This window comes from Bradyrhizobium sp., from assembly GCF_004799445.1.
Classification (GTDB): domain Bacteria; phylum Pseudomonadota; class Alphaproteobacteria; order Rhizobiales; family Xanthobacteraceae; genus Bradyrhizobium.
Genome location: NZ_SSNA01000198.1, coordinates 1 through 115,343 on the forward strand (window position 1 = coordinate 1; position 115,343 = coordinate 115,343).

Below are 115,343 nucleotides of genomic sequence, written 5' to 3' on the forward strand. Positions count from 1 at the left end.
CCCGTCATTGTCGGCGTCGGCGAAATCGTCGATCGACCGAAGGAAATTACCGAGGGCCTGGAGCCCCTCAGCCTGCTGGTCGAGGCGCTCCAGCGCGCGGAAGCAGACAGCGGCGCGCGGTTGCTGAACCGAATCGAATCGCTCGACATCGTCAATTTCCTGAGCTGGCGCTACCGCGAGCCCGAGCAGCAGCTCGCCAGGCGCCTCGGTATCCAGCCGAAGCACGCCTACTATGGCCCGGTCGGCGGCGAGAGCCCGATCCGCTATCTGCACGAAGCGGCGCAGCGCATCGCGCGCGGCGAATGCAGCGTGGCCGCGGTCTGCGGCGCCGAGGCGCAGAGCACCGCGACCAAGGCCGAGCGCGCCGGCCTCAGCCTGCCGTGGACGCCGTTCGCGCTGGATGTCGCCGAGCCCAAACGCGGCGCCGCGTTCCAGAAGCCGATCGCGGTCAAGCTCGGCGTGTTCAGACCGGTGAGCGTCTATCCGTTTTACGAGGCGGCGACGGCGGCGCATTGGGGTCAGACGCCGCGCGAGGCGATGGCGGAATCGGGCGCGCTGTGGTCGGCCTATTCCCTAGCTGCTTCCGAAAATCCCAACGCCTGGCTGAAGCGGTATTTTGCGCCGCAGGAGATCACGACGCCGACGGCCGACAACCGGCTGATCGCATGGCCCTACACCAAACTGATGGTGGCCAATCCCATGGTCAATATGGGCGGCGCCGTCCTGATGACGAGCCTGGCGAAGGCGCGCGCCGCCGGCATCCCCGAGGACCGTCTCGTTCACATCTGCGGCGGCGCAGCGGCGGAAGAGCCGCGCGACTATCTCGAACGCGATGTGTTTTTCGAAAGTCATGCGCAGAACGCCGTGCTCAGGGCGGCGATGGAGCTGGCCGGCGGCGACGGCAAGGCATTCGACGCGATCGAGCTCTACAGCTGCTTTCCCTGCGTGCCGAAAATGGCGCGGCGAACGCTCGGCCTCGGGCCCGACGTGCAGCCGACCGTGACGGGAGGTCTTACGTTTTTCGGCGCGCCGCTCAACACCTACATGACGCACGCGGCCTGCGCGATGGTGCGGAAGCTGCGCCATGGCGCCACGCTCGGCCTGCTCTACGGCCAGGGCGGCTTCGTCACCAAGCATCATGCGCTGGTGCTGTCGCGGCAGGCGCCGCAAGGGCCGCTTGCCCGGGAGACCAGCGTGCAGAGCGAGGCCGATCGCCATCGCGGCCACGTGCCGGATTTTGTCACCGAGGCCGGCGGCAAGGGTTCGGTCGAGAGTTTTACCGCGATCTATGGTCGCAATAATGAGATCGACCACGGCGTGGTGATGCTGCGGACGACAGCCAATGCGCGCGCGCTGGCGCGGGTGCCGGCGGGCGATCGCCGGACGCTGGCGCATCTTCTCGACATGGACCGGACCCCGGTGGGATCATCCGGCGAGATCGTCACGGCGGACGACGGAATTCTGGAGTGGCAAGCGGGGTGACGTCGGCGGTGCAGCGTACTCCCGGCGATGCGAAGCACCGTCCGGCTACGCAGCGCAGCCGTCCGCGGCACCTCGCAGGCCCTACCCCTTTTCGCCCTGCTTGGCTGAAACCGTTGCCGGCCGGCCCTTGGTGCTGACGACACGGACCTGATCGCCGTCGACGATGCCGTCGGGCGGCGAGTTGATGATGCGGTCCTCCAGCGAAATACCGCCGGAGAGTTCGATATCGCGCCCGAGATCGCGCGCAATCGTCACGGGCTTGAACAGGATTCGGTTGTCGGCCGTCACCGTCGCAACACGCAGGCCCTTTTGGTCGAACACGAGCGCGCTGGCAGGAATGTGCAGGGGCACGCCGTCGCGCTGCAGGTTCAGCCGCACATTGGCAAAGCCGCCCGGCATCAGCTCGCCGGCGCTGTTGTCGAGCCCAAGCTGCATCTGCGTCGTGCCGGAATTGACATCAACCGCCTGCGAGGAAGCCTCGACCGTCGCATCAAAGGTTCGGGTTGGATATTCCGGAACGGAAATCACGGCCTTGGCGCCGACCTTGACCGCGGGCACGTAACTTTGGGGAACGTTGACGTAGACACGAAGCTTCTTGATATCGGAGACCACGAACATCGGGGGACCGCTGCCGCCGCCTGCATTGATCAGGGCGCCGACGTCCGTGGTGCGCGCGGTGACGATGCCGTCGAACGGCACAGTGATTTTCTTGTAACCGGACAGCGCCTCGAGCCGTTCGACATTGGCCTGGCTGGAATTGACCGCGGCGTTCTTGTTGGAGAGGTCGGCGGTACGCTCGTCGATCTCCTGCATCGAGACGAAATTCGAGGCGATCAGCGTTCTGCGCCGCGCCAGCGTCACTTCGGACAATTTCGCGCTGGCCTGCTGGTTGGCGAGATCGGCGCGCGCCTGCAGCAGCTGCTGATCGAGGTCCGGCGCATCGATTTCGGCAATCACGTCCCCGGCCTTGACCCGCGCGCCGATGTCGGCGCTCCAGTTTTTCAGATAGCCGTTGACGCGCGCAAAGATCGGCGCGCGGTTATAGGCCTCGAGCCGGCCCGGCAGGTCGAGCGTCGCCGTCAGCACGCCGGGATCGGCATAAATCAGCGCGACCGACGGTATCGCCTGGTCGTCGGTCCATTCGCGCAGCTGGACGCTGGAGTCTTCCCGGGCGCGGATGCCGCTGACCACCAGCGTCAGCGCGGCAATGAGGGCCGCAATACCGAAGATGCCCAACTTCCGGCGAGAGACCGGGGCACGAGATTCAGTGGGCATTCTGTGTCTCCGACAAGACGGCGCCGTTGGCGTCTTTTTTCCTGTGCATCATACTAAAAACCACCGGAACAAACATCAAGGTGGCGATCGTCGAGAAGGTCAGGCCGCCGATCACCGCCCGACCGAGCGGCGCGTTGGCCTCGCCGCCCTCGCCAAGGCCAAGCGACATTGGCAGCATACCGATAATCATGGCGAGCGCGGTCATCAACACCGGCCGGATTCGCACAAAACCGGCTTCGATGGCGGCGGCGATCGGGTCGCCCAGTTCGTCATAACGCTCGCGGGCGAAGCTGATCACCAGCACGCTGTTGGCGGTGGCGACGCCCATGCACATGATCGCCCCCGTCAACGCCGGAACCGACATCGTGGTGTGGGTCGTGAACAGCATCCATACGATCCCGGCCAGCGCCGCGGGCAGCGCCGTGATGATCACGAACGGGTCGGACCAGGACTGGAAGTTCACGACAATCAGGAAATAGACGAGGACGATCGCTCCCAACAGACCGAACAAAAGCCCGGAAAACGAACTGCTCATGGTCTGCACCTGACCGGAAAGTACGACCGTGGAGCCCTTCGGCACCTCTTTCGCCGTATCCGCGATGACCTTGCGGACGTCGGCTGCGATGCCGCCGAGATCGCGCCCCTGCGGGGCGGCGAAAATCTGCACCATCGGCTGGATGTCATATTGCGAAACCACCGCGCTCGACGTCGTCCGCGAGATATTGGCGATACCGCCGAGAATCGGCGCCGACATCGGTACGCTGGAGGTGATCGGCAGCGTTTCCAGCGCGCTGAGGGAATCGATCTGGTATTGCGGCGTCTGCATCACCACCGAGTAGTTCACGCCGTTTTCAGGATTAAGGTAGTAGGTCGGCGCGACTTGCCCGCTGCCCGACAGGTTGACGGTGAGGCTGTTGACGACGTCGCGCTCGGTCAGGCCGACATATTGCGCCCGCGTCCGGTCCACATCGATGTTGAAGGTCGGGTTGCTGGGCGATTGCTGGATGCGCGCGTCCGCGACGCCTGGAATTCGGCGAACGAGATTCAACAACCTGCTGGCGTAGGTGTAGTTCGCGTTCAAATTGTTGCCCCGGATCTGCAAGTCGATCGGCGCCGGGGCGCCGAAGTTCAGGATCTGGTTGACGATATCGGCCGGAAGAAAAGCAAAAGTCATTCCAGGGAAGAGGCGCGGGAGCTGCTCGCGCAATGCCTTCACGTAGTTTTCCGTCGGAGGATGGTCCTCCTTCAGCTTGATCTGGATATCGCCATCCTGCGGTCCGATCACGCCAGTATTGTTATACGTCATGTTGATGCCAGAGATCGGCATGCCTATGTTATCGGCCATCGTCTCGATCTGATCCGGCGGGATAATCTTGCGGATCGCCTTCTGGATGTCGGCAAACTGATTGGCGCTTTCCTCCAGGCGGGTGCCGATCTGGGTGCGCACATGCATCAGGATCTGGCCGGCATCGACCGAGGGGAAGAAATTCTGCCCGAGATACGGCACCATCAGGAATGAGGCTGCGACGAAGCCGAGAAAACCGATCACAAAAGTCGGGCGGTGACGCAGCGCAAGCGTCAACAGGTCGCGGTAGCCGCTACGAAAGCGCTCGAATCCGGCCTCGAAGCCACGTTGAAACCAGACCAGCGGATTGCGCGAGCGCGGCAGCGGCGCGCCTTCCTCATGGTGCCGATGCGGCTGCAACAGATACATCGCCATCGTCGGCACCAGCGTTCGCGACAGGATAAACGACCAGATCATCGCGAAGATCACCGCTTCCGCCATCGGCACGAACAGGAAGCGCGGAATGCCTTGCAGGAAGAACATCGGCACGAACACGATGCAGATGCAGAGCAGCGACACGAAGGCCGGCACCACGATCTGCTGCGCACCGTCCAGGATCGCCGGGCGGACGTCCTTGCCCTGCTCCAGATGCCAGTTGATGTTCTCGATCGTCACCGTGGCTTCGTCGACGAGAATACCAACCGCCAGCGCCAGCCCGCCGAGCGTCATGATGTTGAGGGTTTCGCCGAACGCCGCCAGCATAATGATGGAGCCGAACACGGCCAGCGGAATCGACGTCGCGATGATGATGGTCGAACGCCAGCTACCCAGGAACAGGAGAATCATCACGCTGGTGAGCAGGGCCGCGATCACGCCTTCGCGCACCACGCCGGCGATGGAGGCCGCGACGAACACCCCCTGGTCGCCGACAAAACCCACCTTCAGGGTCTCCGGAAGCGAGTCCTTGATGTCGACGACCTTCTTCTTGATGCCGGCGATGATGTCGAGCGTCGAAATGTAACCCGACTTCAGCACCATCATCAGGACGGAACGATTGCCGTTGACATGCACGATGTTGGTTTGCGGCGGATTGCCGTCGCGCACGGTGGCGACGTCCCGGATATAGACCGTGGCGCCATTGACAACCTTGATCGGGAGATCGCCGAGTTCGTTGACCTTCAGCGGCGAGTTGTTGACCTGAATGACGTATTCGAAGCCGCCGATCTTCGAGGTGCCCGCCGGTTGGATCAGGTTCTGTGCCGCAAGCGCGTTGGCGACGTCCTGACCCGAAAGCCCCAGCGACTGCAACGCCGCCGGATTGACGTCGATCTGGATCTGACGCTGCTTGCCGCCATAGGGATACGGGATCGCCGCGCCGGGCACGGTGACCAATGGCGTGCGCAGCTGATTGATGGCGATATCGGCAAGAATCTGCTCGGTGAGGCCTTCTCCCGACAGCGCCAGCTGGATGATCGGAACGGTAGAGGCGCTGTAGTTGAGAATCAGCGGCGGCGTCGCCCCGGGCGGCATCTGCTTGATGATCGTCTGCGAGACCGCGGTGACCTGCGCGTTGGCGGTGCGGATGTCGGCGTTCGGCTGAAAGAATATCTTGACGATGCCGATGCCGTTATAGGAATTCGCGGTGATGTGCTCGATATCGTTGACGGTCGTCGTCAGGATTCGCTGGTACTGGGTAATGATGCGGCCGGCCATCTGATCCGGCGGCAGCCCGGTGTATTGCCAGACCACCCCGATCACCGGGATGCGAATATCCGGAAAGATGTCGGTCGGCGTTCGCAGCGCGGCGAGCGGGCCGATGATCAGGAGAAGCAGCGCTAGCACGACGAATGTGTACGGCCGGCTCAGGGCAATACGGACCAGTGCAGTCATGGAGCGGGCATTCCTGAATCAATCTCGCGGAAAAAGAGGGATTGCTCGCGCCGATTTACCCGAATTATGGCCAAATGGCCAACGCCACAGGCCGCAGCCCTCTTCACTTCCGCGATACCAGACCGCGATGCCTTCCTGGCAGCCACTTGGAGCCCAAATATCGGGCTGTTTGATTATGCGGCGCGCTGTCCTGAGGTTGCTGACGAGCATTTCCGCGGCCTCGGTTAAATTGAATTTAATCAGCGTGCCGTTCCGATCGTTCGGGCGAGATGGCCATTCAGGGTCGCGCCGAGTCCGCTTGCGCGCCCTCAAGCCGCCCTGATCGAGCCGAGGAACTTGCCGACTTCGAGCTTGAGGCGGTTGCTCTCGCCGGCCAGCGACTGCGCCGCCGACAGCACCTGCGACGAAGCCGAGCCAGTCTCGCCGGCGCCGTGCTGCACGTCGGAGATGTGGGATGAGACCTGCTGGGTGCCCAGAGCGGCCTGCTGCACGTTGCGGGAAATCTCCTGGGTCGCTGCACCCTGTTCCTCCACCGCAGCCGCGATGGTCGATGAAATCTCCGACAGCTTTTCGATGGTGCCGCTGATCTCCCTGATCGCACCGACCGACTCGTGGGTCGCAGCCTGGATGCCGCTGATCTGCTGGCCGATCTCGCCGGTGGCCTTCGCGGTCTGCTCGGCCAGTGCCTTCACCTCCGATGCCACCACCGCGAAACCGCGGCCGGCCTCGCCGGCCCGTGCCGCCTCGATGGTCGCGTTGAGCGCCAGCAGATTGGTCTGTCCGGCGATGGTGTTGATCAGTTCGACCACGTCGCCGATCCGGGCTGCCGCCTTCGACAACTCGCCGACGCGATCGTTGGTCTGGCGCGCCTGGTCGACCGCCTCGTTGGCCATCCGGGCCGATTCCTGCACCTGCCGGCTGATCTCGTTGACGGATGAAGCCATCTCCTCGGTCGCCGACGCCACCGACTGCACATTGGTGGAGGCTTCCTCGGACGCTGCTGCAACCATGGTCGCGAGTTCCTCGCCGCGCTCTGCGGTCGAGCTGAGCGTTGCGGCGGAGGCCTCAAGTTCGGTCGAGGCAGAAGACACCGTCTCGATGATCTCGCCGACCGCGCCCTCAAAATCGTCGGCCAACTTATGCATATCCGCCTTGCGCCGCGCCACGGCGCGGGTCTCCGCTTCCTTCTGCTCTGCCTCCAGGCCGAGGCGTGCGGCTGCGTCACTCTTGAAGACTTCGACGGCCTCAGCCATCTCGCCAACCTCGTCGCGCCGGCCGATGCCAGGCACTTCGACATCGAGCTTGCCGCCGGCGAGGTCCTTCATCGCACCCGTCATGCGCCGCAGCGACCCGGTAATGCCGCGAGCGACCAGCATCGACACCGCGAGCGTCAACAGCAGGATCAGCCCGGCCGCGATCAGGGATTGCTGGGCAGAGGCCCATGCCTGCGCGTCCAGGTCATCGACATAGATGCCGGTCATGATGGTCCAGCCCCAGGGCGCAAACCCGACGATATAGGAGAGCTTCGGCTGCGGCTTGTCGGATCCCGCCCTCGGCCAGACGTAGTCGATAAATCCGCTGCCCTTCAGCTTCACCAAGTCTGTCATCTCGACCGCGAACAGCTTGCCCGCCGGGTCCTTCACATCCCTCATGTCCTGGCCGACAAGCTTCGCCGAGGTCGGATGCATCAGAACGCGGGGCAGCATGTCCTGAATGACGAAATATTCGTTGTTGCCATATCGGAGCATCGCGACCCGTGCCAGCGCCTGCTTCTGCGCGTCGGCGACGGCAACATCGCCTTTCTGCGCCAGCGCATGCTCTTCCTTGACAATACCGAGGGCTAGTTCACCAAGATGCTGAAGCTCGATCTGTTTCTGCTGTTTGAGGCTCTGAGCCAGCTCACGCGAGTCGAGAATGGCAACTCCCAGCAGCCCCAGGAAGCCGAGACCGATGAGGGCATAGATCTTTCGGCCGATGGTCATTCGGAGCTGAAATGGCATTGCAAACGACATCCTCAATCTCCGCAATCTGACGGTTGTTCAGCCGAATTCTCAGCGGAATCGTAGCCCGTGCGGATTCATATTGCGTTAATTGTTCGCTCCGTAGATTTACGGGTTAAACAACCCCCGAATGAGGGGCCTGAGGCCATCATGGCGCGGGCCAGCCCCAACCCGGACGCGCCAACAGCCATAAAGCGCGACCTTGCCGACGGTCTCCAGGTCCCGCTCGGGCTTCGCGGAGAGTGCGTCAACCCGAGCGCCGGCGGCTGCTTGCTTCAAGCCGCTCTGACCGAGCTGAGGAACTTGCTGACCTCGAGCTTGAGGCGGTTGGAGTCGCCGGACAGCGACTGCGCCGCCGAGAGAACCTGCGAGGAGGCCGAGCCGGTCTCGTTGGCGCCGCGCTGAACGTCGGTAATGTTGGACGAGACCTGCAGGGTGCCCTGGGCGGCCTGCTGGACGTTGCGGGAAATCTCCTGGGTCGCCGCGCCCTGCTCTTCCACCGCGGCAGCGATGGCCGAGGAAATCTCGGACAGCTTTTCGATGGTGCCGCTGATTCCCTTGATGGCGCTCACCGACTCCTGCGTCGCCGCCTGAATGCCGCTGATCTGCTGGCCGATCTCGCCGGTCGCCTTCGCGGTCTGCTCGGCCAGCGCCTTCACTTCCGATGCCACGACCGCAAAGCCGCGGCCGGCTTCGCCGGCGCGCGCCGCCTCGATGGTGGCGTTGAGCGCCAGCAAATTGGTCTGCCCGGCGATGGTGTTGATCAGTTCGACCACATCGCCGATACGGGCCGCCGCCTTCGACAACTCGCTGACGCGGTCGTTGGTTCTGCGCGCCTCACTGACGGCCCCGCCGGCCATCCGCGCCGATTCCTGGACCTGGCGGCTGATCTCGTTGACGGATGACGCCATTTCTTCCGTGGCCGAGGCCACCGACTGCACGTTGGCGGAAGCTTCCTCCGAAGCCGCCGCGACCACCGTGGTCAATTCCCTTGAACGCTCGGCGGTGGCCGTCAGCGTGCCGGCGGAGGACTCAAGCTGCGCCGAGGCAGAAGATACGGTATCGACGATCTCGCCGATCATGGCTTCGAATTCGCGCGTGATGTTGTCCACCCGGCGGCCGCGCTCGATCTTGGCTTCCGCCTCACGCGCCGCAGCCTCATCGGCGGCTTTCTTGGCAATCAGGGCTTCCTTGAACACCTGCAGCGAGTCCGCCATCGAGCCGATCTCGGTTTTCTCGCCCTGATGCGGAACCTCCGCGGCGAGTTCCCCACGGCCCAACGCCTGCATCGGCGCCACGATCGAGGCGATGCCGCGCGAGACATCGCGAACCAGATAAACGCCGACCGCAATTCCGACGATGGTGGCGATACCGGTTATGACGATAACCACCCAGAAGGCGAAGGCGTAGTTGTCGGCGGCGTCCCTGCCAGCCTTGTCGGCGCCGGCGTTGTTGAGTTCGATGCTCTTTTTCAGGACGTCGTCCGCCTCGATCCCGATCTTGTTCACCGTCTTGGAATTCAATTCATGCGCCTCGTGGGGAGCCTTGCCGACGCTCTTGCGCGACAACGCCATGACCTCTTCGGTGCCCTTCTTGTAGCGTTCCCACAGCTTGACCCAATCGTTGTAAAGCGCACGTTCTTCCGGCGAGGTGATCATCCGCTCATAGCTCTGGCGGACCTTGGCGTTGGCCTCAATGACCCCGGCCAGAACCTTTTCCGTCGCTTCCTTTTCCTCGGCCGTCTCCGACAGCATGTGCTCCCGGATCACGTTGCGATAGGTGATGACGCCGGCGCGCAGATCGCCGAGCACGCGGACACTCGGCAGCCAGTTTGTGGTGATGTCCAAGGTGCTGGCGTCGATCGCCCGCATATTCCGTACTGCCAGCAGCCCCATGCCCGTCATTGCAACCAGCAGGAAGGCGACGACGGCGGTAATCTTGGCGCGGATGGAGAGGTTGGCGAGCATGGTCTGAATCTCTTCTCAAGCGGAATCAAAGCCCGAACGGGCCACACCTTTTCTAATTCAATTTTTCGTAATAATGCGTAAAGACGGCGGCAGATTGAGGTGGCCGGGAGCTCGTCAGCGCATCAGCTTGAGCGCGTCGGAGAAGAACTCCGGACCGCCGAAATTGCCCGATTTTAGGGCAAGCAGCATCTCGCCATTCTTCGCGCCGACCGCGCGCAACACCGGCACCCCTGCGGCGATTTCCGCGCCGACCAGAAAGCCCGGAATTCCCAGGCGATCCACCACCGCACCCGAGGTCTCGCCGCCCGCGACCACCAGTCGCCGCACGCCCCATTGCACCAGGCCTTCGGCGGTCTCGGCCATCGCCTGCTCGATGGCGTGCCCGGCCGCATCGCGGCCATGGCGTGCCTGCAGGGCCGCGACCTGATCCGGCGTCGAACTGGAGGCGATCAGAATCGGGCCTTCCTTGAGCCTCTCTTTGGCCCAGGCCAGCGCACGTTGTGCTTCGCCGCTGCCGCTGACCACCCGGTCGGGATCGAGATGCAGCACCGGCATGACCTGTTCGGCGCTTGCAATCTGCTGCAGGGTTGCCTGCGAACAGCTCCCGGCAAGGCAGGCCGCCGGCCCGCCGACCGGGGCGCCCGAAACTGCGTTCGAGCCGCCGGGTTTTACTCGACCCGAGGCGACCAGCGCGCGGGCGAGACCAAGCCCGAACCCGGACGCGCCGACCGACAACCGATGGTCCAGCGCGACTTCTCCGATCGTCTCCAGATCGCGTTCGAACACGGCGTCCGCAATCGCGGCGCCGAAGCCTTTGCCGGACAGCTCGGCCAGACGCGCGCGGACGGCAGGGCTCCCGCGCGCGATCGCGGCGAGATCGACCAGACCGATCCTGGTCTTGCTCTGGCGCGCCAGCACCCGCACCAGATTCGAATCATGCATCGGATTGAGCGGGTGATCCTTCAGAGGGCTTTCGTTCAGCGGCACTGAACCTACGAACAGATTGCCCTGGTAGACGGTGCGGCCGGTTTCGGGGAATGCCGGCGTCACCAGCACGACTGTCTCGCCGCAATCGGCGCGCAACGCGTCCATCACGGGACCGATATTGCCGGCGTCGGTGGAATCGAAGGTCGAGCAGATCTTGAACAGCACATGATCAGCGCCGTGCCCGCGCAGCCATTTGTCCGCGGCACGCGAGCGCGCCACCGCCAGACTTGACTCGATCGAGCGGCTTTTCAGCGATACCACCACGGCATCGACCTCAGGCAGCGTGAGTTGATCGGCGGGAACGCCGATCGTCTGCACCGTGCGCAGGCCGCAGCGCGTCAGCGTGTTGGCGAGATCGGAGGCGCCGGTGTAGTCGTCGGCGATGCAGCCCAGCGCCAGCGTCACGGTTCTGCTCCGGCATAGGGCTTGAACCAGCCAAGGCCATCGGTGGTCTCGCCCCGCGGGTTATATTCGCAGCCGACGAAGCCGCCATAGCCGAGCCGGTCGAGCTCGGCAAAGACAAACGGATAATTCAACTCCTCGCCGTCGGGCTCGTGACGCGAGGGAATGCTGGCGATCTGGATGTGGCCGATGATCGGCATCATCTCGCGCAGCCGCATGGTGACGTCGCCGTGGATGATCTGGCAATGATAGATGTCGAACTGCAGCTTCAGGTTCGGAATTTTCAATTCTTCGATCAGATCGCGCGCGAACAGGAAATCGTTGAGAAAATACCCGGGCACGTTGCGCGGATTGATCGGCTCGATCACAACATCGAGGCCGTGCGGCGCAAAAAACTCGGTCGCCCATGCCACCGATTTGTAGAATGCCTCGACCGCCTTTCGATCGCTTCGATTCGCCATTCCCGCCATCAGGTGGACACGCTTGACGCCGGTCGCCTGCGCATAAGGCAGCGCGGTGCGCAGGCTTTGCTGCAGGTCGGCGAAACGGTCAGGCAGCGCCGCAAAACCCTTTTCGCCGGCGTCCCAATTGCCGGGCGGCAGGTTGAACAGCGCCTGCGTCAGGCCGTTGGCGCGCAGCCGCTTGCCGATCTCCTCGGCCGGATGCGCGTAGGGAAACAGAAACTCGACCGCGGTGAAGCCCGCCTTCGCCGCTGCCTCAAAACGGTCGAGGAAGGGGACCTCATTGAACATCATGGTGAGATTGGCGGCGAAACGGGGCATCGGCTGTCCTCTTTTTCGTTTATGGCTATTTCGGCTCGCCGGGCAGATGCGTGCCGGTGACGCGGGCATACATCCGCGCGACTGAAGCATCGTCATCGCGCCCCATGCCGGAGGCTGCCGTCATCAGAAACATCTGAAGTGCTGCGGCGGCCACCGGCACCGGAAATTTTGCCGTGCGCGCCATGTCCTGGATGATGCCGAGGTCCTTTACAAAAATTTCCACCGCGCTGCGCGGGGTGTAATCACCATCGAGCACGTGCGGCACGCGGTTCTCGAACATCCAGGAATTACCGGCCGACGCCGTGATCACTTCATAGACTTTCCGGATATCGAGCCCCTGCTTGGCGGCAAAGGTGATGGCCTCGGAGGCGGCCGCGATATGCACGCCCGCGAGCAGCTGGTTGATCATCTTGAACGCGGCACCCTGGCCCGCGGCATCGCCGAGTTCATAGAGTTTTGCCGCCATCGCATCGAGCGCCGGCCGCGCTTTGGCGAACGCGGCGGCGCTGCCGGAGGCGAGGACGGTTAGTTCGCCCTGCGCCGCGCGCTGCGCGCCGCCGGAGATCGGCGCGTCGAGATAATGCCGGCCGGTGGCCTCCAATTGTTTGGCGAGCCGCCGCGCCACATCAGGGTCCATGGTCGCCGACGAGACGAACACCGCGTCCTTTGGCAGCGTTTCGGCAACCCCATCCTTGCCGAACAGAATGGTCTCGGTCTGGGCGGCGTTGACGACCACGCTGACGACGATGTCGGCGCCCTTTGCGGCCTCCGCCGGCGTCCTGGCGCCCGCGCCGCCGTCGGAGATGAACCGCTTCACCGCATCGGCCGAGACGTCGCAGCCGGTGACGGCAAATCCGGCACGCCGCAGCGAGGTCGCCATGCCAAAGCCCATCGAGCCCAGCCCAATGACGGCGACGTGCGGTTTTGGCGATGCGGATTGAGACATGCGGCGTTTCCCTAAGAGAGTTCCTCACAAGCCGGGATTTAAACGGCGGCTTTGGCTCTTGGGTAACACGGCTTGGCCGCGCTGCCAAAGCGTGAGACAAGGCGGAAGAAGGATACCGCCATGAGCGAAACAAAGAACCGCGAGGAAATCTGCCGCCTGGCCCGTTCCTTGTTCGAGCGCGGGCTGACGCCGGGTTCCTCGGGCAACATTTCCGCAAAGCTCGACGATGGCGGCTGGCTGGTCACGCCGACCAATGCCTCGCTCGGTTTCCTCGATCCGGCGCGGCTGTCTCGGCTGGATGCCGGCGGCCGGCTCGTGTCCGGTGATGCCCCGACCAAGGAAGTGCCGCTGCATTCCGCGCTGTACCAGACCCGCAACGCCGCCCGCGCGGTGGTGCATCTGCATTCGACCCATTCGGTGGCGCTCTCGATGCTGCCGGAGATCGACCCGCGCGCGGCGCTGCCGCCGATGACCGCCTACTATTTGATGAAATGCGGCGCGACCGCGCTGGTGCCGTATTATCGGCCGGGCGATCCCGATGTGGCCGACGCGATCAGGGGCCTGGCCGGCAAATATTCCTCCGTGTTGCTCGCCAATCACGGCCCGGTGGTCTCGGGCGACACGCTGGAAGCCGCGGTGTTCGCGATCGAGGAACTGGAAGAGACCGCAAAACTCTATCTGCTGCTGCGCGGGCTCAATCCGCGATACCTGACGCCGGCGCAGGTTGAGGATTTGGTGAAGGTGTTTGGGTTGGTGCTGCCGGAGCACGCGGACGATTGAGGGCGCCCATCCAAAGCCTCCTCCGTCATTGCGAGCGCAGCGAAGCAATCCACGGCCCACCACAGCAAGAAAGTATGGATTGCTTCGTCGCTTCGCTCCTCACAATGACGAACGTTGCTGCTGAAGCTACAGTCCCAGATACGCCTTGCGCACATCGGGATTGCCCTTGATCTCATCGGCGGTGCCCTGCATCTGCAAGCGCCCGGTCTGCAGGATGTAGGCGCGATCGGCGATATCAAGGCATTCGGCGATGCGCTGCTCGACGATCAGCACGGTCATGCCGGCGTCGCGGATGCGCTTGACCGCCTGAAATATCTCGTCGACGAGCTTCGGCATGATGCCCTGCGACGGCTCGTCGAGCATCAAGAGCCGCGGCCTTGTCATCAGCGCGCGCCCGATCGCCAGCATCTGCTGCTCGCCGCCGGACAACGTTTCGGCGCGCTGGTCGAGCCGCTCGGAGAGCCGCGGAAACAGCTCGAACACCAGCGCCAGCGGCTCCTCGCGATTGCTCTCTCGGCGGTAGAGGTAGCTACCGAGCCGCAAATTGTCGCGCACTGAAAGGCGCGGAAACAGCCGGCGGTTTTCCGGCACATAGGCGATGCCGCGCGCGGTCACCATGTGCTGCGCCATGCCGTCGATGCGGGTGCCGTCGAAGGTGACGGTGCCCGAACGCGGCCGCTCGGCGCCGGCGATGGATTTCAGCAGCGTCGACTTGCCGGCGCCATTGGCGCCCGCGACGCAGACGATCTCGCCCCTGGCGACCTCGATCGACACCGAAGAGATCGCCACCAGCCCCTGATAGGCGGTGGTGACTTCATGCACTGACAGCATGACGATCCCCAAGATAGGCACTGATGACTTTCGGATCCCGAACCACGTCGGCCGGCTTGCCCTCGACCAGCACCTTGCCGAGATCGAGCACGATGGCGCGATCGACCAGCGGCATCACGATCTCCATGACGTGCTCGACCATCAACACCGTCACTCCGGTGGCGCGCACCTTTCGCACCAGCTCGACGCCGGTCTGCGCCTCGATCGGCGTCAGCCCCGTGAGCACCTCATCGAGCAACAGCAGTTTCGGCTCGGTGGCGAGCGCACGGGCGACTTCGAGGCGACGTTTCTCCGACGGGATCAATTGGCTCGCCAGCACGTCGGCGCGGCCGGCAAGCCCGCAGAATTCAAGCACGTCGTGCGCCTTGCGGCGGGCCTCGCGCATGATGGTGGTGCGGATCAGTGCGCCGACGATGACGTTGTCGATCACCGTCATGGTCTCGAAGCTTTTGACGACCTGGAAGGTGCGCGCGATGCCGCGCTCGCAGCGCTGCGCCGCCGGCAGCGCGGTGACGTCCTCGCCGTCGAACAGGATCGACCCTTGCGTCGGTGGCAGCACGCCCGCAATCAGATTGAACAAGGTCGACTTGCCGGCGCCGTTGGGGCCGATCAGGCCGACGATCTCGCCGCGTCCGACCGAAATCGAGACGTCGCTGTTGGCGATCAGGCCGCCGAAACGCTGCCAGACGCCGCGTGTTTCCAGCAGCGCCGTCATCGGACCGCTTCCTTGCGCCGGCCCGAGAACAGCCCGACCAGGCCTTGCGGGCGCGCCAGCGAGATCAGCACGATCAGCGTGCCGTAGACGATCAGGTCGACGCCGCGGCCGGAGCCGCCGATAAAGGAGCGCGTGAGTTCGGTGAGCGGGATCAGGATGACGGCGCCCAGCACCGGCCCCCACAACGTACCGATGCCGCCAAGCACCGCGGGCAGCGCCATCAGCAGCGAAAACTGGAAGCCCATGACGCTTTCGGGATCGATGTAGGAGACGAACTGCGCGTAAAAACTGCCGCCGACCGCGGTGAGGAAGGCCGAAACCGCCGCGGCCCCCATCTTGGAATTGAACACGACGACGCCGAGGCTTTCGGCGGCGTCGGGATTGTCCTTCACGGCGCGCCACCAGTAGCCCCACTTGGAATCCTCCAGCCACCACGTCACGAGCCAGGCGACGCAGGCGAGCCCCAGCGCGAAATAGAAATAGGGCAGCTTGCTGCGCGTGAACTGAAACTTGAGCCAGCTATCGCCGCGCACGGGAATATCGATGCCGAGCGCGGCACCCGCCCAATCCCAGTTCTGGAACAGCAACAGCGCGGTCTCGGCGATGACGATGGTGGCGATGACGAAATAGTGCCCGCGCAGCCGGAAGCAGGGATAACCGAGCGCCATGGCGATGACGGCCGATATCAGGCCGCCGCCGATCATGCCGAACCACGGCAGCACGCCGAATTTGGTGAACAGAAGCGCTGTGGTGTAGGCGCCGAGCCCGAAATACAACGCATGGCCGAGCGAGATCTGCCCGCAATAGCCACTCAGGATATTCCAGCTCTGCGACAGCGCCGCATACATCAGCGTCAGCACCATAATGTTCTGGACATAGACGTCTTTCACGAACAGCGGCACCAGGGCCGCGATCGCCGCAAGACAGCCGGCGACGATCAAATCGCGGCGACGGCGCTGGGCAAAGCTCGTATCCATCAGATCGACCCGAACAGGCCGCGCGGCCGGACAAAGACCACCAGCAAATAGACCGCGTAGATGCCGACCGATTTCAGCGAGGGCGGCAGCATCAGGGCCGTCGTCGCCTCGACCAGGCCGACGATGATGCCGCCGGCAAAGGCGCCGAACACGCTGCCGAAGCCGCCGAGCGCCACCGTGACATAGGCGACCAGCGCGAACGACGCGCCGACATCGGGATAGATGTAGAAGAACATCGCCATGATGGCGCCGGCCAGGCCCACCAGCGCCGCGCCGAGGCCCCAGCCCAGCGCGAACACCCTGTTCTTGTCGATGCCGACCAGCGCCACCGCGCCGGCATCCTCGCGGGTCGCCTCAAGGGCGCGGCCGAAATCGGTGCGGTTGATGAAGAAATACAGCGCGCCGAACGCTGCAATCGACACCAGCGCGCCGAACAATTGCGGTACGGGGAGGAAGATGCCGCCGATCGAGATGGTCTTGCCGCCAAGCCATGAATGCGTGACGCTGCGATAATCGGGCGTGAAGAAGAATTGCGCCAGCCCGCGCATGACGATAGCCAACCCGAAGGTCGAAAAGATCTGCACCATCCCGGCATTGGCTTTCGCCCTGACCGCAAAGCGTACAACCAGGAGGTAAACCACCGCGCCGAATACGAACAGCGCGGCGGCGACCAGCGGCGCTGCCAGCAACGGATCGATCGCAAAGAACGCAAACAGGAAGAAGGTCGCGTACATCGCTATCATGAGGAATTCGCCGTGGGCGAAATTCACCACGTCCATCAGGCCGAAGATCAGCGCCAGTCCAACGGCGATCAGGCCGTAGAGCAGCCCCATCAACAGGCCGCTGGCGAGACTCTGGATGATGGTTTCGGCTGTCACGGACGCACCCCCGTCGTGATACGTCGTCCCTGCGAACGCAGGGACCCATAACCACCGGAATTGCAATTGGAAGAAGGACGAGAGACCACGATAAAACCGATACTCCTCGGCGTATGGGTCCCTGCGTTCGCAGGGACGACACCGTGCTTGGGGTGAGCCTCCAAAAGCTACCCCGTTACTTCATCGGCCAGACGGCTTCGGCGACGGCGGCTTGCGGCGGGAAGATGGTGACGAACTTGCCGCCGACATATTGCAGCAACACCGGATCGGCATCGTTGTTCTGGCCCATGTCGTCGAACTTCACGCGCTTCCACGGCATGATGGTCTGCGCGCCCGGAATGTCGGTGGCAACCAGCGCCTCGCGAATCTTGTCGCCGTCGACGGATTTGGCGCGATTGATGGCTTCTGACATCACGATCAGCGCCATGAACTGGCGCGAGGAGAAGTCGTTGAGGTCCTTGCCCGACTTTTCCTTGAACATGGCGTTGATGGTGCCGACCATCGGCCGCTTGGCGGCGAGATCGAGCGAGAAGCTGCCGCGCGAGATCACCGCTTCGAGCTTGTCGCCGACCGCGTCGTACAGGGCTTTTTCGGAGAAGCCGGCGTCCTGCGCGACGATGGCGTTGGGCTTGTAGCCGAGTTCGGCCATGGTCTTCACCAGCAAGATACCGTCGGTGGTGTAGCTCGAGGGCATCAGCACGTCGGCACTGGCGGCCTTGATCTGCTGCACTTCGGCCGACAACGACGGCGAATTGGCGCGGTATTTGATATCGGCGACCACCTTGTAGCCGCGCTCATTGGCCAGTTTGAGCTGCGCGTTGCCTGAGTCGGTGCCGAAAATCGTATCCTCGTGAAACAGCGCCAGGGTTTCGATCTTGGTGCCCTTCTTCTTCATGGCATCGAAGAAGTCGAACATCGCCGCCGAGAACATCTCGTCATGGGGCGCAGGGCGAAAATAGAATTTGAGGCCACGGCGGTGCAGGCTCGGCGATGAATTGTCGGCCGACATGAACGGAATCTGATAACGCTCGCAGATCTGGCTGACAGTGACCGCGACCGCGCTCTGATAGGTTCCGATGATGGCGCACACCTTTTCCTGGGTGATCAGGCGCTCGGCTTCTGCGCGGCCCTTCTGCGGATCGGCCTGGTGATCGGCGAACACCAGACGGACCTTGGCGCCGCCGAGACCCGGAAGTCCCTCGCCGCGCGCCAGCGGCAGATCGAAATCGTACTTCTTGTTGATGATCTCGGCGGCGGTCTCAAATGACTTCTGGGCATCGACACCGATCTGCGCGCTGGCCCCGGACAGCGGATAGATCACGCCGATCACCACATCGGATGTTTGCGCCCGCGCCGCCATCGGCAGCAGCGCCGCGCTCGCGGTAGCTCCAAGCAAAACGTTTCGGCGGGAGATGGTCATTGGAAAATCCTCATGTGTCGGCAGCTATCGATGAAACGGTTGAAGACAACCGTAAAGCCTCAAAGTACGGCAGTAGCTGCCCATTAGAGCACAGCAAGCTGCTTGTTGCGCAAGTCCGTCACCAGCATCAGGCCGGGAGCATGGGTGATCGCAAATGGCAGCCTGGCCGCCGCGATCACCGCCTGCGGCGTCACACCGCAGGCCCAGAACACCGGAATCTCGTCCGCCTCCACCGGTACGGCGTCGCCATAGTCGGGCTTTGCGATGTCCGCGATCCCGATCGAATGCGGAAGACCGAGATGAACCGGCGCGCCGTGCACCGACGGAAATCGCGAGGTGATCTGCACCGCGCGGATCGCCTGCGCCGGCTTGAACGGCCGCATCGACACCACCATGGGACCGGCGAACGGCCCCGACGCCTGGCAAGCGATATTGGTGCGGTACATCGGCACGCGCACGTTGCGCTCGATGTGCCGGATCGGCAGGTCATCATCCATCAAAGCTTCTTCGAATGAGAACGAGCAGCCGAGCACGAACGCGACCAAATCGTCGCGCCAATGCGCCATGATGTCGGTCGGCTCCTCCACCACCTCGCCGTCGCGCCAGACGCGGTAGCGCGGCAGGTCGGTGCGGATGTCGAGGTCGATCCCGAGCGAGGGAATGCGCGGGTCGCCCACGTCGGACATGCCAATAATGGGACATGGTTTCGGATTGAGCTGACAGAAGCGGTGAAACGAGGCTGCGAGCTTTTCCGGCAGGATCGCGAGATTGCCCTGGACGAAGCCGTTGGCGACGCCGGCGGTGCTCGCCGCCATCCCGGCGCGGCAGGCATGCCGGGCCGCCACGCTCGGCAGCAGGTCGGCGCCCGGCGACGGCTGAGCCATGCCGCGATCCAACGGCCATTCGGTTTTTGCCAGGCTGGTCATGTTCGGCTCCGCCTTAATTGGCTCGACAGCATATCGCGCATATGGCTACCATAATGTCTAATCTTGGTTTTTGATCAAGTTCGATAAATTTAATTTATCGAACTGGGAGCTTTGCGGGCATGGTTGATTTCAAGGCAATTGAGACCTTCATGTGGGTGGTGACCCTCGGCAGCTTCCGCGGCGCCGCCCAAAAGCTCAACACCACCCAGCCTGCGATTTCGCAGCGGATCGCCCAGCTCGAGCACGAGGTCGGTGTCAGGCTGTTGCAGCGCGACCGGCGCATGGTGCTCCCGACGCCGAGCGGAAGGCAAATGATGGTTTATGCCGAGAAGCTGATCGGCCTGCGCTCGGAAATGCTGGCGGCGGTCGGCGATCGTTCGGCGATGCGCGGCGTGCTGCGGCTCGGCGTGGCCGAGACCATCGTCCACACCTGGCTTTCGCAACTGATCAAGGGCGTCAACCACGCCTATCCGAATCTCTCGCTGGAAATCGAGGTCGACATCACCTCGAATTTGCGGACCCGGCTGCTGGCGCAGGAAATCGAACTCGCGTTCCTGCTCGGACCGTTGACGGCGCCGACCATCAGCAACCGGGCGTTGTGCGACTATCCGGTGGGCTTTCTCGCCAGCCCCTCGCTCGGACTGGGCAAGCGAAGACTGACGGTCCATGACCTCGCGAAGTTTCCGATCATTACCTTTCCGAGCAAGACGCAGCCTTACGAGATCGTGCGTTCGCTGTTCAACCGCCCCGACCTGCCGCCGATCCGGCTGCACGCCAGCGCCTCGCTGGCGACCGTCGTCCACATGGCGATCGAAGGCCTCGGCATCGCCGTGATTCCGACCGCGATCGTTGAAAACGAAATGGCCGACGGGCGGTTGCAATTGCTGTCGACTGATCTGCAAATGCCGCTGCTGACCTTCTCGGCAAGCTGGCTTGCCTCCCCCGACACCGTCGCGGTCGAGCGCGTCGCCGAACTCGCCGCCAAGCTGGCGCAGGGCAGCGCTGTTATTGACGCGCCGCTGCAGGCGCGGCATTGAAACTGACGGCTACGCTTCTCCTGGCTTCCGGAATGGCTCCATGACCAAAATTGCATCCAACCTGCAGATCGATTCCGCCCGGCTTTGGGATACGATCCACGAAACCGCGAAATTCGGCGCCACGGCAAAAGGCGGCGTGCGCCGGCTGACGCTCGGGCCGGAGGACAGGCTGGTCCGCGACTGGTTCCGCAACGCCTGCGAAGCCGCGGGCCTTGACGTGCATGTCGATGCGCTCGGCTCGATGTTCGGCTTGCGCAAGGGCCGCGACATGTCGAAGCCACCGGTCGGGCTCGGCTCGCATCTGGACACCCAGCCGACCGGCGGCAAGTTCGACGGCGTGCTCGGCACGCTGGCGGCACTCGAGGTCGTTCGCACCCTCAACGACGCCGGGATCGAGACCGAAATTCCGATCTGCATCGTCAACTGGACCAATGAGGAAGGCTCGCGCTTTGCGCCGGCGATGATGGCTTCCGCGGCCTATGTCGGCGATTTCACCACCGACGATATCCTGTCGCGCAAGGACGCCGAAGGCGTCACGGTCGCCGAGGCGCTCGACAGCATCGGCTACCGCGGCGAGAGCCCGGTCGGCCGGCAGAAATTTTCAAGCTTCGTCGAACTGCATATCGAACAGGGGCCGATTCTCGAAGCCGAGGGCAAGACCATCGGCGTGGTCGATTCCGGCCAGGGTGTGCTGTGGTATGACGGCAAGATCACCGGCTTCGAGAGTCACGCCGGTTCGACGCCGATGCCGCTGCGCCGCGACGCGCTGGCGACCTTGTCGGAGATCGTGCTGGCGATGGAGAGTATCGCCAAAAGGCACGGCCCGAACGCCGTCGGCACCGTCGGCGAGGCCGTGATCGCCAAGCCCTCGCGCAATGTCATTCCCGGCGAGATCGCGTTCACCGTCGATTGCCGCAGCGCCGACGCCGCGATCATGGACGCGCTCGACAGGGATTTGCGTGCCGCGATTGCCGAGATCGCGGCCCGGCGCAAGGTCGACGTTACCGTCGATCTGGTCTGGCGCAAGCCGCCGACGCATTTTGATCCGAAGCTGGTCGACGCGGTCGAGAATGCCGCGAGCACGCTCGGCTTTTCCCACCGCCGCATCACCTCCGGCGCCGGTCACGACGCCTGCAATCTGAACACGAAGATTCCGGCCGCGATGGTATTCGTCCCCTGCAAGGATGGCGTCAGCCACAACGAGCTCGAGGACGCCACCCAGGCCGACTGTACGGCGGGCGCCAACGTGCTGATGCACACCGTGCTGGCGCTCGCCGGCGTCGCTTCCTAGAGCATGATCCGGAAAAGTGGGGACCGGTTTTCCGAAAAGATCATGCTCAAACAAGAAATGAGCCGGGCACCAGCCCGGGTTTATCGTAGCCTACGGAGATTTCTGTGCGCGGAGTTTTTGTCGATGCCAACGGATCGCTGGCGGATATTTTCGACCGGCAGAACAAGGCCGGCGATCCCGCCGTGCGGATCAACCGCGATGCCGATATCAAAGCCGAACAGATCCCGGCTCTGCTCGATGGCGCCGAGATCGTCATCGTCGACCACACCGCTCTGCCGACCGACGTCGCGCGGCGCTGCAACGGCCTGAAACATGTCGTGTTCCTAGGAACCGGCGCGCGCAGCTACATGAATCCGGAACAGCTTGGCGAGCTCGGCATCGAGGTCCATCTGATCAAGGGCTATGGCGACACCGCCGTGGCCGAATGCGCCATCGCGCTGATGTGGGCGTCGGCGCGCGGCATCGCCCGGATGGACCGCGAGATGCGCGCCGGCAACTGGCTGCGCGAAGACGGCATGCAGCTGACCGGCAAGACGCTGGGCCTGATCGGCTTTGGCGGCATCGCCGCGGAGGTGGCGCGCATCGCGCTCGGCAGCGGCATGCGGGTCATCGCCTGGAACCGGACGCCGAAGCAATTTGCCGGCGTCGATTTCGTCTCCCTCGACGCGCTGTTGGCGCAGAGCCACGTCGTCTCGCTGCATCTGCTGCTCAACGATGACACCCGCGGCTTTCTCTCGCGCGAACGCATCGCGGCGATGAAGCCGGGCGTCATCCTGGTCAACACCGCGCGCGGCGCCATGGTCGACGAAGCCGCGATGATCGAAGCCTTGAAGTCGGGCCACATCCGGCACGCCGGGCTGGATGTCTTCAACACCGAGCCGCTGCCGGCCGATCACCCGCTCACCAAGCTGCCGAACGTGACGCTGTCGGCGCATTCGGCGTTCCGCACGCCGGAAGCGAGCGAGAATTTGATTCACGCCGCATGGGAGCATTGCCGCAGGATTGCGAAGCAGGCGTAGGGTGGGCAGAGGCGCATCTGCGCCGTGCCCACCATCGATCAACAAGTTGTTGTGTCATGGTGGGCACGCTTCGCTTTTGCCCACCCTACGATCTACGATCTCGGTAGCGGACGCGTCCTTACGCGCCCTACTCCACCATCTCCGCGACCGCCTTGCCGCACGTCGTCGTGTCGGCGTTGCCGCCGAGATCCTTCGTGCGCAGCGTGCGTTCCCCGAGCGTGCGCTCGATCGCGGTGACGATGGATGCCGCGGCGGCCTTCTGGCCGAGATGTTCCAGCATCATCGCGCCGGACCAGATCATGCCGATCGGATTGGCAATGCCCTGGCCCGCGATATCCGGCGCCGAGCCGTGCACCGGCTCGAACACCGAAGGAAAATGGCCTTCCGGATTGATATTGCCTGACGGCGCGATGCCGATGGTGCCGGTGCAGGCCGGGCCGAGATCGCTGAGGATATCGCCGAACAGGTTGGAGCCGACCACGACGTCGAACCAGTCCGGATGCAGCACGAAATTCGCGGTCAGGATATCGATGTGGTACTTGTCCCACTTCACGCCAGGATAGTTCTTGGCCATCGCCTCCACACGCTCGTCCCAATAGGGCATCGTGATCGAGATGCCGTTGGATTTCGTCGCCGAGGTCAGGTGCTTCTTGGGCCGCGATTGCGCCAGCTCAAACGCAAACTTCAGGATGCGATCGACGCCGATCCGGGTCATGACAGTCTGTTGGGTGACGAATTCGCGCTCGGTATCGGGGAACATCCGCCCGCCGACGGATGAATATTCGCCTTCGGTGTTTTCCCGCACCACCCAGAAATCGATATCGCCGGGCTTGCGGTTGGCGAGCGGCGACGGCACCCCCGGCATCAGCCGCACCGGGCGCAGATTGACGTACTGGTCGAATTCCCTGCGGAATTTGATCAGCGACCCCCACAACGAAATGTGATCGGGAATTTTTGCCGGCCAGCCGACCGCGCCGAAATAGATCGCGTCGTGCTTGCCGATTTTCGCCTTCCAGTCCTCAGGCATCATCTCGCCGTGCTTGGCGTAATAATCGTAGGATGCGAAATCGAAATGATCAAAATGCACGGCAACTCCGTGCTTTTTCGCGGCCACCTCCAGAACGCGCAAGCCCTCCGGCACCACTTCCTTGCCGATCCCGTCGCCGGGAATGACCGCGATCCGGTATTGCTTTTTTTCGTTGCTCATCGAGAGATTCCTTCGTCCGCAGGCCGGCGCTGATAAAGCGATTTTATGACGGGATTGCAATGGACCAAACCGCGGGACGGTGCAACGCTGCACTGCAATGTTGACCGCCTCGACGGTGGCGGCCTAACAGTTGAAATTCTCCCTTCTCCCACCCCTTCAGATATCCCCCATCAAGCGAGTAATCCCATGGATCTTCATTTGCGCGGCAAACGCGTCCTGATCACCGGCGCATCCAAGGGCATCGGCGCCGCGGCGGCCGAAGCCTTTGCAGAGGAAGGCTGTCATCTCCGCCTGGCGGCCCGCAGCGGCGATCAACTGAAGGCGTTGGCGGAACGCCTGCGATCGGCCCATCAAATCGATGCCACCGCCCATGTCGTCGACCTGCGCAAGCCGGAGGATATCGCGCGGCTGGTCAAGGATACCTCCGATATCGACATCCTCGTCAACAATGCCGGCGACATTCCAGGCGGCTCGATCGACAAGATCGACGAGGCGACCTGGCGTCACGCCTGGGAGCTCAAAGTGTTCGGCTATATCAACATCACCCGCGCAGTCTACGCGCAGATGAAGGCGCGCGGGCATGGGGTGATCGTCAACGATATCGGCGTTGCCGGCGAAAAGTTCGACGCCAACTACATCTGCGGCAGCACCGGCAATGCTGCACTGATGTCGTTCACCCGGGCACTGGGCAGCAAGAGTCTCGCCGACAACATCCGCGTGGTCGGAATCAATCCCGGCCCGGTCGGCACCGACCGCCACGTCACGCTGTTGAAGACCCGCGCCAAGAACCAGTTCGGCGACGAAAATCGCTACAAGGAATTCCAGAAGGGTCTGCCGCTCGGGCGTCCCGCGCATGCCCGCGAGATCGGCGACCTGATGGCATTCCTCGCCTCCGACCGCTCCGCTTACACATCGGGCGTGATCTTCACGGTCGATGGCGGTATCGCCGCGGGATGGGGGTAGCGAGTCACGCTCTCGGCGTCATGGCGGGCGGAGTGGAGGACTCCGTCATTCCGGGATGGTGCGTAGCACCAGACCCGGAATCTCGAGATTCCGGGTTCGATGCTTCGCATCGCCCCGGAATGACGTACTAACCTGCCATCCGCTCGAACATCTGCCTGATCATCCCGGTGATCCGGCCTTTTGGCGAGAGCATCTCGTCCATGATCGTAAAGTGATTGGCGCCGGGGATCTCTTCATAGCTCACGGGCAGCCCGTATTGGGCGCGATAACCGGCAAAATCCGCGGCCTGCCTGCGCAATTGCGGCAGCTCGCCGCTGCCGACCGTCAGTGCCAGCGGCTTCATCGCGCCCGCCGCCTGCATGATGGGCGAGTTGCGGCGAGACATCGCCTCATCGAGGCCGAGCTTTTCGTTGAGATAGCTGTGTCGGATCGGCTCGAGATCGTAGATGCCGCTGATCGCCACGCCGCCTTTGACGCGCGGGTGCGACAGCGCCGTCGCCGTGAGATGGCCGCCGGCGGACCATCCGGAAACGGCGATCCTGTTGGCATCGCCGCCGAGATCGGGCAATCGGCCGGCGAGATAATCGATCCCGGCATGGATCTCGGCGACAATCTCGTCCAACGTGGCTTCCGGCGCCAGCGTGTAGCCGATCAAGGCGACATTGATGCCATGTGCCATCGGACCGGCGGCAAACAGCGCGAAATTCTCCTTGGCCCGCATCTGCCAGTAGCCGCCATGGATGAACAGCAGCGTCGGCGCGCCCGCGGCCGCCTTGAAGAAGTCGATGCGGTTGCGCTCGCGCGGGCCATAGCGGAGGTCGAGATGGTCGGAATGAGCCGAACGCATTTCCGCCGAACGCCGGTCCCAGCCGGCGACGATGTCGCCGCTTCCGGCCACGGCTGCACCGTTGTTGAGGCCACGGTCGAGGTCCTCTTGATTCAAGCTGCGCCAGTCGGGCGCGTCGAACGGCGTAGCCATGTATCATCTCCGGATGGTTGTCGCATTTCCACCTTGCCGTAAAATGTTTTACAGGGCTACACAATCCGCTATCGAGACAGCGGAGCGACAGGAATATCTTGATGTCAGCTGATCAGGCGCTGGTACAGGCGACGGCATGCGCGATTGTCGACAGGCTCAGGACGGGTGAAGTCACGCCGCTCGATCTGCTGGACGTGCTGGAGCGGCGGATTTCCGAGGTCGACGGTCCGGTGAACGCCCTGCCGATCCAGTGCTTCGATCGCGCCCGAACCCGCGCCAGGGCGCTGATGCAGAAGCCCGTCGGCGGTCGCGGCCTGCTGGCGGGCATGCCGATCCCGATCAAGGACCTCACCAATGTCGAAGGCGTAAGGACCACGCAGGGCTCTCCTATTTACAGGGACAATGTCGCTGCCCGCTCCGATCTTCTGGTCGAACATCTCGAAGACAATGGCGGGGTGATCTACGCCAAATCGAACACGCCGGAGTTCGGCGCCGGCGCCAATACCTTCAACGAGGTCTTCGGCGCGACGCGCAACCCGTGGGACCTGTCGCGATCCGCCGCCGGCTCCTCCGGTGGCGCCGCCGTCGCGCTCGCCACCGGCATGGCATGGCTCGCCCACGGCACCGACATGGGCGGCTCGCTGCGCAACCCTGCCAGCTTCTGCGGCATCGTCGGCCTGCGGCCGAGCATCGGCCGCGTCGCGCATTCCCCCGCCTTCAAGATTGATCGCAATCTGACGGTGCACGGACCGATGGCGCGCAATGTCGAGGATCTGGCGCTGCTGCTGGACGCGATGAGCGGCGAGCATCAGGCCGATCCGCTCTCCCTGCCTCTGCTGCCAACATCGTTCCTGTCGGCCGCACGCTCCGGCCAGCGGCCCAAGCGCGTCGCCTATTCGCCCGATCTCGGCATCACCCCGGTTGATCCCGAGGTCGCCACGATCACCCGGAAAGCGGCCTTGCGGTTCGCCGAGACCGGGGCGATTGTCGAAGAGGCGCATCCCGACCTGCGCGAGGCGCATGAATGTTTCCACGTGCTGCGCGCCTTCGACTTCGCCATCAGCAAGGCCGCGCTTTTGCGCAGCAAGCGCGATCAGCTGAAGCCGGAAGTGATTTGGAACATTGAGGAAGGCCTCAAGCTCTCGGTCGAGCAACTCGAGCGTGCCGAAGCGCAGCGCGTCGCGATGACCGCCCGCACGCTGGAGTTCTTCGGAACCTATGACCTTCTGCTGACGCCGGCCACCATCGTGGCGCCGTTTCCGGTCGAGAACCGCTATGTCGCCGAGTGCGCAGGGCATCAGTTCGACAACTACGTCGAGTGGCTCGGCATCGTCTACGCCATTACGCTGGTTTGCTGCCCGGCGCTGTCGTTGCCGTGCGGGTTCACCGCTTCCGGCCTGCCGGTCGGGTTGCAAATGGTCGCAGCGCCCCGTGGCGAGGCGCAGCTCCTGGCCGGCGCGAAGCTGCTGGAGGATATTCTGGGCCTGCGCGGCACGACCCCGATCGATCCGAGGCCCGGCAAGCAAGTTAAGCCTTAGCCTGACACCCCGCCCGCGGGAAAGGTGACGATTTGGACGCTGGTGAATGGCGCGTGCGCCGCTATAATTGCCCGAGAAACACCAATCCGCGACGATACGCTCAACGACTGCGGAACGCCTGCCAGGGAACGTCTGAAATGTCCGGAAAGCTGAAAATACACGTCGACCAGGACAAGTGCCAGGGACACGCCCGCTGCAAGTCGCTGGCGCCCGAACTGTTCGAACTCGACAAGTTCGGCAATGCCCACGAGATTGGCGACGGTTCCGTCCCCAAGGAGCTTGAAGACAAGGCATGGCTCGCCCAGGCCAATTGTCCGGAAATCGCGATCGAAGTGATCGAGGAATAACCTGCCGCGCCCGGGCATGTCAGCCAATTGACGCGGAATAATCAGGGCGAACGGAACCAGGAGGAAATTTGTCCGATGTCCAATCATGCTCCCGTTACCGATTGGGTTCACGATTTCGACCATACCGATCCGCGCTGGACCGAGAATCCTTTTCCGATCTGGGACGAACTAAGGGCGGAAAGCCCCGTGGTTCACACCGAGCGGTTCCTGGGCTGCTACCTGCCGACCACCTTCGAGGCGGTGAAGCAGATTTCCTACGACACCGAACATTTCTCGTCCCGCCGCGTCGTGGTGCGTACCGTCCGGCCAGAACCGCCTTACCCGTCGCCGCCGATTACGTCCGATCCGCCGGAACACAAGCCGGCGAAACAGTTGCTGTTGCCGTCATTCACGCCCGACGCCGTGAAGAAACTGGAACCCCGGGTTCGTGCGATCTGTAACGAGCTGATCGACGAATTCATCGCCGAGGGAGGATGCGACGCCGCGGCGCGCTACAGCAAACACATTCCGGTCCGCGCGATCGCCCACATGCTCGGCATCCCGGAGCAGGACAGCGAGCTTTTCATCAAATGGATTCACGAAATTCTCGAACTCGGCATCAAGGACGACAGCGTCCTGATGCGGGCGGTTCAGGAGATGAGCGGATATTTCGCCAAGCAGATCGAGCTTCGCAAGCAACATCCAACCGACGACCTGATTTCGACACTGATGAATGCGCGGGACAAGAACGGGCAGCCTCTGTCGGATCCGCATGTTCTGGGCTCGCTGCGGCTGCTCTTGATCGCGGGCATCGACACCACCTGGAGCGCGATCGGCGCGTCGCTGTGGCATCTGGCAAAAACCCCTGAAGACCGCAGCCGTCTGATCGCGGAACCCGCCCTGATGCCGACCGCGATCGAGGAGTTCTTGCGTGCCTATTCGCCGGTGACGATGGCGCGCGAGGTCATCAAGGAAACCGCGATCGGCGGCTGCCCGGTCAAGCCCGGCAACATGGTGCTGCTGTCGTTTCCCGCCGCCAACCGCGATCCCAAGGTCTTTCCGGACGCCGACAAGGTCGTGATCGACCGCCAGCAAAATCCTCACGCCGCCTTCGGCCTCGGCATTCACCGCTGCGTCGGCTCCAACCTCGCGCGCATGGAAATGACGGTTGCGATCGAGGAATGGCTGAAGCGCATTCCGGATTTCAGGCTCGACCCGGCCGGCAAGGTCGCCTGGTCGGAGGGCACCGTACGCGGCCCGCGGCAGCTTCCGATACTGTTCGGAACGGCCGGCTGAGGTAGCATTGCCCTGTTCTTTCATCCATAACGCTCACTCATAACCCCCGGGGAACCAAACGTGATAGATCATGCTGTGAGCCTGAGTGCCGACGACCGCCTCGATATTCGTGACGTGGAGCGCCGGGTCAAAGCGATCTTCATCGGCTCCGTCGGCAATCTTGTCGAATGGTACGATTTCTACGCCTACACGGCGTTCGCGCTTTATTTCGCGCCGGCCTTCTTTCCCAACAGCGATCCGGTGGTGCAGCAGCTCAACGCCGCCGTGCTGTTCGCCGCGACCTTCCTGATGCGGCCGCTCGGCGGCTGGCTGTTCGGCTACATCGCCGACCGCCACGGCCGCAGGCTTTCTCTGACGCTGTCGGTGGTCTGCATGTGCTTTGGATCACTGATCATCGCGGTGACGCCGACCTATGCCTCGATCGGCATCGCCGCCCCTGCGATCCTGGCGATCGCGCGGGTGATCGAAGGTCTGAGCCTCGGCGGCGAATACGGCGCCAGCGCGACGTATCTCAGTGAAGTCGCCGACGCCAAGCATCGCGGCTTCTATTCGAGCTTTCAATACGTCACCCTGATCGGCGGCCAGCTCACCGCCATCATTGTCCTGCTGTTGCTGCAAAAGGTGTTTCTGACGCAGCAGGAGTTGCAGGAATGGGGCTGGCGGATTCCCTTCGTGATCGGCGCTTTTCTTGCGATTTTCGCCGCGGTGATGCGGCGCAATCTGCACGAGACCGAGGCGTTCGAAGAAGCGAAAAAACTTGCCAGACCGACCGGCTCGATCACCGGCCTGCTGAAATATCCCCGCGAACTGTTGCTGGTGGTAGGCCTCACCGCCGGCGGCACCGCCGCCTTCTACACCTTCACGACCTACATGCAGACCTTCGTCAAACTGTCCGTCGGCCTCACCGCCGACCAGACCACCTTTGTGATCTTCGGCTCGCTGGTGTTCGCCACCCTGCTGCAGCCGATCTACGGCGCGCTGTCGGACCGGATCGGCCGCAAGCCGCTGCTGATCTTTTTCGGCGTGGTCGGCACCCTGGCAACGATACCGATCCTGACCACGCTGAAAGAGACCAAGTCGCCGTTGATGGCGTTCCTGCTGATTTGCGCGGCCTGGATCTTCGTCGCCGGCTACACCTCGATCAACGCCATCGTGAAGGCCGAGCTGTTTCCCACCAAGGTTCGCGCGCTCGGCGTCGGCCTGCCCTATGCCATCACGGTGTCGGTGTTCGGTGGCACCGCGCCCGCGGTGGCACTGTATTTCAAATCGCTCGGACACGAGGACTGGTTCTATTATTATCTCAGCGGTATGATTTTTCTCTCGCTGATCATTTACGCGACCATGCGTGACACCAAGCATGAATCGGCGATGCATCGCCACGAGTAGTGACCGGTCGTTACCAGCAATCATGGCATGAGCGATGACCGAGGAGAGCGACCAGCCGCTGGAATCCAAGCTCACGCGCACCAAACAGCGCTGGGCGCGCGAGGGCCGCTTCCTCACCGGGAAAACTTCGCGGCCTGGGGAGCAGCGCTTGCCGCCGGGACAGCACCTCACCGGGGACTGGCCGGTCCTCGATCTCGGCGTGGCTCCGCAGATTTCCCGCGAGCGCTGGCGGCTCGACGTCTACGGCGCTGTTGAACATCCGATCTTCTGGGATTTTGCAGCCTTCACCGCGCAGCCGCAGGTAAAATCCGTCTCCGATATCCACTGCGTGACCACCTGGTCGCGCTACGACAACCAGTGGGAGGGGTTGGCAACCCGCGATCTCCTCAATGCCTGCCAGCCGCGCGACGAGGCCCGCCACGTCGTGCTGCATTCCTATGATGGTTACACGACGAACCTCGCGCTGGACGATTTTGCCACCGAAGACGCTCTGCTCGCGCACAGCTGGTCAGGCATGCCGCTGGAGCAGGAACATGGCGGCCCGGTGCGGCTGGTGGTGCCGCATCTGTATTTCTGGAAAAGCGCGAAATGGCTGCAAAGCATCGAATTCCTCGCGCAGGATGCACCGGGCTACTGGGAGATTCGCGGCTATCACAACCGCGGCGACCCGTGGACCGAGCAGCGCTATTCCGGCGATTGACATGATCGCTTCTTTTATTCGGTGGCTTCATCCTTCGAGACGCATCGCTATGCGATGCTCCTCAGGATGAGGTCTAAGACCCTCATGGTGAGGAGCACGGCAACGCCGTGCGTCTCGAACCACGAGGCCCCGACATACGCCTCGATTTCACTCGAGCGGAATGCGCGTTCAAATCAAGGAGACAGCCCATGCCGGCCGAACGCTTCCAATTTACGGGTTCGGAGGGCCAGCAATTGGCCGCCGCACTGGATACGCCGGAGGGCGATATCCGCGCCTACGCGCTGTTCGCGCATTGCTTCACCTGCGGCAAGGACGTGCTCGCAGCCAAGCGGATCGCGGTGGCGCTGGCGGCCAAGGGCATCGCGGTGCTGCGGTTCGACTTCACCGGCCTCGGCTCCAGTGAAGGTGATTTCGCCAATTCCACCTTCTCATCCAACGTTGCCGATCTGGTGCATGCCGCCGACCACTTGCGCGAAACCCGACAAGCCCCTGCGATCCTGATCGGCCACAGCCTCGGCGGCGCGGCGATCCTGGCCGCCGCCACGCAAATTCCCGACGCCAGGGCGGTCGTCACCATTGCCGCCCCTTCCGACCCCGCGCACGTCACCGGGCTTTTTGCCGATCGCATCGAGGACATTCGCAGGCATGGCAAGGCCGAGGTCGCGCTGGCGGGCCGGCCGTTCACCATCACGAACCAATTCCTCGACGACATCGCCGAGCATGGGCTGATGACGCATGTCGCCAAATTGCACAAGGCGCTGTTGGTCATGCACGCGCCGACCGACGACGCCGTCAGCATCGATAACGCGACCCGCATCTTCGTGGCGGCCAAGCACCCCAAAAGTTTTGTTTCACTGGCCGGCGCCGATCATTTGCTGAGCGATCGGCGGGACGCCGCCTATGTCGCCGACGTCGTCGCCGCCTGGGTCACGCGCTATCTCGATTCCGCGGCATCGGAGGAAACCGCCGATCTCGGCGAGGCGCCGCGCCAGGTCGTGGTTCGCGAGACCCGCAACAGCAAGTTTCAGCAGATCGTTTCGATCGGGCCGCACCGGTTGCTCGCCGATGAGCCCGTGCCCGCCGGCGGCGAGGACACCGGGCCCGGGCCCTATGACTTCGTGCTCGCCAGCCTTGGCGCCTGCACCTCGATGACCATGCGCCTGTACGCCGACCGCAAGTCGCTGCCGCTGGCGCGCACCACGGTGACATTGAGCCACCGCAAGATCCATGCGGAAGATTGCGCCGAATGTGAAACCAGGGCCGGGATGCTCGACCAGATCGACATGGTCATTGCCATGGAGGGCGCGCTGGATGCCGAACAGCGCAAGAGACTGATGGAAATCGCCGACAAATGCCCGGTGCACCGCACCCTGACCTCGGAGATCCGTATCCTGACACGCGCGGCGGATTGACGAGCCGTCGCGCGGGCGTATCATTCATCTTAGAGCGTTTTCGGGCCAAGTGGTACCGGTTCGCGTAACGAAAACGCTTCAAACGAAGACTGGAGCCGCCCATGCCGGTCGTGGCGCGCGTCGATCCCAAAACGGTTTTCTCGCCCGAGGAGTGGGACTATCTGACCTCGCGCAGCTCGCTGCGGGGATTATGGCTGGTGGCTCATGCCTGGGGCACCATTCTTGCGGCCATCGCACTGGTCACCCTGTGGCCCAATCCCCTGACATGGCTGATCGCGGTGATGATTGTCGGCACGCGGCAACTCGGGCTGGCGATCCTGATGCACGAAGCCGCCCATGGCGGGTTGCACGCCAACCGGGCGGTCAATGAATGGGTGGGTCAATGGCTGTGCGCGGTGCCCGTCGGCGCCGACCTCGCCGGTTACCGGTCGTATCATCTGCAGCATCACAAATTCACCCAGCAGCCCGAGGATCCCGACCTCTCGCTCTCGGCGCCATTTCCGATCACCAAGGAGAGCTACACCCGAAAAGCCATCCGCGACCTCACCGGGCAGACCTTCGTAAAACAAAGGCTGCCGCTGTTCCTGTCGCTGTTCCGGCGTGGCAAGACCGACGAAGAAGTGTCGCATGAGAGTTTTGTCTCGAGCGGCGCCGGCAAGATGGCCCGCTTCCTTGGCGTGAACGCGTTGATGTTCGCGCTGTTCTGGCTGGCGGGTGCCGGCATCTGGTATTGGGCCGTCTGGGTGATGGCGATGGCGACCTGGCTGTCGCTGGTAACGCGCATCCGCAATATCGCCGAACATGCCTGCACCTCCACCGGAGAAGACCCGTTCAGCCACGCCCGCACCACGCTCGCCGGTCCAATCGAGCGGCTCTTGATCGCCCCCTATTGGGTGAACTACCACGCCGAGCATCATCTGTTCATGTACTTGCCGTGCTACCACCTTCCCGAGGCGCACCGGCTGCTGGTCGAAAAGGGTCTCATCAAGCGGATGGAAGTACGCCCCGGCTATCTCGAGGTGATGCGGCTGGCGACCTCGCGTCAGCTGGCCTGAATTTCTTCAGGCGTCTTTCGCCGATACCAGTGGCGGAACGCGAAACATTCCGCGCAGGCCCGCCGCCGAACCCAACAAAATCCCGCCGGCTGCGACGAACGACGCCAAGGCCAGCGTGGAAAGTCCGGTCAGGCCCTGCCCAACCGAGCAGCCATGGGCCATCGCGCCGCCCGATCCCATCAGCGCCGCGCCGCCGATCGAGCGCAGCATGTGACGCGGTGAAATGTAACCTTCGAGACGGAAACGTCGCGTAATGAGCGCCGTCACCAGGCTTCCGGCAAACACGCCGGCTACCATCGCGATGCCGAAGTTCAGCGTCAGTCCGGTCGACAGCATCGCGTATTGCACCGTGTCCGCAATCGGCGAAATGAAGGTAAGCGAGGTGACCGCGGCGGGATTGAAATCGTCGGCGCCGAGATAGCCGGTCGCGAACCATCCCGCGGTCACCAGCAGGCCGACGGAGACGCCGGCCGCGATCTGCCCCCACGCGCGCTGGAACGGTGGATGCGCGAAGGCAAAAATGACCAGGGCCCCGGCCAGCACCGCCGCCACCAGCGTGCGCGCGAATGTCTCGCTGCCGCCAAGCGTCGACAGTAGCGCCGGCAGCGAAAGGACCACTGGTTTTGTCGATGAAGCCTGCAACAGGACAATCCGCGCCGGCGCGATCAGTCCTCGCAGCGTCATCTGCGCGGCAATGCCGAGCACGATCACCACCACAAACGAGCGCAGATTGCCGCGGCCGAGCAGCACCAGCGCGCGCGAGCCGCAGCCGTTCGACAGCACCATGCCGTAGCCGAACATCAGGCCGCCGACAAACATCAGCGGCGCCGAGAACGACGGTTGCAGATAAACCGATTTGGCGAGATCGACGACGCCGCTGCCTGCCAAAAGCTGCGTCGCCGCGAGCGCCACGCCAAGCGCCAGGGCGTAGCTTCGGATCAGTCGGCTGTCACCCTCCGCCCACCAGCCGCGCAGACTGCTCATCAGGCAAAACCCGCTCAAAAGCCCGACAACGCCATAGGCAAGGCCGATCAACAGGCCGGCGCAGACGACGATGCTGGCGGCGGAAGGCAACGGCTTTTCCCTTTATGACGTCGGCCGCAGGATAATGCGATCGCGCGAGGAACCTGCGACCGCGAGAAAAGCAGCCTTGGCGTCCTGCAGCGGATAGATCGCTTTTGGGTTAATCGGAAATGGCTTGAGATGCCCGTCGACGAAGCCGAGACCAAGTTCCCTGAGCACGGCCCCGGTCGCGGTCGACGACAGACCGAGTGTATCGATACCGACATAGGTGTGCTGGCCACGGTAAAATTCGAGAATATTGAACTGCACCACCGGCTTGATCGCCGCGATCAGGATCTGCCGCCCCCGCACGGCCAGCGACTTGTGCGCCGCCTGGAAATAGGGATCGCCGACCGTGTTGAAAACGATGTCGGCGCCCTTGCCATCGGTCAGCTCGCGAACCCGCGTCGCCACGTCCATCGCCGATGCGTCGATGACCTCGACGGGCGAATTGGAATGGCCTTCGTAGGGTTCGTTCCTGCGCACCACGCCGATCACGCGCGCGCCCCGCCAGCTCGCGATCTGAACCGCGGCCTGGCCGACCTTGCCGTTGACGCCCATCACCAGCACGGTGTCGTGCCTTTTCGGCAGTCCGGCGCGGTGAAAGCCTTCGATCGCCGTGACAAAGGGAACCCCGATACCGGCGGCCTCTTCCCACGACAAATTCTTCGGCTTCTCCACCACGGCGTCGGCTTCGACCGCAAGGTGGGTGGCGTGAGTGCCATCGCGCCGGATCCCGAGGTCGCCGGACGAGCCGAACACTTCGCGGCCGATCGTCCCGGGTGGGCCATCGATCACGACCCCGGCGTAGTCGCGGCCGGGCGTGCGCGGAAACACCGCGTAAGCCATCAGGCCGGTCGCCGCCTTGACGTCGGATGGATTGACCGCCGCCGCCTTGACCTCGATCAGCACCTGGTTTGCCGCCCGCGACAGCAGATGGTGCTCGATTTCAGGCGCCAGCGACGCCGCGGTTTCGGCTTTCGCCAGCAAACGCACGCAGCGCGCCTCGAGTTTGGCAGGTCGGCTTTCCGGTTGGGCAGTCGGCATGGATATTTCCGTTTCTCAGGTGTCCTGAGAACAGCAGTTACCCTTTCGGCCGCCTGTCGTAAACACGCTTCGCCTTGCCGAGCGACCGCTCCAGCGTGTCAGGCGCGACCGCCTTGACGTGGGCCGTGATCCCGATCGTGCTCTTGATGTGATGGGCGACCTGCTCGGCATGGACGGTCAAGCCGTTGCCGTCCCAACTCTCGGCGCGCGCCTCGGCGAGGATGGTCAGTTGGTCCATGCGGCCGTCGCGGGTCAGTTCGAGAATGAAATGGCCGCCGCACCAGTCGGTGGCCAACAGCACTTCCTCGATCTGGGTCGGGAACAGATTGACGCCGCGCAGGATGATCATGTCGTCGGAACGCCCGGTGACCTTCTCCATCCGTCGCATCCCCGGCCGCGCCGTGCCGGGCAACAGCCGTGTCAGATCGCGCGTGCGATAGCGGACGATCGGAAAGGCTTCCTTGGTCAGCGAGGTGAAAACAAGTTCGCCGCTTTGCCCGTCAGGCAACACCGCGCCGGTCTCGGGATCGATCACCTCCGGATAGAAATGATCCTCCCAGATATGCAGGCCGTCCTTGGTCTCGATACATTCTTGCGCGACACCCGGGCCGATCACCTCGGACAGGCCGTAGATGTCGGTGGCGTCCATGTCAAAGGAAGCCTCGATCTCGGCGCGCATCGCGTTGGTCCAGGGCTCGGCGCCGAAAATACCGATCTTCAGGGACGATTGGCGCGGATCCAGGCCCTGGCGCCTGAACTCGTCGAGGATGGCCAGCATGTAGCTCGGCGTCACCGTGATGATGTCGGGGCGGAAATCGTTGATCAGCTGCACCTGCCGCTCGGTCATGCCCCCCGAAATCGGCACCACCGTGCAGCCGAGCTGCTCCGCACCGTAGTGCACACCGAGGCCCCCGGTGAACAGGCCATAACCATAGGCGTTGTGGATGATCATCCCGGTACGGCCGCCCGCGGCGCGGAGCGAGCGCGCCATTACCGTCGACCAGGTCGCGATATCGGCCCTGGTATATCCGACCACGATCGGCTTGCCGGTGGTGCCGGAAGAGGCGTGGATCCGGACCAATTTCTCGCGCGGTACCGCGAACATGTTGAAGGGATAGTTGTCGCGCAGATCCGACTTCGCCGTGAACGGAAATCTGGCCAGATCGGAGAGCTGCTTGAAATCCGACGGATGCACGCCGGCCGCATCGAAGGCTTTCTTGTAGTGTGCGACATTGCCGTAGGCATGGGCGAGCGACCAGGCCAGGCGCCTGGTCTGCAGCGCCATGATCTCGTCGCGGGAGGCGCGTTCGGCGTCATCCAGCTCCGGGATATAGCCGCTCGATCCGGGTTGAAGGTTGGTCAAGGCCATCGCGCGTTTCCCTGGAAAGCTGTTATTTTTGCCTGACGTCCGTTTCCGGCTCCGGCAGCCACGTGCCGCCGACGCTGCGGGAATGACCGCGAAACTCGGCGATCACGGCGTCGCCCACGGTGACCCGCACATCGTAGATGCCGGAGCGCCCGCTGCGCGAAAGCTCGCGCGCGGTCGCCACCAGGAGATCGCCAAGCTTGCCCGGCCGGATGAAGGTGATGTTGCCCTCGGCCGCGACGACGCGCTCGTTATGGCTGTTGCATGCGAAGGCAAACGCGGAATCGGCAAGGGTGAAGATGAAACCACCATGGGCGATGCGCTGGCCGTTGACCATATGCGGCCCGACCGTCATCGTCAGCGTCGCCTGGCCCGGCCTGACCTCGACGATTTTCATGCCGAGGCCCTTGCTGGCGTCGTCGTCCTTCCACATCGCATCCGCGCAGGCGCGCGCGAGATCGTCGGGCGATAGCGTGGCCTTGACGTTCACAGCGGTCTCCTCGGTATCGGCCCCTTGAAACGGGTCTCTTCAAGCGTGCCTTAGTCTTGAGACGAAGCCACCACGGTGTCAACGATCTCGCAATTGCTAGATATGGTCGTAGTCCACCACCACCCTGTCGGTCGTCGGCCGCGCCTGGCAGGTGAGGATGAACCCCTTTTCGAGTTCCCATGGCTCCAGCGAGTAGTTCACTTCCATCTGCGCAGCGCCCTCGACGAGCTTGGCGCGACAGGTCGAGCACATGCCGCCCTTGCAGGCGAACGGCAGGTCCAGCCCTGCGCGCAAGGCCGCATCAAGAATGGCTTCGCCTTCCGCAACCGGTACCTCGCGGCGTTTGCCGTCGATGATCAGCGCGGCGATCGCCTTCGGCGGCGCGCCCGCCGGTATCACGGTTTTCGGACGCGGCTTGCCGCCGAATTCGGAGACGAAGCGCTCGACATGGATGCGCTCGGCGGCGATGCCGATATCGCGGCAGGTCGCCTCGATGTCCTCGCTCATGCCAATGGGACCGCAGATAAAGACATGGTCGACGCTGGCCGCCGGCACCAGCGAGCGCAACAGCACCCTCACCTTCTCGCCGTCGAGCCGGCCGTGCAGGATCGGGATGTCCTGCTCCTCACCCGAGATGACGTGAAACACCGAAAGCCGGGTAATGAAACGGTCCTTGAGCTCTTCAAGCGCCTCGCGAAACAGCATGCCTCCGGTCGAGCGGTTGCCATAGAACAGGAAAAACCGGCTGTCAGGCTCGCGCGCCAGCACGCCTTTGACGATCGAAAGGATCGGCGTGATGCCGGAGCCGGCGGCGAATCCGACATGGACCCGCGCCTCGCCGGGCGCCGGCGCTATGCCGAAACGGCCGGTCGGCGTCATGACGTCGAGTTCATCGCCGCACTGTAGCTCGTCGGCGGCCCAGCTCGAGAACGCGCCGCCATCGACCTTCTTCACCGCGATGCGTAGTTCGCCATCATCGGGACCGGAGCAGATCGAATAGGAACGGCGCACTTCCTCGCCGTCCATCATCGTTCGCAACGTCAGGTATTGGCCGGGGGAAAAGCTGTAATCGCCTTCAAGCGCCTTCGGGATCGCAAAGGTCACCGACACCGCGTCAGCGGTTTCGCGGCGCAGGTCGTTCACGGCCAAGCGGTGAAAACGGGGTGCGTGGGACATTTCTAAATCTTAGGACTCTCTACTTGCCCGTCACTGCGAGTGGCAAAGCGACGAAGCAATCCATTCACTTTTTTGCGGGCGAGATGGATTGCTTCGCTTCGCTCGCAATGACGGTTTGAATGATGATTTCAGTGACACTTGAAATAATCGAACGGCTCGCGGCAGGTTCTGCAGCGCCACAGCGCCTTGCAGGACGTCGAACCGAACTCGGAAAGTACCTCGGTATCCTTCGAGCCGCATTGCGGGCAGGCCACCTGCTCCACCCCAAACAGCGCCCGCCGGGAGCTTGCGGCCTGCGGCGGCGCGATGCCGTACTCGCGAAGCTTGCGGCGGCCATCTTCGCTCATCCAATCGGTGGTCCAGGCGGGCGACAGCACGGTCCGTACGCTCGAATTGCGAAAGCCCTCGCGCTCCAACGCGAGTTCGACTTCCAGCGTGATCATGTTCATCGCGGGGCAGCCGGAATAGGTCGGCGTGATCGTGACGTCGACGCAGCCATCCGATATCGCGACCTCGCGCAGCACGCCGAGATCGGCAATCGTCAGAACCGGTATCTCGGGATCGACCACGCTGGCTGCGACCTCCCAGGCGCGTTGCCGCAGCTCGGCGTCGTCGAATATGGCGATCACCATGTGGCCCCCGGGAATGTCCGTTGCATCGATTGCAATTCGCTGAGCAGATGCCCGAGATGCTCGCTGTGCCGGCCATTGCGGCCGCCCTGCTGCATCCAGTTATTTCTGGGCAGATCGAGCGTCGCTTCGCTCACGATATCGGAGACCAGTCTGAGCCATGGCGGACGCAAGACTGCGGGATCGACGGCGATACCGGCATCGATCAAGGCACGCTCACTGTCATCGACCTCAAACATTTCGCCGATAAAGGCCCAGAGGTCGTCGATCGCCGTTTGTGCGCGGGCGTGGCTTTCCGCGGTGCCGTCGCCGAGCCGGACGATCCACTCCGACGAATGCCGGACATGATAGGCGCTTTCCTTCTCGGATTTCGCCGCGATCGCCGCCAGCGTCGCGTCACGCGATTTCATCATCGCGCGCCAATAGAGGTCGGCGAATGCGGCGTAGAAAAACTGCCGCACCATGGTGCGGGCGAAATCGCCGTTCGGCTGTTCCAGCAGAAGAAGATTGCGATACTGCCTGACGTCGCGCAAATAGGCGAACTTGTCCTCGTCGTTGCCGTTGCCTTCGACCTTGGCGGCGTAATCGTAAAGTTCGCGCGCCTGACCGAGCAGATCGAGGCCCATATTGGCGAGCGCCATGTCCTCTTCCAGCATCGGCGCGTGGCCGCACCATTCCGACAGCCGGTGCCCCAGGATCAAGGCATCGTCGGCGCGGCGCAGCGTGTACAGCACCAGCGGGGATTCGGAGACCTGGATCGATGCGACGGCCATTTTCAACACTTGCTCTTCCTCATCCTGAGGAGCGCGCCCTGCGCGCGTCTCGAAGGATGGGCCACGGGCCTCATGGTTCGAGACGGCGCTGCGCGCCTCCTCACCACGAGGACGAAAAATCACATATGCCCGACTTCGTCGGGCACGTCGTAAAAGGTCGGATGACGGTAGATCTTGGATTCCGCCGGATCGAACATCATGCCCTTCTCGGCTGGGTCGGACGCGGTGATCGCGCTCGAGGGCACCACCCAGATCGACAATCCCTCGCCGCGGCGGGTGTAGATGTCGCGCGCGGCCTGCAGCGCCAGCGTGACGTCTGCGGCGTGCAGCGAGCCGACATGCTTGTGCGCAAGGCCATTGCGGCTGCGAATGAAGACTTCCCAGAGCGGCGTGTTCGGCGTGGCCATCGTGATCTTCCTTTATTCGGCAGCCTGTGCGGCCTGGCGATAGCTGCGCTTTTCGGCGTAGGCAGCGGCCGCCTCGCGCACCCAGGCGCCCTCTTCATGCGCCTTGCGCCGCGCCGCCATCCGGTCGCGATTGCACGGGCCGTTGCCGGCCAGCACCTGCTTGAATTCATCCCAGTCGATCGCGCTGTATTCCCAATGCCCGGTCGCCAGGTTCTGCTTCATGCCGGGATCGGGAATCGTAAGCCCCAGATATTGCGCCTGCGGCACCGTGGCATCGACGAATTTCTGCCGTAGCTCGTCATTGGAGAAGCGCTTGATCTTCCATTTCGTCGAGGTGTCGCTGTGCTGGCTCGCCTGATCGGGCGGCCCAAACATCATCAGCACCGGCCACCACCAGCGATCCAGCGCATCCTGCGCCATCGCCTTCTGCTCTTCGGAGCCGCGCGAAAGCGTCACCATGATCTCGTAACCCTGCCGCTGATGGAAGGATTCTTCCTTGCAGACGCGGATCATCGCGCGCGCATAGGGACCGTAGGAACAGCGGCACAGCGGAATCTGGTTCATGATCGCCGCGCCGTCGACCAGCCAGCCGATCACGCCGATGTCCGCCCAGCTCAATGTCGGGTAATTGAAGATCGACGAATACTTCGCCTTGCCGGCCAGCATCTGGTCGACCAGCTCCTCGCGCGAGGTGCCGAGCGTCTCGGCGGCGGCGTAGAGGTAGAGCCCGTGGCCGCATTCGTCCTGCACTTTTGCCAGCAGCGCCGCCTTGCGGCGCAGCGACGGCGCGCGGGTGATCCAGTTGCCTTCCGGCAGCATGCCGACGATTTCGGAATGCGCGTGTTGCGAAATCTGCCGGGTCAGCGTCTTGCGATAGGCCGCGGGCATCCAGTCGTTCGGCTCGATGCGCTGCTCATCGTCGATGCGCGCCTGAAACTGCGCCGCCCGTGCGGCGTCTTCAACATTGCGTTCCTCGGCTTCCGACGTATTGAGCGCCTGGGTGTACATGCGCCGGCCTCCCGGATGATCCGGGTTAGATATATAACAGAAATCTCAACATGCAATATAATTCTGTAACATGTCACTCCCCGAAACGGCGCGCCAGCTCGGCGCCGGCGGCGGGCAACCGGCCGGTTTCGTTCAATCCGTTACGGTCGAGCCATTGCTCGGAGGCCGGCAACAGGCCGCGATAGATCTCACCGCAGAGCTGGCGGGCCGCCCGCCCCGGCCAGTCCACCGGCAATAGCAGCGCCGGCAGCAGCGGATCGCGCAGCACCACCCGGCGGTAATAGTGGACCAGCAAAATCCGCGCCGTGAACGCATTGGTGTCCGACAGCCGCGCGCGCCGGCCGATCCAGCCGCGCAGCGGCTCGAACGTCTTGATGAATTTCAGGTAGGCGTCCGCGGTGCGATCGAGCGGCCAGCTTTCGCTGAGTAGGCGGCGGCCACTGTCATCCTCGGCCGAGACTTCGAGCCGGATCGCGGACGCTGCTTCCTCCGGGATCGGAACCCCCGATGGCGCGACCCAGACGCCGGGCAACGGGCTGCCGAAGCCGGCATTCTTGAGCGCCTCGCGCGAGGCGTCGCGATCTTCGCCGTTGCCGATCAGCAGCAGTTCAAAACGCCCGGTCCAATCCGAAGGTTGCGGATCGTAGATATGTTTGGTGGCGGCATCGAAGGTCTGCCGGCCCTTCTTCACCAAGCGATAAAAACTGTTGCGACCGACCTTCTCGCGCTCGAGCCAGCCGTCGGCGGCGAGCCGCGACATCGCGGTGCGCACCACGCCGCTGTCGATGTCCAGCGCCTTGAAAAATTCCAACAGCGTGCCGAGCCAGACCGAACCGCCGCGCGGCACGATGGCGTCACCGAACACGGTGATGACGATGGACCCGGTGCGCGAGGGTTCGCGCTTGAGCTGGTCGATGATGCGGGCAAGCGGCTGCGGCATTGCCAACGCATAGCGCGTTTTTCGGAATTACAAAAACGCCGGCTGCTCTGGCTCATGGTTCGAGACGCGCGGCACAGCCGCGCTCCTCACCACGAGGGTCTGGAAGACCTCATCCTGAGGAGCATCGCAAAGCGATGCGTCTCGAAGCATGAAAGCCACCGGACTGAAAACCCTTCAGTAGTAGCGCCCGACTCTACCTGTTGGGATCGGGGTAAACGATGCTGCGCCAGCCGCTGCGGTCGAATGGCGCCCATTCGCCCTCGGGCTGGGCGAGACGATCGGCCACCGCGTAGACCACGGCTGGATGATGGCCCATGCCGCAATGACTGCTCTCGACCTCGATGCTTTCGGACATCGCGGAGGTCTTCTCCACGCAGCCCTGCCAGGCGCAGATGCCGTCGGTGCGGCTGAAGATCGCGGTGGTCGGCACCGGCGGCGTTTCGGAAAGCGATCCGCCGAACCGATGGTCTTCTTCCTCGGCGCTGCGGCCGCTCGCCATCTCGTAGACGCGCCAGGCGTTGGTGGCCTTGGGATGGCCCGCGAACGGACTGCCGAGCGTGATCACCGAGCGCACGCGATCGGGCATCATCTTCGCAAGCTGCCGCGCATAGAGCCCGCCAAGGCTCCAGCCGACCATGCTGATCCTGCGCCCATGCGTGTCGCTGAGTTCGCGCACCAGATCGACCATGGCGTGCTGCACGCCGTGGCGCAGGCCGAGATTGCGGCCTTGCCGCCAGCCGCTGACCGCGTAGCCGCGGTTCTTCAGGAAGCTGCGCAGCGGCCGCGTTGACGTGTCCGAGGCCACCAGTCCGGGCAACACCAGCACCGGATGTCCGTCGCCTTTCGGCGCGAGACTCAGCAGCGGCAAGACGCCGATAAACGCGCCGAGCTCATGGATAGCCCTGCCTTCCAGAAACATCAGGGTTCTGGACGGTGGGCGCAGCGTTTGGGCAGTGGCGGACATCGTATTTCCTCTTCACAGCCGAAGGCCGGCCAATTGGGCAGTTTTGGGAAACGCGGCTCTCACGCCATTCGTTCCGCAGCGCAACAATCTGTTGAAAGCTAAGACACCGATTCCATCATTCAAGCGCCTGCCATCCGATGGGACAATAGCTCTCGCCCCATAAAACCAACGCCGTGATCTAAAAGTCACAACAATCGCAGCAGGAGTTCCCCGGTGTAGAGCGCGAGGCCGGCAAGGCCGCCAATCAAGGATCCGTTGAAGCGGATGTATTGCAGATCCCGGCCGATGTTGATTTCGATCAGCGAGATCAATTGTCCCATGTCCCAGCCCTTGACCTGGTCGGAGATGAAGCTGGAGACGCCGCTCTTCTGGTCGGCAATAAAGCTTCGCAGCACCGCGACAAAGCCCTGGTTGATTTCGGTCCGCAGTTCGGAATCGGCAGCGAGCGTCTCGCCCGCCTTCACGAACATGCCGGCAAGATGCTGCTGCAGCACATGGCTCTCGCCGCTGGCGCTGCGCTCGATGAAGGCCCGTGCATTCGACCAGATATTGCGCGCGAGATCGCCGAGCTCGGGACGCGCAAGGAGATCGCGCTTCAACCCGTCGATGCGATCGGCATAGCTTTTGTCGCTGGAAAGCCGGTCCACGAACGACAACACCATGCGGTCGAACTCGCCGCGAAATGGATGGTGGGGATCGCTGCGGACTTCCTCGAAGAAGGCGGTCGCGGAGGCGACGATCTTGTTCATCAGAAACTTGTCGGTGCGGTAGAGTTTCAGCAGCGTCGGCAGTTCACCGCGGATTTTCTCGCGGATCATCGCCATGGTTTCCGGCTGCGTCATGGTTTGGTGTACGGCGCGAAGCATGTCGTCGAGCAGTCCCTGATGGCGGCCCTCGGCTACGAAAGCGCGCAGCGTTCCGGCGGCCAGCGGCGCGAAATCGATGCCCTGCAATTGGGTGGTGATGCGGCGGGTGATGAAGGCCATCAGCCCGGATGTTTCCGTTGCCGTCACCGCCTCAGGCAGCAGCCGCAGCGTGAAACGGGCGAGATCAGCGCTGCGCTTGCGGTCGCGCAGCCAGTCGGCGATGAAGGAACCGAAGTCGATCTGGCGCAGCTTGGCTTCGACCGGTGCGGCTTCGAGAAAATGCACCTCGATGAATTCGCCGAGCTTGTCGGCGATGCGGTGCTGATTGGCCTGGATGATCGCGGTGTGCGGGATCGGCAATCCCAGCGGCCTCTTGAACAGCGCCACCACGGCGTACCAGTCGGCCAGGCCGCCGATGGTGGCGGCTTCCGCAAAGGCCGCGACAAAGCCGAAGACCGGGTGCAGCGGCACCAGCAGTTTCGCCGTCACGAACAGGGTCAGCGTACCGGCCAGAACTAGCGTCGCCAGCGCCTTGACCCGCCGCAACTCGGCCGCACGCGCGGCATCGCCGGGCGCGTCAAACGAGAATGTGCCGGGAACGGTCATGGCGGCTTTCGGGGCGGACCGAGATTCGCGTTAAGCTCACGATATCAGCTTCAGTCATTGCGAGCGAAGCGAAGCAATCCAGAGTCGCGCAGACGCACTCTGGATTGCTTCGTCGCATACGCTCCTCGCAATGACGGCAGAGCGACATTGATCTATGCGGATACCGGTCAAAAAGAAGGCCCGCCTGAGCGGGCCTTCGAACTAACGCTACTGACGCGGAAGCGATCAGGCGGTCTTGTTGTAGACCTTGGTGAAGTTGTCCTGGGCAGTCTTGGCGCCATCGGCGACGAGCTTGCCGAGATATTCGGTCGAGGCCTTCGCCCGCGACACCAACACTTCACCGCGCGCGCGCAGCATGTCGGACTGAATCTGCACCGCTTCGTTGAGCGACTTGGCGGAAGCCAGCTTGTCGATACCGGCGAAGAAAGCCTCGGCATCCTGATAGATTGCGTCCTGGATATTGCGGCTGATCTTGGCGGCTTCGCTGACCGAACCGGCAACAGCGGTCTCGATCGCGGCAGTTACCTTCTCCGAGCCGGCCTGCAGGTCGGCGGCGCGTTCCTTGGCGGTCTCCGCCTGCTTCTTCACGAACTCGCGGGCGGCTTCCGGAACTTCCAGGTTCTGCAGCTTGCCGAACGCCTCGGTGACGGGCGCGAAGGCTTCCTTGACGGTGTTCAGCACGGAATTGGTTTCGGTGGTCATGGGGTTTCTCCATCCTCAGGTTTGAGCTATGGGCTCACCCCGTCCGATCTGGCCCGGGGCAAGGCATATATGGCATGGTTAATGGTGCGATGCAACATCAATGGTGCGATGCGATATCACTAATTCGTGATCGGCCTGATTGTTAGGCGGTTTGCTCGGGAAACCGGCGGATTTCCGGCTAATCAGGACGCAACCGCGCCCGGAAGCCCATACGCCTCCATCTGTGCCCTAACCTGCGCCACATTATGCCCGAGCACGACGATGTCGTGCTTTTTGCCTGCCTTGTCCTTCACATGGTCGCGTAGCAGCGCCTCGGCCTTGAACCCGAGGCCCTCGAAGATCGCGATGGCGCCGGTTTGATCGACCGTCATCTGCACCACCAGCTTTTCCAGGCCAGCACCCAGGGCGAGTGCAAAAATCTCCTGCGACAGCACCCGGCCGACGCCCTGGCCACGCACGTCGGAAGCCACCACGTTGCGGATTTCGCCGACATGCGGCGACCAGGACAGGGGATCGCGCACCAGCGTGCCGCATCCCACCACCCTGTCCGCCCTGACCGCGAGCAGGCTTGTGATCGCGCCGCGCTCGATCTCCTTGATCCAGGCGGCCAGAACCTTGGGCTCGCTGATATCGCGCGGCAGGAAGAGCAGATCGTGCACGGGCAGCTTTTGCGCGAAGTCGAGCACGGCGGTCTCGTCGGCCTGCGACATCAGGCGGAATTGGATCTCGCCGGCGTCGGTGGTCGCGCGGCGCGGGTAGGAACGGGTTTCGCTGCTCATGTCGATCTCTCGCATAGCCATGAATCGAGTTTAGGCCACAGCCGCTTGATGGCGTTGGCGCCGGCGACAAGGCTGACGTGGCCGCCCTTGAGGATCACCTCCTCCTTGTCGGCCGAGCCGATCTTCGCAATCAGCGGCTTGGCGGCGTCGTAGGGAACGATGTGATCATGCTCGGCCACCGCATGCAGGATCGGAACCTTGATCTTCGAGATATCCGCTTTCCGTCCACCGACCGACATGGTGTCGTTGTAAAGCTTGTTGTCCCACATCAGGTCCTTGGTGATGGTGCGGAAATACTCGCCGGCCAGCGGCAGCGTGTCGGTCGCCCAGCGATCGAACATCCGGTACGATTTGACGAACTCGTCGTTCCAGATGTTTTCCCACAACTGCACCTGGCTCGCGGCGCGCGAGGCTGGCCGCAGCATTTCGAAGGACGACAGGATCATTTCCGGCGGAACGTTGCCGATGCTGTCGACCAGATGATCGACGTCGAAATATCGCCTGTCGGAAAAATTCTGGAACAGCTTCATCTCGCGGAAATCGACAGGGGTCGTAAAGCAGATCAGGTTCTTCATCGGCCCGTCGGCGAAGATCGAGCCGTAGAGCAGCGACAGCACGCCGCCGAAGCAATAGCCGATCACGGTGACGTCGCTCTCGCCGGAATCGCGCTGCACCTGGCGCACGCAATCCGGAATGAAATCGAGGACGTAGTCCTCCATTCCCAGCCGTTTTTCTTCCGGCTTCGGCGCGCTCCAGTCCAGCATGTAGACGTCGTAGCCGCGCTTTAAGAGAAACTCGATGAAGCTCTGGCCGGGCACCATGTCGAGGATGTAGCCGCGGTTGGTGGTCGCCATCACGATCAGGATCGGCACGCGGTAGATCTCGTCCGCGACCGGCCGATAGTGGTAGAGATTCATGGTGCCGCGGACACTCAGGATATCCTTGGGGGTAGAACCGAGCGACGGGCCCGATGTCGAGATATATTCGACGCCCTTGATGCTGCGCTGGATCGCACGCTGGACCTCGGACTGGATCCGCTCCGGGATGCCAGCCAGATCGAGGCCTGCCGAATTCAGGCCAGCGCTGGCGTTCATTTTTGCTCTCCGCCCGCGGGCGGCGGGCGCCTGGTGCGCGGCGGCCGCGGCGCAGCCGAACCTGCGCCGCCCGGGGCGGCGGGATTGCCATGCACCTGATGCAACAGCGCCTTGATCTCGTTCAGCTGGCCTTCAATCGAGGCCAGCCGCTCGGCCATGCTGACCATCTGCGCCCGGCTCGGCAGGTTCATGCTGAGGAGATATTTCTCCATGAGGTCGCCGAGCTGTTTTTGCGCGCCCGCGGTGACGCCGCCCACCTGATTGACGACCTTGGAAAATTCCGGCGACGCCATCGCCCGATTGGCGAAGGCGTTGAATCCCTTCTCCATCTCGCCAATCATATTCTGCCACAGCGCGACGGGATCGTTGCTCTTGTCTGCCATCGGCGTCCTCCAGCATGATCGCGACTTTCCGCGTATCGCGGCCGAGAAACCGGTTTTCCACTCGCATGGAATAGCGCGCCGGTCTCGGCCGTTTTCCGCCATACCACACCGTTGCGACGGGCCGGTCAACCTGACGACGGCGATTTGCCGGCCAAGGGAGCCTTCTGCGGCGCGAAAAACCGTGTCATAGAGTCGTCAAGGAAAAATCATCCGGGGAACAGCCAAGGTGAATGTATCAGCCCAACAGCCGCCGCAGATCGCCCGCGCCAACGGCATTGACCTTTGCTACGAGATCTTCGGCGATGCCAACGCGGAGCCGATGATCTTGATCATGGGGCTCGGCGCCCAGATGATCCATTGGGACGATGATTTCTGCCGGCAGCTGGCGGCGCGCGGGTTTCGCGTCATCCGCTTCGACAACCGCGATATCGGCAAATCCAGCCACCTCGCCGGCGGCAAGCGCCTGACCGCGGTGGAACTGCTCAAGCTGCGATTCCTGAAAATCCCGGTCCAGGCGCCCTACAGCTTGCGCGACATGGCGGAGGATACGATCGGCCTGATGGAGGTGCTCGGCATCAGGTCGGCCCATGTGGTCGGCTTGTCGATGGGCGGCATGATCGCCCAGGAAATCGCGATTCTGTATCCGCAACGGGTGCGCTCGCTCACTTCCATCATGTCGACAACCGGCAACCCGAAAGTTCCGCCTGCGACCCGCGAAGCGATGGCCATCCTGATGGCGCCGCCGCCGACGACCAGGGATGAATTCTTTGTACGTTTTACGCAGACCTGGAAAGTCCTGCGGGTCGGCAGCTTCCCGGAAGACGAAGCGCTTGACCAGGCCCGTGCCGAACGCACCTTTGCGCGCGGCCTCAATCCGGCTGGCGTCGGGCGTCAACTGCGCGCGATCCTCGCATCAGGCAGCCGCAAGGCGCGGCTGCACACCGTCAAGGCGCCGACGCTGGTGATCCACGGCACCGTCGATCCGCTGGTTCACCCGATGGGCGGCAAGGACACCGCCGCCTCGATACCAGGCGCGAAACTCCTGATGATCGAAGGCATGGGCCACGCTTTGCCGATCCCGATGTGGCCGCAGATCATCGACGCTATCGACAAGCACGCCCACGCGGCTTCAGCCAAAGCGATGCACTAAAGACAGGGGAATGTCATGAGACTGGAAGGCGGATGTTATTGCGGCAGCGTACGCTATGTCGCCGAAGGCGAACCGATGTTGAAGGCACAATGCCATTGCCGCGAGTGCCAATATATCTCGGGCGGCTCGCCCAATATGTTCATGCTGATGCCGGTCGACGGTTTTGCCTATACCAAGGGAACGCCCAAGCAATTCACCCGCAGCGACCTGGAAGGCGCCGTCACCCGCGAATTCTGCGCCGAATGCGGCACGCATCTGGTCACGCGGCGGCCGGGATTGAACGCCGTGATCCTCAAGGTCGGCACGCTCGACGATCCCGCGTTCTTCGGCAGCGCGCAGATGGCGATCTTCACCGTCGACAAGCAGGCTTTCCATCAAATCCCGGAAGGGATTCCGAGCTTCGAGCGGCTGCCGAAAAGGTAAGGCCGCCAGACGAGTTGTAGGGTGGGCTTAAGCGAAGCGAGCCCACCATCACGAGCACTGGACGCATCATAGTGGGCACGGCGAACGAGCGCCTTTGCCCACCCTACCGGATCGGCACCGCCCGCGCGAACGAAAGCGGCGACGGCTGCCTCACCCGCCCGCCCAGACATCCAGCACATAGCGGTTCCTGGCGCCGAGATCGTCGATCCAGCGCTGCGCCGCATCGGCATCGACGCCTTTGCGCTGCCGGTAGATCCCGACAATCGCGGCCTTGACGTCCGGCTCCATCTTGCCGCCGTCGCCGCAGACGTAAATGATCGCGCCCTGTTCGATCAGGCTCCAGACACGATCGCTCTCGGCCGCGACCAGGTTCTGCACATAGGTCTTGGGACCCGCGGCGCGCGAGAACGCGGTGTGCAGTTCGGTGATGCCGCTGTCGGCGAAGGCTTTCAACTCGTCCGCATAGAGATAATCCTGATCGGGGTGGCGACAGCCGAAAAACAGCATCGCCGGGCCAAGGCTTGCGCCCCCGGCTTTCAACGCGGCGCGCTCCTGCAAGAAGCCGCGGAATGGCGCCAACCCCGTGCCGGGACCGACCATGATGATCGGCACGGCGGGATCGTCGGGCAGCCGGAACCCGGCCTTGGTTTCGCGCACCGTCGCATGGATGGTCTCGCCACCGCGACGTCCGGCAAGGTAGTTCGAACAGATGCCTTTATAAATGCCGCGACCCGAACTCGCGGGTCCCTCGACCACGGCAACGGTGACGCTGCAGCGCGAGGGATCCACCGAGGGCGACGAAGAGATCGAATAATAGCGCGGCGCCAGCAGTGACAGCATTTCGAGATAGGCGTGGAACGGCAGTTCGCAGGCCGGATGTTCCTCCAGCAGATCGAACACCGATTTGCGCCTTGCCAGGATTTCCGCACGATAGCGTTCGGTGGACGCGACATCGTCGCCGACAACGGCCAGCAGTTTCGGCTTTGTCTGGGGACAGCGGGTATTCTCCGACATGATCTGGATCTGCTTGCGGGTCGCGACCTGCTGCAATTCGACGAAATCGGTCAACAACCGTCCGACCGACACCGGCTCGCCGACCGGCAGTTGCGCGCGCCGGCCTTCGGCGACCTGCAACCCGATCTGATCGGAGGGCAGAAATCCGAAGCGGCGCGCGACCGAATCCACCAATGCCGGATCGTTGCGCGGCACCACGCTGAGATGGTCGCCGACCCGGTAGGTGACGTCAGGCGGCAGTTGCACCTCGATGTGACGGGTCGACCGTTCCGACGCGCTGGCGCCCTGCTTGTTTTGCAGTTCGGTATTGGCCAGGACCTTCATCGGCAAAGCGCCGCCGAGCGCGACGACGGCATTGACCGCCGAGGCCGCCACCGGCTCGATCTGGTAGAGCGGCTCGTCGTTTGCGCTGCGGCTGAAACTGGAGTCGACACCGAACTCCTTCACGGCCTGAGGCGCGGCCTTCGCAAACCATGCCTCGAATTCGCCATCGAGATCGCTGCGCGCATCGCCCTCGCCGCGCGCATACACGCTGCGGCCACCATGCGCCGCCAATTGCTCGTCGATCAGTCGCGGGATCGACTGATAGGTCGCGGCCCAGTCGCTGTTGCCGCAGCCGAACACCGCGTAGCGCACCTTGGCAAATGCATCCTTCGGCAGGTTGCCGCCGAGCCATTTGACGAACTGCGTGGCATTGTCGGGCGGCGCGCCGTTGTACGACGCGCAGAAGATCAGGACGCCGCCCTGCTCCGGCAACTTGCCCACGAAGTCGTCGAGCGGCGCCAGTCTGGTCGCAAAGCCGTTGACCTCGGCGAGATCAGCCACGCGAGTGGCGAGTTCCTCGGCGGTGCCGAGATTCGATCCGTACAGCACCAGCAGCGGCGTGTTGTGCCCGGGACGGGTCCGTGCGCGCGGCGCTGCCACCGCGCTCGAAGCCGTCGTCGTGGCAGCACCCGCATGCGTGCCGCGCTCCTTGTCCGTACGCGGCCGCACCTTGATCTTGAACCCGTCCGGCTTGATCGTCAGCGTCTCCTTCAGATGCATCTGGTAGCGGTTGACGTCGATCAGCTTGAAGCGCTGCAGGATCATCCCGATCGCAAGTGCGGCCTCATGCATGGCAAAGCCGCGGCCGATGCAGGCGCGCTGGCCATTCCCGAACGGCTTCCAGGCATTGACGGGACGCGCCGCCTCCGCCTCGCGGGAAAAATTCTCCGGATCGAACGCGTCGGGGTTCGGCCCCCAAACGCTGGGGTCGCGATGCAGCGCCAATACCAGCACCGTGACAAAAGTGTTCTTCTTGAGCTTGTATTTGCCGCCGATGGTCTCATCGGCCAGCGGCGAGATGCCATAGGCCGGCGCGGGCGGCCACAGCCGCAGGGCTTCCTTCAGAATCTGCGTGATGTAGGTGAGCTGGGTTACCTGCTGATAGGTCGGTTTGGCGTTGATATCGCCCCCGAGCACCCGGTCGACTTCCTCATAGGCCTTCTTCAGGACGTCGGGATGCTTCAACAGCGCATAGAGCGTGCACGACAACAGCCCGCTGGTGGTTTCGTGCCCGGCGATCAGGAAGGTGTTGATCTGGTAGCGGATGTTGACGTCATCGAGCTGCTCGCCGGTCGCGCGGTCGACGCCCGTCATCATGGCGGCGAGCATGTCCTTCTTGTCATCGGCGGCCGCCGCGTTCCTGCGACGCTCGGCGACGATCTCGTCGACCATCTTGTTCATGAAGGCGACGTCGCCGGCGAGATCGCGGCGACGTTTCTGCATCCACCAATTTTCCAGCGGCAGGCCGCGGATCATCATGATGGTCTCGAGCGAGCGTACCAGTGACGCCACAAAGGGGTGATAGTCGCGCCGATAGAACGAATTGAAGCGGTAGTCGAAGCCGCACAGTCCGATGGTATCCAGCGTCAGCGCGGTCATGTCGTGGACGACGTCGATCTCCTCGTCGGCGTTCAGCCGCTCCCACTTCTTCACAAGTTGCTCGGCGATATCGACCATGCTCGGGTGATACGACTGCATGGCGCGATTGCCGAACGGCTGCAGCAGGATGTTGTGCGCCTTGCTCCAGTTCGGCTCGGTCGTATCGGCGGTAAACAGGCCGTCGCCGCCGATCGCGCGCACCCGGCGCAGCGGCCCGCGCACCGCCTTGTCGAAACGCTTCTCGTCACTGAGTTCGTTGACGAGGTCGTGGCCGGCGACGATGACCAGCGGCGCGCCCATCATGTCGAGCCAGAGGATCGGCCCCAGTTCCCTGGCCAGCCGGGCCAGGTTTTGCACCGGCGCTGTCGAATCCAGCGACAGCATGTTGCCGACCACCGGCCTGGTCGGCGGATGCGGAATTGGGCTTAGTCGGTTGGTCGACGCCATTTGCGGATTCTTCCCCCTGCAAAATCTTCGTTCTTAGACGTCATTGCGAGCCAACGGGTCGCGCGAATGCGCGCCCGATGACAGGCTCCGCGAAGCAATCCATTGCGCCACAAAGAGAATGGATTGCTTCGTCGCTTGCGCTCCTCGCAATGACGGCCCTCTAAACTATCCAAACCTTCGCCTGCGCCATTCGATCAGCTTGGCGCTGACCTCCTCCGGCTTTTCCTGCTGGATCCAATGACCGCTGCCGCGGACCAGATATTTCTCGAGATCGGGAACAAGCTTCTCCATGCCATCGGCTGACGACGGCGGCAGCACCTGATCGTTCTCGGCCATGATCATCAGCGACGGCACGTGCACGGTATGATCGAGGTCGGCCGAGCGTTGCCAGTTGCGCGACATGTTGCGGTACCAGTTGATCCCGCCGGTGAAGCCGGTGCTCTTGAAGGTATCGACGAACACCTGCCTTTCCTCGGGCGACAGGATCGGCGTGCGCGGATCATGCTTGGCGTCGTAACCGGCAATCATCTGCGGAAACGCCAGATTAAGTCGCGGTGAAGCGCCGACGCCGGCAACCACCTGCTCGTCCGGCGCGGTGACTGGCCGCGGCACTGGCTTGCGCATAAAGGCGTCGAAGGTCTGCTCCACCCGGCTGCCGAATATCCTGTCGGGCTCACGCGCCGGGTCCTGGAACTGGACGATGTACATGTGCTCGCCAAAGCGCTTGCGCAGCAGCTCGATCGGATCGGCCCAGGCGCGCTTGACATGCGGCGTATTGATGCCGACGACGCCGGCGACGCGATCGATATGCCGAAGCGGCATCTGCCAGACGACGAATCCGCCCCAGTCATGGCCGACGAAAACAGCCTTGTCGATCTTGAGGTGATCGAGCAGACCGACGAGATCGCCGGTCAGATGCTCGATGTCGTAGGCCTCCACCGGCTCCGGGCGGTCGGTTGAGCCATAGCCGCGCTGGTCCGGCGCAATCACCCGAATGCCGGCCTCGCTCAACGCCTTGATCTGGTGGCGCCACGAAAACGCGATCTCGGGCCAGCCGTGGCAAAGAATGACCGGCGGCTTGTCGGTCGCAGGTCCGGCCTCATAAAAGCCCATGCGAATCCCGTTGGTCTGGGCAAACTGCAGCGGCGGCATTTCGATCATCGGCGCCTCACTCAAATTGCGGATCAACTTGCCTGGCTCTTGAGATCGGCCGGCGGCGCAAAGGCGGCTTCGAGTGCCGCGAACTCTGCCGGCAGCATGTCGCAGAGCAGCTGGACGTGCGGAATAATGTTGGCGCCGGCGATGAAACCGAAATCCAGCTGATCGCGGTAGCTCTGCACGGTGATGTTGAGCGCCAGCCCATGGGTCGAGATCGACACCGGGAAGATGTGCAGCAATTCGGCTCCCGCCGCATACAGCGTCTGGCGCGGTCCGGGAACATTGGACACCGTGATATTCGCCGCCGGCGGCAGCACGTCCGACAGGCTGGAGCGGCTATACAGCAGCGCCAGGATCTGAACCAGGATCGGCGCGCCCAGCATCGAGACGTTCGACATCTGCGGCATCAAGGCCCGCAGCGGATGCGACATCTCCTTGGATTTGGTGGATTGCGCGATGATCGCCTGCAGCCGCGCCTTGGGATCCTCAACGTTGCTGGCAATCGAGCAGATCATGCCGAACACCTGGTTGTTGGCGTCGGTGTTGCCCTCCTCACGCAGCGAGATCGGCACCGCCGCGGTCATCGATTTGGCCGGCAGCGCGCCGCGCTCCAGAAGATAGCGCCGGACCACGCCGCTCGATATTGCGAGCACAACATCGTTGAGCTTGCCGCCGGCCTGCTTGGCCAGCGCTTTGGCGCGCGACAGCGGGATCGATACCCCGGCAAAGCTGCGTTCCGATGAAATCGACTTGTTCAGGATGGTCGAGGGCGACACCATGCTGGCGATACTGTCGCGCGATTTCGGATCGGTTATCTTTCCGACCACGTCGGAGACGCTTTTGAGCATGGTCGGAACATTGCCGACGAACTTCACCGCGTTTTCGATCTGGAACATCGCGTTGTCGAACAGGATCGATCCGAGATCGCTCTTTCCCGAGCGCGGCAGTTCGATGCCCTTGGCCGCAGCGGAGCCATCGAATGGCTGGCGCCATAGCTGTTGGTAGGAATCGAGGAGATTGGCGGCGATGTCGCGCGGCTCCTGCCCGACTTTCGCCGGCGCCGCCGCCGGCTCGATCGTCCTTGGCACCGGCGTCACGTCGTAGATCATGTTGGTCAGCGCGGCCCCGGCGCCGCCGTCGATACAGGCATGGTGCATTTTGGAATAGAGCCCGATCTCGTTGTCCTTCATGCCTTCGAAGACATAGAACTCCCAGAGCGGACGGGCGCGATTGAGCAGCTTGGCATGCATCCAGCCGACGATGCGCTCCAGCGTGGCGCGGTCGTGCGGAGCCGGAAGGCTGCCACGGAAGATATGGCGGTCGATATCGAACTGGTCGTCCTCGACCCAAGAAGGATGATCGATATCGAGCGGGGCCTTTTCCAGCCGCGCTTTCAGGATCGGCGCGACGTGCAGCCGCGAGGCGATCATCGCCTTGAAGTCTTCGAAAAAGTCGCCCTTGTAATCGTCGGGCAGGCGGAAGATGGCCATGCTCCCGACATGCATCGGCATTTCCGGCGTTTCCAGATACAGAAACGACGCATCCATTGAGGACAGCTTCCTGGCGTCACTCATATGTTCCTCCCGCAACAATTCACGCGGCGCCTTGGCGGCACTTCTGGCGTTCAGACGGTTCCGTATTCGGGACGTCGGTCAGGATTGTGCCTGTTCCGGAGGCGCATATGCAATGGCAAACGGCCCCGATCGGTCAAATTGGCGGAATTGGCCCTCGGGCTGGGCCAGGCGGTCGGCGACCGCCCACAGGGCAGCCGGGTTTACGCCGAGCCCGACATGGCTGGCGAGGTACACTTCGATGTTTTCGGCGGTGTCGGAGGGGCGCAACAGGCACGTCCGCCAGTTCACGACGCCGTCGGCGCGTGAATAGATCGACGTGGTTGGAACCGGCAGGTCGCCGGATATCGCCTCGCGAAGCTCCGGATCGTGGTCGACCGCTTCGCCCGACAGCGCCTCATAAAGCCGCGTGGCGTTGGTCGCCCTGACATCGTTCGCGAACGGACTTCCCAGCGTCACAACGTATCGCACCAGCTGCGGCGCCTGCAGCGCCAGATCGCGCGCATAGACGCCGCCGAGACTCCATCCGACAAGGCTGACCTTGCGACCGCTACTTTCGTGAATCCCGGCGAGTCGCTCGCGCAATGCCGTCCGCATCCGCGAGATACCGCCGATGTTGCGGCCCATGTTCCAGGCGTGGGCATCGTAGCCGAGCTCTTTCAGATATCTGCGCATCGGCGCCATCGACAGGTCGCTGGCGAGGAACCCGGGCAACGTCAGCACCGGATGACCGTCGCCTTTCGGCGCGCGCATCAGCAGCGGGGACAGCAGCAGGCTGGCATTGAACTCGAATATCCCTCTCATCTCGGCCAACAGCAGGCCCAGACCCGGCGGACGAAGCTGGCTCATCTCCGGCGGTTGGCTTCGGTCAGCCGGCATTATTACTTCTTGTCGTCGGCGCGTGTGCCGCCCAGGCCGGCCATGGTCACGAACATGTTCTGAAACCGTTCGGCGATCTTGGGATCGAACGTCAGCCAGCTCTGCATCAGCGCTTCCGGTGAAACTTTCTGGATATTGTCCATCATCTGGCTTTGGAGTTTCTCCATGACCGCCGTCTGCATCGGCTGCACGTCGGGAAGGCCAAAGAACTGCCGCGCCTCGAGCGGCGTGCAATCTATTTCAACGTTTACCTTCATGTGGACTCCTGGTTGCATGGACAGCGTGCGGCAGTATCGCCGCGACCGGCCACGGGACGCAAGCGGCCTGAAGGGGCGAGACGATCTCTGGCGCCTTCCTTTGGCAGCTATGGTCAACCAAAGCGCGCGGCGGCAAAGGGCGTGGGGTCGGCAAACGGCGTCTCGCCGGTCATCATCTCCGCCAGCAGCCGGCCGGTCGCCGGACCCAGCGTCAGCCCATGGTGCTGGTGGCCGAAATCGAACCACAACCCGGCATGGCGAGACGCCTTGCCTATGATCGGCAACATATCCGGCAAACACGGCCGCGCGCCCTTCCAGGGCGTTGCGTCAATCGCCTCTCCCAGCGGGAACAAGGCATGCGCCCGCGGCAGCGCCTGCTGAATTTGAACCGGCGTGGCCGGCGCATCGCGGCGGGCAAACTCCACGCCGGTGGTGAGCCGAATGCCGCGGTTCATCGGCGCCAGCAGAAAGCCGAGATCCGAATCAAGAACGGGGTGATTGAGCACGGCGTTGCCGCGCGGCGCCAGATGCAGGTGGTAGCCCCGCTTGATGCCGAGCGGAATGGAATATCCGAGCGGACGAAACACCAGATCGGACCACGGTCCGAGCGCCACGACGACTTCGCGCGCGGCCACCCCGCCCTCAGCACCTTGCACGCGCCATCCGCCCGCCTCCTGTTCGAGCGTCCTCGCGTCGCCGACAACGAAGCGTCCACCCTTGCGCTTGAAAAGCGCCGCATAGGCTTTGGCCAGTGCGCCGGGATCGGGGACGAATCCCGGGGTGGGCCAATAGATCGCGCCGGAAAACTCTCCGGTCAGATTGGGCTCGCGTGCTGCGATGGCGCTGCCGTCGAGGACCTCGCCGGCAACGCCATATGGCCTGGCTCGCTCGACCTCGCGCACGGCGTTGGCGAGGCTGGCCTCGGAACGAAACAGCTTGATCCAGCCGGTCTTTCGCAACAACTCGGGAACGCCGGCCTCCGCGATCAGCGCCTCATGCTCGATCAGGCTGCGCCGGATCAGGGGTAGTTCGGCCATCGCACTGTGCAGCGCCCGATCCGGCGAGGAAGCGAGAAAATAGCGCAGCAGCCACGGCAGGGAGAATGGCAAATCGGAAAAGCGGTAGCGAACCTGCGGCGAGCGGTTCAACGCATATCGCAGGAGCTGCGCGAAATCCCTCGGAAACATGTAGGGGAAGACCGAGGCGCATTCGATCAGCCCGGCGTTTCCGAAACTGGTCTCCTCGCCGGCGCGTTCATGCCTGTCGACCAGGATGACGTCCCGTCCCCGCTGCTGCAGGTGCAAGGCGGCGCTAACGCCGACCATGCCTGCACCCAATACAAGAACATCGGCCTTGAGTTCCGCCATCCGGCGCTCCTGTTGAATGTTTTGGCTTGCTGCCGCCGCCTGCCGTTGTCGCGCAAACCGCTTGCTGTCGGGAAATCACGCTTGCGCGACGGCCAAACTCTGGCAACATGGATCGATCGTGGCTGTCGATACTGCAGAACTGAACAGCGTGCCACCCTCGGAGAGCGTCAAAAAATGCCGTTACGTCAAACCTTGTTTGCAGCGACCGCCGCTTTCGCCGTCGTTTTTGCCATGACGCCGGCCTCGAGCCAGACCCTGCGCTACGCCAACCAGGGTGAGCTCAAATCGCTCGATCCCTACACGCTCAAGGAAACCACGACCATCGCCCACCATGCACATGTCTATGAGGGCCTGGTCACCCGCGACAAGGACCTGAAGATCATTCCGGCGCTCGCCGAAAGCTGGGAGACCCCGGAGCCGACCCGCTGGCGCTTCCATCTGCGCCAAGGCGTCAAATTCCATAACGGAGACCCCTTCACCGCCGACGACGTGATTTTCTCCGCCGACCGTGTGCGGGCCAAGGGCTCCAACTTCCTGACCAACGTCCCGGCCGATGCCAAGTTCATCAAGATCGACGACTATACGGTCGACGTGAAGCTCGACTCGCCCAATCCCATTCTGACCTCACAATGGGACGGCTGGTTCATCATGGACAAGAAATGGTGCGAGGAGAACAACGCGGTCGCGCCGACGCCGGCTTCGGCAACGACGCCGAGCTATGCCTCGTTGCACGAAAACGGCACCGGTCCCTTCACGATCGAGAGCCATCAGCCCGGCGTGAAGACTGTGTTCAAGGTGAACCCGAACTGGTGGAGGAAGCCCGAGCATAATCTCAAGGAGATCGTCTTCACGTCGATCGGATCCGCGGCAACGCGGGTCGCGGCACTTCTGTCGGGCGAAGTCGACGTGATCGAGCCGGTTCCTACCCAGGATATCCAGAGGGTCAACGCAAGCGGCACCGCCACGGTCATGTCCGCACCCGAAATTCGCACCATCTTCCTCGGCATGGACCAGGTGCGCGACGAGCTTCTTTATTCCAACATCAAGGGCAAGAACCCGTTCAAGGATATCCGCGTCCGCGAAGCCTTCTACAAGGCGATCGATGTCGAACTGATCAAGAATCGCGTGATGCGCGGCCTCTCGACGCCCTCGGCGCTGATGGTCGCCCCGCAACTATATCCGCTCTCGAAGGACTTCACCCGGACGAAACCCGATCCCGATGGCGCCAAGAAACTGATGGCCGAAGCGGGCTATCCCGACGGCTTTGAAGTCACGATGGATTGCCCCAACGACCGCTATGTCAACGACGCCGATATCTGTCAGGCAGTGGTCGGCATGCTCGCGCGCATCGGCGTCAAGGTGAACCTGCTGGCGCAGCCCAAGGCGCAGTATTTTGGCAAGGTGCTGAAGCCCGGCGGCTTCCAGACGTCGTTCTACCTGCTGGGCTGGACACCGTCCTCCATGGATTCCCACAACGTGCTGTACGATATCATGGGTTGCCGCGACGACCCGAAGAACGCCACCCGCGGCGAGGCCAATCTCGGCGGCTATTGCAACAAGGAGCTGGATGCGCTCGCCGACAAGATTCTGATCGAACCCGATACGGCCAAGCGCGACCAGATGATCAAGCAGGCCTTCGAAATCGGGATCAAGGACTACGGCTATATCCCGCTGCACCAGCAGGCGCTCGCATGGGGCGTCTCGAAAAAAGTGAAATTGACCCAGCGCGCGGACAACGAAGTGCTGTTTTACTGGGCGACGAAACAGGACGAGTAATGCTACCAACATGAGGTCCCGGAAGCATCCGCTTCCGGGACTTGTCGTTTCGGGCCATGCCGTCCAAAAGCAGTGAAAGGAACAGATGCTCGCTTTCACTCTGCGCCGGGCGATCCAGGCCATCGGCGTCATGATCGCCGTCGGGATCATTTCGTTTTCGATGTTCCGCTTCGCCGGCGATCCGGTCAACCAGATCGTCTCCATCGACACCTCGGCCGCCGAGCGCGCCGCAATCCGCAAATCGCTCGGCCTCGACGATCCCGTGCCGGTGCAGTTCGCCCGCTATTTCGCCAACGCGGCGCAGTTCAAGTTCGGCGTCTCCTATCAGTTCCGCCTGCCGGTGGCCGACCTTCTGAAGGAGCGGATGCCGGCCACGCTGGAACTCGCCACCTGCGCCACGATCCTGGCGATGGTGGTTGGCATCCTGATGGGGGTGTATTCGGCGCTGAAGCGCGACACGCTGCTGGCGAAGATATTCCAGGCGGTTTCGCTGATCGGCATTTCGCTGCCGACCTTTCTGATCGGCATCCTGTTGATCTATCTGTTCGCGGTGGTACTGGGCTGGTTGCCCTCGTTCGGCCGCGGCGATGTCGTGCGATTCGGCTGGTGGACCACCGGGCTGCTCACGGTGTCCGGCCTGAAGGCCCTGATCATGCCCTCGATCACGCTGGGCCTGTTCCAGATGACGCTGATCATGCGGCTGGTGCGGGCCGAGATGCTGGAGGTCTTGCGCACCGATTATATCCGCTTTGCGCGGGCGCGGGGGTTGACCACGCGGGCGATACATTTCGGTCACGCGCTCAAGAACACCCTGGTCCCCGTCATCACGGTCGCCGGGCTGCAATTTGGCTCGGTTATTGCATTTGCGATCATCACTGAAACCGTCTTCCAGTGGCCGGGCATGGGGCTTCTGTTCGTGCAGGCGGTGCAAAATGTCGATATCCCGATCATGGCCGCCTACTTGCTGATGGTGTCCCTGATCTTCGTCACCATCAATCTCGTGGTGGACATTCTCTACACCGTGGTCGATCCGCGCCTGCGCTCTACTATCGACCGCCCAGCCTGATCCCGAGAGAACGCATGTCCGACACCGCCGTCCCGCACCAGGCCAATCCGAACGCGTCGCATGCCGGCGCGACGCCGGATCGCTGGCTTCGTCGCGCGCTCGCAAGCGACGTGTTCTATTCGTTTCGCCGCTCCCGGCTCACCATGGCGGCCGCCGCCGTGACGTTGCTGTTCTTCCTGCTCGCGATCCTGGCGCCGCTGCTCGCCGTGCAGAATCCGTTCGATCCGGCGCAGCTTCAGCTGATGAATTCGCGAATTGCGCCGCTCTGGACGGCCGATGGCCAAAGCCCGTTCCTGCTCGGCACCGACGAGCAGGGCCGCGACGTATTTTCCGCCATCCTCTACGGCTTGCGCCTCTCGCTTGTCGTCGGCGTTCTAGGCGTGCTGTTCTCCGGCACGCTCGGCATCATGCTCGGCCTGATCGCCGGTTATTTCGGCGGAGCGGTCGACGGCCTGATCATGCGGATCGCCGACGTGCAACTGACCTTCCCCGCCATCCTGATCGCGCTGCTCATCAACGGCGTCGCCAAGTCGATGTTCGGCAACCGCATGGACGCCATGAGTACGCTGGCGGTGCTGGTGTTTGCGATCGGCCTGAGTTTCTGGGTGCAATATGCGCGCACGGTGCGCGGCTCGGTCATGGTGGAGAAAAGCAAGGATTACGTGGCCGCGGCGCAGTTGATCGGCCTCCCTGCCCCCGTGATCATGCTGCGGCACGTGTTGCCGAATGCGATGGGGCCGATCCTGGTGATCGCGACCATCAATCTCGCGCTGGCGATCATCACCGAAGCCACCTTGTCGTTTCTGGGCGCCGGCATGCCCGATACCATGCCTTCGCTCGGCACCTTGATCCGGATCGGCAACAATTACCTGTTCGCCGGCGAGTGGTGGATCGTTGCCTTTCCCGGGTTTGCGCTTGCCGCGCTGATCCTCTCGATCAATCTGCTCGGCGACTGGCTGCGCGACGCGCTCAATCCGAAGCTCCGATGAGAGGCGCCGCAACTCGAGTGTATCCGACCGCATGACCGAACCTGTCCTTTCCGTGCGCAACCTCGGGGTCGAATTCGTCACCCGCCACCATGCGCTGCGCGCCATCGACGGCATTTCCTTCGACATCGCCAAGGGCGAGGTGCTGGGCGTGGTGGGCGAATCCGGCGCCGGAAAATCCGTTACCGGTCTTGCGGTGATCGGCCTGATCGATCCGCCCGGCCGCATTGCCGGTGGCGAGATCTATCTGTCCGGCCTGCGGATCGACAACCTGCCGCCAGAGCAGATGCGCCGTATCCGGGGCAAGCGGATCGGGATGATTTTTCAGGACCCGCTCACTAGCCTCAATCCACTGTACCGGATTGGCGATCAGCTGATCGAGACGATCCGAACCCACACCAATCTTTCCGAACCGGCCGCGCGCAGGCGCGCCATCGATCTGCTCGCCGAAGTCGGCATTCCCGCGCCTGACAAACGTATCGACGGCTATCCGCACGAATTTTCCGGCGGCATGCGCCAGCGGGTCGTCATCGCGCTCGCGATTTGCGCCGAACCGGAACTGATCATCGCCGACGAGCCGACCACGGCGCTCGACGTATCGGTACAGGCCCAGATCATCTCCTTGATAAAACGCCTCGGGCGCGATCACGGCACCGCCGTCATGCTGGTGACCCACGACATGGGCGTGATCGCCGAGACCTCGGACCGCGTCGCCGTGATGTATTCCGGCCGGATCGCCGAAATCGGTCCGGTAAGGGATGTCGTGCAGAACCCGCTGCATCCCTATGCCAAGGGCCTGATGGGCGCGATCCCGACGCTGGCAAGCGACGCCGAGCGGCTGGTCCAGATCCCCGGCTCGATGCCGCGGCTTTCCGCGATTCCGCCAGGCTGCCCGTTCAACCCGCGCTGCGCTTTCGTGTTCGATCGTTGCCGGATTGAACGCCCGGAGCCGATCGCGGTTGGCACTCAGGCCGTGGCCTGCCATCTCTATGACACCGCCGCAAAGGACACCGCGGCATGACGTCAGCATCCTTTGTCGAGGTCAAGGACCTGCGCCGCGTTTTCGATGTTTCGAAACCGTGGCTCAACCGCATGCTCGAAGGCGGCCACCTCGAATTCCTCAAAGCGGTCGATGGCGTCAGCTTTGACATCGCCAAAGGCGAGACCTTTGCGCTGGTCGGCGAATCCGGCTCGGGAAAGACCACGGTGGCGCGAATGGTGGTCGGGCTGTTGCCGCCGACCTCGGGCGAAGTCGTCATCGACGGGGTTTCGATGAGCGACGCCCACCAGTTACAGGCGCGCCAGCAACTGCGCCGCCGGATCCAGATGATCTTCCAGGATCCCTATGCGAGCCTCAACCCGCGGCTTCGGGTCGATGCCATTGTCGCCGAACCGATCCGCGCTTTCGACCTGATCCAGGGTGAGCGCGATATTCGCGCGCGCGTCGGCGAATTGCTTGGTCTGGTCGGCCTGCACGCCGACGACGGCTGGAAATATCCGCATGAATTTTCCGGCGGTCAGCGGCAACGCATCGCGATCGCGCGCGCGCTGGCCTCGGAGGCCGCATTCATCGTCTGTGATGAGCCGACCTCCGCGCTCGATGTCTCGGTGCAGGCGCAGATCCTTAACCTGATGCGCGACCTGCAGGACAAATTCGGTCTGACCTACCTCTTCATCAGCCACAATCTCGCCGTGGTCCGACATATGGCCAACCGCATCGGCGTGATGTATCTCGGCCGCATCGTCGAGATCGCGGAGGGTCGCGAGCTTTTCGCTTCACCGCGAATGCCCTACACGAAAATGCTGCTGGGCGCGGTGCCGGATCTCGCGATGTCCGGCCGCCAGCGGATTCCCGTCAAGGGCGAGATCCCCAATCCGATCGACCCGCCGCCCGGCTGCGCCTTCAATCCGCGCTGTCCGCTGGTTTTCGACCTTTGCCGGCAAAAGGCTCCCGCGCTGATCGGCGGCGTCGCCTGTCACGCCGTCAACAAGCCCGCCGAGGCCGTGTTGCCCGCATAATCACAAGGATGGGAGCCGGTTGGCAGCGCGTCCCGGTTGTGGTCAAGTGCGCGCAAATAAAGCCCGCAACAATGGATGCCCATGAGCAAGATTAACCCCGATCCGTTCACCACCAGACCCGAGATCGAAGGCACTTTCGGGGTGGTTACCTCCACCCACTGGATCGCCACCGCAGTCGGAATGGGCATCCTTGAGCGAGGCGGCAATGCGTTCGACGCCGGCGTCGCCACCGCGTTTACGCTGCAGGTTGTCGAGCCGCATTTGAACGGCCCCGGCGGCGACGTGCCGATCATCGTGCACGATGTCAAGTGCGGGCGCACCGAGGTGATTTGCGGCCAGGGCCCCGCGCCATCGGGCGCGACGATTGCGCATTACAAGAGCGAGGGCCTGGAAATGGTGCCCGGCACCGGGCTGTTGGCCGCCTGCGTTCCCGGCACCTTCGAATCCTGGATGCTGCTGCTGCGCGGCTACGGCACCCTGCGGCTCCGCGACGTGCTGGAACCGGCGATCGCCTATGCCCGCGACGGCTATCCCCTGGTGGAGCGCGCCTCAGCCACCATCCAGACGGTCGAGCAATTGTTCCGGAAACACTGGACCTCGTCGGCCGCGGTCTACCTGCCCAACAATGAAGTGCCGAAACCCGGCACGCTCTTCACCAACAAGCAGTTGGCGGAAACCTATACCCGCATCCTCAAGGAGGCCGAAAGCGCAGGCTCCGACCGCGTCGCGCAGATCGAAGCCGCGCGCAAGGCGTGGTCGCGCGGCTTCGTGGCTGAAGCCATCGACCGGTTCTGCCGCACCCAGGAGGTGATGGACGTCTCGGGCTCGCCGCATCGTGGCGTGCTCTCAGCCGACGACATGGCGCGCTGGCAACCGACCATCGAAGCGCCACTGACCTATGATTATGGCCGCTACACCGTCTGCAAGGCCGGCGTCTGGAGCCAGGGCCCGGTGATGCTGCAACAGCTTGCGCTGCTGAAGGGTTTTCAGCTCGACGGGCTGGACCCGGCTGGCGCGGAATTTATCCATCTGCAGGTCGAATGCGCCAAACTAGCCTTTGCCGACCGCGAGAAGTTTTATGGCGACCCGAAGTTCACCGAGATCCCGATCGCCACCTTGTTGTCGGATGCCTATAACGACGAACGCCGCAAGCTCATTTCGGAAAAGGCCTCGCTCGATTTCGTCCCCGGATCCGTCGAAGGCTTCGGCTCGGTGGTCAAACTGCGCCGTCAGGAAGGCCACCGCGAGGCGGTCGGCGCCATGGGCGCCGGCGAACCGACCGTTGGGCGCTTCGGCGAGGTGCGCGGCGATACCGTGCACTTCGACATCATCGACCAGGCCGGCAACATGATTTCGGCGACGCCCTCCGGCGGGTGGCTGCAGTCCTCGCCGGTCATTCCGGAACTCGGCTTTTGCCTCGGCAGCCGCGCGCAGATGTTCTGGCTCGAGGAAAATCATCCCGCCTCGCTGGCGCCGGGAAAACGCCCGCGCACCACGCTCAGCCCGACGATGGCGCTGCGCGACGGCGAGCCGTATCTGGCCTGGGGATCGCCCGGCGGCGACCAGCAGGATCAATGGACCACGCAATTCTTCCTGCGGCACGTCCATGCCAAAATGAACCTGCAGGAAGCGATCGACGCGCCGGCGTGGCATTCGGAACATTTCCCGATCTCGTTCTGGCCGCGCACCGCACGGCCCGGCGTGCTGGTGGTCGAAAATCGCGTGCCGAAAGCGACCGTCGATACGCTGCGAGACCGCGGGCACATCGTCGAGATCGGCCCCGACTGGTCGGAGGGCCGCCTGACCGCCGCATCCAAGGTCGGCCGCCGCCGGCGGGCCGCGGCCAATCCGCGGGGCATGCAGGGCTACGCAGCCGGACGTTAAGGGCGGAGAAGACCTGAAAGGCCTGACCGAAGATGACCTGGTCGATCATTGCCCGTGACAATGCCACCGGCCAGTTCGGAATAGCGGTCGCGACGCGATTCTTCGCGGTGGGCGCGCGCGTGCCCCATATCGCCGCTGGTATCGGCGGTATCGCGACCCAGGCGCTGGTCAATCCGTATTATGGCATCGACGGCTTGAAGCTGCTGCGGGATGGGCACGCGCCGCGCGATGTGATGGAGACGCTGATTGCGGCGGACGCCGGCCACGCCAGCCGGCAATTGCACATCATGGACGCCAGCGGCCGGATCGCCGCATATACCGGCAAGGATTGCGTTGACTGGTGCGGGCATCTCGCGGGCGACGGTTTTTCCGTTGCCGGCAACATGCTTGCGGGTGGCCGCGTGCTGGACGATACCGCGAACGCCTATCTCGCCAACGAAAACATGCCGTTCGCGCGGCGCCTGATCGCCGCGATGCGGTCCGGCGAGGCCGCGGGCGGCGACAAGCGCGGCAAGCAGTCGGCCGCGCTCCTGATTTACGGCGAGGAGGAATGGTCCGATCTCGACCTGCGGGTCGACGACCACACCGATCCTCTTGCCGAACTGGAACGCCTTGAGACAGTCAGCCGCGAGCGCTGGGTGCATTTCCGAAAATATTTGCCGAGCCGCAGCAATCCTGCGGGGATCACCGACCGCAGCATTATCGACGCGGGCATCGAAGCGGCGACCGAGAGCGAGCAATGACGGATACCCCGCTGGTTGAAATCAGGGATCTGCGGGTCGTCTTTCATAGCGACGACGGCCGCACCACGCATGCGGTCGACACCGTCGATCTCAGCGTTGCCGTTGGCGCCACGCTCGGCCTGGTCGGCGAATCCGGTTGCGGCAAGAGCGTGACGTCGCTCGCCATCATGGGCCTGTTGTCGAAACAATCGGCAGAGGTCACCGGATCCATCCGTTTTGACGGCTTTGACCTGCTGGAAGTGCCGGACCATGTCCTGCGCGACCTCCGCGGCAACCGTCTCGCGATGATCTTCCAGGAGCCAATGACCTCGCTCAACCCGAGCTTCACCATCGGCGACCAGATCATCGAAACCATCCTGCGCCATCGCGGCGGTTCGCGTAACTCCGCGCGAGCACGCGCGATCGAATTGCTTCGTCGCGTTCATATCCCCTCGCCGGAACGGCGCATCGACGAATATCCCCACAAGCTCTCCGGCGGAATGCGCCAGCGGGTCATGATCGCGATGGCGCTGGCCTGCGATCCCCGGCTCCTGATCGCCGATGAACCCACGACCGCACTTGATGTCACCCTGCAGGCGCAGATCCTCGATCTGATGCAGGAACTGAAAGCGGAGAGCGGCGCTGCGATTATCCTCATCACTCACGATCTCGGCGTGGTCGCCGAGGTCTGCGACGAGGTCGCGGTGATGTACTCCGGCGAGATCGTCGAGCGCGCCACGGTGGATGAATTATTCGCGAGCCCGCAACACCCCTACACCGTCGGTCTTCTCGGCTCGATCCCGCGACTGGACCATCGCACTTCCCGTCTTGCCACCATCGAGGGCGTCGTTCCCAACATGGCCAACCCGCCGCATGGCTGCCGTTTCGCCGCGCGGTGTCCTTTCGCCGACGCGGCTTGCCGGGCCGCGCCGCCGCCGCTGGTGAACCTAGGTCCCGGTCATTGGTCGCGCTGCATCAAGGCGCCGCTGGAAAGGCTGGTGTCGTGACCGCCCTGATCGAGGTCAAAAATCTCGTAAAGCACTTCGTCGCGGACCGTTCGGTATTCGGGCGGCCGACCGCGTTCATCAAGGCGGTCGACGATGTCAGTTTCAGCGTTGAGGCGGGCGAAACGCTGGCGCTGGTCGGCGAGTCCGGCTGCGGCAAGTCAACCGTAAGCCGGCTGGTGTTGCGCCTGATCGAGCCGGACGCCGGCCACATCAGCTTCGAGGGACGCGACCTTCTGGCACTGAATGCGAGCGGCTTGCGCGCTTTCCGCCGCGACGCGCAGATCATCTTTCAGGATCCCTACGCCTCGCTCAACCCACGCATGACCATTAGCCAGATCCTCACCGAACCGCTGGCGTTGCACGATCTCGTGCCGCGGCCCCGCCGTCGCGAGCGTGTGGAAGAATTGTTGCGGCTGGTAGGGCTCGAGCCGCGCTTCGCGCGCCGCTACCCCCACGAATTCTCCGGCGGCCAACGCCAGCGCATTGCGATCGCACGGGCGCTCGCGGTCGAACCCAAGCTCATCATCTGCGACGAGCCGGTATCGGCACTGGACGTCTCGATCCGTTCGCAAATTCTGAACCTGCTGCGCGACCTGCAGGAGCGGCTTGGGCTCGCCTACATCTTCGTCTCGCATGACCTCGCGGTCGTAAAGCACATCGCCGACCGCGTGGCGGTGATGAATCTCGGGGTCATCGTCGAGACCGCGGACGCGCAGGCGCTGTTCGCCTCGCCACGGCATCCCTACAGCCGTGCGCTCTTGTCGGCGATTCCGGTGCCCAAGCCGCGGGCAAAACGCAGCCGCATTGTGCTGCAGGGGGAGATGCCGAGCGCGCTCAATCCGCCAGCGGGCTGCCGCTTTCATACGCGCTGCCCCTACGTGATCGACCGCTGCCGGGTCGAACCGCCACAATTGCTCGAAGATGGCACCGGATATGCAACGGCCTGTCACCGAACGGCGGAACTGCCGCCGCCTGACGCCATCGTGCCCACCGACGGTTCATTTTCGCCGACCCTGGAACGATTGGTGGCGGCGTTCAGCGGCCCAGGGGAAGTATCGGCTTCTTCCGGGGTTGATACAGCCGGGACAGTGCCGCCAGCGGTCGCGTAATTTGGATATGGAGAACCTTCTGATGAGAGTCTTGCGCGTGGCGATAACCGCGGCGGCGTTGCTGCTATCGCCTGAGATGGCCGTTCACGCCCAGACGACGCTGCGCATCGGCCTTGCCGAGGATCCGGACATGCTCGACCCGACGCTCGGGCGCACCTATGTCGGACGCATCGTGTTCTCGGCGTTTTGCGACAAGCTGTTCGATATCGACGAGAAGCTCAACATCGTACCGCAGCTTGCGCTGTCGCACGAAACCTCCGCAGACGGCAAGGAGATGACGATCAAACTACGGCCGGGCGTGAAATTTCACGACGGTGAGCCATTGGACGCGGAGGCTGCCAAATTCTCGCTGGAACGCCATCTCACGCTGCCCACCTCGTTCCGCAAACCGGAACTCGCCGCGCTCGACCACGTCGACGTCGTCGACCCCCTGACCATCAAGCTGGTGCTCAAGACACCCTATTCGCCGCTGATCGCACAGCTCACCGATCGCGCCGGCATGATGGTTTCCCCCAAGGCGGTGAAGGAAGCGGGCGAGAAGTTCGGACTGCATCCGGTTTGCGCCGGACCCTACAGGTTCGTCGAGCGGGTGCAGCAAGATCGCATGGTGTTCGAGAAATTCGCCGACTACTGGAACAAGGATAACGTCTTCATCGACCGCGTGGTGTTCCTGCCGATTGTCGATGCCACGGTGCGGCTCGCCAATCTCAAATCCGGAAGCCTCGATCTGATCGAGCGCGTGCTAGCGACCGATATCAAGGACGTGCGCGCCGATCCAAAGCTCAAGCTGTCGACCATGCCAGAGCTCGGTTACCTCGGCCTCACGATCAACATCGGCAATGACAAGAACAAGGGCGCGCTCAGTCAGTCGGAAAAGGTTCGTCAGGCACTCGATCTCTCGATCGACCGGGATGCCCTCAACCAGGTCGTATTCAACGGTGAGTTCACGGTCGGGAATCAATGGGTCAGCCCGGAGCATCCCTATTATCAAGGGGCATTTCCGGTCCGGAACCGGGATATCGCAAAAGCCAAGGCGCTGCTCAAGGAATCCAACCTGCCCCTGCCCGTCGGCGTCGATTACATGGTGCCCAAAGGGACGGAATATGAAGCCGTGGCCCAGGTCGTCCAGTCGATGGCGGCGGAAGCGGGCTTCGACGTTAAAATTCGGGTGATCGAATTTGCGACTTCCTTCAAGCAGGCCCAGGCCGGTGATTTTCAGGTGTTCCAGATCAACTGGAGCGGCCGCATCGATCCCGATGGCAATGCCTACGTCTTTCTGCACACCAAGGCGCCGCAGAATGACGGCGGCTACTCCAATCCAAAGGCCGACAAGGCGCTGGAAGACGGGCGCCTCACCTCCGACCCGGCGCAACGCAAGGCGATCTACGAAGGGTTGACCAAAACCGTGCTCAACGACGAGCCCATCATCTATCTTTATCACCGCAAGATTCTGATTGCGCACACGACAAAGCTCGATGGCTACCAACCGATGCCGGATGGATTGGTGCGCGTCATCGGGTTGAAGCTGAAGTGACGGAATTTTCGCCGCGCTCTTTCCTGCTCCCTCCCCCCTTGCGGGGGAGGGTTGGGGTGGGGGGGCCACACGGGGACTGCCGATGCGGCTACCCCCCTCCCTGTCCCTCCCCCACCAGGGGGGAGAGAACGATTTGGCGATCACCGTCACTCGGGTCTAACTCAATTGTGCGTGCCCCATGCTGAACTTTATCGGCAAGCGTATCCTGCAGCTGATCCCAACGTTGTTCTTCGTATCGGTGCTGATCTTTTCGCTGCTGCAACTCCTGCCCGGCGATCCGGCGCTGGTGATGGCCGGCGAGGAACGCGACCCCAACGTCATCGCGCAGATCCGTGCGCAATACCGGCTCGATCAACCGCTGCCGGTGCAATATTTCTACTGGGTCAAGGGCGTGATATCGGGCGACTTCGGCGAGTCGCTCCGCATCAAGGTGCCGGTGCGCGAGCTGATCGCGCAGAAACTGCCCGTGACGTTGCAACTGGCGTCGATGGCGATCGTGATCGCCTTCCTGATCGGCATCCCCGCCGGCATCGTTTCGGCGGTAAAGAAGGGCACCGCCTGGGACTATGGCGCGAATTTTTTTGCGCTGTGGGGCATCTCGACACCGAATTTCTGGCTCGGGATCATGCTTATCTTCCTGTTCTCGATCGAACTTGGCTGGCTGCCGGCCTCCGGCTATGTCCCCCTCTCCGAGAACTGGCGCGCAAGTCTTGCCTCCACCATCATGCCGGCCTTTGTGCTCGGAAACGCCATCGCCGCGATCCTGATGCGGCATACCCGCAGCGCCATGCTGCAGGTGCTTGAAAGCGATTATGTTCGCACCGCCCGCGCCAAGGGCCTTTCCGAACGCGCGGTCATCCTCAAGCACGCCATGCGTAACGCGCTGACGCCGATCATTACACTCGGCGCGCTTGAGCTCGGCACGCTGTTGTCCGGCGCCGTGCTGACCGAGCAGATTTTCTCCATTCCCGGCTTCGGAAAATTGATCGTCGATGCCGTGTTCAACCGCGACTATGCGGTCGTCCAAGGCGTGGTGCTGGTGACGGCGACGATCTACATCACGCTGAACCTGATCGCCGACATCGCCTACATCCTCGTCAATCCGCGGCTGAGGGCCTGATCCGCATGACCGACACAGCCCTTTCGGCAATCGCCGTCTCTACTGGCGACGAACTGGAAAGCCCGGCACGGCGCGCGCTGCGCCGGCTATTCCAGCGCAAGGGAGCGGTGGCGGGATTGGTCGTAGTCGCGACCTTCATCACGCTCGCGGTGTTTGCTCCCTGGATCGTGCCCTTTGATCCGATCGCAACCAGCTGGACGCTGGTGCGAAAAGCCCCATCCGCACTGCATTGGTTCGGCACCGACGATCTCGGCCGCGATATCCTCAGCCGCGTGATCTACGGCGCGCGCGCTTCGCTGGTCGCCGGCGCGATCTCGGTCGGAATTGCGCTGCTGATCGGCGTGCCGTTCGGCCTGTTGTCGGGCTACCGTGGCGGCTTCGTCGACGCGCTGATCAGCCGGATCACCGATGCGATGCTGGCCTGCCCGTTCCTGATCCTCGCCATTGCGCTGGCGGCGTTTTTGGGTCCGAGCCTCGGCAATGCCATGATCGCCATCGGTATCTCCACGACGCCGATCTTTGTGCGGCTGACCCGCGGCCTGACCATGAGCGTCAAGGTGGAAGACTATGTCGAGGCCGCGCGCGCCATGGGCAATCCCCGCTGGCGCATCGCGCTGTTCCACATTCTACCGAACATCATGCCGGCGCTGTTGGTCCAGGCGACGCTGTCGATCGCGGCTGCGATAATCGCCGAGGCCGCGCTGTCGTTTCTCGGGTTAGGGCAACAACCGCCCGCGCCGTCCTGGGGCAGCATGCTCAACGCCGCGCAGCGCTTTCTGACCAATGCACCGTGGATGGCGCTGTGGCCGGGCCTGGCCATCTTTCTCGTGGTACTGTCGTTCAATCTGGTCGGCGACGGCCTGCGCGACGCGCTCGATCCGCGCGCGCGGTGACGGCGTTCAGATCACCGTTTCGCGCGTCACGCGGCGGCAATCCATCTCGAATTCGAGATCGAGCACCGGCGGGCGGGCAAAATGCCAGGTCAGGCCGGAACGCGCGGCGCCACGGCGGACCAGCTCCTCGACCATGACGGGATGAAAGTCGTGGACGGTGTAGGCCTGTACCGCCGTCGTGTCCTTCCAGCCGAAGGCGAACGCGGCCAGCCGGCTTTCCATTTCCCGGACGGTAAATCCAATTTTCTCCTTCAGACCATGCGGGCTGAGATCGCGGTAGCGCACGATCCGCTCGGGATAGCTGCCGGGACCACCACGCGTCTCAGCCCCGCCGGCGATGATGAAGTCCGGGGTCGCGGCAGCGGCTTCCTCCGGGCTCGGCCGCGTAAAGGAGAACGCGTAAAATGACGGCTCGGCCGGCGGATCGATCTCAGGGCAGACATTGCTGCGCGCCACCGGATTGCTGGTGCCGTCGAACAGGCCCCATTCCGCAAGCGTCTTGACGTAATGCCGGTTGAAGGCCAGAAATCCGGCCTCGCTAAACGCCGCTGGCGAGCGCAACTCGCAGGCGCAAAACGCGGTCAGCGGCCGTCCCGCCGCCTGAATATATTTCGCGGCCTGCGCAAATCCTTCGGCCAGCGGGGTCAGCCGGTCGAAACGCACGCGCTCGATCTCAAAGCCGGACAAGGCCGCAGCACCGCTCGAATATTGAAACACCGCCGGGATGAAACGATAATCACCGGCCGCGAAATCGCGCGTCATGTCAGCTTAATCCCGGATCAAGGTCATTCAAGCTGCATCCGAACGCCCTTGGCGCCGTTGAGCAGCCTTCTCAGGTGAAAGCCGGCGAGCGCATCATCGGCGTACTGCCCGACCAGTGCTGCGAAGGCCGGCATCGCCGCGGCGTCCCCCGCCTCCAGCTTGGCAAAGGCCTCGGCGTATTGCGCCGTCACCGGCCCTTCGAACTTCGCCGGCGGCAGCGGCTCGTAAGCACGCAGCGGCTCGCTGCGCCCACGCAGCATCAGGTCTCCGACCGGCCGGCCCTGAAAACCCTTGACCGCCTCGGCGACCGCGGCGCTCGCGCAAATGCGCGTGCCGAGGAACTTGTTGGCGGTTTCCAGCCGCGCCGTGGTGTTGATGGTATCGCCATAGGCGGTGTAATCGAAGAAGCGACTTCCGCCGAAGTTTCCCACCAGCGCGGGACCTGCGTGAACGCCGATGCGGGTTACGCCAAAATTCACGCCTTTGGATTTCCAGCGCTCGCGAAATTTCTCCGACCAGGCGTCGAGATCATGCGCGCATGCGATCGCGCGGGTCGCATAGTCCGGCTGGTCGCCCGGCGCGTTGAACAGGATCTGGATTGCATCGCCGATCACCTTGGCGACGGTGCCTTCATGGGCAAAGACGACGTCGGTCATGCCGCCGACATATTCGTTGAGCAGCGTTCCCAGCACCTCGGGCGCCGCCGTTTCCACCAGTGAGGTGAAACCGGCGATGTCGGTGAAGATGGCCGCAACGTCGCGCCAGTGCACCTCCATCCCGTCACCCTCGCCTTCGGCAGCGAGCCTTGCGGCGATCTGCGGCGAGAAATACCGCGAGAGCGAGGCGTGCGCGCGCTCGGCCTCGAGCTGGCGGCGGCGCGCCTCGCGCATCATCTCGACGTGGCGGATGGTCTTGTCGATCGTCATTTCGAGATCGCCGAAATCGATCGGCTTGGTCAGGAAATCGAACGCCCCGCGGTTCATCGCGGTGCGGATATTGCTCATGTCGCCATAGGCCGAAACAATGATGGTCGATTTCTTGTCTTCCGCCTCCTGCAATTTCTGCAGCAGGGACAGGCCATCCATCCGCGGCATGTTGATGTCGGACACCACCATGTCGACATGCGGATGATCCTCGATCGACTGCAGCGCCTCTATTCCGTCATGGGCAAACATGAAAGTCACCGCGCCATCGCGAATTTGCTTGCGAAATTTCTGCAAGACCAGAGCCTCGAGATCGGGCTCGTCATCGACGACGAGGATGGTCGCGGTCATGCGGCCTGCCCTAGCCGTGCATCGATCTCATGGCGCAGCAGCGCAAAATCGATCGGTTTGGTCAGCAATCCCACCGCGCCGCGCTCGATCGCCTTGCGGCGCGTTTCGGCATCGCCATAGGCGGTGATCATGATGACGGGAACATCGGGCCGCTCGGCGCGCACCTTCGGCAGCATTTCGAGGCCGCTCATGCCGGGCATGTTGATGTCGGACAGGATCAGGATCAGCGACGGGTCCTTGATCTCGGCAGCCCGGACCAGTGCGGCAGGCGCCGATGGCGCAAACTCCATGGTGAAGCGTCCGGATTTGATGTCACGCCGGAATTGCTGACGGAACAACGCCTCGACATCGGGCTCGTCATCAACGACGAGTATGTAAACACTCAATTTGCGCCTCCAGCCTGTGTTTGTGCCGCCGCCGCCCGCGGCAGCGTAATGATGAATTCGGTAAATGCGCCCGGCTCGGTATCGACGTCGATCTTGCCGCCGTGCTGTTTCACGATGATGTCATGGCTCATCGAAAGGCCAAGTCCGGTGCCCTCGCCCGCGGGTTTGGTGGTGAAGAACGGATTGAACATCTTCTCCTTCACCTCGGCCGGAATTCCGGTGCCGTTGTCCCGGATCCGGATCTCGACCTTGTTGCCGAGATTTTTGGTGGTCGCGCTCAGCGTCGGCTCGAAGCCGTCGTCGCCGGCTTCCCTGCGCTTGGTAGCGGCATAAAAGCCGTTGGAAATGAGGTTGAGAAACACCCGGGTGATCTCCTGCGGGTAGAGGTCGATTATTCCGGCAGCGGGATCGAGGTCGCGCTTGAGCGTGATGTTGAAGCCGGACTTCTCCGCCCGCGCGCCGTGGTAGGCCAGATTGAGGCTTTCCTCGACGATCGCGTTGATATCGGCGGGCCGATGCTCGCCCGCACCCTCGCGCGAATGCAGCAGCATATTCTTCACGATCGAATCGGCGCGCTTGCCGTGCTGCACCACCTTTTCGAGATTGCCCTTCAGCATATGGGTGAGCTCGTCGATCTCCTCGCGAATCTTGCTGTCGAGCGCGACCGGCTTGAGTGCATCGTTCAGCTCGTCGATCAATTCGGCCGACAACGCCGAGAAATTGTTGACGAAATTGAGCGGATTCTTGATTTCATGCGCGATGCCGGCGGTGAGCTGGCCGAGCGAGGCGAGCTTTTCGGTCTGCACCAGGCGATCCTGCGCGGTGCGAAGGTCTTCCAGGGACAGCGAAAGCTCCCTGGTGCGCTCCTGCACCTGTTCGAACAAGCGCACGTTCTCGATGGCAATGACAGCCTGGTCGGCAAAGGTCTGCACCAGATCAATCTGGCGCTGGCTGAACGGTCCGGGCAACGGCCTTCCCAGCAGCAGCACGCCTTCGACCGCGCCGTCGCGCATCAGCGGCACCGCGAGCACCGCCCTGTAGTGGCCGATCGTTGGAGCATTGCCGAAATTATACTCGGAGTCGAGTTGCACGTCTGCGACGTGGACAGGCTTGCCGTCCATGAAGACCCGGCCGGTGATGGTGTCGCGGCCGGGCTTGATCGGGTGGGTATCCATGAAATCGACAAAAGCCGGCGTGCAGCCCGATTCGGCCCGCAGCCGCATGACTTCGCCGTCGCGCAAGGTAATGATCCCCAGTGATGCGCCGCACAGCGCCTTCGCAGAATCGGTCAGGGTGGTGAGCACGGATTTCAGGTCGAACGCCGAGCGGCTGATGACTTTCAGCACATCGGCGGTCGCGGTCTGCTGCTGCAGCGATTCACTGAGATCGTCGGTGCGCTCGCGCAATTCGTTAAGCAGGCGCGCATTTTCGATGGCGATCACGGCCTGATTGGCAAAATTCGTGACGAGTTCGATCTGCTTGTCGGTAAACGGGTGCACCTCCTGATGGAATATGCCGATCGCGCCGATGACCTCGTTTTCCTTGAGCATCGGCACCGCGACGATGGTTCGCGCGCCGGCAAGATCGGTATTTGCGCGCCGAACGGGGTCACCCTCCACATAGGCGCGCTCCGCCTTCGCGTCTTCGATGTGGACGACCTGCTTGGTTTTAAGCAGGCGGCCCATTGCGGTGTCCGGGCCCGGGCGGATGATCGGTTCGCGCTGACGCAGCTCAGCGAATGCCTCTGGCGCATTGTGCAGGGCAACGCAGCGTGCCTCGTCTCCTTCGATCAACCACATCATGCCAAACCTGGCTTCGCAGATGCGGGTGGCGTTCGCGAGCATGGCATCGAAAACCGGTTGAAGGTCGCCCGACGAATTGCTGATCACCCGCAACACGTCCGTCGTCGCCGTCTGCTGCTGCAGCGATTCACTGAGATCGTCGGTGCGCTCGCGCAATTCGTTAAGCAGGCGCGCATTCTCGATGGCGATCACGGCCTGACTGGCGAAGCTCGTCACCAGATCAATCTGCTTGTCGGAAAACGCGTGAACGGTCTGCCGGAAAATCGCGATCACACCGCCAAGGCTGGTCTCCTTCAACATCGGCACCAGCAGAAGCGTCCGCGCGCCGCCGAGTTCGGCGAGCTCCACAATCGGCGGGAAACCCGCGACATAGTCGGGCTCCTGCCTGACATTCTCGACGTGAACGAGCTGCCGGGTCGCAGCCAGCCGTCCCAGCGGATCGGACGGCGGCGGCACGATGACCGGATTGCGCGAGAAGGTTTCGGCAAAGGCCGGCGGCAGATTGAACATCGAGGCGCAACGGAAGCCGCCGTCTTCGTAGAGCAATAACAGGCCGAATTGGGCGTCACAAATACTGGTCGCGCTGGCCAGGATCGTCTGGAACACCGGATTGAGTTCACCGGGCGAGCGGCTGATGACCTGCAACACCTCGGAGGTCGCGGTCTGGTGCTGCAGTGTTTCGGTCAGCTCCGCGGTGCGCTGCTCGACCTTGTTTTCGAGGTCGGCATAGGATTCCTGCAGGCGCGCGCCCATGTCGTTGAACTGGTTGGCGAGACCTTCGAGTTCGTCGCCGGTCGGAATCGAGATGCGCTGGGCGAAATCGCCGCTGCCGATGCGCTCGGCGCCGGCGCGCAACGCCTGGATCGGGCCGACCATGCGCCGGGCCAGGAATATCCCCGCGAGCACCGCGAAGATCGACGCCGCCGCCAGCACGATGGCCAGGCGCTGCAACGCGGCGTAAAGCGACGCATAGGCCTCCTCCACCGGCAATTCGACAAACATCGTCCAGCCGAGCGGGGCGATCGGCGCGGACGCCGTCAGCACTTCCTGACCCTGGATGTTCTTGGCGCCCTGTAGCGATTCGAGGTCTGCGGCGGTGCCGCCGGCCTGCGCCGCCTGCACCTGCGCCAGCTTCGACATATCGGTGTTGCGCAATACCAGGCTGATGTCCGGATGCGCGATCAGGCGTCCCTGCGCGCCGACGACATAGGCATGGCCGCGTTCGCCGACCTTGATCTGCGACACCACGTCCCAGATCAGCTTGAGATTGACCTCGGCGATGCTGACACCGGCGTCTTTGCGGGTGCCGGCCAGCGACAGCGTCATGTAGGGCTCGGATTCCCTGCGGAAATATACCGGCCCGTAATAGACCTTGTGGGCGACGGCTTCGGCGAATTTTGGATCCTTGGAGAGGTCGAGCCCGCTGTCGACGACGTCCATGGCCAGGCGCGACACCCTCAGGCGCTCCTTGCCGGTCGAATCGACCTGCGCCAGTTCGGTGATGGCCGGTACCTGCCGCAGCAGGCGCAAGGCATCGAACCGGCGCTGCTCGATCGAGCCCGCGGACCACGGCAACTGGGTGGTCCAGCCAAGCTGGCTCTCGATCTCCTTGATGAACTGGCTGATCTTCGCCGCCGCCGCTTCAGCCTGCTCGTGCTGGATGCGAATCAACGCCGCCTTGTGCTCACGGTAGTAGAAGAAAACCTCGAAAATCCCGTTGGACAAGAGCGCGACGCCGACCACCGCGACGAACAACGCGACGTATTTGGTGAACAGCCGACTACGGATCCTCGTCGCGGCTGGCTTGGCCGCCGGCGTGGCCGCTGTTGCGGGCGGAGAAGCCAGCGCGCCGCCGTCTGCGTCCGGGTGGAGGGAAATGCTCATCCGGCCCTATTTAGCAAGAAGGCACGGCCTTGTCTCTTGCTGCAACGCGGGCGCGCATTTGGTCCGGCAGGCTCTCCGGACCGGCGGGAGAACCCGCCGGTCGGGCCCGGTGGATACAACCTTAAGTGGGCCTGAGCGCCTTTGCAGCAAGATCGAAGTCGGCGATCTCCTTGGCGCGCTGCGATTCGGCCGAGGCCCGATGGTCGGTGGCAATCGCCACATAGACCGCAGGCAGCACAAACAGCGTGAACAGGGTCCCGATGGTCATGCCGGCGACGACGACCAGACCGATCGAGAACCGGCTCGCCGCACCCGCGCCGGTGGCGCTGAGCAGCGGCAGCAAACCGGTGACCATCGCCGCCGTCGTCATCAGGATCGGGCGAAGCCTTACCCGTGCGGCCATTTCGATGGCCGAACGGCGATCAAGTCCTTCATTGAGCTGCAGCTCGTTGGCGAACTCCACCATCAGAATCCCGTGCTTGCTGATCAGGCCGACCAGCGTCAGCAACCCGACCTGGGTGTAGATATTCATCGTCGCCATGCCGAAGAACAACGGGATCAGGGCGCCGACGATCGCCATCGGAACGCTGATCATGATCACCAGCGGATCACGCAAGCTTTCGAACTGCGCCGCCAGCACCAGGAAAATGATGATGAGCGCGAAGCCAAAGGTGATCGCGAGCTGATTGCCCTCCTGCACATATTGCCGGGAGTCGGCGAGATAATCGTGGCTGAAGCCGGCCGGAAGCTTTTTCGCTTCACCCTCGAGGAAGTCCACCGCCTGCCCGACCGTCACCCCCGGCATCGGCACCGCCTGGAAGGTCGCGGAGTTCAACTGGTTGTAGTGGGTCAGCGCGTTGGGGTCGGTGCCGGTCTCGATCGAGACCACGGTCGAGAGCGGTATCTGCTGGCCGGTCGAGGTCGACAGATAATATCTCCCGAGCGCTTCGGGCGACAGTCGGCTTTCGCGCGGCACCTGCGGAATAACCTGATAGGAGCGTCCCTCGAGGTTGAAGCGGTTCACATAGTTTCCGCCGAGCATGGTCGCCAGCGTATTGCCGATATTCTGCATGGTGATCCCGAGATCGCTCGCCTTCGAGCGATCGACCTTGACCCGAACCACCGGCTGGTTGAAATCCAGATCGCTGTCGGAGACGATGAACAACCCGCTCTTGCGCGCGGCGTCCTTCAGTTTGATCATTTGCTCGTAGACCGCCTGGAAACCGCTGGTCGAATTGATCACCATCTGGACCGGCAGGCCGCCGGGACCACCCGGCAGCGGCGGCAGGTTGAACGCGAAAGCGTTGACGCCTTCGATTTTGCTCAACTCAGCCTGCACCAGCGGCTTCAGCTTGATCGACGAGCGTTCCCGCTCGTCCCACGGCTTGAGCAGCATTCCGGCAATTCCGCCCTGCGGTCCGTTGATGCCGTTCAGAACGAAACGCAGATCGGTTTCGGGAAATTTGGCAAACGACTTGTCGAGTTTCTCGCCGTAGAAGTCCACATAGTCGATGTTGGCGTATTTCGGCGCCTTGGTGACGGCGAACACGATACCCTGATCTTCTTCCGGCGCGAGCTCTTTGGAAGTATGCATGTACAGGAAGCCGACCAGGCCCAGGATCGTGAGCGCGAACAGCCCCGTAATGGGGCGATAGTCGAGCGACCGATCGAGCTGACGGCCGTACCAGCGCGTCATCGCACCGAACACCCGGTTCACCGCTTTGGCGAAACGCCCCTCTTCGGCGCTCTTGAGGAACACCGAGCACATCATCGGCGAGAGCGTCAGCGCGACCACGCCGGACACGATCACCGAGCCGGCAAGCGTGAAGGCAAATTCCCGGAACAATGAGCCGGTCAGTCCGCCGAGGAAACCGATCGGCGCGTACACCGCCGCCAATGTGATGGTCATCGAAACGACAGGACCGACGATCTCGCGCGCGCCCTGCATCGCCGCCTGCACCGGGGGTTTACCTTCCTCCAGGTGCCGGTGAATATTTTCAACCACCACGATGGCGTCGTCGACGACGAGGCCGATCGCGAGCACCATGGCCAGCAACGTCAACAGGTTGAAACTGAATCCTGCGAGCAGCATCAGGCTGCAGACGCCGATCAGCGACAGCGGAATCGTCACCACGGGAATCAGCACCGACCGGAACGAGGCGAGGAACAGGAAGATCACCACGACCACGATGATGACCGCCGCGCCCAGCGTCTTCTCCACCTCGTCGATGGACGATTGAATGAACTTGGTTGAATCGTAGGCCACCTTCATTTTCATCGACGGCGGCAGATTGCGTTCGAGTTCCGGAAACAGCGCGCGGACGCCTTTGACCAGTGTCAGCGGGTTGCCCTGCGGCGTCGCCTGCACGCCGATGAAGATCGCGTGCTCGCCGTTGAAGGCAACGCTGGCGTCGGTACTCTGCGCGGCGAGTTCGACGGTGGCGATATCCTCGATCCGGACAAAGCCGCCGTCCTTGGATTTGACAATCATCCGCTTGAACTGATCGAGGTTCTGAAGGTCGGTGTTGGCCGACACGTTGGAGACGATCAAAAAGCCCTTGGACTGGCCTGCGGCGGCCTGGAAATTGTTGGCGGCGATCGCGGCGGAAACGTCGGTGGGCGAAACGTTGCGGCCGGCCATGCGGACCGGATCGAGCCACAGCCGCATCGCGAAGGTCTGCCCGCCCAGAATGTCGGCCGACGCGACACCATCGACGGTCGACAGCACCGGCTGAACCACCCGGGTCAAATAATCCGATATCGCCGACCCCGACAGCACCTCGCTGGAGAAGCCGAGATACATCACCGCGGTGGTCTGGCCGGTCGTCTTGGTCACGATCGGGTCATTCGACTCCTTGGGGATGAGGTATTTGACCGAATTCACCTTGGCGAGGACTTCGGTCAAGGCCTGGTTCGGATCGAAATTCAGCTTGATGTAGACCTGGATGGTGCTGGTACCCAGCACCGAAGAAGAGGTCATGTAGTCGACGCCTTCGGCGGACGCCACGGCCTGTTCGATCGGCGTGGTGATGAACCCCTGAATCAGATCGGGCGCAGCACCGGGATAAACGGTGGTGACGTTGACCACCGTATTCGACAGTTTCGGATATTGCCGCACCGGCAGCACGGTCGCCGCCCGAAGGCCGATCAGAAGGATCAGCAGGCTGACGACCACCGCCAACACAGGTCGCTTGATGAAAATATCGGTCCAGACCATCGCGATACGCTCCGATTGTCAGTAACGCGGCGGATTCGCGGGAATCGGCGGCGCGGGGTCAGTCGAGATCGCCACGGCCGCTCCGGATTGCAGCTTGAGCTGACCTACCGCGACCACGCGGTCGCCGGCCTTCAGCCCGCTGAGGATTTCGGCGCGCCCGTGGACACGCTTGCCGGTCCGCACGAAGGTGCGCGCGACGGTAAGGCTGGTCTTGCCGTCATCCTCCTTCTTCTCGGTGATGAGAAAAACCGAATCGCCGTAAAGCGTATAATCGACGGCGGTCTCGGGAACGGTGACGACCGGCGGCTTTTCCGGCAGCACCACCGTCGTGGTCGCGAACATGCCGGGCTTGAGGATGTGATCGGGATTGTCGAGCGTGGCCTGGACGCGGATGTTGCGCGTGTCGGTGGCGATCTGCGGCTCTATCGCGTTGATCTTGCCCTCAAACGTTCGACCGGGAAAGGCGTCGACGGCAACCCGCACCGTCTGTCCGACCTGGAGCGCCGCGCTGTCCTTCTCCGTGACCGTGAAGTTGGCGTACAGCACCGACAAGTCAGTCAACGTCACGATCTGCGTGCCGGCGGTGAGGAACTGGCCGACCTCGACATGGCGGACGCCGAGCTCGCCGTCGAACGGGGCACGCACGAGCTTCTGCGAAATGATCGCCTCGGTCTTGGCGATGCCCGCATTGGCCTGGTCATAGGTCGCCTGCGCGGCGTCGACCGTCGATTGCGGGCCGAACTGACGCGCCGCCAGTTGCTTGGCGCGATCCAGCGCCAGCTGCGCGCCGGTGGCCTGCGCCTTGAAGCTTGCGAGATCGCCCTGTTCGGGGCCGTCGAACAATTGCAGCAGCGGGCTTCCGGCCTTCACCGTTGAGCCTGCGGTAAACATGATGTCGGTGATGCGCCCTGAGACGTCGGAGGTGACATTGACCTGATGCACGGCGGCGAGATCGCCGACCGCCGTCAACAGGTTCGGGATGACCTCCGACTTCGCTTCGGCAACGGTGACCGATGCCGGCGGCGGCTTATTGTTGGCGAAGAACTGCGCGATCATGTGGGCGCGGAAGGCGTTGAAGCCGACAAGCGCACCCACCAGCAGGGCCAGCAGCAGCCCGACGATGATGGACCAGCGCACCATCCTGACAGGACGCGCGCGCGGCTTCCCGGCAACCGGTTGACCCGAGATATTGGCTTCAGTCACGATGTTCATGTCATGCACTTTCTGCGATAGCCGGTTGCCTCGAACCCGGCGAAAAGTCGCGGTCCAGGTGAGAGGCAATCGCGGTTTCGTTGAGCCCAATTCCGCGGAGAACGAATTCACAAAGCTGCCGTTCGAGATCGGCGGCGTTGCCGTAGGACAGGCATGGCGCGGACGGCAGCCGCGTCAGCGTCGCCATCAGCAGCGCGTGGTGCACGAACCAGAACAGGTTCAGCGGCTCGCGCCCAACCGTCGACGCGTCCCCCGCCGCCACCGCTCGCACCAGTGATGCGGTGAATACGGGCCCGATCAGATTTCCGATCTTCTCATAAATCAGCCGCGCGAATTCGCCGTCGTCGAGGTGGCTGGTGAGCATCAAGCGCAGACGCTGGGCTTCCTGCTGATCAGGTGCCTCCGCGACCCCCTGGAAATAGCGGACCATCTCACGGATCAACATCACCAGCGTTGCGGTCGACGGTTCGAGTTCAAGCAGGCGGTGCAGCGCGGGATCAGCCTCGCATTCTTCCGCGAGGATCTCCGCATAGAGCGCCGACTTCGTCGGGAAGTGCTTGAACAGCAAGCCCTCCGAAATGGCGGCTGCCGCCGCAACGCTTTTGGTCGTCGTCCCGGCAAAGCCGTGGCGGGCAAAGCAACGCTTGGCTGCGCCCAATATCAGTTGACGCCGCAAATCACCGGTCATGCGCAGGGTGCTCATGTTGTAAGTAAACACTCACCTTCCATAGGATGTCAAGGGATTTGCTGCGATGCACCACGCCAACCCGCCGCTGGTATTGACGCGTTTTCTTCGCGCCAACCGGCGTCCGCCCCCGATCAGGTCCGAGGGTATATTTCGCTCGACAACACCGTCAGATCGGGCCGTAACCCAGCGCGCCGCGAATCCGCGTCACGATGAAGCTGCCGTCGCGGCTGGCGAGCACCCGCTCCAGATTGGCGCTGTCGATCTTGATACTGGCAAACCGTGGCCCGCTCGAGACGTCCTGCATGGCGGCCGTGAAGGACTCGATCTCGGCCATGGTCGAAAGCGTGCGCGCGTCCGCTATGCCGCAAGCCCCGGCCACGCCGACGAGGTCGACGGTTCCCGCCGTGTGGCTCGCTTGCCCGCCGGTTTCGCCGTAAACTTCATTGTCGAGCACAATGATGGTGAAGTTCGCAGGCTGTTGCAGGCCGACGGTCGCAAGGCTCCCCATTCCCATCAGCATCTCGCCATCGCCGGTTATCACCACGACCGGCAGCTTTGGCTGCGCCAGCGCCACGCCCAGTCCGATCATGACGGCGCCGCCCATGGCGCCCCACAAGTAAAAATTACGGTCATGATCGCCGGCCGCCGCGATATCGTAGGTCGAGGCGCCAAGGCCGCCGACCACGATTGTCTCCTTGCGTCCCGCCAGCAGGGCGGAGACAACGCGGCGCCGCTCGAGAAGATTTGCCTTGCTCATTTGGTAAAAACCTTTGCGCCGATCAGGCGCTGCGACAACAGAACCGCGGTTGGCGTGCAGGCATTGTAGACCTGCCCCGCGGCTGCCTCGACCACCTCGCGCACCTCGCTCGGGTGCGAAGCCCGCAACACCTTGATCCCCGACAATTCGAACACGCCCGCCGTGGTCGACCCCATCGGCACCTGCCACGGATTGAATTCGCCCCATTCGCCGCGCATCGTCACCAGCGTCAGGAACGGAAAGCGGAAGATCTGGGTCAGCGACAGCATGTTCACGCAATTGCCGACGCCGCTCGACTGCATCAGCAGCACGCCGCGCTGGCCGCCGGCCCAGGCGCCGGCGAGCAGCGCCACGCCCTCTTCCTCGGTCGTCAACGGCACCGCACGCATGGCGGACGCGCCGAGCACGCGCTCGATCAGCTGCGAATGCCCGGCATCCGGCACATAGGGCACCTGGCGGACGTCGAAACGTTGCAAAATCGCGAAAATCTCGTCCGGCCAGGAAGGAGTTGTTTCGGCCGCCGTTTCGGAAGTAGCGTCGGTACGGGCGTGCATTTTCATTTCCGTTGCATCAGCGTGATTGTATTCCGATGGTGGGACTGTAGAGGGGGCCGCGCTTTGCGAAAGAGCGAAAACGGCATATCGGTCTCCCCCAAAGAGTATGGCAGCATGAATGCGAACGCGCGAGGGCTGGCGGCCCATTTCGACATCGAGAAACTGACACCGGATTTCTATGCCGATCCCTATCCGACCTATCGTGCACTGCGGGAGCATGAGCCGGTCAAGCTCTTGCCCAACGGATCCTACTTTCTGACCCGCTATGACGATCTGGTTGCCGCCTACAAGAACACCAGGCTGTTCAGCTCGGACAAGAAAAAGGAATTCACGCCGAAATACGGCGCTTCCCTGCTGTACGAGCACCATACCACCAGCCTCGTCTTCAACGATCCGCCCGCGCATACAAGGGTGCGGCGGCTGATCATGGGCGCGCTGTCGCCGCGCGCGATCGCGGGGATGGAGCCGGATCTGATCGCACTGGTGGACCGGCTGCTCGAGACAATCGCCGCAAGGGGCGACGCGGATCTGATCGAGGACTTTGCCGCCGCGATCCCGATCGAGGTGATCGGCAATCTGCTCGATGTGCCGCAGCAGGAACGCGGCCCGCTGCGGCGCTGGTCGCTGGCGATTCTGGGCGCGCTCGAGCCGGTGATCGGCGCCGAGGCGTTTGCGCGCGGCAACGCCGCGGTGAAGGATTTTCTCAGCTACCTGCAAATTCTGGTCGAGCGACGGCGCATGCGGCCGGGCAACCCCGAACGCGACGTGCTGACGCGCCTGATCCAGGGAGAAGGTGGTGGCGAGGAAAATGCCGAGCGGTTGACCGAGAAGGAATTGCTGCACAACTGCATTTTCCTGCTCAACGCCGGCCACGAGACCACCACCAACCTGATCGGCAACGGATTGGTGGCGTTGTCCGAATACCCCGCCGAGAAGAAGCGGCTCGTTGAAAATCCCGCTTTGATCAAAACCGCGATCGAGGAAATTTTGCGATTCGAGAGCTCGAACCAGCTCGGCAACCGCATGACGACGGAGCGCGTCGAACTCGGCGGCGTCACGATGGCGGCCGGCACCCCGGTCACGCTGTGCATTGGGGCGGCCAACCGCGATCCCGCGCAATTCAACGACCCGGAAACTCTCGATATCGGCCGGGCACCGAACCGGCATCTGGCGTTCGGCACCGGCGCGCATCAATGCGCAGGCATGGCGCTGGCGCGGCTCGAAGGCGCGATCGCGATCTCGCGCTTCCTGGCGCGGTTTCCCGACTACGCGCTGAACGGTGCGCCGGTGCGCGGCGGCCGCGCCCGCTTTCGCGGGTTTTTGAGCGTGCCGTGTAGGGTGAATGGATGACCTTTTCCCGAGGCGGCGCGAGCGCCCCCGAACCAGAACGCCGCACCGCTTCTATCGCCGCTATCAGGCGGCTTGTCCCGCGACGTGCGCCTCGGAGCTTGCTTCGCGGGCAATCAGGAATTGGCTTTCGAATGATTGCGCCGGCATCGGCCGGCCAAAGAAATAGCCTTGTCCCTCTTCGCATCCCATGCTCACCAGGAGATCGGCGGTCGCACGGTTCTCGATGCCTTCGGCAATCACCGACAGGCCCAGTTGCCGGCTGAGATTGATGGTGGAACCCACGATGGCCGCATCGTCTGAACCGGCGAGCAATTCAAGCACAAATGACCTGTCGATCTTGAGCCCGTCGAGCGGGAATTTCTTGAGATAACTGAGGCTGGCATAGCCGGTGCCGAAGTCGTCGAATACGAGGCGGACACCGAGCTTCTGGATTCGCAAGAAGATGTCGAGCACCCTTTCTTCGTCCAGCAGCAGGATATCCTCGGTCACCTCCAATTCGAGCAGCGCAGGCGTAAGCCCGGTGATCTCAAGCATCTCCGCAACCGAGGTTGCGAGGTCACCGGACTGAAATTGCGACGGCGAAAGGTTGACGCCGACGCGAACCGGGTGCCCGGCCTGCTCCCACATCCGCGCCCGACGGCAGGCGGTTTCCAGAACCCAACCCGCAATCCGGTCCGAAATCGAGGAAGTGTTGACGACCGGCATGAATTCCGCGGGCGAAACCAGGCCGCGGGAAGGATGGCGCCAGCGAATAAGGGCTTCCGCCCCGATTACGCCGCCATCCGTCAGACGAACCTGCGGTTGATAGAACAATTCGAATTCATTTTGCTCGGCGGCGCGCGCCAATTCCGCTTCAAGCGTCAGTCGCGCTTCAAGCTCTTGCCGGATCGCGTTCTCGAACATCACGTAACTGCCGCGCCTGGTTGCCTTGGCACGACAAAAGGCGAGATGGCTGTTGGCCAACAGTTCGTCGGCGCTTCGGCCGCCGGCAGGATAGACGGCCGCTCCGATACTGACCCTGACGCGGTGCTGCCGCGTTGCCGCCAAAAGCGGACTGTCGAAAGCAAGCGCGATCCGTTCGCACAATTGCGCGACCGTTTCGGCCGACCCGTCGCAGGGCATGGCGATGGCGAATTCATCTCCGCTCAAGCGTGCCACGAGAGCCGCGCTTCCGGCTTCTGCGTTCAGCCGTTCGGTCACCGCACACAGCACGAGATCTCCGCAGGCGTGACCCATCATGTCATTGATCTGCTGGAAGGCGTCGAGGCCGACCACCAGCAGCGCAACCTCGTCCCGCGGCCCTTCCGCCGCGGAAATCATCGCAGCGAGGCCGGCGTGAAGGGTGTTGCGGTTGGCGAGGCCGGTCAGCGGATCGTATTCGGCCAGGTATCGAATTCTCTCCGCTTCGCGCTTCCGGACCGAGATATCGCGCAGGATCGCGCCATATTGATAGCCATCGGCGCCTTGCCAGCCGGAGAAGCAGGCCTCGACCGGAAATACCTCGCCGTTCTTGCGACGTCCATCGAACTCCATCACCAGGCCCCCGGGCGACTGCGATCGCACGCGCGCATCTTCGCAGATCGAGGCAGCCGCAAGATCCTCGCGGTTGGCGCAAATCGTATCGAACGGCCGGCCGATCATTTCCGAAGGTTCGTAGCCGAAAATGGCGGCGGCCCCGGGATTCCACACCGTAATGAGCTGGCTCTGGTCGGTACACACCAGGCCATCGCCGAGCGACATGGCGATGCGCTGAAAGCGGTTCTCGGCAATCCGGCCGAGCAGATCCCGGAAGTCAATTTCGTCGAGCGCAATCGCGGCCATATAGACGGCGATGGCGGTATCGAACAGCGAGGTGTCGAGAATGAGAGGAAACTTTGCCTGCAGCAGCATTGCGGATATTTCAACGGCGGCCGCCATTGCGACGAGCATCATGACCCGGATGCTGGCGGCGAGGTGACGCCAGGAAAGCATCATGATCAGCGCAATCATGCAAAGACCGGCCAGCGTGACGGCATCCGAGGTAAAATGCAGGGCACGATTCTGCAGGATCGATTCGGCCGCCAAGGTCTGCAGCAGCGGTCCCGAAACCACCCCGCCGTTCGGAACGCTGAAGCGATCGCCGAGTTCGAGTGCGGTACCGCCGATAATGACCTTCTTGTCTCTGAGCCTGTCGAGCGTCGCTTGATCGCCGCGCAAAACATCGATGTAGGATACTCTCGGAATCGAGGCTGCGCGGATACTGAAATCGATCAGGAACGGTGTGTGATGTTCAGCATATTGTCCCGCCAGCAGCGCGCCCATCGAGGGAAGAAACTGCCCCTCAAATGACTCGCCGAACGGGTAGCGCCGGACCAGACCGTCCGGCTCAACCGCGACATTGACGACCGCCGACCATGAGTGTTCGGCGAATTTTCTCAGCGGACGATTGATATGGATTGGCCTTGCAGTGCTGCCGTCTGCCCCGGGTTGCTTGAAGGACGGCAAAACCACCGATCCACCGGCGTTCTCAAGCGCGTCGACAAACGCCTGGTCCGAGGCTGGGTCGGATGGCGTTGAGAAATCGACATCGAATACAACGTCGCGCACCCCCGCACTTTCCAGCCGCCGCAGCAACTCGGCGTGGAGCCGGCGCGGCCAGGGCCAAACGCCGATTTTGTCGATCGATGCGGCATCGATTGCAACCACGATGATTTCACCGCTTGCCTGGCGCGCCTCCCAGGCAAACCGCAGATCGACCAGTGCATTGCGCAGCGCGCCGTGCAAGCCGGACAACAACACGATCACCAGCGCAATAACCACAAGCACAAGCGGCCGGTAATGCTTTAGAATATTCCCCATCCCCTTATACCCCGTAACCGGAGTGGCGCGTCGCCGAACGATCGATCCGGCGGTTCGGATAATCTCGCTTGGCCTTAACCGTCACCTGACCGCATGGTGCCCTGCCGGCGACCGTCAAGGCTTTCCATGGCCATGGCCGATTCCGATTCCATTCCCATTGGCGTTGGCGTTTCCGTTCCCATTGGCGTTTCCGTTGCCATTGGCGTTGCCAATGCCGTTACCGTTGGCGTTACCGTTGCCATTGGCGTTCGCGCTTGCATTGCCGGAATTGTTTGCCGTCGCCGTGACCGCTGCTGTTGGCATGCCTGAGGTTGTCGTCGTGCTCATGCCGGTCGCGGCGCCGCTGCTGTTGGCGCTATTGGCGTCGATTGAATTACCGGATCCGACGCCCAAACTCGCCTTGGCTTCGCGCGAACTCCAGATCGTATCCTTGTCCGCGGTACGTCTCAGCGAGACCGCCGTCGATGCCGTTCCATGGGCAAGGCCATGAGTGACCTTCTGGAAATTCATCCTGACTTCGCCAAGCGATGCCGATATCCGCGTCACACCGGTCCTCGTGGAGGCGCTGCCCGCGTTTCGCTGCGGATGTAGCGCGGCGTTGTCACGTCCGAGCATGTGGATGAACTGCCCATTCGCAGCGCTGCGCGGGGCCGAGAGCCCCGTCTTTGGAACCATGATCCGTTCGATCGACGAGGCGCGAGGTTTGCCTTGCTCGATCGGATTGAGCGTGCCCGATCCGCTCAGGGAAAGGCCCGACTTGCCATGGGCAAAGGCGGTCGCAACCTGTCCTGGCATTACCTGGGCGATCTGTCCGGACTTGAAGTCGGCGACTTCAACCTGTCCCCGGAGCACGTCGACGCTGGTCGAGGTCGCGTTCACGGAGACGCGAAACTGCGTTCCCTTGACCACCGCGGCGAGGTAGGGCGTCTCGACCTCGAAATGCTTGTCGTTGCGCTTTTCCACCTCAAGAAGGATCGAGCCGGCCTGCTGCACGATCGTCGTCGACAGCCCGTCCTTCTTCTCGGTGGGCAAGCCGATCACCGAGTTCGGCGAGACCAGAATGGTTTCCTCGCCGCGCGTCAGGAGAACGCGGCCGTTGCCGCCGGTCCGGACGCTGTCGCCCGGCTTCAGGACCGCTTCCTGCCCGAGTGAAGCAGGCTGGGCGCCGGACGTGGTCATCCAGACCTGGCCCGAGGACTTGCTCACCTGCCAGACGCCGTCTTCGGCGGCAAGCGCAGCCGATGCCGCGCCGAAAACGAGCGCCGTCGCCAGGGAACGCAAAAGCCAGCCGGTGGAACGCATGAAACACTCCGTGTGCCCATAGTCGACCGATAGGCGTACCGGAAAAACCTCAACATTGAATGAGCGGAAACTTCGCGATTTAGAGGGGGCGTTAACGGTTCATTGACCATAAAAATCTATGAAAAATCATGAGCATAAGAGTTCAATTGCGATTCGGGGAAGTTCCATTGCGGTCCGGGGAAGTTCCATCTCGCTGTGTTGGATCGCCGACAAATCGCCGGCGCGCCACGCCCCCCGGGATCGCCATCGCGCTGCTGCTGCTATGCGCGGGCGGCTGCTTGCCGGCACAAGCGCAGCAATCCGGCTTCGATCAAAGGCAAACAGAAAAGCGCTTCGATGCCCTGCAATCCCAACCCACCGAAACAGCGCGATCGCCCTTGCGCATGCCGAGGCTGTCCCCGTCCGGCGCCGCGGCCGACTCAAAAGCGCTGTTCGAACTCCATCGCGTTTCGCTCAGCGGTGGCGGCGCCATCCCGCGCGATCAGATTGCAAAAGTTTATCAACCCTATATCGGGAAAAAGGTCTCCCAGGCCGACCTCGCCTCGATCGCCGCGGGGATCAGCGATCTCTATCGCGCGGCAGGTTTTCACCTGAGCCGGGCGATCGTGCCGCCGCAGGACATCAGGGACGGCCGGGTTCGTTTTCAGGTGATCGAAGGCGGCATCACCGAAGTGGCCCTGAAGGGCGATAGCGCCGAACAATTCGGCATACGGCCGCTGCTCGACCCGGTGCTCGCCGAATCCCCCTCGCGTCTGGCCACCCTGGAGCGCCAACTGCTACTGATCAACAGTCGAGCGGGCGTGCGCGTCGTCGACACCGCTCTGGAGGAGATCGGCAATGCGACCGGCCGTTTCCGCCTCATCGTCTATCTGAAAACCTGGCACATCTACACCTCGTTTGGGCTCGACAATCTGGGTTCCTCCGCGATCGGCCCCTGGCAGAGCTATGCGACCGGCGCCTTCAATTCCTATCTGTTGCCCGGCGACACGCTGGCGCTCAATCTCTCGACCACTCCGAACGACCCGCGCGAGCTTGCTTTCGGCCGGCTATCCTACGATGTCCCGGTCGGAACCGACGGGGCACGCATCGGCGCGTCCGCCCTCTACAGCGAGGTTCGGCCAGGCGACTACAGGCGACTCTTGAACGACGTCACGACGACGGAGGCTTTTCAGATCCGCGGCAGCCTCGTCCCGGTGCAGTCACAACGATCGACACTGACGCTCACCGCCGCGCTGGACTTCAGCAACGTCTCCGAGCACGACGTGTTCGGCCCGATCTATAACGATCACATCCGTACCGTCAGCCTGACTTCCGACTACAGGCTACAGGACGATTTCGGCGGCAACAATTATTTCACGCTGACCTGGCGTCAGGGTCTGCCGATCCTCGGCGCTTCGCAGTTGGGCGACGCTTTGGTGTCGCACGACGGCGCCGCCGCCAATTTCTCGGTCATGGATGCCTGGTACACCCGATATCAGACGCTGTCCGACGCATGGTCGGTGAAAATCGCAGGCACCGGCCAAATCGCCTCCGGTCCGCTGTTTCTCTCGCAACAATTCTACCTGGGAGGTGCCGCCTTCGGGCGAGGCTATGGCAGCGCCGAAACCAGCGGCGACAACGGCATGGCCGGTTCGTTTGAGCTGCGCTTCGATCAAAAACTGAATTTCCGTTACCTGACCGGTTATCAAATCTATGGTTTTGTCGACGCCGGCGTCGCGTGGAACGACGGATTCAATTACACGGACGGTATTGCGCTCAGCTCTGCCGGCGCCGGCGTGCGGTTCTTTCTGGGCAGCGATCTGCAGGCCGATATCGCCGTGGCCTTCCCGCTGAGTTACCGCGCGCCCGACAACTCCAGCCGCAGCGCTCGGCTGCTGTTTTCGCTGTCCAGTGCCTTCCGGGCCTGCCCGGGAAGAGGGCAGTGCCTATAGCGCAGGCCTGGGTCTTTCGGGCCAACTTGCCATTCTCGCGCAGCGCATGGTCCGGCTCCGCCGGCCGCGCCCGCTTTCTCGGGTTTTTGAGCTGTTGGTTCTGAGCGGTCAGGCGCTTCACGGTGGCGCCGCCAGGCTGCCAAAAGGCTTATAGATGTGCCAATCTGGGCGCCTCACGGGCGGCGGCTTGGAACACCGATGGGTATGAGTGATCTTCGCGACTGGTTGCGCAGCAACAATCTCGAGCAATACGCTGACGCCTTCGAGGCAAACGATATCGACCTCGATGTGCTGGCGGAACTGACCGACCGCGATCTCGAACAGCTTGGCCTGTCGCTGGGCAATCGCCGACGGCTATTGAAGGCCATTGCCGGTCGCGGCGCCGAACCGAGCCCACCGAAGCCGGCTCCCGCTGAAGGGCCGCGGCCGGCCGACGCCGAGCGGCGTCAGGTGACGGTGTTGTTCGCCGATATGGTCGGTTCGACGGCGGTGTCGGGCAAGGTGGACCCCGAACTCCTCGGGGCATTGATCCGGCGCTATCAGGACGCGGTCGCCGGCGCGATCGGGCGGTACGGCGGTTTCGTCGCCAAGTTCATGGGCGACGGCGTTCTGGCCTATTTCGGTTTTCCCCGCGCCTTCGAGGATGCGGCGGAGCGCGCCGTTCGCGCCGCGCTCGGCATCCTGGCGGAAGTCGGCGACATCGAATTGCCGGACAAGACGCGGGTGCAGGCACGGATCGGGATCGCCACCGGCCTCGTCGTGGTCGGCGAAATCATCGGCACCGGCATCGCGCAAGAGCGCACGATCGTAGGCGAAACCCCCAATCTCGCCGCGCGGCTACAGGCGCTCGCCGGGCCCGACACCATTCTGGTCAGCGAGACAACCCAGAATTTGCTGGGTGGGCTGTTTGAACTGGAGCACACCGGAGAACACGAATTGAAAGGGTTCGCCCGCCCGGTGTCCGCCTGGCGCGTGATCGGCGAGGCGACGGTCGAAAGTCGTTTTGCCGCGATCCGCACCGGCGAAAATCTGCCACTGATCGGCCGTGCCCACGAAATGGGGTTGATGCTCGAACGCTGGCAGCTGGCCCGGCAGGGCGAGGGCCAGATCGTTACGGTGATCGGCGAAGCGGGGATTGGCAAATCGCGCTCGATCGAGGCCCTGCAGGAAGCGCTTGCCGGAGAGCCGCACGCACGCATCAATTTGCAGTGCTCACCCCATCACAGCGACAGCGCGCTTTATCCGGTGATCCAGTATCTGAACCGCGCCGCCGGTTTCGCCGCAGCGGATAGCCCAGAGGCGCGGATCGAGAAACTCGGCGCGCTGTTTGCGCAGCGGCGCGCTTCGGACCCAGCCACGATTCCGCTGCTGGCCGAGCTGTTGTCGATCCCGCTGGCGGCGGCGCAACCTTCGTCACAGACCCCAGCTCAACGCAAGGCGTCGACACTGGCCCTCATCGTCGACGAGTTCCTTCGCATGGGCGAGAACCATCCAGTGCTCATCGTCGTGGAAGACGCGCACTGGATCGACGCCAGCATGCTCGAAATGATGATGCGCCTGACCGACAGCATCGGCCGGACCCGATCGCTCGCCCTGGTGACGGCGCGGCCGGATTTCACACCACCCTGGCTGGCGCGGCCGCAGGCGACCCTGGTGACGCTCGGTCGCCTCGGCCGACAGGAATGCGCGCAACTGGTCGCCGGTGTCGCCGCTGCCCACGGTCTGTCCGTGGAAACCGTGGCGGCGATCGTCGCCAAGACCGACGGAGTCCCCCTGTTCATCGAGGAGTTGACCAAGAGCGTCATCGAATCGGTTGGCGAGGACGGCGCGGTGCCGGCAACGCTCAAGGATTCGCTGATGGCCCGCCTCGACCGCCTCGGCGAAGCGCGCGAAGTGGCCCAGATTGCGGCCGTGATCGGCCGGCAATTCTCGCTGGCGCTGCTCGATGCGGTTTCCGGCAAGGATTCCGTCGAGTTGGAAGCCACGCTGGCGAAGCTTGTCGCGGCGGGAATTGTTTTTCCCGACGAGCGCAGCCTGGAACGGAGCTTCACATTCAAGCATGCGCTGGTTCGTGACGTCGCTTATGAGAGCCTGCTGTTCGCGCGTCGGCGCCGATGGCACGAACGCATCGCCACTGCCCTTGAGAAACATTTCTCCGAGATTGCCGCGAACGAGCCGGGACTGCTGGCCTATCATTTCGGTGAGGCCGGCTTGCCGGCCGCTGCCTGTGATTATCGCATGCGCGCCGGCAATCAGGCCGTAGGCCGTTCGGCCTATCCGGAGGCGATCGCGCATTTCTCTGCCGGTCTCAAGCTTGCCGAAACGCTGCCGGCGCCAGACAGCATGCGCCGACAACTGGATTTTTGGCTCAAGCTCGGCTCCGCCTTGGTCGTGGTTCACGGCCTGCAGAGTGTGGAAGCGGAGGATGCCTATACCCGAGCCGACGAAATCGGGGAGAAGCTGGGTGATCGCACCGGATTGTTCCAGGCCAAATGGGGCCTGTGGATCAACGCCAATCTCAGGCACAAGACCGCGCTTGCGCGCGACCGGGCCAGCGAACTCGTGACCCTCGCGCAACGCTCCGGCGACGGCGAGCTGTTGCTCGAAGCGTACCACTGCCAGTGGGCGACGGCTTTTTTCCGGGGCGATGTCCAGGACGCGCTGGACGGCGCCCGCAATGGAGTGGAGCTTTACGACATGGCCAGCCACCGCCACCTCGGTCACCAATTTGGCGGTCATGATCCCGGTGTTTGCGCGCACTGCCTGCGCGGCAACACCCTTCAGCTGGCGGACGAAGGGCAGAACGCAAGGCAGAGTATCGCGCAGGCCATTGCGCTCGCCGAATTGCTCGACCATCCCAACACCCTCGCTCATGGCCTCCACAATTCCGGCATCGGTCACCAGCTCGGGGCTGATCGCGAAGCCACATTCACGGTGGCACATCGCGCGGCCGGATTGGCCGAAAAATTTGGCTTGATGCCGTGGCGCGCGAGCAGCCTGGTGTTGGCCGGCTGGGCCACGGCGGTCGGATCAGGCATCGCGGACGCCGCACGATTGATCGATGCCGAGATCGGCAAGGCAACGGCGATTGGTCCGCTCCCACAGTATTATCTTGGCCTGGCCGCCGAAATATTGCTGGCCGCCGGCCGGGCGGCAGACGGCCTTGCGCATCTCGATCGCGCCATTGCCGGGATCGACGAGCCGGGCATTGGCTTTTATTTGCCGGAGATCTTTCGCCTGCGCGGCGCGTGCTTGCTGGCGCTCAGCCGCGACAACCGGGATGAAGCCGTCGTGGCCTTCGTGACCGCTCGCGATATTGCCAGGCGCCAGGGTGCGGTCATCTTCGAGCGCCGCGCCGAGGCGTCCCTTTCCGAGGTCGCACATCATGGGAGCCGCGGATGACGGGATCGAGGCTCCCTCGCGGATGTGAGAACATTGGCCCTTGAAGGCGGACATCCCGATCGGTCCGCGCCCCTACACTACCGAGCGATGCCGTTCGATGCAGGTCTGCAAGACCTCATCCATCGGCCTGCTCCACCAGTCGTTGGAAAAGATCTCGATCTCGGAATAGCCGGCAAATCCTTGCGCCTCGACCGCCGATCGCACCGATCTGATGTCGATCACGCCGTCTCCCATCATGCCGCGGTCGTTGAGGATGTCTTTGGTCGGCACCAGCCAGTCGCAGACATGAAACGCCAGCAGGCGATCTCTTCCGGCACGGGAAATCTGCTGCAGCAATTCCGGGTCCCACCAGATGTGATAGACGTCGAGCGCGACGCCGAGCGCGCCGCTGCGTTGCGGGTCCAGCCGATCGCAGATGTCGAGCGCGTGTTTCGTCGTATTGACGCAGGCGCGGTCGGCGGCATAGGCCGGATGGAGCGGCTCGATCGCCAGCGGCATTTCGGCCTCGCGGGCGTACTCGATCATTTCGGCGATGGCGTCCTCGACCTGCGTCCGCGCCGCCACGATGTCTTTCGAGGTCGCGCTTCCCGGCCGTGAATATTGCGGCAGGCCGCCGACCACCAGCACGATGCAGGGCGCGCCCAGCGCGCTCGCCTCATCGACGGCCCGGCGGTTATCGTCGCGCGCCTCGGTGCGGTGCGCGGCGTCCGCCGTAAACATGCCGCCGCGGCAATAGCCGGACAGCTCCAGCCCTGCGTCGCGCACCGCGCGCGCCGCGCGGTCAAGGCCGACCGCTGCGACCTGGTCACGCCAGGGATCGATGGCGCGGATGCCATGCCGCGCGCAGGCGTCGATGATCTCTACAAGATCGCCCTGCTTGCGGACGGTCGCCGTGTTCAAAGACAGCCAGCGGTGATCGGCCGAGAAATCCCGCATCACGCCTCGATGCCGCGGAGCGCCAGCACCGCCTTCATGCGCCGCGTCGCCATTTCCGGATTGGCGAGCAGCCCCGCCTGATCGGCCAGCCGGAACAGCTCGGCCAGATGCAGCGTCGAGCGCGTGCTCTCCTGCCCGCCGACCATCGTGAAATGATCCTGATGACCGTTGAGATAAGCCATGAACACGATGCCGGTCTTGTAGAACCGCGTCGGCGCCTTGAAGATATGGCGCGACAGCGGCACCGTCGGCCCCAGCACGTCGTGGAATCCCTTCGTATCGCCGGCGGCCAGCCGCGACAGCGCATAGGACGCCGCCGGCGCGATGGCATCGAAGATGCCGAGCAGCGCATGCGAATAGCCCTGCTCGTCGCCGGCGATCAGTTCGGCGTAATTGAAATCGTCCCCGGTATACATCTTCACATTCTTGTCGAGTCGGCGTCGCATATCGATCTCGCGTTGCTTGTCGAGCAGCGACACCTTGACGCCATCGACCTTCGACGCGTTGGCGTTGACGACGCCGACCGCGACATCCATGGCCTGGTCGAGGTTCGGCGTGCCCCAGTAATTCGCCAAGGCCGGATCGAACATATCGCCAAGCCAGTGGATAATCACGGGCTCGGCCACCTGCGACAGCACGCGGTCGTAAACCCTGGCGTAATCGTCCGCGTTGCGGCCGATTTTAGCGAGCGCCCGCGACGCCATCAGGATGATCCGCCCGCCCGCCTTCTCGATCCTCCCGATCTGCTCTTCGTAGGCGCGGATCACGTCGTCGAGACTCCTGGCGTCCTCCGGCGCGAGATGATCGGTGCCGGCGCCGGAAAAAACCAGCGCATTGCCCCGCGCCTTCGCGGCCAAAACAGAGCGCCGGATCAGTTCCAGCGAGGTCGGCCAGTCCAGACCCATGCCGCGTTGCGCGGTGTCCATGGCCTCGGCGACGCCGAGGCCGAGATCCCAGACGTGTTCGCGAAACGCGATCGTCTTGTCCCAGTCGACCGCCGCCGTCAGCCAGGGATCGACGTCGGCGAGCGGATCAGAAACCACATGCGCGGCGGAAAACGCCATACGGTTCAGCGTGCCCTGAAGCTTTGCGGGAAACGCGCGCGACGCCGCGAGACGATAGGTCTCGAGCGATCGGCTGGCAGTCGGCAATTTCAGCGATAGCGAGGAAACTGGCAAAACCGGCTTGTTCATGGTCGTGGCCTCCTCACAGCCTGATCGGCGCGACGTCGATCCAGCGCCGCTCGCGCCAGCTCTGCAGCGCGCATTCGGCGAGCTGCACGCCCTTGGCGCCTTCCAGCAGCGTGTATTTGTACGGCGCGTCCTCGCAGACATGGCGAATGAACATTTCCCACTGCTCCTTGAAGCCGTTGTCGTAGGTGTTGTTCTCCGGCAGCTTCTGCCAATCGCCGTAGAAATCGTGCAGGCGCTTCTCGTCCGGATTCCACACCGGCCGCGGCGTGGCCTGCCGCGCCTGGATCATGCAATCGGTGAGACCTACCACCGCCGAGCCGTGAGTGCCGTCGACCTGGAAGGTGACGAGGTCGTCGCGGTAGACCCGCGTCACCCAGCTCATGTTGATATGCGCGATCACGCCGCCCTTGAGACGGAAGGTCGCGTAGGCGGAATCATCCGCGGTCGCCTTGTATTTCGCGCCCTTCTCGTCCCAGCGCTCGGGAATATCCGTGGAGCCGAGGCAGCTCACGCTTTCGACCTCGCCGAACAGATTGTCGAGCACGTAGCGCCAGTGGCAGACCATGTCGAGAATGATGCCGCCGCCATCCTCGTTGCGATAATTCCACGACGGCCTTTGCGCTTCCTGCCAGTCGCCTTCGAACACCCAGTAGCCGAACTCGCCGCGCACCGCGAGCATGCGGCCGAAGAAGCCGGAGTCGCGCAGGAAGGCGAGCTTCTTCAGGCCCGGCAGGAACAGCTTGTCCTGCACGGTGCCGTGCTTGAGGCCCTTGCTGTTGGCAAGCCTCACCACCGCGACGGCCTCCTCCAGATTGGTCGCAATCGGTTTTTCGCAATAGACATGCTTGCCGGCGTTGATCGCCTTGGTCAGCAGAGACGGCCGCGCCTGGGTGGTCGCGGCGTCGAAGAACACGCCGTCGTTCTTGTCCGCCAGCGCCTTGTCGAGATCGGTGGTCCAGCGCGCAACGGCAAAGCGCCTGGCTAGCCGTTCAACTTTCTCCGCATCGCGGCCGACCAGGATCGGATCGGGCATGACGCGGTCGCCGTTCGACAGCAGCACGCCGCCGGAATCGCGGATCGCGATGATCGAGCGGATCAGGTGCTGGTTGAGGCCCATGCGGCCGGTGACACCGTTCATGATCACGCCGAGGCGTTGGGTCGTCATAGGGATTGCTCCTGCAGGGTTTTTGCTTTTGGTTGTTGGAGCGGCGATAACGCCGACCAGTCTGGATGCACGGCTGTGGCAAAACCCGGCGAGGCCAGCGATCCCGTCAGGAGATCGCCGTCGTGGATCGCCAGCCGGATGCTGTTGCCGTTGCGGGTGTAGAGATCGGGATGCGCGATGAGAAACGATTCGGCCTCGCCGGCCGGCGTGTCGCCGAAACCATCGACATAATGATGGCCGTTGCGCTCGGCATGGGTGACGCCGATCAGCGCGCCGAGCGCGAGATCCTGCTGTACGCCGAGCCCGGCCTGGCAGGTCAGGTCCTCAGCTGTGACAAAGAATTTTTCGTTCTCCGCGCTCCATTTGGCGGCGCGGGTCGCATTGACGACCGACTTGTAGATGCCCTTGCAGGATTTCGAGGAGATGCCGCGGTAGCCGAGCGCCCGCGCCGCCGGGAACGCGTCATAGCAATCGTCGGCCTCGTCGATGATGAAATCGTGTCCGGCGAGTGCGCCGAGCGGCGAGGCGCTGGTGATATCGCGCGGCATCGGCTGCTCGATATAAAGCAGTTTTGCCGCGATCGGCGACAGCCGGTTGTCGCGATCGAGGCGATCGACCAGCGTGTTCAGGGCCTTGAGGTCGGCATACTGCTCATTAGCGTCCAGCGTGACGCGGTAGTCATGCGAAAGCTTCGCAAGCTCGCTGCCGATGCGGATCAGGCGCGCGGCATCCGCATCGGGATCGCCGTTGAGCTTGAGCTTGAAATAGCGCGCGCCGGCATTTTCGTCTTTATCGGCGACACCGCCCGCCCCTTCCACCCGATCGTCGAGGCCGACGGTATGCCGGATCGCGACGCGATCGAGCCGCCGGCTCCGCGCCAGAAACTGCGTGATGTCCCCGTCCGCAAGATCAGGCGCCAGCCGCGCGTCAATCCCCGCGACATTGCCCGCCATGCCGTCGAAGAAATTTGTTCCCGTGCTGCGCAACAACGCATCCAGGATCGCCTTGTCGATCTCCGCCGGCCCGTAAGCCGCCGCCAGCGGTGGGATATTTTCTTTGGTGCAGGCCTCGACCTGCGCCGCGATGCGCGAGGCATGGAGACCGAACGCGGTCTCGAAGCCGGAACCGGCGAGATAGAGCTCGCGCGCGATCTCAAGCGAGCGCCTGAGTTCGCCAACGGTTTGCTCGGGCGAAAGCTCGGGGCGCTTGTCGAACCATTTCGGCACCATCATTTCGGCGCTGGCGCCGAGCAAGCTGCCTTTGCCTTCGATTTCGATCTCGGCGCGCACGAAAGCTTGCGATGCGGCATTGACGACAACGGCGCCAAAGCGGAACGGCCGGATGAAACGCACCGGGCGTTCGAAAAGCGCAATATCCCGCACGGCCAAACGCATCGGCATGGCGTGAAACCTCAATCCAGCGTGCTTTGGGTGAAGAAATGCTTGCGGATGCGCTGCACCAGCTCGGTGAACACCGGATCGGCCATGGCATCGAGCGAGCGTGGACGCGGCAGCGGCACGTCGTAGATCGCCGCGATTGAGCCCGGCCGCTCGGTCATCACCAGCACGCGATCGGCGAGAAACACCGCCTCCGGAATCGAATGGGTGATCAAGAGCACGGTCTTGCCGGTCTCGCGCTGAATCCGCATCAGTTCGACGTTCATGCGCTCGCGCGTCATGGCATCCAGTGCGCCGAACGGCTCGTCCATCAGGATGATCTTGGGATCGTGCACCAGCGCCCGGCAGATCGAGGCGCGCTGCTGCATGCCGCCGGAGAGTTGCCAGGGCAGCTTCCGCTCGAAGCCTTCAAGCCCGACCAGCTTTAGAAGCGCCTTCGCGCGCGGCAGATATTCCTCACGCGACAGCCGCTTCATCTCGATCGGCAGCATCACGTTGTTGAGGACGTTGCGCCAGGGCAGCAGCAGCGAGTTCTGAAACACGATGCCGACATTGCCGTGCGGCTTGTCGACCTTCTCGCCCTCGACGAAAATCTCGCCGGTCGAGGGTGGCAGCAGCCCGGAGATCATCTTCAGGAGCGTGGACTTGCCGCAGCCGGACGGTCCGACCACGACAAAGAACTCGCCGGCGTTGATATGGAAATCCAGCGGCCGCAACGACGGCACGTCGCCATCGCGCGACCGGTAGGTTTTCGACACCCCGGACAGTTGAATTCCCGGCGTGCCGGAGGCCGCGCGATCGGACACGACGCGACGATGCGTGCCCGATTGATTAGCCGCCGAGGTTTTGGTCGCTGCGTTCATTCAGCTAAGTCCATGCGAAGGCGATGTTGAGGAGTCGTCATTGCGAGGAGCAAAGCGACGAAGCAATCCATCTTTCGCGCGGCGATATGGATTGCTTCGCTTCGCTCGCAATGACGGGATCCTATTTCGGCAGATAGTCATTGCTGTAAAACGCCTTCGGATTCTCCTTGGCCTTGGCATCGAGGCCACCATATTCGACCATCAGGTTGAGCGAGTCCGTCATATTCTGATCGGTCACCTGGAATGGCCGCCTGGCCCTGGTTTCCGGCGTGCGATACAGCGGGATCGTCAGCTCAAAGCCCTGGGTCAGCGTATCGATCTTGCCACCCTTCGGATTGGCGTCGAGGATCGATTGCGCGGCCGCTTTGGGGTCCTTCTCGGCGGCTTCGACCGCCTTGGTGGTCGCCGCCATGAAGCGCTTGACCAGATCGGCGTTGGCCTTGACGTAGTCGGTGTTGGCGATGATCCCCGAGCTCACCATGTTGATGCCGTAGTCGGCGAACTTGATCGGATAGACGTCCTTGCCGGTGGCATCCTTGATCTTCATCGACTGATCCATGACGTAGCCGAGCAACAGATCGGCCTGCCCGTTGATCACGGCGTTGAGCTTGGTCTGGCCATCGCCGGCGACCGTGGTGAAATCGCTTTCCTTCAGACCGGTCTTTTTCAGAAACAGCGGCCAGATCTGCGTCATCGAATCCGCCGGCGTGATCGCCACCGTCTTGCCCTTGATATCCTCCGGCTTGCGGATGTTCTTGTCGACAAACCCCATCGCCGACATCGGGCTGGTCTGCAACAACACGCCGACGGCGATCACCGGCGCGCCCTTGACCGCCGCGCGCATCATGGTGGGCACGTCGACATAGCCGAAATCCGCGGTTTTGGCGGCCACAGCCTGCGTGGTCGCCGCCGAGCCACGACCTTCCTGGATTTCGAGATCGATGTTTTCGGCCGCGTAAAGCCCCTTGGCCTTGCCGTAATAAAACGGCGCGTGCTCGCCATAGACATACCAGTTCAGCATCAGCACGACCTTGTCCGCCGCCGTCGCCGGCGCCACCGCGAGCCCCGTCCAGATCAGCGCCGTTGCCAGCGCCGCCATCAATCGCACCATGTCATCCTCCCTGTCTTCGTCTTTGCGAGGAGCGTGAGCTCCGAAGCAATCCATTTCTCCGCTTGCGGCACCATGGATTGCTTCGCGGAGCCTGTCATCGGGCGCGCATTCGCGCGACCCGTTGGCTCGCAATGACGACTAATCCTGTGTTTTTGTTTCTGTCGAACGATCCCTTACGCGGCGAAAATGATGTTCTCGCGCTGGCTGACATGCCAGGGAACCACGAGGCGCTCGATCCGGTCGACGATCCAGAACAGCACGACGCCGATCAGCGCCAGGATCACCAGCGCCGCGAACATGGTTGGCAGGTCGAAGGTGCCGATCGAGCGCTGCAGCACATAGCCGATGCCCGAATTGGAACCGACGAATTCGCCGACCACCGCGCCGACAACGGCGAGCGTCACCGAAACCTTCAGCCCGGAAAAGATCGCCGGCATCGCATGCGGCAGATTGACCGCGCAGAAGACATGGAAGCGGCTGCCCTGCATCGCCCGCGCCAGATCGACCATGTCGGGATCGACCGACTTGAACCCCTGCACGGCGGAGACCACCACCGGAAAGAATCCCAACAGGAATGCCGAGATCACTTTCGGCACGATGCCGAAGCCGAACCAGACCACGAACAGCGGCGCGATCGCGATCTTCGGCACCGATTGCGAGAACACCAGCAGCGGATAGACGTAGCTCTCCACCGTCTTCGATCCCGCGATCAGCATCGCGACGGGAATGCCGAAGGCGGCCGACAACAGGAAGCCGCAGATCGTCGCGTAGGTGGTCGGCCAGGCCTGACGCGCGAGTTCCGGCCAATCCTGCCACAGCACGGCGACGACATCGGCCGGCGCCGGAATTTGATAGGGCGGAATCCTGAACAGCCGGATCGTCACATCCCAGGCGACGACGATGAAGATCAGGAACAGAAACGGGCGGATCCACGCCGCGTTCAGCGCTTTCGACACGCCTCCCGGGTTTTGCGGCTCGGCCAATTTCCTCTCCCTTGCTGATCGCTTTTATCGGAGAAATTAACCCGTTGGATAATTACTGTCCAGCTGTTTCCGAAGGGTCGTTTGGCAGAGATTGCGTTCATTCCGAGGTCGTCCCTGCGAAAGCAGGGACCCATAACCACAGGTTTTTGTTGCTGTGCTCAGCTGTCACTCCAGTTCGACGGAATGGACCGCCTGTGGTCATGGGTCCCGGCTCGCGCTTCGCTTGGCCGGGACGACCAACTCAGGCATGTGCGCCGGAGCGGGCAATTTCAGCGCCTTGTCCTTGCCGAAAGCCGCGAATGATTTCCCGGTCAAGGCCGCCAGCACCAGCGCGACCATGTGATTGAGGCGCTCGTCGCGCGCTTCCTCCTTGAGGAGGTCGCGGCCGAAGATCACGCTCAAGGTCGCGCTGTTCGACAGATAGAAGAAGCACAAAGCGGCGATCGAGATGTAGAGCTGCACCGGATCGACCGCGACGACAAAATCGCCGCTTTCGACGCCGCGCCTCACCACGGTGCGGATCATCTCGACGAACGGCGAATGCATCGACTTGACCTTGGTGGAGCGCTTGAGATGGCGCGCCCCCGCCAGATTCTCGGTGTTCAACAGCGCCAGGAATTCCGGGTTGCGCAGGAAATAGTTCCAGGTGAAGTCGATCAGACGCGCGATCGCCTTGGGCGGATCGAGGTGTTCGAGATCGAGCCCGCGCTCCTCGACCCTGATCTTCTCATAGGCGCCTTCCAGCACCGCGAGATAGAGCTCGTCCTTTTTGCCGACATGGTAATACAGCATGCGCTTGTTGGCGCCGGCCTTCGCCGCGATCCGGTCGACGCGCGCGCCGGCAAGCCCATGGGCGGCAAATTCCTGCTTCGCGGCTTCGAGAATGCGAAGCCGCATCCCTTCGGGATCGCGCTGCCATTTTTGCATTCGCTTGGTCTTGATCAAGACGGTCGCCCGGTCATTGAAGGAAACCGCATGTAGCACGCAACACGCGGTTTGAGAATGAAGCCGGCCGATTGCCCTTACCCTCCCCTGGAGGGGGAGGGTCGACGCGAAGCGGCGGGGTGGGGTGACAATCTCTCCCGTCGAACGGCGCCCGAGTTGAGAGATCACCCCACCCCGTCACGCATTTCGCTGCGCTCCATGCGAGCCGACCCTCCCCCTCCAGGGGAGGGTGAAAGAAATCACGCCCTTCCCGCCCGCTCCAGCACGAGCGTGTGGACGCCGCAGGTGCCGTCCCGCACGCTCATCACCCGGGTGCCCGGCTTGCGGCCGGCGCGCACCTCCGAGACACCTACTCCGGCCGCCACCAGCCGCGCCCGGCTCGCGTCGATGTCGGCGACGCGCCAGCTCAATCCCCACAATTTGTCGTGGGTCTGGTCGCCGCCGGCGACCGGCCGCTTCACCACTTCGACGATCAGATCGCCGCAACGGAAGAACATCAGCCGACCCCAATCCTGGTGCGAGCGGTCGAGCGCCATATCAAGCCCGAGCCGCGCGCCGTAGAGCGCAGCGGCCCGCTCCGGGTCCTCGGTCGAAATCACGACGAGATCGAGGCCCAGGATCGGTGCGGGTGATATCGCGGCGGAATGCGGGCGCGCTTGGGCCAGTTCGAGGAAAAACATCCGCACGCCCCGCGTCAGATCGGTCGGCGAGCGGGTTCGCTTCCAGTGCAAGGTCGCATCTGAGCCCAGATCGCGGCTCTCGACTTCGGCCACCGGATCCGGCTTCAACGCGACGCGATCGAGCCTGCGATGCATTTTCGCGATGTCGTCGACGCGGAAACAGATGCTGGCGAGACCTTCACCCCAAATCCTCATCACGTTGCGAATCCGCTCAGCCGTCGGCGAGTTGCCTGCCGGCGCCATCAGTTCGAGCGTCATGTTGTCGAGGGTGAACAGCACGGCCTCGGAGCCGTCGCTTCGGCTGCGCCAGGCGGGCGCCCGCCCGAGCAGCAGCTCATAGGCTTTGGCGCCAACAGCAAGGTCGTCGATCAGCACGACGAGATGATCGAGGCCACAGATCACGGGAACAATCCCCGCGCCGGAATAGACGGTCATCGTCGCCTTCCTATATCTCTCTCTCAGGGGCCCGGAACACCGAGGGCGGTTGCACGGTGCGACCGACGGATGGCCCGTGGACCGTCGTAGTCCGGCCATAGCGCTATCTCAAGCGATTAAGGCGGGGAGCCTTGCGAATAATTTTAGCGAATGATCCGGCATAACCAGTGCTAATGTAGGGCGCCGGCCGGGACCACCCTCAGCCACGACGGAAATCGAATGCAGGCTCTTTTCATCGGACAGACCTATATCGACGTGACCTTCATCACCGACCACATGCCGACCGGCGACGAGAAGCATGTCGCCTCGGCCTACGCGGTCTCGTTCGGCGGCAACGCCGTCACCGCGGCATTTTGCTGCGCCAAGCTCGGAATTGTACCGGACCTGATCGCCACCGTTGCCAACGACTGGCTGGGACGGATGTTTCAGGACATGAGCGCGAAGTATGGAATTTCGATCCATCCGCGCAAGGTCAATTCCTCGTCGCTGTCGTTCATCATGCCGAAGGACGGCAAGCGGGCCATCGTGCGCTGCCGCGACGACGAGCATATCCATCCGTTCCCGCTGCTGAACCTCGGCGGCTGCCGCGCGCTGCATGTCGACGGTCACCAGCCGGACGCCGCGATCCACTACGCGAAACTGTGCCGCGAGGCCGGTATCCTGACCTCGCTGGACGGCGGCGGCTTGCGGACCAACACCCATGAGCTCTTGGAATTCATCGACGTCGCCATCGTCGCCGAGCGTCTGTGCGAGCAGATGGACCTGACGTCCGAAAAGATGCTGGACTATCTCAAGAGCCGCGGCTGCCGGGTCGGTGGCGTGACCCAGGGCGAACGCGGCCTGCTCTGGTATGACGAGACCGGCACCATCCACACCCTCCCCGCGCTGCCGATTCCACGCGAACGCGTGCTCGATACCAACGGCGCCGGCGACGTGTTCCACGGCGCCTATGTCTATTCCTATCTCTCCAGTCCCGGCAAAAGCTGGCACGATCATTTCGATTTCGCGCGCGCGGCATCGACCTACAAGATTCAGCGCCTCGGCAATGAAGCCGGATTACCGACGCTTGCCGACATCGAGGCCGTCAGGAAGGAATTCGCGGTCAGCGCATAGCGATAGCTGCATGTTCACCCGTCGTCCCCGCGAACGCGGGGACCCATAACCACAGGCGGGTGTGGTTGCGGGAGGTGTCGGGCTGCAGCGCTTAAACGGATTGGCCGCGGAGTATGGGTCCCTGCTTTCGCAGGGACGACAGAAAACCAGCGCCTAGGCCAGCGCAGCCTTCAAATCAAAACTCAAATCCGCAGCCTGTTCCGGTTCGATCGACCGGTTCAGCCCAAGGATTTTCCGTCCGAAAACATGGTCCGCGGCGCGGTTGACCGACTCGATGCCGACCAGTTGACCGGCTTTGTAGCAGAACGCCGAGAACGATCGCGCCTGCCGATCGCCGCGCTCCACCACGCGGTCATATCCGGTGGTGAGCCCTGCGATCTGAAGCTTGTCGTCGCCCTGATCGCTCCAGAACCACGGCATACCGTCATAGGTCCTGGCGTCGCCGGTGAGCCGCGCCGCCACGCAACGCGCGTGATCGGTGGCGTTCTGCACGGATTCCAGCCGCAGCGAGCCGCCAAAGCGCGGGCTTGCGAACAGGGCGCAGTCGCCGATCGCCGAAATATTGGGATCGGACGTCAGCAGTTGCTCGTTGACGACGATTCCGGCCGCGACCGGCAGTCCGGCTTCCGCCGCCAGTTCGACGTTGGGCAGGACACCGACACCGACCACCACCAGGTCCGCCGGCAGATGACGGCCGTCGCTGAGGCTGACGCCGGCAACGTCAGCCCCGTTGCTCTCGATGCTGGTGGCCTGCACGCCGAGATGGATGCGGATCCCCGCCGCGGTGTGCCGCGCCTGGAAGTATTCCGAGATTTCGGCCGTGACCGCGCGCGCCATGACGCGCGTTCCCAGTTCAACCACATCCACCTCCAGCCCCTTGGCCCGCGCGGTGGCGGCGAATTCCAGGCCGATAAACCCTGCACCGATCACCACGACATGCCGGGCCGTGCCGATGCGCTGCCGCAGCGCCTCGCTTTCGTCGAGGATCCGTAAGTAGCGAACGTCGGCGAGGTTGGCGTTGGGCAGATCAAGCAGGCGATTGCGCGCGCCGGTGGCCAGCACCAGATGTCCGTAATCAAGAAACGAGCCGGAGGCGAGCAGCAACCGGCCCGCGGCGCGATCGACGAAGGCGGCGCGATCGCCGATCAGCTCGATATTCTGGTCGCGATAGAACTTATCCGGCCGGAACATCAGGCTGTCGGGGCGGCCTTCACCCTTCAGATAGGCCTTGGACAAGGGCGGCCGCTGATACGGCAAATGCGCCTCGTCGTTGATCAGGCAGATACGCTCGCCGTAGCCGTGCTGCCGCAACGACGCCGCAACCTGGAAGCCGGCGTGGCCGGCGCCGACGATCACAACTGTTCCCTGTGTCATGGGTCAGACCGGTACGACGCGAAGCGGTATCCTGTCAAACCCGCGCAGCGTGTTGTTCAGCCGCCTCTCCGGTTCGCCCGTCAATTCAAACGACGCGACGCGTTTTGCGAGCGCGGTCAGAATCGCCTCGGTTTCCAGCCGGGCCACCGCCTGCCCGACGCAGCCATGAATGCCCGTGCCGAAGGTCATGTGCCCGGCGGCACGGCGGGTGACGTCGAACGTATCGGGCCGGTCCCAGCGGCGTGGATCGCGGTTGGCGGCGGCGAACAGCAGCAGCACCTTCTCGCCATCGCCCAGCCTGACGCCGCCAACCTCGACGTCCCTGGTCGTGGTCCTGAAGAAGGATTGCACGGGTGCCTCAAAGCGCAACACCTCTTCGAACGCGCCACGAATCAGGTTCGGGCTTCCGCGAAGAACACTCCACTGCTCGGGATAGCGCGCCATGCAATAGAGAGCGTTGCCGAGGCCGTAGACGGTGGTATCGATCCCGGCCGACAGAAACGAGCGCACCAGCATGCCCGCTTCGTCCTCCGACAACTCGCCGGCATCGACGGCTTCGAAAATCTGCATGCCCAACCCGCCCGGCGCCAGCGCCGCGCGGCTGCATTTCGACATGATCCAGTCGCGCACCGGTCCGGCATTGGCCATCGCCAGATCGAACAGGTCATTGCGGGGACCGAACGAGTTGAACACCATGCTGCCATAGGGCAGCAGGTTCTCGCGGCCTTCCTCGGAAATCCCTACCGCATCCGGGAACACTTTCAGCGGATAGGCTTCGGCGAGATCGGCCACGCCGTCGAATTCGCGTTGCTCGACCAATCGCGCGATCAGCTTTTCCGCCTCACGCTCGAAGGTGTCCCGCAATACCTTGATCGCCGCCGGCGACAGGATGCGCGTCAGCACCGCGCGGGTGCGGGTGTGCAGCGGCGGATCGGCCTCCAGGATGATGCTCGGCGGACGCCACGGTGGCTCTTTGCGGAAATCGCTTAGACCGACGCCCGCGGACGAACAATAAGTCTGCCAGTCGGTCAGGGCACCGCGGACCTGCTCGTGCCGGGCCATCGCCCATATTCCGTACCGCTCGAGCCACACCACGGGCCCGGCCTCGCGCAGCGCCTCATGATACGGATAGGGATCGCGCAGGAAGCCGTGCGAAAACGGATCGGCGGTCGAAACCGGACGGCTCAATGTTGCTTGATCGCTCATGACGCCTGCTCCCGCTTCCGGTTGTTGCAATGCGGTTGTCCGCGCGGCCATTTGCCTTCATTTTGCAGACTTCGTCGGGGATTGTCACCTCTCGCCTTCTGCTATTTAAATGCCCGTGATGTCATCGAAACGGGGCCATTGCGGATGCCGACTTCAGCACATGCTACCGCCTCTTTTGCCGACGATCCGGCCCTGCTCAGGATCGAAGGTCCGATCGCCACGATCACCCTCAACCGCCCCGCCGCGTTCAACTCCATCGATCTTTCGATCGCCAAAAAGCTCGAGCAGCTGGCCGCGGAAGTCGAGTCGTCGGATGACATAAGGGTACTGGTGATCGAGGGCGAAGGCCGCGCATTCTGCGCCGGCGGCGATCTCGGGACCATCGGCGCGGCGGCCGCGGCCGACAACATTGCGCCCGTGGTTGGCGAATTGCTGCAGCATTACCACGCCTTCATCATGACGCTGCGCCGGATGCCGAAGATCGTGCTGGCCAGCGTCCACGGCTCGGCCGCCGGCGCCGGGCTCTCGCTCGCCTTTGTCGCCGACCTCTGCATCGCCGCCGAGGACGCCCGCTTCACCCCGGCCTACGCCAAGCTCGGCGTTTCGCCCGACGGCGGCGGCACCGTCGGCGTGGTGGCCAGCGTCGGCGCGCGCCGGGCGATGCAGATCTACCTCGCCGAGGACAGCTTTTCAGCGGTGCAGGCGTTTTACTGGGGCCTCGTCGCCAAGGTCGTTCCCGCGGTCGAACTCAAGGCCGCGACCCGCGAACTGGCGCATCGGCTGGCGCAAAACGTGCCTGCGGCGCTGGCGGCGACCAAGGCGCTGATCCATCGCGCCCACACCACACCGGTCGAGCAACAGCTCGAGGCCGAGCGCGACGCCATCATCGACTGCATGCACACCGATGAATTCCGCGCCGCGGTGAAGAAATTCACCAGCAAGGAGAAGTAGGTTTGGGATGTCGGCCAAAGGCTAAGCTGTCATCATCCGCGAAGGCGGATGATCCAGTACGCCACGGCCTTTCGATTTAGCGTCATCCGCCTCGGAATACTGGATGCCCCGCTTTCGCGGGGCATGACGACTGTGCGGCGCGAACGCCGATCACTGCGGGCAGATATACCCCGTCCCCGCGGGCGACTTGAAGCAGCCGACCGATTCTGGAATGACATGCGTCGGCAGCCACAGCACCACCTTGGGGAAATAGATCGTGAAGGTGATGGTTGCCAGGAACACGACATAGATCGGCAGCGCCGCGCGTAGCGCCTTGCCGAAACTGACGCCGACGAATTTCGACGCCATCAGCAGCACGAGCCCGTAAGGCGGCGTGATCAGGCCGAACGCCAGGGTAGCGATCAGCACGACGCCCATATGGACGCCGTTGATGTCGCCGGCCTGGGTCAGGGCATTCACCAGCGGCATGAAGATGATGATGGTCGGCACCGGCTCGATGAAATCGCCGACCACGGTGAACAGCAGCACCAGCAGCAGCATCATGTATTGCGGATCGTTGCCGGCAATCGAGGTGATCCAGTCGGCGATCACGATGGCGCCGCGCAAATAGGCCAGCATCCAGCCGAAGGCGTTGGCGGCGCCGATGGTGATCAGCGGCAGTGAAAAGATCAGCCCGGCCAGGCAGAAATCGTAAGGAATTTTCCTGATGTGCCCGCGATTGAGCGCTGGGATCACCACCGCGATGATCCAGATCACCGCGACCACGCCGGCTTCCGTCGGCGTGAACCAGCCGGTCAGAATGCCGCCGAGCAGGATCACCGGAATCATCAGCGGCAGCGCGGCATCGCCGGTCGCGAACACAATCTGGCGCAACGGCGCCCGCGGCTTGCGCATGCCGGAGGGGCCGAAAAAATAGCAATAGATCATCAAGCCGAAGCCGATCATCAAGCCGGGCACGACTCCGGCCATGAACAGCCCGGCGATCGAAACGTTGCCGACCGCGCCATAGACCACGGCGGTGATGCTCGGCGGCACCAATGCAGCGATCGTGGAGGCGGATGCGATGATCGCGGCGATGAAAGCCGGACTGTAGCCTTCGCGCTTCATCGGCCCGCCCAGCGCGCGGCTCATGACGGCGACGTCGGCGGTGGTCGATCCCGACATCTCCGAGAAGAACATGCTGAAGACGACAACGACCTGCGACAGCCCGCCCCTGATATGGCCGACCAGCGACAACGACAGATTGGCGATCCGCACCACGACGTTCGCCGAACTCATAAGCTCGCCGACCAGAAGGAAAAACGGAATCGCCAGCAGCGCTTCCGAATCCACGCCGTCAAAGACTTTCTGGATGATCGCCGCCAGCGAGACGTCGGTCAAAAGCGCGCCGACAAAGACGCCGGCCATCAGCGAAAACGGCACCGGCACGCCGAGATAGCCGAAGAACAGAAAGCAGAACGACATCAGCGCCAGGATAACCGGTGCACTCACAGCCGCGCCCTCTGGATGCTGGTCTCGACCGGCGAAATCGAAACCTCCTCGTCCGGCGGCTCCGGATGATCAAACCCGTTGCGGATGCCATTGACCAATTGCTCGATGGTGAACAGCGCGATCAGCCCCCCGGCCAGCGGTATCGCCGCGTAGAGCGAGGCGATCGGCGTACCCGACGGCAGCCGGAAGCTGCCGAAGCCCCTGAGATAGTTGATATAGCCGAACCAGATCAGGCAAAACGCCACGCCGAGCACCACGATCCGGATGATGATCTCGACGATCAGCCGCGGCGTCCCGTGCAGCGCCTCCGATATCGCGGTCAGATACAGATGATCGTTGCGACGGGTGGCGACCGCGGCGCCGATGAAGATGGCATAGATGAACAAAGTGGAGGTGACCTCCTGCAGCCACAGCCAGGGATGCCCGACGGTGCGCGTGACGATGTCGAACATCACCGACACAGAGAAGCCGAAGCACAGCAACCCGCACAGCATCATCAGAACCAGTTCAAGCCTGTCCAGCGCCCGCCACTTCAGGTGATGCTGCCGCTGCAGCACCAGTTTGTCGGCGATGGACATTTTCGATTTCTCCGTCGTCCCAGATCAAACTCGCGTCGTCCCGGCGAACGCCGGGACCCATAACCCCCGACGCTTATTTTGTGCAAAGCTGGCTACCAGCTCGCCCCACTTGATGAGCCGCGGCGTATGGGTCCCGGCGTTCGCCGGGACGACCCGCGGAGGCACGCTAGCCGCCGGCCTTGTCGATCGCCCGGATCAGGGTCTTGATCTTGTCGGCGTGCGGTCCCAATTCCTTGGCGAGCTTGTCGAGATAAGGGTCGGCGATTTTCTGAAAGCCGGTCTTGTCGACATCGGTGACGATCTTGACGCCCATTTTCTCGAGCTTGACCGCCGCCGCGCGCTCCAGTTCGAAGGCGCGCTTGGGTTCTTGCTGGCTGACGTCCCTGGCCGCCGTTTGTACCCACTGCTTCTGCTCGGCGTTGAGGTTCTGCCAGAGCTTGTCGCTGATCCACAGGATCGCATTGTTGGCTTCATGCTCGGTCATCGACAGCACCGGGGCGACTTCGTAGTGCTTGTTGATGAGGTAGACGTTGACCGCGTTCTCGCCGAAATCCATCACGCCGGTTTGCAGCGAGGTATACACGCTGCCGAACGGCATGTGCACAGTCTGCGCGCCATAGGCGGCGAACATGGTATCCTCGGTCGCGGTCGCCTGCACGCGAACCTTGTATCCCTTGAGGTCCTCGACCTTGTGCACTTCCCTCTTGCCGTACATGTGCCGGAAGCCCTGGGTGCCGAGCCCGATGGCGTGAATGCCCTGAACCGTATCGTCGATCATGTCCCTGATCGCTTCGAAGACCTTCTGATCGCCGAGCGCCTTGACGTTGTGCGCGTCGGAGCGGAACAGGTAGTGCAGCGACATGACGCCGGCCTGCGGCGAGATCGTTGAGGTATTGGCCGAAGAGACGATCGCAAAATCGATATCGCCGGATCTGACCAGCTGCAGTATCTGGGATTCCTGGCCGAGCTGCGCGCCGGGATATTGATCGACCAGCATGGTGCCCTTGCTCAATTCCTTGAGCTTGGCGGAAAATATGTCGAAGGCGATGCTGTAGCCGGAATTGAGCTGCTGGTCGTGCGCGAAGCGATAATGTTTGACCTCTTGCGCACCGGCGCTGGCCGCGAACATGGTCATCGAAGCCGCGATCAGCAGGCCTGCGATTCTTGCTGAATGATTCACCGTTTTCCCCCTCTTGATTTTGTTCCTGCGGCTCTAGTTGATGGCCCTGATCAGCGTCTTGATCTTTTCGGCGTGTGGGCCGAGCTCCCTGGCGAGTTTGTCGAGATAGGGATCGGCGATCGCCGTGAAGCCGGATTTATCGACGTCGGCGACAACCTTCACCCCGATCGATTTCAGCTTCTCCAGCGATTGATGCTCGAGCTCGATCGCCTTGGCGGGCTGCTTGCGGTTGACCTCGTCGGCCGCTGCCTGCACCCAGCCCTGCTGCTCCGGCGTCAGGCTGTTCCACAATTTGTCGCTGACCCAGACCAGGCTGTTATTGGCCTCGTGTTCGGTCATCGACAATACCGGCGCCACTTCGTAGTGCTTGTTGGCGAGATAGACGTTGACGCCGTTTTCCGCGACGTCCACCACGCCGGTCTGCAGCGAGGTATAGACGCTGCCGAACGGCATGTGCACGATCTGGGCGCCATAGGCCGGGAACATGGTGTCCTCGGTCGGCGTCGCCTGCACCCGCACCTTCAGCCCCTTCATGTCGGCGACGTTCCTGATCTCGCGCTTGGCGTACATGTCGCGAAGGCCGAGCGTCGCCAGCGCGATGACATGGGCGCCCTGCACGGTTTCCGAGATCATCGCCTTGACCGCCTTCGACACATCGGGGTCCGCGATCGCCTCGACGAGGTGGTTTTCGGAGCGAAACAGGAAGTGCATCGACATCACCCCGGCCTGCGGCGACAGGGTCGCGGCATTCGCCGACGAGGAGATGCAGAATTCCACGTCTCCCGATTTCACCAATTGCAGAACCTGCGGCTCCTGTCCGAGCTGCGCGCCCGGATATTGTTCGATCAGCATGGTGCCATTGCTGAGCGCCTTGAGTTTGTCGGCAAAAATATCGCCGAGGATTCCATACCCCGTCGTCTTCGGCTGGTCGTAGGCGAAGCGATAATGCTTCGCCTCCTGCGCTTGTGCGCCTGCGGTGAAAAAGACCGATGCAGCGGCAATGGCTGCAACGATCATCCCTGTTGGGCCGCCCATCTTGTCTCCCCCCTGTTTTGATTTTCTCAATCATCCCATCGGGGTTGTTTGAATGTCAATTGAACATCGGACGCAAAGCTTGTGCGAGATAAGCCGACAGTGCCGAAAGGACGTCATTGCGAGGAGCGTTCGCGACGAAGCAATCCAGCTCTCGCGGCATCATGGATTGCTTCGCGGAGCCTGTCATCGGGCGCGCATTCGCGCGACCCGTTGACTCGAAATGACGAAAAACTACCCCTTTCCCTCGCCACGCATGAAGTCGAAATCGCAGCCTTCATCTGCCTGCAGGATGGTCTCGTTGAACAGGTGCGCATAACCGCGCCTGGCCCAGTCCGGCGTTGCCGGGAGCTTGAGTGCCGCGCGGCGCTTGTCGAGCTCGGCGGCGTCGATCAAAAGATCGATGCTTCGCCTGGCCACATCGAGCCGGATCATGTCGCCGTTCCTGACCAGCGCCAACGGTCCGCCGACGGCGGATTCCGGGGTGATGTGCAGCACGATGGTGCCGAATGCGGTGCCGCTCATCCGCGCGTCCGAAATCCGCACCATGTCCTTGACGCCGGTGCGGGCGAGCTTCATCGGGATCGGCAGGTACCCCGCCTCCGGCATGCCGGGGGCGCCCTTGGGACCGGCGTTGCGCAGCACCAGCACATCGTCGGCGGTGACATCAAGCGCGGGATCGTCGACCCGTAGCGTCATGTCTTCCACGGATTCGAACACCACGGCACGGCCGGTATGCTGCAGCAGCCGGGGGCTTGCCGCCGAATGCTTGATCACGGCGCCGCGCGGCGCCAGGTTGCCATGCAGCACCGCCATCGCGCCTTCCGGCTTGATCGGACTTTTGCGCGTGCGGATGACATCCTGTCCCGGCACCTCTTCGGCGCCGGCGACGACGTCGCGCAAGCTGGCGCCGGTAACGGTCTTGGCATCGAGGTCGATCAGATCGCCGAGCTGCGCCATCAGTTTCGGCACGCCGCCGGCATGGTGGAAATGCTCCATGTA

At 63.2% G+C, this 115,343-nt stretch carries 96 protein-coding genes (1 of these 96 running past the window's edge); 32 read left to right on the forward strand and 64 right to left on the reverse strand.

The window, feature by feature from the left end:
• A partial coding sequence (locus tag E8A46_RS24770; protein WP_291566838.1) for an acetyl-CoA acetyltransferase occupies positions 1 to 1,482 on the forward strand: 1,482 nt, incomplete at its 5' end.
• Between the two features lie 81 nt (positions 1,483 to 1,563).
• Here E8A46_RS24770 and E8A46_RS24775 read toward each other — a convergent pair.
• From E8A46_RS24775 to ltnD, 7 genes are all read right to left on the reverse strand, one after another.
• Positions 1,564 to 2,757, reverse strand: a complete 1,194-nt coding sequence (locus E8A46_RS24775; protein WP_291566841.1) for an efflux RND transporter periplasmic adaptor subunit — start codon at positions 2,755 to 2,757, stop codon at positions 1,564 to 1,566.
• Positions 2,747 to 5,932: an efflux RND transporter permease subunit gene (locus E8A46_RS24780; RefSeq protein WP_291566843.1), complete on the reverse strand. Its 3,186-nt coding sequence runs from the start codon at positions 5,930 to 5,932 to the stop codon at positions 2,747 to 2,749. The genes E8A46_RS24775 and E8A46_RS24780 overlap by 11 nt, the downstream gene beginning before the upstream one ends.
• A 308-nt stretch (positions 5,933 to 6,240) precedes the next feature.
• Entirely contained in the window at positions 6,241 to 7,944 is a 1,704-nt protein-coding gene (locus E8A46_RS24785; RefSeq protein WP_291566845.1) for a cache domain-containing protein, read from the reverse strand.
• 263 nt (positions 7,945 to 8,207) lie between these two features.
• A complete protein-coding gene (locus E8A46_RS24790; RefSeq protein WP_291566847.1) occupies positions 8,208 to 9,899 on the reverse strand; it encodes a methyl-accepting chemotaxis protein in 1,692 nt (563 codons plus the stop codon).
• A 114-nt stretch (positions 9,900 to 10,013) separates the two neighbouring features.
• Positions 10,014 to 11,291 carry a 3-oxo-tetronate kinase gene (gene otnK / locus E8A46_RS24795; protein ID WP_291566849.1) on the reverse strand — a complete coding sequence of 426 codons (1,278 nt, stop codon included), beginning with the start codon at positions 11,289 to 11,291 and terminating at the stop codon, positions 10,014 to 10,016.
• Positions 11,288 to 12,070, reverse strand: coding sequence for a 2-oxo-tetronate isomerase (gene otnI, locus E8A46_RS24800; RefSeq protein WP_291566851.1), 783 nt, complete (start codon positions 12,068 to 12,070; stop codon positions 11,288 to 11,290). The genes otnK and otnI overlap by 4 nt, the downstream gene beginning before the upstream one ends.
• Positions 12,071 to 12,095: 25 nt before the next feature.
• Positions 12,096 to 13,016: an L-threonate dehydrogenase gene (ltnD, locus tag E8A46_RS24805; RefSeq protein WP_291566853.1), complete on the reverse strand. Its 921-nt coding sequence runs from the start codon at positions 13,014 to 13,016 to the stop codon at positions 12,096 to 12,098.
• A gap of 120 nt (positions 13,017 to 13,136) precedes the next feature.
• Here ltnD and E8A46_RS24810 point away from each other — a divergent pair, with 120 nt between their 5' ends.
• Positions 13,137 to 13,796 carry an aldolase gene (locus tag E8A46_RS24810; RefSeq protein WP_291566855.1) on the forward strand — a complete coding sequence of 220 codons (660 nt, stop codon included), beginning with the start codon at positions 13,137 to 13,139 and terminating at the stop codon, positions 13,794 to 13,796.
• A 126-nt stretch (positions 13,797 to 13,922) separates the two neighbouring features.
• Here E8A46_RS24810 and E8A46_RS24815 read toward each other — a convergent pair whose 3' ends face one another.
• The 6 genes from E8A46_RS24815 to E8A46_RS24840 all read right to left on the reverse strand — a co-directional run bounded on the left by E8A46_RS24815 (position 13,923) and on the right by E8A46_RS24840 (position 19,501).
• Positions 13,923 to 14,627 (reverse strand): ABC transporter ATP-binding protein, encoded by a 705-nt coding sequence (locus E8A46_RS24815; protein ID WP_291566857.1) that lies wholly within the window; start codon positions 14,625 to 14,627, stop codon positions 13,923 to 13,925.
• Positions 14,611 to 15,342 (reverse strand): ABC transporter ATP-binding protein, encoded by a 732-nt coding sequence (locus tag E8A46_RS24820; RefSeq protein WP_291566859.1) that lies wholly within the window; start codon positions 15,340 to 15,342, stop codon positions 14,611 to 14,613. The genes E8A46_RS24815 and E8A46_RS24820 overlap by 17 nt, the downstream gene beginning before the upstream one ends.
• The gene (locus E8A46_RS24825; protein WP_291566861.1) at positions 15,339 to 16,319 is read right to left on the reverse strand and encodes a branched-chain amino acid ABC transporter permease; all 981 of its coding nucleotides are present in this window, start codon (positions 16,317 to 16,319) and stop codon (positions 15,339 to 15,341) included. The genes E8A46_RS24820 and E8A46_RS24825 overlap by 4 nt, the downstream gene beginning before the upstream one ends.
• On the reverse strand, positions 16,319 to 17,197 hold the full coding sequence (locus E8A46_RS24830) for a branched-chain amino acid ABC transporter permease (RefSeq protein ID WP_291566863.1): 879 nt from the start codon (positions 17,195 to 17,197) through the stop codon (positions 16,319 to 16,321). The genes E8A46_RS24825 and E8A46_RS24830 overlap by 1 nt, the downstream gene beginning before the upstream one ends.
• A gap of 175 nt (positions 17,198 to 17,372) precedes the next feature.
• Entirely contained in the window at positions 17,373 to 18,617 is a 1,245-nt protein-coding gene (locus tag E8A46_RS24835; protein WP_291566865.1) for an ABC transporter substrate-binding protein, read from the reverse strand.
• A gap of 83 nt (positions 18,618 to 18,700) precedes the next feature.
• Positions 18,701 to 19,501, reverse strand: a complete 801-nt coding sequence (locus tag E8A46_RS24840; protein WP_291567135.1) for a putative hydro-lyase — start codon at positions 19,499 to 19,501, stop codon at positions 18,701 to 18,703.
• Between the two features lie 161 nt (positions 19,502 to 19,662).
• Here E8A46_RS24840 and E8A46_RS24845 point away from each other — a divergent pair, with 161 nt between their 5' ends.
• The 3 genes from E8A46_RS24845 (at position 19,663) to E8A46_RS24855 (ending at position 22,890) form a co-directional block, all read left to right on the forward strand.
• The gene (locus tag E8A46_RS24845; protein ID WP_291566867.1) at positions 19,663 to 20,580 is read left to right on the forward strand and encodes a LysR family transcriptional regulator; all 918 of its coding nucleotides are present in this window, start codon (positions 19,663 to 19,665) and stop codon (positions 20,578 to 20,580) included.
• A gap of 40 nt (positions 20,581 to 20,620) precedes the next feature.
• Positions 20,621 to 21,871 (forward strand): Zn-dependent hydrolase, encoded by a 1,251-nt coding sequence (locus E8A46_RS24850; RefSeq protein WP_291566869.1) that lies wholly within the window; start codon positions 20,621 to 20,623, stop codon positions 21,869 to 21,871.
• 104 nt (positions 21,872 to 21,975) lie between these two features.
• Entirely contained in the window at positions 21,976 to 22,890 is a 915-nt protein-coding gene (locus tag E8A46_RS24855; protein WP_291566871.1) for an NAD(P)-dependent oxidoreductase, read from the forward strand.
• A gap of 127 nt (positions 22,891 to 23,017) precedes the next feature.
• Here the strand turns inward: E8A46_RS24855 and E8A46_RS24860 are convergent, their stop codons facing one another.
• Positions 23,018 to 24,097, reverse strand: coding sequence for a tartrate dehydrogenase (locus E8A46_RS24860; protein WP_291566873.1), 1,080 nt, complete (start codon positions 24,095 to 24,097; stop codon positions 23,018 to 23,020).
• Between the two features lie 186 nt (positions 24,098 to 24,283).
• On the opposite strand from E8A46_RS24860, the gene E8A46_RS24865 reads away from it, so the two are divergent.
• Positions 24,284 to 25,060, forward strand: a complete 777-nt coding sequence (locus E8A46_RS24865; RefSeq protein ID WP_291566875.1) for an SDR family oxidoreductase — start codon at positions 24,284 to 24,286, stop codon at positions 25,058 to 25,060.
• Positions 25,061 to 25,187: 127 nt separating this feature from the next.
• Here the strand turns inward: E8A46_RS24865 and E8A46_RS24870 are convergent, their stop codons facing one another.
• Positions 25,188 to 26,039 carry an alpha/beta hydrolase gene (locus E8A46_RS24870; protein WP_291566876.1) on the reverse strand — a complete coding sequence of 284 codons (852 nt, stop codon included), beginning with the start codon at positions 26,037 to 26,039 and terminating at the stop codon, positions 25,188 to 25,190.
• A gap of 101 nt (positions 26,040 to 26,140) precedes the next feature.
• Here E8A46_RS24870 and E8A46_RS24875 point away from each other — a divergent pair, with 101 nt between their 5' ends.
• The 7 genes from E8A46_RS24875 to E8A46_RS24905 all read left to right on the forward strand — a co-directional run bounded on the left by E8A46_RS24875 (position 26,141) and on the right by E8A46_RS24905 (position 33,752).
• Positions 26,141 to 27,577 (forward strand): amidase family protein, encoded by a 1,437-nt coding sequence (locus E8A46_RS24875; RefSeq protein WP_291566878.1) that lies wholly within the window; start codon positions 26,141 to 26,143, stop codon positions 27,575 to 27,577.
• Between the two features lie 137 nt (positions 27,578 to 27,714).
• Positions 27,715 to 27,924: a ferredoxin gene (locus tag E8A46_RS24880; RefSeq protein WP_291566880.1), complete on the forward strand. Its 210-nt coding sequence runs from the start codon at positions 27,715 to 27,717 to the stop codon at positions 27,922 to 27,924.
• Positions 27,925 to 27,999: 75 nt separating this feature from the next.
• Positions 28,000 to 29,199: a cytochrome P450 gene (locus E8A46_RS24885; RefSeq protein WP_291566882.1), complete on the forward strand. Its 1,200-nt coding sequence runs from the start codon at positions 28,000 to 28,002 to the stop codon at positions 29,197 to 29,199.
• 63 nt (positions 29,200 to 29,262) lie between these two features.
• Complete coding sequence (locus E8A46_RS24890; protein WP_291567136.1) at positions 29,263 to 30,585, forward strand: MFS transporter; 1,323 nt, start codon at positions 29,263 to 29,265, stop codon at positions 30,583 to 30,585.
• Between the two features lie 34 nt (positions 30,586 to 30,619).
• A complete protein-coding gene (locus tag E8A46_RS24895) occupies positions 30,620 to 31,285 on the forward strand; it encodes a sulfite oxidase-like oxidoreductase (protein WP_291566884.1) in 666 nt (221 codons plus the stop codon).
• Positions 31,286 to 31,473: 188 nt separating this feature from the next.
• The gene (locus E8A46_RS24900) at positions 31,474 to 32,697 is read left to right on the forward strand and encodes a bifunctional alpha/beta hydrolase/OsmC family protein (RefSeq protein WP_291566886.1); all 1,224 of its coding nucleotides are present in this window, start codon (positions 31,474 to 31,476) and stop codon (positions 32,695 to 32,697) included.
• A gap of 101 nt (positions 32,698 to 32,798) precedes the next feature.
• A complete protein-coding gene (locus E8A46_RS24905; protein WP_291566888.1) occupies positions 32,799 to 33,752 on the forward strand; it encodes a fatty acid desaturase family protein in 954 nt (317 codons plus the stop codon).
• A gap of 6 nt (positions 33,753 to 33,758) precedes the next feature.
• Here E8A46_RS24905 and E8A46_RS24910 read toward each other — a convergent pair whose 3' ends face one another.
• The 16 genes from E8A46_RS24910 to E8A46_RS24985 all read right to left on the reverse strand — a co-directional run bounded on the left by E8A46_RS24910 (position 33,759) and on the right by E8A46_RS24985 (position 48,044).
• Entirely contained in the window at positions 33,759 to 34,826 is a 1,068-nt protein-coding gene (locus E8A46_RS24910; RefSeq protein ID WP_291566890.1) for a YeeE/YedE family protein, read from the reverse strand.
• Between the two features lie 12 nt (positions 34,827 to 34,838).
• Positions 34,839 to 35,861 carry a zinc-binding alcohol dehydrogenase family protein gene (locus tag E8A46_RS24915; RefSeq protein WP_291566891.1) on the reverse strand — a complete coding sequence of 341 codons (1,023 nt, stop codon included), beginning with the start codon at positions 35,859 to 35,861 and terminating at the stop codon, positions 34,839 to 34,841.
• 37 nt (positions 35,862 to 35,898) lie between these two features.
• On the reverse strand, positions 35,899 to 37,230 hold the full coding sequence (paaK, locus tag E8A46_RS24920; RefSeq protein ID WP_291566893.1) for a phenylacetate--CoA ligase PaaK: 1,332 nt from the start codon (positions 37,228 to 37,230) through the stop codon (positions 35,899 to 35,901).
• A gap of 22 nt (positions 37,231 to 37,252) precedes the next feature.
• Positions 37,253 to 37,717, reverse strand: a complete 465-nt coding sequence (gene paaI, locus E8A46_RS24925; protein ID WP_291566895.1) for a hydroxyphenylacetyl-CoA thioesterase PaaI — start codon at positions 37,715 to 37,717, stop codon at positions 37,253 to 37,255.
• Between the two features lie 96 nt (positions 37,718 to 37,813).
• Complete coding sequence (gene paaE, locus E8A46_RS24930; protein ID WP_291566911.1) at positions 37,814 to 38,893, reverse strand: 1,2-phenylacetyl-CoA epoxidase subunit PaaE; 1,080 nt, start codon at positions 38,891 to 38,893, stop codon at positions 37,814 to 37,816.
• A gap of 128 nt (positions 38,894 to 39,021) precedes the next feature.
• Positions 39,022 to 39,525, reverse strand: a complete 504-nt coding sequence (gene paaD, locus E8A46_RS24935) for a 1,2-phenylacetyl-CoA epoxidase subunit PaaD (protein ID WP_291566914.1) — start codon at positions 39,523 to 39,525, stop codon at positions 39,022 to 39,024.
• Positions 39,519 to 40,295: a 1,2-phenylacetyl-CoA epoxidase subunit PaaC gene (gene paaC, locus E8A46_RS24940; RefSeq protein ID WP_291566915.1), complete on the reverse strand. Its 777-nt coding sequence runs from the start codon at positions 40,293 to 40,295 to the stop codon at positions 39,519 to 39,521. Before paaC ends, paaD begins: the two co-directional genes overlap by 7 nt.
• Before the next feature lie 119 nt (positions 40,296 to 40,414).
• Positions 40,415 to 40,702 (reverse strand): 1,2-phenylacetyl-CoA epoxidase subunit PaaB, encoded by a 288-nt coding sequence (paaB, locus tag E8A46_RS24945; RefSeq protein WP_291566917.1) that lies wholly within the window; start codon positions 40,700 to 40,702, stop codon positions 40,415 to 40,417.
• A 12-nt stretch (positions 40,703 to 40,714) separates the two neighbouring features.
• Positions 40,715 to 41,710, reverse strand: coding sequence for a 1,2-phenylacetyl-CoA epoxidase subunit PaaA (paaA, locus tag E8A46_RS24950; protein WP_291566919.1), 996 nt, complete (start codon positions 41,708 to 41,710; stop codon positions 40,715 to 40,717).
• Between the two features lie 73 nt (positions 41,711 to 41,783).
• Positions 41,784 to 42,650, reverse strand: coding sequence for a phenylacetic acid degradation operon negative regulatory protein PaaX (paaX, locus tag E8A46_RS24955; protein ID WP_291566922.1), 867 nt, complete (start codon positions 42,648 to 42,650; stop codon positions 41,784 to 41,786).
• A gap of 193 nt (positions 42,651 to 42,843) precedes the next feature.
• The gene (locus E8A46_RS24960) at positions 42,844 to 43,614 is read right to left on the reverse strand and encodes an alpha/beta fold hydrolase (RefSeq protein WP_291566924.1); all 771 of its coding nucleotides are present in this window, start codon (positions 43,612 to 43,614) and stop codon (positions 42,844 to 42,846) included.
• A gap of 185 nt (positions 43,615 to 43,799) precedes the next feature.
• Complete coding sequence (locus E8A46_RS24965) at positions 43,800 to 45,086, reverse strand: DUF445 family protein (RefSeq protein ID WP_291566926.1); 1,287 nt, start codon at positions 45,084 to 45,086, stop codon at positions 43,800 to 43,802.
• A 225-nt stretch (positions 45,087 to 45,311) separates the two neighbouring features.
• On the reverse strand, positions 45,312 to 45,788 hold the full coding sequence (locus tag E8A46_RS24970) for a phasin (RefSeq protein WP_291566928.1): 477 nt from the start codon (positions 45,786 to 45,788) through the stop codon (positions 45,312 to 45,314).
• Positions 45,789 to 45,970: 182 nt separating this feature from the next.
• The gene (locus E8A46_RS24975) at positions 45,971 to 46,567 is read right to left on the reverse strand and encodes a GNAT family N-acetyltransferase (RefSeq protein ID WP_291566929.1); all 597 of its coding nucleotides are present in this window, start codon (positions 46,565 to 46,567) and stop codon (positions 45,971 to 45,973) included.
• The gene (locus E8A46_RS24980; RefSeq protein ID WP_291566931.1) at positions 46,564 to 47,661 is read right to left on the reverse strand and encodes an alpha/beta fold hydrolase; all 1,098 of its coding nucleotides are present in this window, start codon (positions 47,659 to 47,661) and stop codon (positions 46,564 to 46,566) included. The genes E8A46_RS24975 and E8A46_RS24980 overlap by 4 nt, the downstream gene beginning before the upstream one ends.
• Entirely contained in the window at positions 47,658 to 48,044 is a 387-nt protein-coding gene (locus E8A46_RS24985) for a hypothetical protein (protein WP_291566934.1), read from the reverse strand. Before E8A46_RS24985 ends, E8A46_RS24980 begins: the two co-directional genes overlap by 4 nt.
• 226 nt (positions 48,045 to 48,270) lie before the next feature.
• Between E8A46_RS24985 and E8A46_RS24990 the strand changes: the two genes are divergently transcribed.
• Both E8A46_RS24990 and E8A46_RS24995 read left to right on the forward strand, forming a co-directional pair.
• Positions 48,271 to 49,194, forward strand: coding sequence for an alpha/beta hydrolase (locus tag E8A46_RS24990; protein WP_291566935.1), 924 nt, complete (start codon positions 48,271 to 48,273; stop codon positions 49,192 to 49,194).
• A 15-nt stretch (positions 49,195 to 49,209) separates the two neighbouring features.
• Positions 49,210 to 49,617: a GFA family protein gene (locus E8A46_RS24995; protein ID WP_291566937.1), complete on the forward strand. Its 408-nt coding sequence runs from the start codon at positions 49,210 to 49,212 to the stop codon at positions 49,615 to 49,617.
• 150 nt (positions 49,618 to 49,767) lie between these two features.
• Here the strand turns inward: E8A46_RS24995 and E8A46_RS25000 are convergent, their stop codons facing one another.
• The 6 genes from E8A46_RS25000 to E8A46_RS25025 form a co-directional block, all read right to left on the reverse strand.
• Positions 49,768 to 53,001 (reverse strand): cytochrome P450, encoded by a 3,234-nt coding sequence (locus tag E8A46_RS25000; protein WP_291566939.1) that lies wholly within the window; start codon positions 52,999 to 53,001, stop codon positions 49,768 to 49,770.
• A 165-nt stretch (positions 53,002 to 53,166) separates the two neighbouring features.
• Entirely contained in the window at positions 53,167 to 54,162 is a 996-nt protein-coding gene (locus tag E8A46_RS25005) for an alpha/beta hydrolase (RefSeq protein WP_291567138.1), read from the reverse strand.
• 23 nt (positions 54,163 to 54,185) lie between these two features.
• Positions 54,186 to 55,733: a wax ester/triacylglycerol synthase family O-acyltransferase gene (locus tag E8A46_RS25010; RefSeq protein WP_291566941.1), complete on the reverse strand. Its 1,548-nt coding sequence runs from the start codon at positions 55,731 to 55,733 to the stop codon at positions 54,186 to 54,188.
• 78 nt (positions 55,734 to 55,811) lie between these two features.
• Positions 55,812 to 56,609 carry an alpha/beta hydrolase gene (locus E8A46_RS25015; RefSeq protein ID WP_291566943.1) on the reverse strand — a complete coding sequence of 266 codons (798 nt, stop codon included), beginning with the start codon at positions 56,607 to 56,609 and terminating at the stop codon, positions 55,812 to 55,814.
• Between the two features lie 2 nt (positions 56,610 to 56,611).
• Positions 56,612 to 56,866, reverse strand: a complete 255-nt coding sequence (locus tag E8A46_RS25020; RefSeq protein ID WP_291566945.1) for a DUF6489 family protein — start codon at positions 56,864 to 56,866, stop codon at positions 56,612 to 56,614.
• A 113-nt stretch (positions 56,867 to 56,979) separates the two neighbouring features.
• Positions 56,980 to 58,233 carry an FAD-dependent oxidoreductase gene (locus E8A46_RS25025; RefSeq protein WP_291566947.1) on the reverse strand — a complete coding sequence of 418 codons (1,254 nt, stop codon included), beginning with the start codon at positions 58,231 to 58,233 and terminating at the stop codon, positions 56,980 to 56,982.
• Between the two features lie 174 nt (positions 58,234 to 58,407).
• Between E8A46_RS25025 and E8A46_RS25030 the strand changes: the two genes are divergently transcribed.
• From E8A46_RS25030 to E8A46_RS25085, 12 genes are all read left to right on the forward strand, one after another.
• Positions 58,408 to 60,009 (forward strand): ABC transporter substrate-binding protein, encoded by a 1,602-nt coding sequence (locus E8A46_RS25030; RefSeq protein WP_291566949.1) that lies wholly within the window; start codon positions 58,408 to 58,410, stop codon positions 60,007 to 60,009.
• An 85-nt stretch (positions 60,010 to 60,094) separates the two neighbouring features.
• Positions 60,095 to 61,075, forward strand: a complete 981-nt coding sequence (locus E8A46_RS25035) for an ABC transporter permease (protein WP_291566951.1) — start codon at positions 60,095 to 60,097, stop codon at positions 61,073 to 61,075.
• Positions 61,076 to 61,089: 14 nt separating this feature from the next.
• Positions 61,090 to 62,064 (forward strand): ABC transporter permease, encoded by a 975-nt coding sequence (locus E8A46_RS25040; RefSeq protein WP_291566953.1) that lies wholly within the window; start codon positions 61,090 to 61,092, stop codon positions 62,062 to 62,064.
• Between the two features lie 31 nt (positions 62,065 to 62,095).
• The gene (locus tag E8A46_RS25045) at positions 62,096 to 63,082 is read left to right on the forward strand and encodes an ABC transporter ATP-binding protein (protein ID WP_291566955.1); all 987 of its coding nucleotides are present in this window, start codon (positions 62,096 to 62,098) and stop codon (positions 63,080 to 63,082) included.
• Positions 63,079 to 64,080, forward strand: a complete 1,002-nt coding sequence (locus tag E8A46_RS25050; RefSeq protein ID WP_291566957.1) for an oligopeptide/dipeptide ABC transporter ATP-binding protein — start codon at positions 63,079 to 63,081, stop codon at positions 64,078 to 64,080. Before E8A46_RS25045 ends, E8A46_RS25050 begins: the two co-directional genes overlap by 4 nt.
• 81 nt (positions 64,081 to 64,161) lie before the next feature.
• Positions 64,162 to 65,964 carry a gamma-glutamyltransferase family protein gene (locus E8A46_RS25055; RefSeq protein ID WP_291566959.1) on the forward strand — a complete coding sequence of 601 codons (1,803 nt, stop codon included), beginning with the start codon at positions 64,162 to 64,164 and terminating at the stop codon, positions 65,962 to 65,964.
• 32 nt (positions 65,965 to 65,996) lie between these two features.
• Positions 65,997 to 66,707, forward strand: coding sequence for a DUF1028 domain-containing protein (locus tag E8A46_RS25060; RefSeq protein WP_291566961.1), 711 nt, complete (start codon positions 65,997 to 65,999; stop codon positions 66,705 to 66,707).
• Positions 66,704 to 67,693: an ABC transporter ATP-binding protein gene (locus E8A46_RS25065; RefSeq protein WP_291566964.1), complete on the forward strand. Its 990-nt coding sequence runs from the start codon at positions 66,704 to 66,706 to the stop codon at positions 67,691 to 67,693. Before E8A46_RS25060 ends, E8A46_RS25065 begins: the two co-directional genes overlap by 4 nt.
• Positions 67,690 to 68,802, forward strand: a complete 1,113-nt coding sequence (locus E8A46_RS25070; protein ID WP_291566966.1) for a dipeptide ABC transporter ATP-binding protein — start codon at positions 67,690 to 67,692, stop codon at positions 68,800 to 68,802. Before E8A46_RS25065 ends, E8A46_RS25070 begins: the two co-directional genes overlap by 4 nt.
• 22 nt (positions 68,803 to 68,824) lie before the next feature.
• On the forward strand, positions 68,825 to 70,336 hold the full coding sequence (locus E8A46_RS25075; RefSeq protein WP_291566968.1) for an ABC transporter substrate-binding protein: 1,512 nt from the start codon (positions 68,825 to 68,827) through the stop codon (positions 70,334 to 70,336).
• Positions 70,337 to 70,514: 178 nt separating this feature from the next.
• Positions 70,515 to 71,456, forward strand: coding sequence for an ABC transporter permease (locus E8A46_RS25080; protein WP_291566970.1), 942 nt, complete (start codon positions 70,515 to 70,517; stop codon positions 71,454 to 71,456).
• Positions 71,457 to 71,461: 5 nt separating this feature from the next.
• A complete protein-coding gene (locus E8A46_RS25085) occupies positions 71,462 to 72,349 on the forward strand; it encodes an ABC transporter permease (protein ID WP_291566973.1) in 888 nt (295 codons plus the stop codon).
• Positions 72,350 to 72,355: 6 nt separating this feature from the next.
• On the opposite strand, the gene E8A46_RS25090 is transcribed toward E8A46_RS25085, so the two are convergent.
• From E8A46_RS25090 to E8A46_RS25135, 9 genes are all read right to left on the reverse strand, one after another.
• Positions 72,356 to 73,111, reverse strand: coding sequence for a hypothetical protein (locus tag E8A46_RS25090; RefSeq protein ID WP_291566975.1), 756 nt, complete (start codon positions 73,109 to 73,111; stop codon positions 72,356 to 72,358).
• 23 nt (positions 73,112 to 73,134) lie between these two features.
• On the reverse strand, positions 73,135 to 74,385 hold the full coding sequence (locus E8A46_RS25095; protein WP_291566977.1) for an adenylate/guanylate cyclase domain-containing protein: 1,251 nt from the start codon (positions 74,383 to 74,385) through the stop codon (positions 73,135 to 73,137).
• Positions 74,382 to 74,771: a response regulator gene (locus E8A46_RS25100; protein WP_291566979.1), complete on the reverse strand. Its 390-nt coding sequence runs from the start codon at positions 74,769 to 74,771 to the stop codon at positions 74,382 to 74,384. Before E8A46_RS25100 ends, E8A46_RS25095 begins: the two co-directional genes overlap by 4 nt.
• The gene (locus tag E8A46_RS25105; protein WP_363252523.1) at positions 74,768 to 78,457 is read right to left on the reverse strand and encodes a GAF domain-containing protein; all 3,690 of its coding nucleotides are present in this window, start codon (positions 78,455 to 78,457) and stop codon (positions 74,768 to 74,770) included. Before E8A46_RS25105 ends, E8A46_RS25100 begins: the two co-directional genes overlap by 4 nt.
• A gap of 121 nt (positions 78,458 to 78,578) precedes the next feature.
• Positions 78,579 to 81,674 carry a multidrug efflux RND transporter permease subunit gene (locus E8A46_RS25115; RefSeq protein ID WP_291566981.1) on the reverse strand — a complete coding sequence of 1,032 codons (3,096 nt, stop codon included), beginning with the start codon at positions 81,672 to 81,674 and terminating at the stop codon, positions 78,579 to 78,581.
• Between the two features lie 18 nt (positions 81,675 to 81,692).
• Positions 81,693 to 82,886, reverse strand: coding sequence for an efflux RND transporter periplasmic adaptor subunit (locus E8A46_RS25120; protein WP_291566982.1), 1,194 nt, complete (start codon positions 82,884 to 82,886; stop codon positions 81,693 to 81,695).
• A 1-nt stretch (position 82,887) separates the two neighbouring features.
• Positions 82,888 to 83,589, reverse strand: a complete 702-nt coding sequence (locus tag E8A46_RS25125) for a TetR/AcrR family transcriptional regulator (protein ID WP_291567141.1) — start codon at positions 83,587 to 83,589, stop codon at positions 82,888 to 82,890.
• A 151-nt stretch (positions 83,590 to 83,740) separates the two neighbouring features.
• Positions 83,741 to 84,331: a thiamine pyrophosphate-dependent enzyme gene (locus tag E8A46_RS25130; protein WP_291566983.1), complete on the reverse strand. Its 591-nt coding sequence runs from the start codon at positions 84,329 to 84,331 to the stop codon at positions 83,741 to 83,743.
• Positions 84,328 to 84,885: a phosphonopyruvate decarboxylase gene (locus E8A46_RS25135; protein WP_291566985.1), complete on the reverse strand. Its 558-nt coding sequence runs from the start codon at positions 84,883 to 84,885 to the stop codon at positions 84,328 to 84,330. The genes E8A46_RS25130 and E8A46_RS25135 overlap by 4 nt, the downstream gene beginning before the upstream one ends.
• 114 nt (positions 84,886 to 84,999) lie before the next feature.
• Between E8A46_RS25135 and E8A46_RS25140 the strand changes: the two genes are divergently transcribed.
• Entirely contained in the window at positions 85,000 to 86,235 is a 1,236-nt protein-coding gene (locus E8A46_RS25140; RefSeq protein WP_291567143.1) for a cytochrome P450, read from the forward strand.
• A gap of 63 nt (positions 86,236 to 86,298) precedes the next feature.
• On the opposite strand, the gene E8A46_RS25145 is transcribed toward E8A46_RS25140, so the two are convergent.
• Positions 86,299 to 89,073, reverse strand: coding sequence for an EAL domain-containing protein (locus E8A46_RS25145; RefSeq protein ID WP_291566986.1), 2,775 nt, complete (start codon positions 89,071 to 89,073; stop codon positions 86,299 to 86,301).
• A 114-nt stretch (positions 89,074 to 89,187) separates the two neighbouring features.
• Entirely contained in the window at positions 89,188 to 90,375 is a 1,188-nt protein-coding gene (locus tag E8A46_RS25150; RefSeq protein WP_291566988.1) for a FecR family protein, read from the reverse strand.
• Between the two features lie 383 nt (positions 90,376 to 90,758).
• Between E8A46_RS25150 and E8A46_RS25155 the strand changes: the two genes are divergently transcribed.
• Positions 90,759 to 92,306, forward strand: a complete 1,548-nt coding sequence (locus E8A46_RS25155) for a POTRA domain-containing protein (RefSeq protein WP_291566990.1) — start codon at positions 90,759 to 90,761, stop codon at positions 92,304 to 92,306.
• 198 nt (positions 92,307 to 92,504) lie between these two features.
• Positions 92,505 to 95,708, forward strand: a complete 3,204-nt coding sequence (locus E8A46_RS25160) for an adenylate/guanylate cyclase domain-containing protein (protein WP_291566992.1) — start codon at positions 92,505 to 92,507, stop codon at positions 95,706 to 95,708.
• Between the two features lie 72 nt (positions 95,709 to 95,780).
• Here the strand turns inward: E8A46_RS25160 and E8A46_RS25165 are convergent, their stop codons facing one another.
• The 9 genes from E8A46_RS25165 to E8A46_RS25205 form a co-directional block, all read right to left on the reverse strand.
• A complete protein-coding gene (locus E8A46_RS25165) occupies positions 95,781 to 96,644 on the reverse strand; it encodes a sugar phosphate isomerase/epimerase family protein (protein ID WP_291566994.1) in 864 nt (287 codons plus the stop codon).
• Complete coding sequence (locus tag E8A46_RS25170) at positions 96,644 to 97,837, reverse strand: dihydrodipicolinate synthase family protein (RefSeq protein WP_291566996.1); 1,194 nt, start codon at positions 97,835 to 97,837, stop codon at positions 96,644 to 96,646. Before E8A46_RS25170 ends, E8A46_RS25165 begins: the two co-directional genes overlap by 1 nt.
• A gap of 13 nt (positions 97,838 to 97,850) precedes the next feature.
• Complete coding sequence (locus E8A46_RS25175; protein ID WP_291566998.1) at positions 97,851 to 99,002, reverse strand: Gfo/Idh/MocA family oxidoreductase; 1,152 nt, start codon at positions 99,000 to 99,002, stop codon at positions 97,851 to 97,853.
• Positions 98,999 to 100,402 carry a hypothetical protein gene (locus E8A46_RS25180; RefSeq protein ID WP_291567000.1) on the reverse strand — a complete coding sequence of 468 codons (1,404 nt, stop codon included), beginning with the start codon at positions 100,400 to 100,402 and terminating at the stop codon, positions 98,999 to 99,001. Before E8A46_RS25180 ends, E8A46_RS25175 begins: the two co-directional genes overlap by 4 nt.
• 11 nt (positions 100,403 to 100,413) lie before the next feature.
• On the reverse strand, positions 100,414 to 101,262 hold the full coding sequence (locus E8A46_RS25185; RefSeq protein ID WP_291567002.1) for an ABC transporter ATP-binding protein: 849 nt from the start codon (positions 101,260 to 101,262) through the stop codon (positions 100,414 to 100,416).
• Between the two features lie 121 nt (positions 101,263 to 101,383).
• Positions 101,384 to 102,373, reverse strand: coding sequence for an ABC transporter substrate-binding protein (locus E8A46_RS25190; RefSeq protein WP_291567004.1), 990 nt, complete (start codon positions 102,371 to 102,373; stop codon positions 101,384 to 101,386).
• 173 nt (positions 102,374 to 102,546) lie between these two features.
• On the reverse strand, positions 102,547 to 103,356 hold the full coding sequence (locus E8A46_RS25195) for an ABC transporter permease (protein ID WP_291567006.1): 810 nt from the start codon (positions 103,354 to 103,356) through the stop codon (positions 102,547 to 102,549).
• A gap of 198 nt (positions 103,357 to 103,554) precedes the next feature.
• On the reverse strand, positions 103,555 to 104,283 hold the full coding sequence (locus E8A46_RS25200; RefSeq protein ID WP_291567008.1) for a TetR/AcrR family transcriptional regulator: 729 nt from the start codon (positions 104,281 to 104,283) through the stop codon (positions 103,555 to 103,557).
• A gap of 257 nt (positions 104,284 to 104,540) precedes the next feature.
• The gene (locus E8A46_RS25205; protein ID WP_291567145.1) at positions 104,541 to 105,383 is read right to left on the reverse strand and encodes a VOC family protein; all 843 of its coding nucleotides are present in this window, start codon (positions 105,381 to 105,383) and stop codon (positions 104,541 to 104,543) included.
• Positions 105,384 to 105,635: 252 nt separating this feature from the next.
• Here E8A46_RS25205 and E8A46_RS25210 point away from each other — a divergent pair, with 252 nt between their 5' ends.
• Entirely contained in the window at positions 105,636 to 106,529 is an 894-nt protein-coding gene (locus tag E8A46_RS25210) for a sugar kinase (protein ID WP_291567010.1), read from the forward strand.
• Positions 106,530 to 106,682: 153 nt separating this feature from the next.
• On the opposite strand, the gene E8A46_RS25215 is transcribed toward E8A46_RS25210, so the two are convergent.
• Positions 106,683 to 107,903 (reverse strand): FAD-dependent oxidoreductase, encoded by a 1,221-nt coding sequence (locus E8A46_RS25215; protein ID WP_291567012.1) that lies wholly within the window; start codon positions 107,901 to 107,903, stop codon positions 106,683 to 106,685.
• Positions 107,904 to 107,906: 3 nt separating this feature from the next.
• Positions 107,907 to 109,109 (reverse strand): cytochrome P450, encoded by a 1,203-nt coding sequence (locus E8A46_RS25220; RefSeq protein ID WP_291567014.1) that lies wholly within the window; start codon positions 109,107 to 109,109, stop codon positions 107,907 to 107,909.
• Between the two features lie 144 nt (positions 109,110 to 109,253).
• Between E8A46_RS25220 and E8A46_RS25225 the strand changes: the two genes are divergently transcribed.
• The gene (locus E8A46_RS25225) at positions 109,254 to 110,060 is read left to right on the forward strand and encodes an enoyl-CoA hydratase-related protein (RefSeq protein ID WP_291567016.1); all 807 of its coding nucleotides are present in this window, start codon (positions 109,254 to 109,256) and stop codon (positions 110,058 to 110,060) included.
• A gap of 150 nt (positions 110,061 to 110,210) precedes the next feature.
• Here the strand turns inward: E8A46_RS25225 and E8A46_RS25230 are convergent, their stop codons facing one another.
• The 5 genes from E8A46_RS25230 to E8A46_RS25250 all read right to left on the reverse strand — a co-directional run.
• Complete coding sequence (locus E8A46_RS25230) at positions 110,211 to 111,551, reverse strand: TRAP transporter large permease (RefSeq protein ID WP_291567019.1); 1,341 nt, start codon at positions 111,549 to 111,551, stop codon at positions 110,211 to 110,213.
• Positions 111,548 to 112,129, reverse strand: a complete 582-nt coding sequence (locus E8A46_RS25235; protein ID WP_291567021.1) for a TRAP transporter small permease — start codon at positions 112,127 to 112,129, stop codon at positions 111,548 to 111,550. Before E8A46_RS25235 ends, E8A46_RS25230 begins: the two co-directional genes overlap by 4 nt.
• Positions 112,130 to 112,295: 166 nt before the next feature.
• Positions 112,296 to 113,264: a TRAP transporter substrate-binding protein gene (locus tag E8A46_RS25240; RefSeq protein WP_291567147.1), complete on the reverse strand. Its 969-nt coding sequence runs from the start codon at positions 113,262 to 113,264 to the stop codon at positions 112,296 to 112,298.
• Positions 113,265 to 113,342: 78 nt separating this feature from the next.
• Positions 113,343 to 114,344 carry a TRAP transporter substrate-binding protein gene (locus tag E8A46_RS25245; RefSeq protein WP_291567023.1) on the reverse strand — a complete coding sequence of 334 codons (1,002 nt, stop codon included), beginning with the start codon at positions 114,342 to 114,344 and terminating at the stop codon, positions 113,343 to 113,345.
• 231 nt (positions 114,345 to 114,575) lie between these two features.
• Positions 114,576 to 115,343, reverse strand: partial view of an IlvD/Edd family dehydratase gene (locus tag E8A46_RS25250; protein ID WP_291567024.1) — the 3' portion only. Its footprint extends 939 nt past the window's final position; 768 of the gene's 1,707 nt are visible here — the last part of the coding sequence; its start codon lies off the right edge, out of view — the gene reads right to left on this strand; the stop codon is at positions 114,576 to 114,578.

Coding starts and splice junctions, on each gene's coding strand:
- E8A46_RS24775 (WP_291566841.1), bottom strand. CDS start 2,757: ATGCCCACTGAATCTCGTGCCCCGGTCTCTCGCCGGAAGTTGGGCATC.
- E8A46_RS24780 (WP_291566843.1), bottom strand. CDS start 5,932: ATGACTGCACTGGTCCGTATTGCCCTGAGCCGGCCGTACACATTCGTC.
- E8A46_RS24785 (WP_291566845.1), bottom strand. CDS start 7,944: ATGTCGTTTGCAATGCCATTTCAGCTCCGAATGACCATCGGCCGAAAG.
- E8A46_RS24790 (WP_291566847.1), bottom strand. CDS start 9,899: ATGCTCGCCAACCTCTCCATCCGCGCCAAGATTACCGCCGTCGTCGCC.
- otnI (WP_291566851.1), bottom strand. CDS start 12,070: ATGCCCCGTTTCGCCGCCAATCTCACCATGATGTTCAATGAGGTCCCC.
- ltnD (WP_291566853.1), bottom strand. CDS start 13,016: ATGTCTCAATCCGCATCGCCAAAACCGCACGTCGCCGTCATTGGGCTG.
- E8A46_RS24810 (WP_291566855.1), top strand. CDS start 13,137: ATGAGCGAAACAAAGAACCGCGAGGAAATCTGCCGCCTGGCCCGTTCC.
- E8A46_RS24815 (WP_291566857.1), bottom strand. CDS start 14,627: ATGCTGTCAGTGCATGAAGTCACCACCGCCTATCAGGGGCTGGTGGCG.
- E8A46_RS24820 (WP_291566859.1), bottom strand. CDS start 15,342: ATGACGGCGCTGCTGGAAACACGCGGCGTCTGGCAGCGTTTCGGCGGC.
- E8A46_RS24825 (WP_291566861.1), bottom strand. CDS start 16,319: ATGGATACGAGCTTTGCCCAGCGCCGTCGCCGCGATTTGATCGTCGCC.
- E8A46_RS24835 (WP_291566865.1), bottom strand. CDS start 18,617: ATGACCATCTCCCGCCGAAACGTTTTGCTTGGAGCTACCGCGAGCGCG.
- E8A46_RS24840 (WP_291567135.1), bottom strand. CDS start 19,501: ATGGCTCAGCCGTCGCCGGGCGCCGACCTGCTGCCGAGCGTGGCGGCC.
- E8A46_RS24845 (WP_291566867.1), top strand. CDS start 19,663: ATGGTTGATTTCAAGGCAATTGAGACCTTCATGTGGGTGGTGACCCTC.
- E8A46_RS24850 (WP_291566869.1), top strand. CDS start 20,621: ATGACCAAAATTGCATCCAACCTGCAGATCGATTCCGCCCGGCTTTGG.
- E8A46_RS24860 (WP_291566873.1), bottom strand. CDS start 24,097: ATGAGCAACGAAAAAAAGCAATACCGGATCGCGGTCATTCCCGGCGAC.
- E8A46_RS24865 (WP_291566875.1), top strand. CDS start 24,284: ATGGATCTTCATTTGCGCGGCAAACGCGTCCTGATCACCGGCGCATCC.
- E8A46_RS24870 (WP_291566876.1), bottom strand. CDS start 26,039: ATGGCTACGCCGTTCGACGCGCCCGACTGGCGCAGCTTGAATCAAGAG.
- E8A46_RS24875 (WP_291566878.1), top strand. CDS start 26,141: ATGTCAGCTGATCAGGCGCTGGTACAGGCGACGGCATGCGCGATTGTC.
- E8A46_RS24880 (WP_291566880.1), top strand. CDS start 27,715: ATGTCCGGAAAGCTGAAAATACACGTCGACCAGGACAAGTGCCAGGGA.
- E8A46_RS24885 (WP_291566882.1), top strand. CDS start 28,000: ATGTCCAATCATGCTCCCGTTACCGATTGGGTTCACGATTTCGACCAT.
- E8A46_RS24895 (WP_291566884.1), top strand. CDS start 30,620: ATGACCGAGGAGAGCGACCAGCCGCTGGAATCCAAGCTCACGCGCACC.
- E8A46_RS24900 (WP_291566886.1), top strand. CDS start 31,474: ATGCCGGCCGAACGCTTCCAATTTACGGGTTCGGAGGGCCAGCAATTG.
- E8A46_RS24905 (WP_291566888.1), top strand. CDS start 32,799: ATGCCGGTCGTGGCGCGCGTCGATCCCAAAACGGTTTTCTCGCCCGAG.
- E8A46_RS24915 (WP_291566891.1), bottom strand. CDS start 35,861: ATGCCGACTGCCCAACCGGAAAGCCGACCTGCCAAACTCGAGGCGCGC.
- paaK (WP_291566893.1), bottom strand. CDS start 37,230: ATGGCCTTGACCAACCTTCAACCCGGATCGAGCGGCTATATCCCGGAG.
- paaE (WP_291566911.1), bottom strand. CDS start 38,893: ATGTCCCACGCACCCCGTTTTCACCGCTTGGCCGTGAACGACCTGCGC.
- paaD (WP_291566914.1), bottom strand. CDS start 39,525: ATGGTGATCGCCATATTCGACGACGCCGAGCTGCGGCAACGCGCCTGG.
- paaC (WP_291566915.1), bottom strand. CDS start 40,295: ATGGCCGTCGCATCGATCCAGGTCTCCGAATCCCCGCTGGTGCTGTAC.
- paaB (WP_291566917.1), bottom strand. CDS start 40,702: ATGGCCACGCCGAACACGCCGCTCTGGGAAGTCTTCATTCGCAGCCGC.
- paaA (WP_291566919.1), bottom strand. CDS start 41,710: ATGTACACCCAGGCGCTCAATACGTCGGAAGCCGAGGAACGCAATGTT.
- paaX (WP_291566922.1), bottom strand. CDS start 42,650: ATGCCGCAGCCGCTTGCCCGCATCATCGACCAGCTCAAGCGCGAACCC.
- E8A46_RS24960 (WP_291566924.1), bottom strand. CDS start 43,614: ATGTCCGCCACTGCCCAAACGCTGCGCCCACCGTCCAGAACCCTGATG.
- E8A46_RS24965 (WP_291566926.1), bottom strand. CDS start 45,086: ATGACCGTTCCCGGCACATTCTCGTTTGACGCGCCCGGCGATGCCGCG.
- E8A46_RS24970 (WP_291566928.1), bottom strand. CDS start 45,788: ATGACCACCGAAACCAATTCCGTGCTGAACACCGTCAAGGAAGCCTTC.
- E8A46_RS24975 (WP_291566929.1), bottom strand. CDS start 46,567: ATGAGCAGCGAAACCCGTTCCTACCCGCGCCGCGCGACCACCGACGCC.
- E8A46_RS24980 (WP_291566931.1), bottom strand. CDS start 47,661: ATGAACGCCAGCGCTGGCCTGAATTCGGCAGGCCTCGATCTGGCTGGC.
- E8A46_RS24985 (WP_291566934.1), bottom strand. CDS start 48,044: ATGGCAGACAAGAGCAACGATCCCGTCGCGCTGTGGCAGAATATGATT.
- E8A46_RS24995 (WP_291566937.1), top strand. CDS start 49,210: ATGAGACTGGAAGGCGGATGTTATTGCGGCAGCGTACGCTATGTCGCC.
- E8A46_RS25000 (WP_291566939.1), bottom strand. CDS start 53,001: ATGGCGTCGACCAACCGACTAAGCCCAATTCCGCATCCGCCGACCAGG.
- E8A46_RS25005 (WP_291567138.1), bottom strand. CDS start 54,162: ATGATCGAAATGCCGCCGCTGCAGTTTGCCCAGACCAACGGGATTCGC.
- E8A46_RS25010 (WP_291566941.1), bottom strand. CDS start 55,733: ATGAGTGACGCCAGGAAGCTGTCCTCAATGGATGCGTCGTTTCTGTAT.
- E8A46_RS25015 (WP_291566943.1), bottom strand. CDS start 56,609: ATGCCGGCTGACCGAAGCCAACCGCCGGAGATGAGCCAGCTTCGTCCG.
- E8A46_RS25020 (WP_291566945.1), bottom strand. CDS start 56,866: ATGAAGGTAAACGTTGAAATAGATTGCACGCCGCTCGAGGCGCGGCAG.
- E8A46_RS25025 (WP_291566947.1), bottom strand. CDS start 58,233: ATGGCGGAACTCAAGGCCGATGTTCTTGTATTGGGTGCAGGCATGGTC.
- E8A46_RS25030 (WP_291566949.1), top strand. CDS start 58,408: ATGCCGTTACGTCAAACCTTGTTTGCAGCGACCGCCGCTTTCGCCGTC.
- E8A46_RS25035 (WP_291566951.1), top strand. CDS start 60,095: ATGCTCGCTTTCACTCTGCGCCGGGCGATCCAGGCCATCGGCGTCATG.
- E8A46_RS25040 (WP_291566953.1), top strand. CDS start 61,090: ATGTCCGACACCGCCGTCCCGCACCAGGCCAATCCGAACGCGTCGCAT.
- E8A46_RS25045 (WP_291566955.1), top strand. CDS start 62,096: ATGACCGAACCTGTCCTTTCCGTGCGCAACCTCGGGGTCGAATTCGTC.
- E8A46_RS25050 (WP_291566957.1), top strand. CDS start 63,079: ATGACGTCAGCATCCTTTGTCGAGGTCAAGGACCTGCGCCGCGTTTTC.
- E8A46_RS25055 (WP_291566959.1), top strand. CDS start 64,162: ATGAGCAAGATTAACCCCGATCCGTTCACCACCAGACCCGAGATCGAA.
- E8A46_RS25060 (WP_291566961.1), top strand. CDS start 65,997: ATGACCTGGTCGATCATTGCCCGTGACAATGCCACCGGCCAGTTCGGA.
- E8A46_RS25065 (WP_291566964.1), top strand. CDS start 66,704: ATGACGGATACCCCGCTGGTTGAAATCAGGGATCTGCGGGTCGTCTTT.
- E8A46_RS25075 (WP_291566968.1), top strand. CDS start 68,825: ATGAGAGTCTTGCGCGTGGCGATAACCGCGGCGGCGTTGCTGCTATCG.
- E8A46_RS25080 (WP_291566970.1), top strand. CDS start 70,515: ATGCTGAACTTTATCGGCAAGCGTATCCTGCAGCTGATCCCAACGTTG.
- E8A46_RS25085 (WP_291566973.1), top strand. CDS start 71,462: ATGACCGACACAGCCCTTTCGGCAATCGCCGTCTCTACTGGCGACGAA.
- E8A46_RS25090 (WP_291566975.1), bottom strand. CDS start 73,111: ATGACGCGCGATTTCGCGGCCGGTGATTATCGTTTCATCCCGGCGGTG.
- E8A46_RS25095 (WP_291566977.1), bottom strand. CDS start 74,385: ATGACCGCGACCATCCTCGTCGTCGATGACGAGCCCGATCTCGAGGCT.
- E8A46_RS25105 (WP_363252523.1), bottom strand. CDS start 78,457: ATGAGCATTTCCCTCCACCCGGACGCAGACGGCGGCGCGCTGGCTTCT.
- E8A46_RS25115 (WP_291566981.1), bottom strand. CDS start 81,674: ATGGTCTGGACCGATATTTTCATCAAGCGACCTGTGTTGGCGGTGGTC.
- E8A46_RS25120 (WP_291566982.1), bottom strand. CDS start 82,886: ATGAACATCGTGACTGAAGCCAATATCTCGGGTCAACCGGTTGCCGGG.
- E8A46_RS25125 (WP_291567141.1), bottom strand. CDS start 83,589: ATGAGCACCCTGCGCATGACCGGTGATTTGCGGCGTCAACTGATATTG.
- E8A46_RS25130 (WP_291566983.1), bottom strand. CDS start 84,331: ATGAGCAAGGCAAATCTTCTCGAGCGGCGCCGCGTTGTCTCCGCCCTG.
- E8A46_RS25135 (WP_291566985.1), bottom strand. CDS start 84,885: ATGCACGCCCGTACCGACGCTACTTCCGAAACGGCGGCCGAAACAACT.
- E8A46_RS25140 (WP_291567143.1), top strand. CDS start 85,000: ATGAATGCGAACGCGCGAGGGCTGGCGGCCCATTTCGACATCGAGAAA.
- E8A46_RS25145 (WP_291566986.1), bottom strand. CDS start 89,073: ATGGGGAATATTCTAAAGCATTACCGGCCGCTTGTGCTTGTGGTTATT.
- E8A46_RS25150 (WP_291566988.1), bottom strand. CDS start 90,375: ATGCGTTCCACCGGCTGGCTTTTGCGTTCCCTGGCGACGGCGCTCGTT.
- E8A46_RS25155 (WP_291566990.1), top strand. CDS start 90,759: ATGCCGAGGCTGTCCCCGTCCGGCGCCGCGGCCGACTCAAAAGCGCTG.
- E8A46_RS25160 (WP_291566992.1), top strand. CDS start 92,505: ATGGGTATGAGTGATCTTCGCGACTGGTTGCGCAGCAACAATCTCGAG.
- E8A46_RS25165 (WP_291566994.1), bottom strand. CDS start 96,644: ATGCGGGATTTCTCGGCCGATCACCGCTGGCTGTCTTTGAACACGGCG.
- E8A46_RS25170 (WP_291566996.1), bottom strand. CDS start 97,837: ATGAACAAGCCGGTTTTGCCAGTTTCCTCGCTATCGCTGAAATTGCCG.
- E8A46_RS25175 (WP_291566998.1), bottom strand. CDS start 99,002: ATGACGACCCAACGCCTCGGCGTGATCATGAACGGTGTCACCGGCCGC.
- E8A46_RS25180 (WP_291567000.1), bottom strand. CDS start 100,402: ATGCCGATGCGTTTGGCCGTGCGGGATATTGCGCTTTTCGAACGCCCG.
- E8A46_RS25185 (WP_291567002.1), bottom strand. CDS start 101,262: ATGAACGCAGCGACCAAAACCTCGGCGGCTAATCAATCGGGCACGCAT.
- E8A46_RS25190 (WP_291567004.1), bottom strand. CDS start 102,373: ATGGTGCGATTGATGGCGGCGCTGGCAACGGCGCTGATCTGGACGGGG.
- E8A46_RS25200 (WP_291567008.1), bottom strand. CDS start 104,283: ATGCAAAAATGGCAGCGCGATCCCGAAGGGATGCGGCTTCGCATTCTC.
- E8A46_RS25210 (WP_291567010.1), top strand. CDS start 105,636: ATGCAGGCTCTTTTCATCGGACAGACCTATATCGACGTGACCTTCATC.
- E8A46_RS25215 (WP_291567012.1), bottom strand. CDS start 107,903: ATGACACAGGGAACAGTTGTGATCGTCGGCGCCGGCCACGCCGGCTTC.
- E8A46_RS25220 (WP_291567014.1), bottom strand. CDS start 109,109: ATGAGCGATCAAGCAACATTGAGCCGTCCGGTTTCGACCGCCGATCCG.
- E8A46_RS25225 (WP_291567016.1), top strand. CDS start 109,254: ATGCCGACTTCAGCACATGCTACCGCCTCTTTTGCCGACGATCCGGCC.
- E8A46_RS25235 (WP_291567021.1), bottom strand. CDS start 112,129: ATGTCCATCGCCGACAAACTGGTGCTGCAGCGGCAGCATCACCTGAAG.
- E8A46_RS25240 (WP_291567147.1), bottom strand. CDS start 113,264: ATGACCATGTTCGCGGCCAGCGCCGGTGCGCAAGAGGTCAAACATTAT.
- E8A46_RS25245 (WP_291567023.1), bottom strand. CDS start 114,344: ATGGGCGGCCCAACAGGGATGATCGTTGCAGCCATTGCCGCTGCATCG.